Here is a 113,327-nt window from a genome sequence, read left to right on the forward strand (position 1 = left end):
TGCACATGACGCGCTTCGGCCGCACGGTCTATGCCGTGGGCGGCAGCGAGCAGTCGGCGCTCCTCATGGGTCTGGCCGTCGCGCGCACCAAGGTCGGCGTCTACGTCATCAGCGGCTTCTGCTCGGCCCTCGCCGGCCTGCTGTTCTCGATCTACACGCTGTCGGGCTACAACCTCGGCGCGGTCGGCATGGAGCTCGACGCGATCGCGGCCGTCGTCATCGGCGGCACCCTGCTGACGGGCGGCTCGGGCCTCGTGCTCGGCTCGGCGGTCGGCGTCCTGGTGCTCGGCCTGATCCAGTCCTTCATCTCGTTCGACGGCACCCTCAGCTCGTGGTGGACCAAGATCACGATCGGCGTGCTGCTGCTGGTGTTCGTGCTGATCCAGCGGCTCTTCACGCGGCGGACCACATGACGGCGAGCCAGCACGCGCCGGTCATGGCGGACGTCGCCAAGGTCGCCGGCGTCTCCCACCAGACGGTCTCCCGGGTCATCAACGGCATGCCCAACATCAAGGACTCGACGCGCAAACGCGTCGAGGCGGCGATCAAGGAGCTCGGCTACCGGCCCAACACCGCCGCCCGGGCCCTCGTGACCCGCAAGTCCTCGACGATCGGCATCATCAGCACCGAGTCGGGCCTCTACGGCCCCAACAGCATCCATCGCACGGTCGAGGACGCCGCCCGCCAGGCCGGCTACTTCGCCGGATCGGTGAGCCTGCCCACGGTCACGGCGCAGTCCCTGACCGACGCGATCGACCACCTGTTGCGGCAGTCGGTCGAGGGCATCGTCATGATCGCGGCGCAGTACGAGGCGCTCGACGCGATCCGCCGCCAGGACCCGGGCGTGCCGCTCGTCGTAGTCGAGGGCGACCTGTCCAAGGCCAAGTCAGCCGTCGGCGTCGACCAGCACCGCGGAGCGTACGAGGCGACGACCCACCTGATCGAGCTCGGTCACACGAGGATCGCCCACGTGCGCGGACCGCTCGAGTGGACCGAGGCCGAGGCCCGCCGCCAGGGCTGGGAGGACGCGCTGCGCGCCGCCGGGCTCGAGCTCGGCCCGCTCTACCTCGGCGACTGGACCCCGCGCAGCGGCTACATCACGGGCCGTCAGCTGGCGGCCGAGGACCGGCCGTCGGCCGTCTTCGTCGCCAACGACCAGATGGCGATCGGCCTGATGCATGCCCTGCACGAGACCGGCATCGCGGTGCCGGACGACATCAGCGTCGTCGGGTTCGACGACACCCCCGAGACCGAGTTCCTCAACCCGCCGCTGACGACCGTGCGGCAGAACTTCCAGGAGGTCGGCCGCCGCGCGATCGACGTCCTGCACGCCGCGATCAGCGGTGAGAACGAAGACCTCCCCCGACTCATCGCCCCCGAGCTGATCATCCGCTCGAGCACGGCGGCACCGACCCCCCGAAAGGCCCAGAAGTGAGCGAACAGTACGTCGTCGGAGTCGACTACGGCACCCTCTCGGGGCGTGCCCTGGTCGTCTCGGTCAAGGACGGCCGCGAGCTCGCGAGCGCTGTGCACCCGTACGCGCATGCCGTGATCAGCGACGCGCTGCCCACGACGCCGGGCTCGCCGCTGCCGCCCGACTGGGCGCTGCAGGTGCCGTCGGACTATGTCGACGTGCTGCGCACCGCGGTCCCCGAGGCCGTACGCGCTTCGGGCATCGACCCGGCCGACGTCATCGGCATCGCGACCGACTTCACCGCGTGCACCATGGTGCCGACGCTCGCCGACGGCACGCCGCTCAACGAGCTGCCGCAGTTCGCCGATCGGCCCCACGCGTACGTCAAGCTCTGGAAGCACCACGCAGCGCAGGGCCAGGCCGACCGCATCAACGCGCTCGCCGAGCAGCGGGGCGAGGCGTGGCTGCCGCGCTACGGCGGGCTGATCTCGTCGGAGTGGGAGTTCGCCAAGGGCCTGCAGGTGCTCGAGGAGGACCCCGAGGTCTACGCCGCGATGGAGCGCTGGGTCGAGGCTGCCGACTGGATCGTCTGGCAGCTCTGCGGCACGTACGTCCGCAACGCCTGCGCCGCCGGCTACAAGGGCATCCTGCAGGACGGCGCCTATCCGGGCGCTGACTTCCTCGCCGGGCTCAACCCCGCCTTCGCCGACTTCGTGAGCGCCAAGCTCGACCAGCCGATCGGCCAGCTCGGCCGCCCGGCGGGCACGTTGACCGCCGAGGCCGCAGGCTGGACCGGGCTGCCCGAGGGCATCGCCGTCGCGGTCGGCAACGTCGACGCGCACGTCACGGCACCGGCTGCCCAGGCCGTCGACGCCGGCCAGATGGTCGCGATCATGGGCACCTCGACGTGCCACGTCATGAGCGGCAGCGTCCTGCGTGAGGTGCCCGGCATGTGCGGCGTCGTCGACGGCGGCATCGTGTCCGGCACGTGGGGCTACGAGGCCGGCCAGAGCGGGGTCGGCGACATCTTCGGCTGGTTCGTCGACCACGGCGTGCCGGCGTACGTGCGCGAGGCCGCGGACGCGGCGGGCGTCGGCGTCCACGAGCACCTCACGGAGCTCGCCGCCAAGCAGCCGGTCGGGGCGCACGGTCTCGTCGCGCTCGACTGGCACAGTGGCAACCGCTCGGTGCTGGTCGACCACGAGCTCACCGGCCTGATCGTCGGGCAGACGCTCGCGACCAAGCCCGAGGACGTCTACCGCGCCCTGATCGAGGCCACGGCGTTCGGCACCCGCACGATCATCGAGACGTTCAACGCCAGCGGGGTCCCGGTCGAGGAGCTCATCATCGCCGGCGGCCTGTCCAAGAACCCGCTCCTCATGCAGATCTACTCCGACGTGACCCGCTTGCCGCTCTCGGTGATCGGGTCCGAGCAGGGCCCCGCTCTGGGCTCTGCCCTCCATGCTGCCGTCGCGGCTGGCGCGTACGCGGACATACGCGCCGCCGCGAAGGCTATGGGCTCCCTCAATCGGGCAGTCGTACTGCCCGATGAGGGACGCTCCAAGGTCTACGACCGGCTGTTCGCCGAGTACACCGCCCTCCACGACCACTTCGGCCGTGGCGGCAACGACGTGATGCACCGGCTCCACGCCCTGCGCCGCGAAGCGCTGGCGGGAGGCGCGGCATGACGCTCACGCAGGACGTCCAGGACACGATCCTGCGGTTGCGGCGCGAGGTGTGCGCCCTGCACGCGGAGCTGACCCGCTACGAGCTCGTCGTCTGGACGGCCGGCAACGTCTCGGCCCGGGTGCCCGGCGCCGACATGATGGTCATCAAGCCCAGCGGGGTCAGCTACGACGACCTGACGCCGGACAACATGGTCGTCACCGACCTCGACGGCACGGTGCTCGAGGGCCAACTCGCGCCGTCGTCGGACACCGCCGCCCAGGCGTACGTCTACCGGCACCTCCCGGAGGTCGGCGGCGTCGTGCACACCCACTCCACGTACGCCACGGCGTGGGCATCGCGCGCCGAGCCCATCCCGTGCGTGCTGACGATGATGGCCGACGAGTTCGGCGGCGAGATCCCGGTCGGGCCGTTCGCCCTGATCGGTGACGACTCGATCGGTCGCGGCATCGTCGACACGTTGCGCGACAGCAGCTCGCCGGCCGTCCTGATGCAGAACCACGGCGTCTTCGCGATCGGCAAGGACGCCCGCTCGGCGGTCAAGGCCGCCGTGATGTGCGAGGACGTCGCGCGCACGACGCACATTGCCCGACAGCTCGGTGAGCCGGTGCCCATCCGGCCGGACCAGATCGCCAGCCTCTTCGACCGCTACCAGAACGCGTACGGCCAGTGAGCCCCGCGACCCATCAGAAGGAGACGTCCATGAGCACCGCCGACCGCGAGATCTGGTTCCTGACCGGAAGCCAGGGCCTCTACGGCGAGGAGACGCTCCAGCAGGTCGCCGACCAGTCGCGCGAGGTCGCCGACACGCTGGCCGCTCACCCGGACCTCACGATCCGCATCGTGTGGAAGCCGGTCCTGACCTCGTCCGACGCGATCCGCCGGACGATCCTCGAGGCGAACGCCGACGACTCGTGCCTCGGCCTGATCGGCTGGATGCACACGTTCTCGCCGGCCAAGATGTGGATCAACGGGCTCGATGCGCTGCGCAAGCCGTTCCTGCACCTGCACACGCAGGCGCACCGCGAGATCCCGTGGTCCACGATCGACATGGACTTCATGAACCTCAACCAGGCCGCCCACGGCGACCGGGAGTTCGGCTACATCCAGACCCGCCTCGGGGTCGCCCGCAAGACCGTCGTCGGCCACGTCAGCAACCCTGACGTCGGTCGGCGCGTCGGCGTCTGGGTACGGGCTGCCGCAGGCGCCGCCGAGATGCGGTCGCTCAAGCTCGCCCGCTTCGGCGACAACATGCGCGACGTCGCGGTGACCGAGGGCGACAAGGTCGAGGCGCAGCTGCGGTTCGGCGTCTCGGTCAACACCTATGGCGTCAACGACCTCGTCGAGGTCGTCGACGCGGTCGACGAGACCGTGGTCGACAAGCTCGTCACGGAGTACCAAGACCTCTACGACGTCGCGGCCGAGCTGCGCGTCGGAGGGACGCGGCACGACTCGCTGCGTTACGGCGCGCGGGTCGAGGCCGGCATGCGCCAGTTCCTCGAGGAGGGCGGCTTCGGTGCGTTCACCACGAACTTCGAGGACCTCGGCGGGCTTCGCCAGCTGCCGGGGCTCGCGGTCCAGCGGCTCATGGCCGACGGCTACGGCTTCGGCGGCGAGGGTGACTGGAAGACGTCGGTCCTCGTGCGTACGACCAAGGCCATGGCGGCCGGCCGCCCCGGCGGGACGTCGTTCATGGAGGACTACACGTACCACCTGGAGCCGGGCAACGAGAAGTCCCTCGGCGCCCACATGCTCGAGGTGTGCCCCACGATCTCGACCAACAAGCCGACGATCGAGGTGCACCCGCTCGGCATCGGTGGCCGCGAGGATCCCGTACGCATGCGATTCATCGCCGACCAGGGCGAAGGCATCGTCGTGGGGCTCTCGGACCTGGGTGACAGGTTCCGCCTGACGGCCAACGACATCACCCTGGTCGAGCCCGACGAGCCGTTGCCCCAGCTGCCCGTCGCCTGCGCGGTCTGGCAGGCGCATCCGTCGCTCGCGACGGCGGCCGAGACCTGGATCATGGCCGGCGGCCCGCACCACACGGTGCTGTCCACCGCGGTCGGGATCGAGGAGTTCGACGACCTCGCCGAGATCCTCAGCACCGAGCTGCTGCACATCAACGCAGAGACGACGCCCAAGAGCTTCCTCCGGGAGCTCCGATGGAACCAGGCGTACCACCGGCTCGCCGCCGGTCTCTGACCCTCACACCCACCAACTTTCGGGGAGACATCATGAGCAGCCCTACCCATTTTCGGCCTGTGACCCGGGTCACATCAGCCTGTGTCGCGGTGCTCGCGCTCCTCGCAGGGTTGGTCGTGGGCGTGCCCATGGCGGCTCACGCGGCCGACGTGACGGACGGGCTCGTGCTCAAGTACGACCTGACGCAGAGCTCCGGCACGGCCGTCATCGACTCGTCGGGCAACGGGAGGAACGGCACGCTGACGGGCGGCGGCACCTGGGGCGGGGTCGACGGCCTCACGCTCGACGGCACCGATGACTACGTCAAGCTGCCCGACAACGTGATGACCGGCCTCTCGTCGATCACGGTGTCGCTCAACGTCAAGGTCGCCGCGACCCAGTCGACGCCCTACATGATCTGGGCGATGGGCAACACGACGAGCGGCGGCGTCGGCAACGGCTACCTGTTCGCGACGAGCGACTCCTACCGCGCCTCGATCGCGACGGGCAACTGGACGACGGAGCAGACTGTCGACAAGACCGCCAACCTGGCGCGCGGCGTCTGGAAGACCCTCACCTACACCCTGGGCTCCGACAACGTGGCGCGACTCTACGAGGACGGGCTCGAGGTCGCGACCAAGAGCGGCGTGACGATCGACCCGTCGGCGATCGGCGGCGGCACCACGACCGCCAACTACCTCGGCAAGTCGGTCTACAACGGCGACAAGTTCCTCAAGGGCACCGTCCGCGACTTCCGTGTCTACAACCGCGCTCTGACCGCCTCGGAGGTTGCCTCCCTGGCTCCGTCGGATGCCGACCTGGTCGCCGCGGACAAGGCCGCGCTGTCGCTCGGCGACCTCTCGGCCGTCACCGACAACCTGACGCTGCCCACCAAGGGCGATCGCGGCTCGGCCGTGACCTGGTCCTCCAGCAATCCCGCGGTCATCGCCAACAACGGCACCGTGACGCGGCCGGGACCGGCGGACGACCCTGCCACGGTCATGCTGACCGCGACGTTGACCCGCGGCACGGCGAGCGACACCAAGACGTTCCAGGCCACGGTGCTGCCCGCTGAGGGCGACCAGCAGAAAGCCGACGCCGACGCGGCGGCCATCAGCATCCCCGACGTCGACGACGTACGCGGCAACATCACGCTGCCCACCAGCGGCAGCCACGGCTCGGCGATCGCCTGGGCGTCCGACGACGCGTCGACCATCGACACCGACGGCATCGTGCACCGCCCCGCCCACGGCGCCGACCCGGCAACGGTCCACCTGAGTGCGACCGTCACGGTCGGCTCGGCCACCGCGACGCGACAGATCACGGCGACCGTGACGCCGAAGCCGGACCTCGGCCCCTACGCCGGCTACGCGTTCAGCTACTTCACCGGCGCCGAGGAGAGCATCTTCTTCGCCGCCAGCCGCGGCAACAACGCCCTGCAGTGGGACGAGCTCAACGGCGGCAAGGCGACGTTGACGTCCACCAAGGGCACGACCGGCCTGCGCGACCCGTTCCTGATCCGCTCCCCCGAGGGCGACAAGTTCTACCTGATCGCGACCGACCTCGACATCGACGCCACCAACTGGGACGCGTCGCAGCGCACGGGCAGCAAGTACCTCGAGGTCTGGGAGTCGACCGACCTCGTGACCTGGTCCGAGCAGCGCCACGTCAAGGTCTCGCCCGACACCGCGGGCAACACCTGGGCGCCGGAGGCGTACTGGTCCGACGAGCTCGGCTCCTACGTCGTGTTCTGGGCGTCGAAGCTCTACGCCGAGAGCGACACCAACCACACCGGCTCGACGTACCAGAAGATGCTGTACGCGACGACGCGTGACTTCCGGACGTTCAGCAAGCCCAAGGTGTGGCAGGACTTCGGTGCCTCGCGCATCGACTCGACGGTGCTCAAGGACGGCAGCACGTACCACCGCTTCACCAAGGACGAGGGCGGCGTGACGGGCTGCTCCGACATCATCCAGGAGAAGAGCGACGACCTGCTTGCCGTCGATGACGCCAGCCAGCCCGGCTGGGACATCAACAATCCCGCGTGGAAGATCGAGGACTCATGCATCGGCAAGAAGGCCGGCACGTCCGCGGTCGAGGGGCCGACGGCGTTCAAGGCCAACGCGGGCGACACGTCGGGCTCGAAGTTCTACCTGTTCACCGACGAGTACGGCGGACGCGGCTACATCCCGCTCGGCACCGACGACATCAACGCCCCGGACTGGAAGGTCCCGGCCGGCTACAAGCTTCCCGGCAGCCCGCGCCACGGCACGGTCATCCCGGTCACGGCCGACGAGCTCAAGCGCCTGCGCAACGATCCCGACCCGGTCAAGGCGAACGCCGACGGCGAGGTCGTGCACTACACGTTCGACGGCACCTCCGGCACGACCGTGAAGGACGCGTCCGGCAACGGCTATGACGGCACGCTCAGCGGGGATGCCAGCTGGGCTGGCGGCGCGCTGACCCTCGGCGGCACCAACGGCCACGTCAAGCTCCCGGACAACATCCTGACCGGGATCAACAAGGTCACGGTCTCGACGAAGGTCTGGATCGACCCGGACCAGGCCACGCCGTACTTCATCTGGGGCCTCGGCAACACCGACTCCACCGGCACCGGCAGCGGCTATCTCTTCACCGGCGGCAACGACAAGTACCGGACCTCGATCGCCAGCGGCAACTGGACGACCGAGCAGACCGCCACGGACGATGCCGCCGCACCACGCGGGGCCTGGAAGACGCTGACCTACACGCTCGAGGACGGCACCGCCACGATCTATCTCGACGGCATCAAGGTCGGCGAGAAGACCGGCGTCACGCTCGTGCCCGGCGACATCGGCGGCGGTCGTACGACGGCCAACTACATCGGCCGGTCGGTCTACGCCGCCGACAAGTACCTCAAGGGCAAGGTCGCGGACTTCCGCATCTACAACCGCGCGCTGTCCGCCTCCGAGGTCAAGGAACTCGGCTCCGATCCGACCGCGATCACGGGCGTCGAGCTCGACAGCCTCAAGGTCGCCCCGATCATCGACGCCGCGACGAGCACCGTCACGCTCCCGGTCAAGGCGGGCACCGACCTGACGGCGCTGCAGCCGGCGTTCGACATCGCGCCGACGTCGACCATCACGCCCGAGGTCACCGGGCCGATCGACCTGAGCAGCGCGAAGACGTTCACCGTCACCGGCGCCAACGGCGACACCCGGGACTGGAAGGTCCGCGCGGTCGAGATGAAGTCGCCGATCCTGCCGGGCTACAACGCCGATCCCAACATCGTGCGGTTCGGCGACATCTACTACATCTATGCGACCACCGACGGCATCGCCGGCTGGGGCAGCTCGAAGTTCAAGGTGTGGTCGTCCAAGAACCTCGTCGACTGGACCGAGCACGGCACGATCCTCGACCTGGGCCCGGACATCTCCTGGGCTGACAGCAACGCCTGGGCGCCGACCGCGACCGAGAAGGACGGCAAGTTCTACTTCTACTTCTCGGCGCAGCAGAACATCGGCGTCGCGGTCTCCGACTCGCCGCTGGGACCGTTCACGGACCCCATCGGCAAGCCGCTGGTCAGCAAGGCCGACTACAACAACGCCCAACAGATCGACCCGGCGGTGTTCACCGACGACGACGGCACGTCCTACCTCTACTGGGGCAACGGCAAGTCGTACGTCGTGCCGCTCAACCCGGACATGACGTCGTACGACGTCTCCAAGCGGGTCGAGCTCACGGGGCTCACGGGCTTCCGCGAGGGCATGTTCATGACCAAGCGCGCCGGCAAGTACTACGCGTCGTGGTCGATCGACGACACCGGCAGCGAGAACTACCGGGTCGGCTACGCCATCGGTGACAGCCCCACCGGTCCGTTCACCAACAAGGGCGAGATCCTCACCAAGGACCCGAGCCTCGGCATCCTCGGCACGGGGCACCACTCGATCGTCCAGGTGCCCGGGACCGACGACTGGTACATCGCCTACCACCGGTTCGCGATCCCGGGTGGCGACGGCACGCACCGGGAGACCACGATCGACCGGCTCTACTTCAACGCCGACGGCACGATCAAGAAGGTCGTCCCGACCCTCGAGAGCGTCGATCCGCTGACGTACGAAGGACCCGCGCCGCAGGCCGAGGTCTCGCATGCCGGCACGGGTGGCTGGTACGGCCAGGGTGCCGCGCTGACCCTCACGGGCGGCAGCGGCGTCAAGACGCTGCAGTACCGCATCGCCGACGGGGCGTGGACGACGTACGACGCACCGGTCACTCTCGTCGCCGGGACCTACGGCATCGACTACCGCGCCCAGGGCGACAACCTGATGTGGAGCGACGCCTCGTCGCTCGCCGTCAAGGTCGACCTCACGGAGCCGGCGACCTCGGCGAAGCTCGACGACCGCACGGTGACGCTGACCGCGACGGACGACGAGTCGGGCGTCGCATCGGTGCAATACCAGCTCGAGGGCGGCGACTGGTTGGCCTACACGGCACCGGTCGTGGTCGACGGAGCGGCGCACACGCTGACCTACCGGGCCACCGACCACGCCGGCAACCAGGGTGCGACGGGATCGCTCGAGATCGCCAAGGCCGTCGACCCCGGTCCCGGCCCGGCTCCGGTCGCGACGACCGCCCCGGTCGTGCTCGGCGTCCCGCGGGTCGGGGCACTCCTGACGGCGTTCGACGGCGAGTGGGACCAGACCGGGCTGACGTTCACGCGGCGCTGGTCGCGCGACGGCGCGCCGATCAGCGGCGCGACGGGACGGACCTATCGGCTGACCGGCAAGGACGCCGGGCACCGGATCTCCGTGCAGGTCACCGTCACGAAGACCGGCGTCACGCCCGGCACCGCGGTCTCGCAGCCGACTGCCAAGGTCGCGAAGGCGTCCAGTCGTACGCGCGCCTCGCTCAACGACACCTCGGTGCGCAGCGGCACGACCGTCACGCTGCGCGCGACGATCAGCGCCAGCGGCGTCACGCCGGACGGCAAGGTCGACATCTCCTACCGCGGCCGGCACATCAAGACGTTGACGGTGCGCGGCGGCAAGGTCTCGTCGAGCTATCGCGTCGTCAAACGAGGCCTGCACACCTTCACGTTCTCCTACCGGGGATCTGCGGGTGTGCTCTCCAGCTCGGACACGGTCAGGATCCGCGTCCGCTAAGACCCGGGCGGCACCACCTCCTCTCCTCCAGTGAGGTGGTGCCGGCCGGTTTCCACCCTCTTCCGTAGTCGGCACCACCCTCCGAGAGCAGGCACATCGTGAGAATCTCCACCTCCACCACCAGGCGGCGCTCGCTGCGACGCGGCACGCTTCTCTGCATCGCCGGATTGTTAACGCTCACAATGCTGTCGCCGCAGGTCGCCGGCGCTGCGGATCCCACGACCACAGGGTGGCGGGACGACTTCAGCGGGAGCAGTCTCTCGGCCGACTGGAACATCACGAACGAGGACGCCGACAACTACGACGTGGCCGACGGCAAGCTCGCCGTCACGGGCCAGGCCGGCGACACGTACCAGGGCACCAACACCGCCAAGAACGTCTTCATGGTCGACGTCCCGGCAGGTGACTTCACGGCGGTCACCAAGCTTTCCGCGCCGGTCGGCAAGGTCTACCAGGGTGCTGGCCTGATCGCCTGGAAGGACATCGACAACTACGTACGCTCGGGGCTGACGTTCGTCGGCACCCTCTCGCCGTCAGGCATCGCGGTCGAGAACGACGTCGAGACCGGCGCCTCGTTCCGGGCCGCCTCGTTCGCGGACCTCCCTGGTGCGAGCTCGGTGACCCTGCGGCTGCAGCGCGTCGGCGCCACGATCACGACGAGCTACTGGAACGACGAGACGAACGCGTGGGTCGCCGCGGGCTCGGTCGACGTCGCGTTCGACACGACGCAGGTCGGGCTGTACGCGCTCGGCGCCCAGGACGGCACGCCGCTGCCGACCACGTTCGACTACTTCTCGGTCGATGCCGCACAGGGCGACGACATCGTGCCCAGCACGACGTTCGCGCTCAGGAGCGTCAGCGACACCCCCTATCTCGTCAGCGACGGCACGGACCTGAAGCTGACCGCCACTCCGCCCACCGCGAGCCTGCGGCTGACGGCCGAGGCGGCCGGCGACGGCACTGTCGACGTGCGGACCAAGGACGACGGCAAGCCGGTCGCGGTCGTGGGTGGCCGACTGACCCTGGGCGCCGACCCCACCGCGCTGCGGCTCACCGACGCCGGCGGCGGCAAGCTGTTCATCCGCAGCGCCGACGGCGACTCGTACGCCACCGAGGGCGACCATGGCGCGATCGTCATGGGCGGGCGGCAGGACGCCGCACGCTTCACACTGACCGAGGTCGACGACGACGTCGCGTCGCTCCACATCGACGGTGACGGCAAGGGCGCGTCGATCAGCGACACGATGTTCGGCATCTTCTTCGAGGACATCAACTACGCGGCTGACGGTGGGCTCTATGCCGAGCTCGTCCGCAACCGCTCGTTCGAGTTCAACTCCTCCGACAACGGCTCGTTCAACGGCCTCACCGGGTGGCAGACGCTCGACCGCAGCGGCAGTGGCACGACCGCATCGGTGGTCAACGACGGCGAGCGGCTCAACGCCATGAACCGCAACTACCTCAAGCTCGACGCAGCGGCGGCCGGCGACGGCGTCCGCAACACGAGCTTCAACAACGGTGTCGCGGTCAAGGCCGGCGCGACCTACACCGCCTCGATCTGGGCTCGCAGCACCACCGCGCAGGACCTGACGCTGCGCGTCGAGAACAACGCCAACACCGAGGTCGCCGCCACCGCGAAGGTCGCGGTCGACGGCAGCGACACGTGGAAGAAGTACGACGTCGAGGTCACCGCGACCGGCACGACGGACTCCGGACGCTACGCCGTGCTCGCGGGCGCCGCGTCGACGATCCGCGTCGACATGGTCTCGTTCATGCCGGAGGACCGCTGGGTCGGCCCGGTCAACGGCAAGTCGGTGCTCCGCAAGGACCTGGCCGAGAAGGTCGCGGACATGAAGCCCTCGTTCGTACGCTTCCCGGGCGGCTGCGTCACCAACGTCGGCACGTTCAAGTCGTACGAGGAGAGCAACTACACCGATCGCAAGCGGACGTACCAGTGGAAGGAGACCATCGGGCCGGTCGAGCAGCGCCCGACGAACTGGAACTTCTGGGGCTACAACCAGTCGTACGGCATCGGCTACCTGGAGTACTTCGAGCTGGCCGAGGACCTCGGCGCTCAGCCGCTCCCGGTCCTGTCCGTCGGCGCCAACGGCTGCGGCAGCACCATCCCGGAGATGAAGGACGACGCGTCGATCGCCCGCTGGGTCGACGACACGGTCGACCTGATCGAGTTCGCCAACGGCGGCACCGACACCGAGTGGGGCGCCAAGCGGGCCGCGCTGGGTCACCCCAAGCCGTTCGGGCTGAAGATGATCGGGCTGGGCAACGAGGAGAACACCACGACGTTCGAGGCGAACTTCCCGAAGTTCCGCGACGCCATCAAGGCGAAGTACCCCGACATCAAGATCATCTCCAACTCCGGTCCTGACTCGTCGGGCGCGCGCTTCGACACCCTGTGGAACTTCAACCGGGCACAGAAGGTCGACCTGGTCGACGAGCACTACTACCGCGACCCGAGCTGGTTCCTGGCCAACAACCACCGCTACGACACGTACGACCGCAGCGGACCCAAGGTCTTCCTCGGTGAGTACGCGTCGCGCGGCAACACGTTCGGCAACGCCCTGTCCGAGGCGTCCTACATGACGGCCCTGCAGCGCAATGCCGACGTCGTGCGGCTCGCGTCGTATGCACCGCTGCTCGCCAACGAGTCCAACGTGCAGTGGACGCCGGACGCGATCTGGTTCGACAACGACGAGTCGTGGTCGTCGCCGAACTGGGAGGTCCAGAAGATGTTCGGCAACAACGTGGGCGACGAGGTCGTGCCGAGCACGTTCGACGGCGCGGTCAACCAGCCGGAGGACATCTCGGGCGGCGTCTTCCTGTCGACCTGGAGCACCGCCGCGGCGTACGACAACCTCACGGTGAAGTCGAACGACACCGGCGACACGCTGTTCTCCGACCAGTTCGACGACGCGTCGAAGTGGTCACCGCAGTCCGGCACCTGGGCGGCGACCGGCGGCAAGTACGTCCAGTCGTCGACGTCGGTCAACGACGCCCGCAGCATCGTCACCGGGGCGTACGCGAAGGACTGGAGCAACTACACGCTCGAGCTCGACGCCACCAAGCAGTCGGGGGCGGAGGGCTTCCTGGTCGGCTTCGGCGCCAAGGACACCAACGACTTCTACTGGTGGAACATCGGCGGCTGGGGCAACACCCGGTCGGTGCTGCAGAAGGCGTCCGGAGGCACGGCGAGCGAGGTCAAGGCGCTGGAGAACACGAGCCTCGTGACCGGCCAGACCTACCACATCAAGGTCGTGGTCGAGGGCCACACGATCAAGCTCTACCTCGACGGTGAGCTGCAGATGTCGTACGACGAGGCGGCCTCGACGGAGAAGCTGTTCCAGGTCGTGACGCGCGACAAGAAGTCGGGTGACCTGGTCGCCAAGGTCGTCAACACCGCGACCAAGCCGGTCCGCACCGCGGTCGACGTCTCCGACGTGGGCATCAAGGGCACCGGCAAGGTCACGCAGCTGACCGCGTCGTCGCTGTCCGACACCAACTCCAAGGCGAGCAAGACCAAGGTCGTGCCGGTCACGAGCTCGGTCGACGGGCTCTCGGACTCGTTCAGCTACGAGTTCCCGGCGTCGTCGGTCACGTTCCTGCGGATGGAGACGGTCGACGCCGAGGCGCCGGTCGTGTCGAGCCTCGAGCTCGAGGGCGACAGCTCGCGCGGCGTCTACGCCGACCCGGTGACGGTCAAGGTCGAGGCCACGGACGACCGCAAGGTCGACCACCTCGAGGTCTCGGTCGACGGTGGCGCCTTCACGACCAAGGCCGGTGCGAACGCGTCGTTCGAGGTCGCCGGCAACGGGGCGCACACCGTCGCGGTCCGGGCAGTCGACTCGTCAGGCAACGTCGGTGAGACGCGCCCGGTGACGTTCACGATCGACGCGACGCCGCCGGTCTCCAAGGCCGTCGTCGACGCCGCGGCGCGCACCGTCACGCTCTCGGCGGCGGACTCCGGCGCCGGTCTCGACCGGATCGAGTACCGCGTCGGCGCGGGGGACTGGGCGACGTACACCCAGCCCGTGACGGTCGGTGACGACGAGACGACCGTCGAGTTCCGCGCGATCGACAAGCTCGGCAATGTCGAGGGGACCAACACGAGTGTCGTGCCGGCGAACGGGCAGCCGCTCACCGCGACGGCGACGGCTCTCACGCTGTCGAGCTCGACCGTCAAGATCGGCGGCAAGGTCACCGCGACCGTACGGGTCAAGGCCACGGCCGGAACCCCGGCAGGTGAGGTGGCCATCCGCTCGGGCGGCACGCTGATCGCGTCCGGCGTGCTGGCCAACGGCCAGGTGGTGCTGAGCCTCAAGGCGTCGAGCCTCGGCGTCGGCACCAAGACGTTGGTCGCCCGGTATGCCGGCAGCGCCGGGTTCGCCGCCTCCGAGGACTCGGCCGGCCTCGTCGTGTCCAAGGCGTCATCGCGGACGAAGGCGACGCTCTCGTCGGCCACCGTCACGAGGTCGCAGCACGCCAAGGTGTCGGCTCTGGTCACGACCAGTCCGGCGACGGCGGCAGGCGGCACGGTGACCGTCAGGGTCTACCGCGACGGGAAGCTCATCACCGAGCGCACCGGTCAGGTCGGCGCGACGGGCCGGGCCAGCATCACGTTGCCACGGCTGTCGAAGCGCGACACGTACGTGCTGCGCGTGAAGTACTCCGGGTCGCCGACCGTTCTCGGCTCGTCCGCCGCCTCGGCCTATCTGCGAGTGAAGTAGGCCGGCCGTGTCCACCACCATCAGCAAGGGGCGTTCCATGAAGATCACCACGAAGGTCTCGCGGGGGCTCATCGCCGCCGCCATCAGCGTGGCCGTGACGGCGACCGGACTGGCGGCGCTGCCGGCCTCGGCCAGCGACGTGTCCACGGGCCTCGTCGCCTGGTACAAGCTCGACGAGACCAGCGGCACCACGGCCGTGGACTCGTCGGGCCACGGGCGCAACGGCACCGTGGCCGGCGCCGCGACGTGGAACGCCGGTGACGGCTTCACGTTCGGCGGCGGGTCCAACAGCAGCGGCAACGCGATCACGTTGCCCGACAACCTGCTGGCGGGCCTCGACGACGTCAGCGTCGACTTCGACGTCAAGGTCGACCCGGCGCTGAGTGGCAACTGGTTCATGTTCAACCTCGGCAACCTCGCGACGTACCCCAACGGCACGGGCTACCTGTTCGTGACCGGCAAGGACGGCGGCGGGTTCTACCGCGGCACGATGGCCGCCGGCGGCTTCGCGACCGAGCAGAGTGCCTCACGAGCGGGCGGCCTGGCCACCGGCGTGTGGAAGCACGTGACCCTGACCGTCGACGGCGGCACGCCGGGGGCCCCCGGCACCAGCAAGCTGTACGAGGACGGCGTGCTCGTCGCGACCAACTCCAACGTCACCGCCAAGCCGTCTGACCTCGGCGAGCCGGACGGCACGACGACCCGCAACGTCATCGGTCGGTCGGCGTACGCCGGCGACCTGTCGTTCAAGGGCACGATCCGCGACTTCCGCATCTACGACCGGGCGCTCGACGCCGGAGACGCGGCGACGCTGTCGGCCAAGACGTCGACCGCCGTGACCACGGCCGACAAGGCAGCCCTCACGCTGGGCGACACCTCGGCGGTCACCGCCGACCTGGCGCTGCCGGCCAAGGGCTCGGCGGGATCGACGATCACGTGGGCCTCGCCGGCCCCGTCGACCGTCAGCACGACCGGTGCGGTGCACCGGCCAGCGCACGGTGCAGGCGACGCGGCGGTCACCCTCACGGCGGCCCTCGCCCACGGAGCCGTGACCACGACGAAGGACTTCCAGGTCACGGTGCTCGAGGACGAGCTCGACGACGCGGGCAAGGTGCAGGCCGCGCTCGCCGCGATCGAGCTGGTGCACCCCGACGACGTACGCGGCAACCTCACGCTGCCGACCAAGGGCTCGTCGGGCACGACCGTCAGCTGGACGTCGTCCAAGCCCGGCGTCGTGACCCCGACCGGTGAGGTCACCCGGCCGGCACACGGCGCCGACCCGGTCGACGTCACGCTGACCGCCACGGGCACGCTCAACTCGACGACCGACACCCGCGACATCGTCGTGACGGTCAAGCCGGCCCCCGCCGCGCTCGACTTCGAGGCGTACGCGTTCGCCTACTTCGCCGGCGAGAGCACGGACGACGGCGAGAAGATCTACATGGGCGCCAGCAAGGGTGACGACCCGCTCGACTACGACGAGCTCAACAACGGCAAGCCCGTCCTCGCGTCCCAGTTCGGCACCAAGGGCCTGCGGGACCCGTTCATCATCCGTTCGCACGAGGGCGACCGGTTCTACCTGCTCGCGACCGACCTCAAGGCGTACCCGGCGGTCGACTTCGGCGAGGCGCAGGAGACCGGCAGCAAGTACCTCGAGGTGTGGGAGTCGACGGACCTCGTGCACTGGGGCAACCAGCGGCACGTCAAGGTGTCGTCGGACTTCGCCGGCAACACGTGGGCGCCGGAGTCGTACTACGACGAGGACACCGGCGAGTACGTCGTCTACTGGGCGTCGGCGCTCTACCCGACGACCCAGACCGCCGGCCGCGACATCAACACGTCGTACCAGCGGATGATGTACGCCACGACGCGCGACTTCGTGACGTTCAGCGACGCCAAGCCCTGGATCGACGTCAAGCGCGGCACGGGCAAGGGCATGATCGACGCGACCGTCGTCAAGGACGGCGACACGTTCTATCGCGTCGTCAAGGACGAGGCCTACATGATCCCGCGCCAGGAGAAGTCGACCGACCTGCTGGCCACGGTCACGGGCTCGCTGCCGACCACGACGTCGACGCCGGGCTGGCAGCTCGTCAAGGAGAAGCTCGGCCTCGGCCAGCCCAACCCGTGGGGCGGCACGTTCACCGGCGGTGAGGGCCCGACGGTGTTCCGTGACAACGACGACCCGGACCACTGGATCATGTTCATCGACCAGCCGAGCTATCACGGCGGTCAGGGCTACATGGCGTTCGAGACGCACGACATCGCGTCGGCGGACTGGACGGCGGTGCCCGACGCGGACCTGCCGAGCAGCCCGCGGCACGGCACGGTCCTGCCGGTCACGCAGGAGGAGCTCGACCGGATGCGCCTCAACCTGCAGCCGGACCTGCTCGTCGAGTCGGTCGAGCCGGTGACGGTGACGACCAAGGCCGGCACGGCGCCGGTGCTGCCCGCGAAGGCGACGGTGCACTTCGCCGACGGCTCGACGGCCGACAAGACGGTCGACTGGGACGCGATCGATCCTGCGAAGTACGCCGACGTCGGCACGTTCGAGGTCCAGGGCGACGTCGCCCCCGGGTCGACCGTGCGCGCCACGGCGACCGTCACGGTCACCGACGCGCTCGACCCCAGCGTCACGCTGACCACCGACCCCGTCGCCCCAGACGGGGAGGCCGGCTGGTGGACGACCGCACCCGTCAAGGTCACGGCAGCCGGCTTCGACGACCGCGAGGTCGCCGGGGTCGAGACGTCGGTCGACGAGGGCCCCTGGGTCGCCGTCGACACCGACGAGGTCACGGTGCCGGTGACCGGCGAGGGTGCGCACTCCGTGCGCGCCAGGGCCACCGACGCGAGCGGCAACGTCTCGCCGGTGCAGACGCTCGACGTCAAGGTCGACACCGCGGCGCCGATCAGCAAGGCGTCGGTCACCGCCGGGCGTACTGTCAGCCTGGTCGCTGCGGACGAGACCTCCGGCGTGGCCCGGGTGGAGTCGCGGCTCGGCACCTCGGGCGCTTGGAGCACTGGCAGCTCCGTGCCCGTCGGCTCCGGTGAGACCGTCGTGCAGTTCCGGGCGGTCGACAAGGCGGGCAACGCCGAGGAGCCCAACTCGGTGACGGTGCCTGCCGTCGGCCAGGGCCTCCACGACTCGGTCACCGTGGCGACGCTGTCGGCGACCAAGGTCCGCTTCGGCACCAACGTCACCCTGACGGCCCGGGTCAACGGCGCTGGACCGACGCCGACCGGTGTGGTGCGCGTGCTCGACGGCGACACCCTCGTCAGCACCGGCACGCTCGTCAGCGGCCGTACCACCGTGACAGTCAGGTCGAAGGACCTCGGCGCGGACGGGACCAACCAGCTGACGGTGCGCTACGACGGGGACGCCGAGTATCGCGCGTCCGACGACGTCGTCACGCTCACGGTGCTCAAGGCGTCGTCGAAGGTGTCGCTCAGCATCCCGTCGAAGATCCGGGCGGGCACGAAGGCGACGATCACCCTGACCGTGCTGGCCAGCCCGACGACGCCGGTCGCCGGACGCGCCACGGTCCGGGTCCGGGCCGGCGGCAGGAACTACGTGCTGCGCACCGTGACGCTCGACTCCAAGGGCCGGGCGACGGTGACACTGCCGAAGCTCGGCGCCCGCTCGTACGACCTGCGGGTCTCCTACGGCGGCAGCCCGACGGTCGACGCCGTGGTCCGCACCGTCACGCTGCGGGTCCTCCGATAGGCATGGCCGTGCTGCACGAGCTCGATCGCACCGACTCCGTCGTCCGGGGTCGCCACCACAGCACGTGGGTGGCGACCCTGGACCGGCTGCGGGCGCGAGGCATGGACGACGCCGGCCTGGAGCTGCTGCTGGAGTGCATGGGGGCGGCCGAGCGCGAGGCCTGGGCCACCGACGGAGTGCCGACGGCGGAGTACGCGCACCGGGCGGCCGTGATCCATCGTCGCCGCAGGGACTACGCCGCCGAGGTCGAGGTGCTCGAGCGCTGGATCGCCGCGTGCCCCGAGCCGCGCGACCCGTACAGCCGGTTGGCGGTGCGGCTCGTGAAGGCGCGGCGCCTGCTGGCTACTCCACCTCGAGACGCTGCTCGGTCAGGCGCCGTCGGGTCTGCGTGTCGAGGCTCTCGCGCTTGACCTTCAGCTGGTCGTAGATTCCACCGACCGCCCAGCCGATGACCGGTGGCATGACCGGTCCGACGAAGCAGATGAACAGGATCAAGGCACCGGTCGGCGTCATGGGGTTCCTTCGGGTGGGAGTGGAGGGTCAGGCGTGCCGGAGCGCGTATCGCGCGGCGTTGTAGCCGCACATGCCGTGGGCGCCGGCCCCGGGTGGGGTGGCGGCGGAGCAGAGATGGACGCCGGGGGCGCCGGTCGCGTACGGATGCAGGGTCGTGCGCGGCCGGAACACCAGCTGCCGGGCCGTGTTGGCGCCGGCGATGATGTCGCCCCCGACGAGATTGGGGTTGCCGGACTCGAAGTCGGCCGTCGTCCGGACGTGGGTCGCGCGGACCCGGTCGCGGAATCCCGGCGCGAAACGCTCGATCTGGCTCGTGATCGCCTCCGTGGCGTCGCCGGAGTAGCCCGCCGGCACGTGCGCATACGCGTACAACGGGTGCACGCCGTCGCGCGACCGCGTGGGATCGGCGACGTACTGCTGCCCGACGAGCACGAACGGCCGCTCCGGCATCCGCCCCTTCGAGACGGTCAGCTCGGCCGCGGCGATCTCCTCATACGTCCCGCCGACGTGGACCGTGCCGGCCGAGCGGGACGGCTCGTGCGTCCAGGGGACGCCGCCCTCGACGGCGTAGTCGACCTTGAAGGCGCCCGCCGCGTGGCGATAGCTCCGGTACGCCCGCGCGACCCGGGCCGGCATGCGATCGCCGACGATGTCGGCCGCGGCACGCGGTGAGGTGTCGAGCATGACGATGTCGGGAGCACCGAGCTGGTCGAGCGAGTCCACCCTGACGCCGGTCTCGAACCTCACGCCGCGCGCGGTCGCGAGCTCGATGATCGCCCTGCTGATCTCGCCGGTGCCACCCTCGGCGACGGGCCAGCCCAGAGCGTGGGCCGACGCGCCGAGCGCCAGCGGGATCGACGACGACAGGAGCCCCGAGAAGGGGCGGAAGGTGTGGGCCGCCGCGCCTGCGAACAGGCCTCTGGCCTCGGGCGTCTCCCACCGCCGCCCGAGGACCGGCACGGGCAGCGCCGCGTACGCACCGAACCTCGCCAGCTGGACCGGGTGGTCCGGCACGTGCAGCACCGGCTGCAGGATGTCGGCCGACAGCCCGGCGAACCGCTCGGCCAGCGGCCCGAAGAGCCGTCTCCACGAGCGCCCGTCCGTGCCGAGGCTGTCGGCGGTCGTCTCGACCGACCGCCACACGGCCCCGCCCCGGCCGCCGTCGATCGGGTGGCTGAACTGCACCTCGGGCCACCGCCACGTCAGGCCGGCCGCCGTGAGGTCGAACGCCTTCGCGAACGCCGAGCCGATCGCCAGCGGATGGATCGCCGAGCAGTCGTCGTGCACGAGCCCGGGCAGCGTGAGCTCGCTCGAGCTCGCACCGCCGCCCAACCGATCCTGCGCCTCCAGCACCGTGACCTCGACCCCGGCGTCCGCGAGCGTCAACGCTGCAGCAAGGCCATTGGGACCGCTGCCGACGACGATGGCAGTCGTCATCGCGCACCCGTCGTACGCCGGTCCGTCACGTGCACCGGATAGTCGGGCCCGTCCTCGGGCCACGGCTGCCGTTCGAGCATGTCGGCGACCCGGACCTGGCCCTGCTCGAGGAGCCCGACGGCGGCGTCGTAGACGCGGTACGCCTGGCGCTGCACGTGGAACGGCTGGGACTCGAGCACGATGACGCGGAGCTCACCCTCGGCGAAGCCGCAGCGCGACTGGATCGCGTCGAGCAGTTGCTCGTCGTGCAGGTGACCCTCGCCGAAGTTCCACCCGAGCGCGACGCCGGCGACGAACTCGCCGTCCCGGATCGTGTGACCCGACTCGGCGCCGACGACCCGGTCGATCAGGCCGTTGAGCGCCCGGCCGTGGGTGTGCATCGACCGCCAGGCCATGCCCTTCTGCATCATCAGGTCGGCGACCTCGGAGCCGTACAGCCCGGTGAGCTGGTTGACCGGCAGCCGGCCGGACGTCGTGAGCCCCGACTCGAGCCTGGCCTCGGTGGCATCGTCCTGGAAGATCCACACGCTGGTCGCCCAGTTGCCGGCGTAGTAGCGCATCGACAGCAGGAACGACACGAGGTGCGGCTTGAGGTTGCCGAGCAGCGGCAGCCCGACGAGCGCCGGCACCAGGATGAACAGGATGCCGGGCGAGGCCAGGTCGTGGATGCCGATCTCGGAGTGGGCGCCGAACAGGTAGAACAGCGAGAAGATGAAGAAGAGGTTCCACTCGAGCGGCACCCCCATCGGCACGGTCGACAGGATGTGGAGGTGGAAGAGGGCCATGAAGATGATGGCCGCCCACGTCAGCGGACCGCCGCCGCCGACGAACACGAGGTAGGCCGGGACGCCGAACTCGACCGCGGTGCCGCCGTGCGCGAGCAGCCGCGGGATCCACGAGGGACGCAGGTCATCCGTGGCATCGCGGTACATCAGTCGCTTGATCGTCCTGGACCGGATCAGCGGGCTGTTGCTCATCATGACCGCGACGACGTACGGGAAGTGGTGGTTGAGCTTCGAGGTCGCCGCGCCCCACCACAGGGCCAGCATCACGAGCTTGAACCCGACGACCATGTCGACGTACGGGAAGAAGAACAGGAGCAGCGTCAGCCAGTACTGCTCGCCGCGGGCGGCCAGGAAGATCGTCTTGTCGCGCAGTCCCAGCACCGCGAGCAGCACGATCAACGGGACGGCCGCCTTCTCGTCGAGCAGCCCGAGGTCACCCGTGCCCGGACGGGACAACAGCCACACCGCAGAGCCGAGGACGCCGGCGTACAGCACGACATCGGCGACGGCGCGCGTGTCGCCACGCGTCAGCGGGACCCTGCCCGGCCACGGTGGCAGCCGGATCGTGCCGGGCCGCAGCCACCAGAGGAAGCCGCCGATCGGCGGGACGAAGCGCAGCGTCAACGGGCCGAAGCCGCAGCCGAGGCCGAGGACCTCGTAGAGCAGCGTCCAGACGACGAGCTTCTGGTAGACGATCGGCTCGTCCCACCACGAGCTGACGTCGCCGAGCCCGCCGAGGCCCGGCGTCAGCGAGATGACGTACGCGGCGCCGACGCAGTAGAACGCGCACTTGAGCACGTAGAGGAGATAGACCGCGTACGGGGTCCCGAAGCCGTGCTCGACCCAGTGCCGGGAGAGCACCTGGAGGCGCTCAGCCCGCGGCAGGCCGGCCCACGTGTCGTGGTCGACGTCCGGGAGCTCCGGCGACATGAAACCCATGGCTGGGACGCTACGGACCTGGGCCCGTCTGCGCCACATGCCGGCACGACGAAGCTCGCGCCCGGCTTTGTGCGCTGCGCACGAACGGTCGCTCAGGGTTTTGCCAGCACCGCGCTGCCGAGCCAGTGCGCCGCCTCGAGGGCCGCCTGGAGCTGGAACACCACGCCGGGCTCGTCGAGGTGCCGGCCGCACGAGGCCAGTGCCTGTTGGACGCGGTACTGGATCGAGTTGCGGTGCAGCGACATGGCTTCCGCGGCGCCGGCGTAGCTGCGGTGGTGGTCGAGGAAGACGCGCAACGTCTCGCGCAGCGTCGCGGACCGCTCGTCGTCGACTGCGAGGCCGCCCAGGGTCGCCGTGACGTACGACGTGAGCTGTGGCAGGTCGGCGGCCATGAGCGCGACGGGTGCGACCTCGCGATAGGTGACGACCTGGGGTGCCCGGCCGACGCCGGCGAGCTTGATCTCCTTGACCCGCTCGGCCTGGTGGAGGCTGCGGCGGAACCCGGCGACGCCGTCCTCGGGGCTGCCGACGGCGAGGTGCACCTGCAGGTGGGCGGCCCCGAGCGCGCTGCCGAGATCGGCCGACGAGACGGCCGTTGCCGGCGGGACGCGGAACCACATGCGTACCTCGCGCTCGTCGTTGGGCACGATCAGTGGCGAGCCGAGGGCGTTGAGCGTCCGGGCGACGACCTTGCTGGCGTCGTCGAACAGCTTGACGACGTCGAAGCCGGAGACCTCGATGTGCGGCCACGCCTCCAGAGCGACGTGCGTGCCGCCCAAGGCGTACGACAGCGTCTGCTCGGCCTGCCGGATGTCGTTGCTCGTGCCGGTCAGGATCTCGTTGACCGACTGCTGGCGGAGCCCGCTTCGACTGCTGACCCAGCGATCGCGCTCGGCCTCGTACGAGCGACCGACCTGCTCACACACCTTGTCGATGTAGGCCGCGGCCCGGCTGACGAAGTGCAGGACGACGTCCATCTGGTCCGCGGTCGGATTGATGAGCCCGAGGGCGACGTCGAGGAACCGGGCGTGACCGATCCGATAGGCACGGATGAGTGCCGACAGCGGCACGTCGCGCTGGGCCAGCGTGCGGGCGTACGTGAGGGCTGCGGTCGGGGCGTCGAGGTCCTCGACCGCGGTGCCGTGCTCGAGGAAGTTGACCGCGGCCACGATGTTCTCGCTGATGCTGGCCTCGAGCAGCGCCCGCAGCCGGGTGTCGTGGTCGAGGTCGCTGACCTCCTGGAGGGTGACCTCGAACAACGCTGCGGCGAACGCGTCGCGCTGCGTCAGCATCTGCCTGGCGACGCTCGAGACCTGCTCCTCGACCGAAGCGGTGACGTCCATCGGGTCAGTATGCCGCCGAATTGTCAGTCCGCGACCCGCCAGACGCTGGGCGCCGTGCCGTGGTCGCGCTTGAACGCCCGGCTGAACGCCTCCTCCGACTCGTAGCCGACTCGCCGCGCGACCGCCGTGACCGGCAGCGTCGTGGAGCGCAGCAGGTCCTCGGCGACATGCATCCGCCAGCCGGTGAGGTAGCGGATCGGGGCGATGCCCAGCACCGAGCGGAACCGTTCGTCGAGCACCGTCGAGGAGACGGTCGCCTCGCGAGCGAGATCGGTGAGGGTCCACTTGCGGGCCGGTTCGCCGTGGATCGCCGCGAGTGCCGGCGCGACCACCGGGTCGTGCAGGGCACCCAGCCAGCCGGTGTCGGTCGCGGGGGCGCCGGCCAGGTGCAGCTTGAGGACCTCGCGCAGGAGGAGCTGCGGCACGTCGGTCGGCGCGGCGAGCTGGTCGCCGACCTGGCTCGTCTGCTGCAGCACGAGGTCGCTGCTCGCCCTGACCCACGACCGGGCCGGGCCCTCGGGCGGGCTCACGACGAAGACCGGCGGGAAGACGCGCATACGCGGATCGAACAGCCGGTCGTCGCACACGAGGTAGCCGCAGACCAGCTCGCTGCGAGCGCCACCCAGGCCGTGGACGATGTGCGGCAACGAGTCCCACGGCGGCGGCGCGACGAGCTGCGTGATCGGCACCAGCTCGGCGGCCTCGTGGCCACCCATGCGGTGCTGGTCGTTGTAGGGCATCACGATGACGTCGCCCTCGTGCGCCCAGACCTTGTGCGACCCGGCCTCGACCCAGCAGCTGCCTGACACGACGACGTGGAAGATCACGATGCGCGTGGCGCCGGGCGCCAGGACCGCCGTGGCGTCCTGCGTCGGCAGCGACTCGTACGCCCACGGCTCGGTGTACTCGCCGTGCAGGAACATCGCGCCGGAGAGCTGCACCTGGGCGATGGCCTCGGCAAGGGCGGCGGATCGGTCAGGCGTTGCGGCGTCCCGGTCATGGTCGGCGCCGACGCTCGTCATGAGACTGAGTGTGACACCACTTTTTCAAGGGAGACAGCACATGTCGCACGACTCCATCGCTGCACGGTTCAATGCCACGGGCTTCTCCCGCTGGGTCAACGGCACCCACGGTCGCGCGTTCCGGCTGTTCGCCGGCGTCGCCTGGCTCACGTTCGGTCTGGTCTTCCGGGATCACTGGTGGGGCGTCGCCGCCATGACGTGGAGCTTCTTCCCGCTGAGCGCCGGGCTGTTCGACCTGTGCTGGATCAGTGCCGCACTCGGCGGTCCGCTCTCGAGCCGGAAGATCCGCGCCGGCCAGGTCACGGAAGCACCGGTCCTGCACTGATTCACCGGCTGTTCATGGCCGCGGCTCGCGAGGGCGTACCGGCGACGGGCAGGATGGGGAGGTGAACGCGCCTCCCACTGCTCCGCAGCCGCTCGGCCGTCGGCTGCTCGCCGAGCTGCTGGGCACTGGCCTGCTGGTCACCGTGGTGGTGGGCTCGGGCATCGCGGCGGCCGACCTCTCGCCGCGCGACACGGGTCTGCAGCTCCTCGAGAACAGCACCGCGACGGTCCTCGGCCTCGCGGTCCTCATCCTGATGCTCGGTCCGGTCTCGGGTGCGCACTTCAATCCCGTGGTCACCGTCGCCGACTGGTTCCTGTCCCGGCGTGACCCGCAGGGTTTCTCGGCTCGTCACGTCGCGCCGTACATCGCTGCGCAGTGCGTCGGCGCTGTCGCGGGCGCCCTGCTGGCCAACGCGATGTTCGACGCCGGCACGGCGTTCTCCGAGCACGAGCGTGCCAGCGGCAGCCACCTGCTCGGCGAGGTGGTCGCGACGGCGGGGCTGGTGCTGTTGATCTTCACACTCGTGCGTACGGACCGCGTCGCCCTGGCGGCTCCGGCAGTCGGCGCCTACATCGGCGCGGCCTACTGGTTCACGAGCTCGACGTCGTTCGCGAACCCTGCGGTGTCACTGGGCCGGATGTTCTCCGACACGTTCGCCGGCATCGCTCCGAGCTCGGTCCCGTCGTTCGTCGTGGCCCAGGTCGTCGGTGGTGCGATCGGCATGGCGTTGGTGCTGGCGCTCTATCCCTCGCAGGCGGTCACGCCGCACACCCATCAAGGAGAGCCCCATGCCTGATCGTCCCAGCGTCCTGTTCGTCTGCGTCCACAACGCCGGTCGCTCGCAGATGGCTGCGGGCTTCCTGCAGTCGCTGGCCGGCGGACGGATCGACGTACGCTCTGCCGGATCCATGCCGGGCAACCGGATCAACCCCGTCGCAGTGGAGGCCATGGCAGAGGTCGGGATCGACATCGCCGGCGAGCAGCCCAAGAAGCTCAGCGACGACGCGGTCGTGGCATCCGACGTCGTGATCACGATGGGCTGCGGCGACGAGTGCCCGTACTTCCCCGGCAAGCGCTACGAGGACTGGGTCCTCGACGACCCCGCTGGCCAGGGCATCGAGGCGGTGCGCCCGATCCGCGACGAGATCAAGGCGCGAGTCGAGCAGCTCATCGCCTCGCTCGACTGATTCGACCTGCACGGCTAGCATCGTCATATGACGATGACAGCCGAATCGCACGATGCTGTGGCGACGGACCTGGCAGCGGCCGCTTGCTTGTTCCACGGATTCAGCGATGGCTCGCGCCTCCGGATCCTGCAGCACCTCCTGCTGGGCGAGCACCGCGTCGTGGAGCTCACCGAGCACCTCGGGCTCGCACAGTCGACTGTGTCGAAGCACCTTGCCTGCCTCAAGGACTGCGGGCTGGTGTCATCACGACCGGTGGGCCGGGCTTCGCTGTTCAGCGTGACGCATCCCGAGTCGACGACTCAGCTGCTCGTTGCGGCCGAGCAGCTCCTCGAAGCCACCGGCTACGCCGTCACGTTGTGCAGCAACCACGGCCTGGACGCTCATGGTTGAGATGGCAGCGGTGACGGACCGCGCTGCCCTCGGGCGTCGAGCCAAGAGGCTCGCCATGGCGTCGGTCGGCTACAACGTGATCGAGGGCATCATTGCGATCTCGGCCGGCGTGGCAGCGGGTTCGGTCGCCCTGGTGGGGTTCGGGCTCGACTCTGCCGTCGAGGTCTCGAGTGGCCTCATCATCCTGTGGCAGTTCTCGCACCGCATGCCCGAGTCGCGTGAACGTCAGGCACTACGACTGCTGGCGATCTCGTTCTTCGCTCTCGCGGGCTATGTCGGCTTCGAGTCGGTGCGGGCGCTGGTCACCGGTGCCGAAGCGGATCACTCGCGCGTCGGCATCGGTCTCGCGATCGCCTCTCTGGTCGTCATGCCGTTCCTGTCGTACGCCCAGCGCCGCACTGGTCGCGCTCTCGGATCGAACGCGGTCTACGCCGACGGTACGCAGACGCTGCTGTGCACCTATCTCTCGGCGGTGCTGCTGATCGGCCTCGTCCTCAACGCGACGCTCGCCTGGTCGTGGGCTGATCCGATCGCCGGGCTGGTCATCGCGGGCGTGGCTGTCCGTGAGGGACTCGAAGCCTGGCGCGGCGAGGGCAGCTGTGCCCCGGCGACACCGCAGGGCTGCACGGACGGCTGCTGCGACTAGCGCCGGGCGTGCCGGTGGGCCGCCGGGCTCTTGTGGTCAGGCGGCTTGGGGGTGGGTGGTTTGTCGTCGTCGGCGTAGTGATCGGCCGGTGTGGTTGGTGAACTGGAAGCCGGTGATGGCGTTGCCGGTGATGTGGAGTCTGCCGCGGTGGTGGAGGTGGTGGCATCTGACGCACAGGCCGATGAGGAGGTCGAGGTCGGTGGGTCCGCCGTGGGACCACCAGATGGTGTGATGGATCTCGAGGTGGGTGTGGTTGCAGCCGGGTGTGGCGCAGACGCCTTGTTGTCGGGCGAGGACAGCGCGGCGTTGCAGGAGGCTGGGTTGGTACTTGATGGTGCCGGCGTTCAGGATCTGCGCCTGTTGGCTATCACGATGCTGTCTGAGGAAGGCGGTGATGTCGCCGATGCACGACAAATACATCAACAAGTGCGGGCCGATCGGCCCGTGCCCGGCGAGGGTGGCGGGTTCGGTCTCGGGCATCGGGTCAGGGGCCGTGAACGGGTCGTCAGAAGTCGGCTTGACGTGGTGGGCTGCTGCGGCGACGGTGTCGGCGTCCACGAACACCGACAGGTGTGGTCGCACGCCTTTGTCTGAGGGGAGCCCGTTCGCCAGGATGCTGTCCAACAGGTCGTCGAGGCCTTGGACGCGGCGCTGTGGTCCGGTGCGGTCGTCGTCCTTGTCCCGCGGCGCGGAGACTGAGTCGAGGACGGTCTTGAGCTTGGCTCCGGTGATCGTGTTGAGGAAGCCGGTCACGTGCCAGCCGTCGGGGACGGCGTCGACGGTGAAGTCCTCTTTGTCCATGCCGCGTTCCCAGGCGTCATCGAGGTCGTCGGGGTGGACGACAGCTTTGAGGTGCTTGACGGCTTCGAACAGGTCCGCTGGTGCGTGCTCCAACGCCACACCGAGCAGGAGCTGCTCGTGGTGGCGCATCGGTTCGAGGCCGACGTGGCGCAGACCGTAGGCGAACGCCCGCACGTGCTGAGCACTGATCCGCCCGTCGAAAGCCGCCTCACCAACCAACGGGAGGTCGCGGGCCACGACCGCACCACGCACCAGGGTGTTGGCTTGCCCGGAGTTCATCCGCAGCTGGTTGCGGACCCACGTGTTGAGGGTCGAGGCGCCGTCGAGCTCGTAGTCCTTGGAAGACTCCAGCTCCACCAACAACGCGGCTTGGGCCGCGTCCACGGCATGCTGGACTTCCTGCAGGGCCCGCAGCTGTTCGCGCACGTCACCGACGCGGAGGGTCTGCGCGGCGGTGCGCATCGCGTCGATGGTGGGCTGCGGATTCATACCCCGATCCTAGTCGAACAGGTGTTCGATGACAAGAGGCAATTCGCTGGAATCGCGGGAACAATCGAGTGTCAGACCCGCGTGAAAGAATGAACGCGGACCACGACTCGTACTCAGACCTGCAGCGTCTCCGCGAGCATCGGAAGCGCGCCAGGAACGAGCGCGTAGTAGGACCAGGTGCCGCGCTTCGTACGCGTCAGCAGCCCCGCATCGACCAGGATCTTGAGGTGGTGCGACACCGTCGGCTGCGACAGGTCGAGCGGCTCGTTGAGGTCGCAGACGCACGCTTCGCCACCTTCGTGCGCCGCCACGAGCGACAGCAGCCGCAGTCGCGTCGGATCGCCGATCGCCTTGAAGCGCGCAGCGAGCTCACTCGCCTCCTCTGCGCTCAAGGCCCCGCCGGTGATGGGAGAGCAGCACGCTGTGGCGGCGGACTCGAGCACGGTCAACGAGGTGATCATGTGCCAACCATACCGCTTCATTGACATCTGTCGATGAAGGCGTAGAGTCGCATTCATCGAAACTTTTGGATGAACCAGGAGCATTCCATGTCGGACCTGCAGAACCCCCAGCTTCCCGTCGTCGTGATCGGCGCCGGGCCCGCAGGCCTCGCGGCCGCCGCCCAGCTGCGGAGTCGGGGGTTGCCGTTCGTGGTGCTCGAGGCGGGTGAAGTCGCCGGCTCAGCCGTACGGGAGTGGTCGCACGTACGACTGTTCTCCCCGTGGTCCGAGCTCGTCGACCCGGCGGCCGCCCAGCTGCTCGAGGAGGATGGCTGGACCAGCCCCGACCCGGCCGCATACCCGACCGGCGGCGCCTGGGCCGACGACTACCTGCAGCCGCTGGCGGACGCGCTCGGCGGGACCGTCAGGTACGGCGCGAAGGTCGTCGGCGTCGCCAAGCGCGGGCGCGACCGGCTGGTCGACTCCGGGCGTGAGGGCGAGGCGTTCACGGTGCACGTCGAGTCGGCCGGAAGCGCCGAACGGATCTCGGCGCGCGCCGTGATCGATGCGTCCGGCACGTGGACCGGACCCAACCCGCTCGGCGGTGACGGGCTGCCGGCTCTCGGAGAACGCGCTGCCGCCGACCGCATCACCTACCGGATGCCGGACCTCGCAGATCCCGTCACCCGCAGCAGGTACGCCGGCAAGCACGTCGTCGTCGCCGGCACCGGCGCGTCGGCCAAGGGCGCGCTCATCGGACTCGTGGCCCTCGCCGAGCAGGACCCGTCGACGCGCGTCTCGTGGCTCGTCCGCCGAGCCAGCGTCGGAGCCGCCTTCGAAGGCAGCGACGACGACGAGCTCGCCGAGCGGGGCGCCCTGGGTCGCCGCGCGGCGGAAGCCGTGTCGTCCGGACCGGTCCGTACGCTCAACAGCTTCCGCACGGACTCGGTCGTCCGCGCGGACGACGGGACGCTGGCACTGACCTCGATCGACGGACAGGTGCTCGAAGGTGTCGACGAGGTCATCGCGCTGACCGGGTTCCGCCCTGACCTGTCGATGCTTTCGGAGATCCGGCTCGACCTCGACCCCGTGCTGCAGGCGCCACGCCGGCTCGCGCCCCTCATCGACCCCAACGTGCACTCGTGTGGCACGGTCGACCCGCACGGCGCGAAGGAGCTCGCCCAACCCGAGGTCGGCTTCTACCTCGTCGGCATGAAGTCCTACGGGCGAGCCACCTCGTTCCTCACCCTCACAGGATTCGAGCAGACCCGGTCGGTCGTGGCCGAGATCGCCGGCGACCACGAGTCCGCGGCTCGCGTCGAGCTGACGCTGCCCGAGACCGGTGTCTGCGGCGGCCCCGGCGGGTTCGACGCTGAGCCCTCCGGCGGCGGCTGCTGCGGCACCACCGCCGGTCCCGAGCTCATCACCCTCGGGACCACCCGGTGACCCAGCTGAACTGGGTCCCGTCGACCTGCACGCTGCCAACCGTCGATCGCCCGCTGCGGGAAGCGGAGTTCGACGACTTCTTCGCCAGCGACGTCCTCGGGGTTGACGAGCTGCCCGAGGGTGTCCGTGTCGCACTCCGCACGAACCCAGAGGTCGTGGCGCGTGCCGCCACGCTCGCCGCTCGCGAGGCGAACTGTTGTTCGTTCTTCAGCTTCGACCTGTCGATCGCCGACGGGCGTACGACAATGCAGGTGTCCGCAACTCCGGAGCATGCCGAGGTGCTGGCCGCCGTCGCCGTTCGCGCGAGGTCCCGCGTACGACCGTCAACCTGAGTGGGCCCCGTGGGACTCGAACCCACAACCCGCGGATTAAAAGTCCGCTGCTCTGCCAATTGAGCTAGAGGCCCGCGCCGTGACGACGCGCGTACACAGTCTGCCAGTGGCCCGTCCGGTTCGTTGAACCGGAAAGGTCACGTGCCTGACCGCCGAGCCTGCTTGATCGCCTCGGCCAGTGCCCAGCCGTCGCCGACGGGCCCGACGTGCCCGAGCTTGTCGGGGTTCACGACCGAGCGGATCGTCTGGATCCGGCCGTCGAGCACCTCCAGCGTCATGGTGCCGACGACCCGGTCGTCCCGATCGCGCAGGACGAGACCCGGGTCGCCATTGAGCCGGCGGGGCTGGAGGTGGACGTCGATCGCGGCGAGCAACGGGAAGTTGCCGGCCAGCACCCGCGCGACGTTGGCCGCGCCGTGCACGATCCTGGCGAACGCCGGAGCCTTGCCGCCACCGTCGCCGACCATCTGCACGTCCGCGGCGAGCAGCTCCTGCAGCCCGTCGACATCACCGCCGAGCAGGGCGTCGAAGAACCGGGCAGCGAGCTCGTCCCGCTCCTTGCGGTCGGCCTCGAACCGGGCCTGGCCGCCGGCCATGTGCTTCCGGGCCCTGGCCGCGAGCTGCCGGCACGCCGCCTCGGAACGGCCGACGGCAGCGGCGACCACCGGGAACCCGAACCCGAACACCTCCCTCAGCACGAACACCGCGCGCTCGAGCGGACTGAGCCGCTCGAGCAGGAGCAGGGCTGCCATCGACACCGAGTCGGCGAGCTCCGCAGCCCTCTCGGGATCCTCGTACGGGTCGTCGAGCAGCGGCTCTGGCAGCCACTGCCCGACATACGCCTCCCGGCGCACGCGGGCCGAGCGCAGCACGTCGATCGAGATCCGGGTCACGACGGCCGACAGGAACGCCTTCGTCGAGGTCGGCTCGGTCGGCGTGGTCTCGTAGCGCAGCCAGGTCTCCTGCACGGCGTCCTCGGCCTCGGCGACGCTCCCGAGGATCCGGTACGCGATGGAGAACAGCAGACCGCGCAGGTCCTCGAACTCCTCCGTGCGGGTCATGCCAGCTCCTTCGCGAACCCTTGCCGCCAGCTGGGGTAGCGCAGCTCCCAGCCGAGCTCGCGCTTGGCCTTGGCGTTGGAGAAGCCGCGCCCCTCGGTCATCATGCCCACCATCATCTCGCCGACCAGCAGCCGGGCGAGCCACGCGGGCACGCGGCGCGGAGGCTTGGCACCGGCGCACTGCGCGTAGTACGGCAGCCACTCGTTGAACGGCGCCGGCTCGTCGTCGACGATGTTGAACACACCTCGTACGCGCTGCTCCACCGCCAGGACGGTCGCGCTCGCGGCGTCGTCGATGTGGACGAACGACGAGTAGCCCGCACCTCCGCCCAGGATCGGGACGAGCCGCTTGCGGACGAACTTCAGCTGCTCCTCGTCGGCGCCGTTCCCGTAGAACCCGCCATAGCGCAGCACGGTGCCGCCCGCCGCGAGGACGACGTCCTCCAGGTAGTTGACCGCCTTGGTGCCCTCGACCACCTCCAACGGGTCCTCCTCGGACTTGACCCAGCCACCCTCGCGGAGTCCGTTGAAACTGGCGTGGCTCTGGGAGACCACGTGGGAGACGCCAGTGGCCTCCGCGGCCGCCAGCAGGTGGTCGATGCCCTCGCTGCGAAGACGGTTGGTGGCCTCGAAGTAGCGATCGGCCTTTCGCGGGTTGAGCTTGCCGCCGTGGGTCGGCGACAGGCCCGTCATCTGGTTGACGATGGTGTCGGGCTCCGCCGCAGCCACCGCCTCCCCGACGGACGCCGCGTCGAGCCCGTCCATCACGACTGCCTCGGCGCCCAGCTGGCGCAGCACGTCCAGCTTGCCCGCGTTGGTCGTCGTCGCCGTCACGTGATGGCCCTGGGCCACCAGCTGGGGAATCAGGCTCCGGCCGATCACTCCGGTCCCACCTGCCACGAACACTCGCATGACTGTCACCTTCCAGGTTCGACTTCGCTGTCGTACCTGGGACGAGACAGCCCGAGCCCTTGTGACATACGGGTCGTAAACCCGAAATTGGGTGCGCATCAAGGAGCGACCCGATAGCCTCGTCAGTAGGGGAGGACGACCCTGACACGGCTTGCCGCGATCAGGCTGACCGTGTGTTGTGCAGATCGAAGCAAGATGGAGCGCCCCCTGATGCCCGAGCCCTTGGACAGTCGCCTCCGCGACGACCAGGCCCTCGACGAGATCGAGCTGACGAGTCGGCTGATCATCGCGGCCTCATCCAAGGACGGCCACCTCTCCCAGCGCGAGGTCGACGAGATACTCGGGATCGCGAAAGCGGGCTGACCGCCTGAGTGGCACCGCGATTGACACTCTGGAGCGCCCTGCCTCTAGCATGGGCGTGGCCTACCCAGCATTGACAGGAGCTAGTCGTGCGTTTTCGCATTCGACCGGTTGAGACGACGTTCTACGAACTCTTCACCGAAATGGCGGACCACCTCGTACTCGGCGCCGATCTGCTGGCGCAGATGCTGGACACCGGCACCGACAAGAAGTCGATCGGTGAGCAGATGCGCGAGGCCGAGCACCAGGCCGACGAGACGACGCACAAGATCGTCAAGCGCGCCAACTCGACGTTCATCACGCCGTTCGACCGCGAGGACATCTATCGGCTCGCGAGCAGCCTCGACGACGTCATGGACTTCATGGAGGAGACCGTCGACCTGGTCGGGCTCTACGAGCTCGGCGACCTGCCGGCCGACTTCGCGCCCCAGGTCGAGGTGCTGCAGCGGGCCACCCAGCTGACCGCCGAGGCGATGCCTCGGCTCCGCACCATGAAGGACCTCGACGAGTACTGGATCGAGATCAACCGCCTGGAGAACCAGGGCGACCGTTCCTACCGCCGCATCGTGGCCAACCTGTTCAGCGGCAACTACAAGTCGCTCGAGGTGCTCAAGCTCAAGGACGTCGTCGACTCCCTGGAACACGCCATCGATGCGCTCGAGTCCGTCGCGAACACGGTGGAGCAGATCGCCGTCAAGGAGTCCTGAGTCGTGGACCTCACCCTGGCGCTGGTGATCGCCACCGTCGCCATCGCCCTGTTCTTCGACTACACCAACGGCTTCCACGACGCCGCGAACGCGATCGCCACCTCGGTGTCGACGCGTGCGCTGACGCCCCGTCTCGCCCTGACCATGGCCGCGATCCTCAACTTCGTCGGCGCGCTCCTCGGTGTCGGCGTCGCCAAGACGATCAAGGACATCCTCACGGGGTTTGACGACATGACGGCAAACCACGCCCTGACCGTGGTGCTCAGTGCCCTGGTCGGTGCGATCGTGTGGAACCTCATCACGTGGTACTTCGGCATCCCGTCCTCCTCCTCGCACGCGTTGATCGGCGGCCTGATCGGCGTCGGCCTCGCAGCCGGTGTCTCCGTCGACTGGGACAAGGTCGTCGAGAAGGTCGCCATCCCGATGGTCGTCAGCCCGGCGATCGGTTTCGGCGGCGCGTTCCTCGTGATGCTGACGATCATGTGGCTCTTCCGCCGGGCCAACCCGCACACGCTCAACCGCGGGTTCCGCCTCGCGCAGACCGTCTCGGCCGCGGCGCTGTCCCTGGGCCACGGGCTGCAGGACGCGCAGAAGACCATGGGCGTGATCGTCCTCGCACTGATCGCCGGCGGTGAGCACAGCGGCGACGACATCCCGCTGTGGGTCATCATCGCGGCGGCCAGCGCGATCTCGCTCGGCACGATGTCCGGCGGCATGCGCATCATGCGCACGATGGGCCGCCGCATCATCGCGCTCGACCCGCCGCGCGGGTTCGCCGCCGAGTCGACCGCCGCACTCGTCCTCTACGGCATGGCGATCGGTGCGCACGCCCCGGTCTCCACGACGCACACCATGACGTCGGCCGTGATGGGTGCCGGAGCGACCAAGCGGTTCAGCGCCGTACGGTGGGGCGTGGCTCGCGGGATCATCACCGCGTGGATCATCACGATCCCCGCTGCCGCGGCGGTCGGCGCCGTCACGTACGTGATCCTGCACCTGATCATCCCCGGCAACTGACCGAGGCCTCCCTCTGGGTGGCGGTTTACCAAGAGGTCACGGCAAACAGCCACCCCGCAGGGCGCGTGCGCCTTGAGGAGTGGCTGTTTCCCTTGAGGTCGGGCGCAGCTTGCCCTGACCTCTTGGTAAACCGCGCAGCAGCGGTTATCCGAAGCGCCCCTGGATGTAGGCCTCCGTGGCCGGGTCGGTGGGGTTGGAGAAGATCGCCTCGGTACGCCCGTGCTCGATCAGCCGGCCGGGCTTGCCGACGCCTGAGAGGTTGAAGAACGCCGTCTCGTCGGACACCCGCGCCGCCTGCTGCATGTTGTGGGTGACGATCACGATCGTGTACTGCGACTTGAGCTCGTGGATCAGGTCCTCGATGACACTCGTCGAGATCGGGTCGAGGGCCGAGCACGGCTCGTCCATCAGCAGGATCTCCGGCTCGACCGAGATCGCACGGGCGATGCAGAGGCGCTGCTGCTGGCCACCCGACAGGCCCGACCCAGGACGGTCGAGGCGCTCCTTGACCTCGGCCCACAGGCCGGCGCTGCGCAGCGACCGCTCGACGATGTCGTCGGCCTCGGTCTTCTTCATGCGCTTGCTGTTGAGCTTCTGCCCGGCCAGCACGTTGTCGTAGATCGACATCGTGGGGAACGGGTTGGGCCGCTGGAAGACCATGCCGATCATGCGGCGTACGTTCACCGGGTCCATGTCGGCGCCGTAGAGGTCCTGGCCGTCGATCAGCACCTTGCCCTCGACGCGGGCGCCGCGGATGACCTCGTGCATACGGTTGAGCGACCGGAGGAAGGTCGACTTGCCGCAGCCCGAAGGGCCGATGAACGCCGTGACGGACTTCGCGGCGATCGGGATGGTGACGTCCTCCACGGCGAGGAAGTCGCCGTAGAAGATGTTCAGGTCAGAGACATCGATGCTCTTGGCCATGACAGAGTCCTTTCTGAACTCAGCGCTCGCCCTTGGGCGAGAAGAAGTAGGAGACGAGGCGGGCGATGAGGTTGAGCAGCATCACGATGACGAGCAGCACGAGGGCCGCGCCCCAGGCGCGGTCGATGCTGAACTCCGGCGGGATCCCGGGGTTGCGCTGCGACGCGAAGGCGAACACCGGCAGCGATGCCATGCGGCCGTCGAACAGGTTGAAGTTCACCGAGTCGGTCGTGCCGACGATGATCAGCAGGGGAGCGGTCTCGCCGATCACCCTGGCGATCGACAACGTGATGCCGGTGACGATGCCGGCGAGCGATGTCGGCAGGACGACCTTCGCGACGGTGCGCCACTTCGGCACGCCCAGTGCGTACGACGCCTCCCGCAGCTCGTTCGGCACGAGCTTGAGCATCTCCTCGGTCGAACGGACGAGGATCGGGATCATCAGCACCGACAGCGCGACGGAGCCGCCGACGCCCATGCGTACGCCCTCGCCGAAGAACAGCACGAACAGCGCGTAGGCGAACAGGCCCGCGACGATCGACGGGATGCCGGTCATGACATCGACCAGGAACCGGATCCAGCGCGAGAGCCGGTTGCCCTCGGCGTACTCGACGAGGTAGATCGCGGCGAAGATGCCGATCGGGATCGAGATGACCGCGGCGGCGCCGGTGATCAGCAGCGTCCCGACGAGCGCGTGGTAGATGCCACCACCCTCGCCGACGATGTTGCGCATCGAGTACGTGAAGAAGTCGGTCGACAGGACCTTGCTGCCCTTGCTGATGACGGTCCACAGGATGCTGAACAGGGGGAACATCGCGAGCACGAACGCGGACGAGACCAGGGTCGTGACGAGTCGGTCGGTCGCCTTGCGGCGGCCCTCGACGGCGACGGACCACAGCGGCAGGCCCATGCAGATGACCCAGGCGATCAGCGCGGCCTGCAGGAGGTTGGCTCCCGCGGCGTACGAGACCGCGGCGCCGGCGACGCCCGCGGCGAGCACCGCCTGGGGTCCCCAGCTCGGCAGCCGGGCGCCGTAGAGCTCGCGCGAGACGTCGACTGGCGGAGGAGTGAGGGTGGTCGTCATCAGTTGGCTCCGGAGAATTCCTTGCGGCGGTCCACGATGGACCGGGCGGCGAAGTTGACGAGGAACGTGATCACGAACAGCACCAGGCCGCTGGCGATCAGGGCGTTGACGCTCTTGCCCGTCGCCTCGGCAAAGCCCAGGGCGATGTTCGCGGCGATCGTGCTGGGGTTGTCGCTGCCGATGAGGTTGGCCGTCACGGTGCCGACTCCGACCGACAGCACCATCGCGACGGCGAGGGTCTCGCCGAGCGCCCGGCCCAGCCCCAGCATCGCGGCTGACACGATGCCCGAGCGGGCGTACGGGAAGATCGCGAGCCGCGCCATCTCCCAGCGCGTGGCGCCCAGGGCCAGGGCGGCTTCTTCGTGGAGGCGCGGGGTCTGCAGGAAGATCTCGCGGCAGATCGCGGTCATGATCGGCAGGATCATGACCGCCAGCACGATGCTCGCGGTCAAGATGGTGCGGCCGGTCGCCGACGCCGGGCCGAAGAACGGCAGGAAGCCGAGGTGCTCATCGAGCCAGGCGTAGAACGGGACCATGTGCGGCGCCAGGAACCCGATGCCCCACAGGCCGTAGACGACGCTCGGCACCGCGGCCAGCAGGTCGATCAGGTAGCCGAGGCTCTGGCCGAGCTTGCGCGGTGCGTAGTGCGAGATGAACAGGGCCACCCCGATGGCCACCGGCACCGCGATCACCATCGCGATGGTCGCGGCGATCAGCGTGCCGTAGACCAGCGGCCAGACGTACGGCAGGAAGCTCTTGCCGCTCTTGACCTCATCCGGGTGGGCGGTGATGCCCGGGATGCCCTGCACGGTCAGGAAGATCGCGACACCCGCGAGTATCACGAGGATGAGCACTCCCGCGCTCAGCGAGAGCCCGGAGAAGATGCGGTCGCCGGGGCGGCGGACCGAAGCCCTGCCGGGTGCGGGAGCCTGCGTGCTGGTCACAGGTGGTGCCTTTCAGGAATGAGGGGGACCGGAACCCGGCCCATGAGCCTGACGGAAGGACGTGCGCCCTTCCGACAAGCTCAAGGGTCGGGGTCAGCTGGCCTTGATCGTCTCGATCGCGGCCTGGACCTTCTTGCCGAACTCCGCGGTGAGCGGGGCCGAACCGGCGCCGGCGGCGGCGGCAGCCTGGCCGTCGCTGCTGGCCACGTACGTCAGCCACGCCTTGATGAGCGCAGCGTCCTTCGCAGGCGCCTGGCAGGCGATCTGGTACGAGGCGAGGACGATCGGGTAGACACCGGCCTCGGTGGAGGTGCGGTCGATGTCGATCGCGATGTCCGTAGCCGCGCGTCCTGCCACAGCCTTGGAGGTGTCGAGGACCTTGGCGGCCGCCTCGGGCGTGGCGGCGTTGAACGTGTCGCCCACCTTGACCTTGGCCTGGCCGAGGTCGCCGGCCTGGCTCTCGTCGGCGTAGCCGATCGTGCCCTTGCCGCTCGTGACCGCGGCCACGACGCCCGAGGTGCCCTCGGCAGCCTCGCCGCCCTTGACGGGCCAGGTCTGGCCGGGCTCGGCCGTCCAGGCGCCTTCAGAAGCCTTCGACAGGTAGTCGGTGAAGTTCTGCGTCGTGCCCGAGTCGTCGGAGCGGTGCACCGGCGTGATCTTGTCGCTGGGCAGCTTGGCGTCCGGGTTGTCGGCCTTGATGGCCGCGTCGTCCCACGTCGTGATCTTGCCGGCGAAGATGCCGGCGATCGTCTTCGGCGAGAGGTTAAGGTCCTTGACGCCGTCGAGGTTGAAGATGACCGCGATGGGGCTGACGTAGACCGGCACCTCGACGACATCGCCCTTGCAGAGGTCCTTCGCCTTGGCCAGCTCGTCGTCGTCCAGGTAGGCGTCGGAGCCGGCGATCGCCAGGCCACCGGCGAGGAACTGCTCGCGGCCTGCGCCCGAGCCGGCCGGGTCGTAGTTGACCGTGGCGTCGGGGTTGGCGGTCTGGAACTCCTTCTTCCAGGCGTTCACAGCGGCTTCCTGAGCGCTGGATCCACCGGCGTTGAGCGTGCCGGACACCTTGGTGCCGGAGTCGTCCTTCGAACCCGAACCATCGGATTCGTTGCCTGCACCGCAGGCGCTGAGGCCGAGGGCGAGTGCGAGCACGGCCGCGGGGGCGGCGATGCGCAGTGAGTTGCGGTTCACGGGGGGTCCCTCTCTGGGATTCTCTAGATGCTTACGTCCCGTGACGCTATGAGTGGCAGGTGTATCGATGTCCGACCGTGGGTGAACGAGAGGTGAACGCTGATGTAACGGTCGAGTCGTGGTGCGGCGGTTCTGCCTGTCAGGGCAGCTTCTCGGTCGCGATGACCGTGCCCTTGCGGTGGTGCACCACGATCGCCTCGCCGGTGGCCAGCTGGTGCACGTCGGTGCCGATCGCGTCGAACACCCAGGGCAGGGTGGGGCGGTGCGAGCACAGCACGACGGGCTTCTTGCGGTCCAGCAGCGCCGCGACGGAGCGCTCGACCTGGGCCGCCCGCGTGTCCTCCGCGAGCCGGTCGTCGATCTCGAGGAACGTGCTGATCGAGTGCGCGTAGGGCTCGACCGTCTGGGCGCAACGCACCGCGGGGCTGCTCACGACCCGCCGTACGCCATAGGCGGCGAGCAGCGGGACCAGCGCCTGGGACTGCTCGACGCCGACGGTCGTGAGCGGGCGCTCGAGGTCGTCCTCGTAGTCGTCGCGGGACGCTGCCTTGCCGTGCCGGGCGACGATCAGCGTGCGGGCGCGGTGGCCCTGGCGCTCGCGGAGGCTGCGGAAGTCCTCCAGCACGTCGATGTCGTGCGCGTACGTCAGCAGCTCTCGTGCCTCGCGCACGCCGACCCAGCGAAGCTCGTCGACCTCCTTGTTGGGCTCGAACGGCTCGTTCGCGCCCTCGCCGATCGCGCGCGCGGACCAGTAGTCGACGACCTTGGTGCCCGCCGCGATCGGATAGCGGACCTGCACGAGCGGCGGTCCGAGGCGTACGCGGATTCCGGTCTCCTCGAAGATCTCGCGGACCGCCGTGGCCTGCAGCGCCTCGCCCGGATCGACCTTGCCCTTGGGGAACGACCAGTCGTCGTACGACGGCCGATGCACCACGAGCACGTCGACGCGCGGTTCGGCGCGGCTCGCGGTGGTGCGCTTCCGCCAGACGACCCCACCCGCTGCGTTGATGATCCGTTCACTCGGCATACGCGTATTCTCCCCTGAGGACGTGGCCGGCGGATGAAGGAGACATGGACGGGATGCGACTGCGGCTCGTGCTGATGTCCGTCGTGGTCCCCCTGCTCGTGATCGCCGCAGCGATCGTGGGTGGCCGTTGGGCCGGCACCGCGGTCTCCGCCGACCCCCGGTCAGCCCTGACGTCGGCGCTCGACACGTTGCCGGCGGACACCCAGGTCGCCGGCTTCACGGACTGGTCGCGGATCCGGACCGTGCTCGGGGTGGGCTCGACCACCGCCGCGGATCGCGCTGCCCTGACCGACGACGCGTCGCTGCGTGACCTCTCGACCCGCTCGGTCCTGGGGCAGTACACCGAGCAGCTGCACGACGCCTACGGCTGGTCACCGGCCGACCTCGACTGGGAGGTGTACGGGCAGGCCGGAGACGGGTCGGTGATGGTCGCCAGACTCGACGGCTCGGTGTCCTTCGGCTCGGTCCGCGCTCACCTGAAGGCGCTGGGCTACTCGCGCGACCGCGACGTCTGGACGATCGACAAGGACAGCTCCAGCGCACGGTCCGAGTTCGCCGCGACGCTTGCGGCCGTCACGCTCGTGCCAGGCCAGCGGCTGATCGTTGCGGCGGACCGGCCGGCGTACGCCACGACGGTGCTCGAGACGATCCACCGCGACGCGCCCTCGCTGTTGAGCGTACGCAGTGCTGCCGATGTCGCCGGCGTCCTCGACGGGGCCGACACGGCTCTGCTCCAGACCGGTGGATTCGCCTGCCGGTCGACGTCGCTCCGCGACGCAGGGACCGACGTCCAGGCGCAGGCGCGGGCCGCGATCGACAGGTCCGGCGCTCTGGTCCGGCCGACGTTCGCCGGCCGCGCCCTCGACGCAGGGTCGAGGCGCAGCGAGGCCATGCGTTTCGCACTCGCGTTCAGGTCGCCGACCGTCGCCGCCGGCCAGATCGGCGTGCGTACGGCCCTGGCCACCGGCCCGTTCATCGGGCGATCCGGCCGGGTCGAGGAGTCGCTCGTGCTGCGATCGTCTGCCGTGCGCGGCAGCACTGCGGTGCTGCGATTCCGGCACGACCCTGACAGCACGGCCTACATGACCGGCGACGGCCCGCTGCTCTTCGCCGCCTGCCCGCTCTGACGCGGGGTCAGCGGCTCCGGCGGGCCTTCGCGCGATCGATCAGGACCGACTGCAGGTCCGACGACCCGACGTGGCGGTCCCACTGGCCGTCAGGGCCCAGGTGCCACGACGTCGTCTCGGGGTCGACCGAGCGCGCGAGCAGGTCACCGAGCTGCTCGGTGTGCGCCGCCGACGGCACGCGAACCAGCACCTCGACGCGGCGATCGAGGTTGCGGTGCATGAGGTCGGCCGAGCCCATCCAGGCCTCGGGCTCGCCGCCACCGGCGAACCAGTAGACCCGACTGTGCTCGAGGAACCGGCCGAGGATGCTGTGCACCCGGATGTTCTCGCTGAGCCCGGGCACGCCCGGCCGCAGCGTGCAGATGCCGCGGATGATGAGGTCGACCTCGACCCCGGCGCGCGACGCCTCGTAGAGCTTGTCGATCACGGCCTCGTCGACGAGGGAGTTGACCTTGAGGCGTATGCCCGAGGGTCGGCCGGCCGCGTGGTGCGCGATCTCGGTGTCGATGCGCTCGAGGATGCCGTCGCGCAGGCCGGCCGGTGCGACCATGAGCCGGCGGTAGGAGAAGTCCTGCGCGAAGCCCGAGAGGTTGTTGAACAGGTCCGTGAGGTCGTGGCTGATGTCGGGGTCGGCCGTGAGCAGGCCGAAGTCCTCGTAGAGCCGGGCCGTCTTGGGGTTGTAGTTGCCCGTGCCGATGTGCGCGTAGCGGCGCAGTCCGTCGGGCTCGTCGCGCACGACGAGCGCGAGCTTGCAGTGGGTCTTGAGGCCGACCAGGCCGTAGACGACGTGGCAGCCCGCGCGCTCGAGCTTGCGGGCCCAGCGGATGTTGGCCTGCTCGTCGAAGCGCGCCTTGATCTCGACGAGCACCAGGACCTGCTTGCCGGCGCGCGCGGCGTCGACGAGCGAGTCGATGATGGGGGAGTCGCCCGAGGTCCGGTAGAGCGTCTGCTTGATCGCGAGCACGTGCGGGTCGGCGGCGGACTGCTCGATGAAGCGCTGCACGCTCGTCGCGAACGAGTCGTAGGGGTGGTGCACCAGCACGTCCCGCTTGCGCAGCGCGCTGAACAGGTCGGCGGGCTTGGCGGTCTCGACCTCGGCGAGGTGCTCGTGCGTGCCCGGGACGAAGCGCTCGTAGCTGAGCTCCGGCCGGTCGAGGTCGGCGATCTCGTTGAGGCTGCGCAGGTCGAGCGGGCCCCTCAGGCGTACGACCTCGTCGACCTTGATGCCCAGCTCGGAGACCAGCAGGTCGAGCACGCCGGGATCGATCGACTCCTCGACCTCGAGGCGTACGGGCGGGCCGAACTTGCGGCGGAGCAGCTCCTTCTCGAGCGCCTTGAGCAGGTTCTCGGCGTCGTCCTCCTCGACCTCGAGGTCCTCGTTGCGCGTGACCCGGAACGCGTGGTGGGCGATGAGCTCCATGCCGGGGAACAGCAGGTCGAGGTGAGCGGCGATGACTTCCTCGAGCGGCACGAACCGGCCGGGATCGGCCTGCATCCAGCGGCTGATGATCGGCGGCACCTTGACGCGGGCGAAGTGGTCCTTGCCGGTGTCGGGGTTGCGCATGACCAGGGCGAGGTTGAGGGAGAGCCCCGAGATGTAGGGGAACGGGTGCGCCGGGTCGACCGCGAGGGGCGTCAGGATCGGAAAGACCCGGTCGCGATAGAGGGCGCTGATCTGCTCCTGCTCCGTCGGGCGCAGCGAGTCCCAGTGCAGCAGCTCGATGCCTTCGGCGGCCAGCGCCGGCACGAGCTCTCCGTGGTACGTCTCGGCGTGCGCGACCATGAGGTCCTGGCTCGCCGCGAGGCTGCGCGAGAGCACGTCGCGAGGGTTGAGGCCGCTGGCGGACGGCACCGCGACACCGGCCGCGATGCGGCGCTTGAGCCCGGCGATGCGCACCATGAAGAACTCGTCGAGGTTGCTCGCGAAGATGGCTGCGAAGCGTACGCGCTCGAGCAGCGGGAGCGTGTCGTCCTGGGCCAGCTCGAGCACCCGGGCGTTGAACGCGATCCAGGACAGCTCGCGGTCGAGGAACCGGTCGTGGGGCAGGGCAACGCTTTCGGCCGGGTCGAACGGGGGGTCGACGTCGAACTCGTCGGGGGACGCCGGCGCCTCGAGGTCGGCAACGGCCATGTCATGGGTCTCCACATGACCACTTTGACAGGCCAAGATGAACGCTGATTGAACGAGATCCCGATGCGCTACCTTGACCACCATGTCGCTCGTGGCCCAGCTCGCCGGTACCGCTCGCGGGGTCACCGCCCGCTCGATCCTCATGCTGCCCAAGCCGGTGATCCGGCGGCTGGCCGGCGCGCCCGTCGTCATCGACGGCCGGACACTCGACCCTGAGATGCAGCTGTTGCTCCGCCTCCAGAAGCTCGAGGGACCGGCCACCGAGACGCTGCCGATCCGCAAGGGCCGGGCGCATCTCGTGGCCGGCACGCGGGTCGTGGGTGGCGACCAGCCGATCGGCGCCGTGACGGATCGGACGATCGACGGACCGGGGGGACCGCTGACGCTGCGCTTCTTCACGCCGCGCGGGTTGACCGGGGACTCGCCGGCCCTGGTGTACGTCCATGGTGGCGCATGGATCTACGGCGACCTCGACAGCCACGACGCGGTGTGCCGGTTCCTGGCCGAGGAGGCTCAGGTCCGTGTGATCGCGGTCGACTACCGGCTCGCACCCGAGGCGCCCTTCCCAGCTGCGTTCGACGACGTGTCGGCGGCGTGGCAGTGGATCACCGAGCACGCCAAGGGCATCGGCATCGATCCCACCCGCATCGCTGTCGGGGGCGACAGCGCCGGCGGATGCATGGCCGCGCTGATCGCGCAGCACGCCGTCAAGGGCGCGGCGATCAAGCCCGCGTTCCAGCTGCTGATCTATCCGGTGACCGACTTCCTCGACACCAGTGCGAGCCGCAAGACGTACGCCGAGGGGTTCTACCTGACGAAGGGCTACATGGACCTCGGCGAGGAGAGCTATCTTCTCGGCGACGAGGACCGGGCCGATCCACGGCTGTCCCCCCTGCGCCAGGACGTCACGGGAGTCGCGCCGGCCTACGTCGTGACGGCGGGCTTCGACATGCTGCTCGACGAGGGCAAGGCGTACGCCGACAAGCTGAAGGCGGCCGGCGTGCCGGTCGAGTACGTCTGCGAGGAGGGCTTGATCCACTCGTTCGCCAACATGGTCGGCATCGGGACCTCCGGGCCTCGGGCCATGCGCCGCGCCGCCAACGCCCTGCAGCGCGGCCTGAGCTAGCCCGCGGCCACGGCGGAGTAGAGCACGTCCTTCTTCCAGTCCTGGAAGCCGAGGTTGCGATAGACCTTCAGCGCCGGGGCGTTGTCGCCCTCGACGTAGAGGTCGACGATCGGCAGGCCCTGCTCGTACAGGTGCCGGAGACCCCGGGCGGTCAGCGCCGTGCCGAGGCCGCCGCCCTGCGCCTCGGGGTCGATCCCGACGACGTACACCTCGCCGCTAGGCCCATCTCCTGGCAGGTCCTCGGCCTTGGTCCAGTGGAACCCGACGATGCGCCCATCACGTTCGGCGACGAACAGCCCCGCAGGGTCGAACCACTCCGACGACGTACGCCGGGCGAAGTCGGCGGCGTCCATCGCACCCTGCTCCGGGTGGTGTGCGAACGCCCGCGCGTTGACCGCGATCAGCTGCTCGGCATCCTGCGGGACGTACGACCGCAGCGTGATGCCGTCGGGTACGCGCTCGGGCGCCGGCGGACCGTCGAACGTCAGACGGAGCACCAACAGGATGCGCTCGGGTGACAGGCCGGCAGACGTGGCCAGCGCCCGGGCCGCCGGCAGGTCGCCGTGTGCCCAGTAGCGGTCCTCGCCGTCCGCCAAGAGCTCGTCGAGGATGCGGCGACCTTTGCCCGCCCCGCGATGCGCCGGGTCGACGACGATCTCGACGGGTGCGTCGCCGACCGCGAACGCCGCCGCGGTGATCGCGCCGTCGATCTCGGTCTGCTGCACCAGGACCCGCGCCGGCGAGCCGTCCCGGAGGGCGAACAGGCTGGCCTCGTTGAACGGCTCCACCCCGTCGACGGCCGCGGCGCGCTCCGCCAGCTCGAGGATGCTCATCGTGCCCTCAGCGCCACGAGCTGCGATCCGACCTCGGCGGCGATCGCGCGGGCGAGCAGCTCCGGGGTGTCGCCCTCGGGCTCGGCGACCAGGTGATGCACCGTGCCGTTCTCGTAGAGGTCGATCGCGCTGACCCGCTGCGCCTCGGCCATCTCTGCCGCATGGTCCAGGTCGCCGTGCACGATCGCGCTGGCGCCCTCGGGTGGCAGCGGCGACAGCCAGGCGTTCTCAGCGGCGATCACGACGTCGGCCGGCAGCAGGGCCAACGCGCCGCCCCCGCACCCCTGGCCGAGGATGACCGACACCGTCGGCACCCGCATCGTCGACATCCACGAGATGCATCGCGCGATCTCGCCGGCGATCGCGCCCTGCTCGGCCTCCGGCGACAGCTCGGCACCGGGGGTGTCGATGAACGACACCAGCGGCAGCCGCAGCTCGTTGGCCAGCCGCATCCCGCGCCGCGCCTCGCGCAGCGCCGCGGGGCCCATCGGCTTGAAACGGGTCTGGGTCGTCCGGTCCTGGCCGATCACGATGCACGGCTGGCCGTCGATGCGGGCCATCGCGACGATCATGGCGCTGTCGCGCTCGCCCTTCTCGGTGCCCTGCAGGCGCAGGGTCTCGTCACTGCCGTAGCGCAGCACCTCGCGCACGCCGGCGCGATGGCGTGCACGCGTGATCTGGATCGACTCCCATGCCGACCGTCTGCGGGTGACCTCACCCGTGCGCAGCTCGCGCGTCTGTGGCTTGGGCGGATCGATCAGCAGGCTCAAGGCGCGGTCGACCAGCAGCGGCAGCTCGTCGGGCAGCACCACGGCGTCGATGATGCCGCGGTCGGCGAGGTTCTCCGCGGTCTGCACGTTGGGCGGGAACGGCCGGCCCTCCATGAGCTCGTAGACCTTGGGCCCGAGGAAGCCGATGAGCGCCCCGGGCTCGGCGACCGTGACGTGGGCCAACGAGCCCCACGAGGCGAACACCCCGCCGGTCGTGGGGTGTCGCAGGTAGATGAGGTACGGCAGCCCGGCCGCGCGATGGTCCATGATCGCCCGCGAGATGTCGACCATGTGCACGAACGCCGGCGTGCCCTCCTGCATCCGGGTCCCGCCCGAGGCCGTCGTCGCCAGGAGCGGAATGCCCTCGGCGGTGGCCCGGCGCACCGCCGACACGATCCGCTTCGCGGCGGCCTCGCCGATCGACCCGGCCAGGAACCGGAACTCGTTGACCAGCACCGCCACCGGCCGGCCGTGCATCAGACCGCGCCCGGTCAGCACCGACTCGTCGGTGCCCGCGCGCTCGGCGGCGGCGGCGAGCTCCTGCCGGTAGGTCGGGTCGAGGCCGGAATGGTCGACCGGCTCGTCCCACGACTCGAACGAGCCCTCGTCGAGGACCAGGTCGAGCAGCTCCTGCGCAGTCAGATGAGCCATGTGCTCATCCTGTCAGCCGAAGTGGTTACGCGTCTGCCGTGTCGCGGGCCGGCTCGGTCTTGGTCGCGACGAAGCGGTAGCCGACGTTGCGCACGGTGCCGATCAGCGTCTCGTTGTCGGTGCCGAGCTTGGCGCGCAGCCGGCGTACGTGGACGTCGACCGTGCGGGTGCCGCCGAAGTAGTCGTAGCCCCAGACCTCCTGCAGCAGCTGCTGGCGGGTGAAGACCCGGCCGGGGTGCTGGGCGAGGAACTTGAGGAGCTCGAACTCCTTGAACGTGAGGTCGAGCGTGCGGTTCTCGAGCTTCGCGGTGTAGGTCGCGTCGTCGACCACCAGGCCGCTCGATGAGATCACGTGGCTCTCGTTGTCGCCGTCGAGGGTTGCGGCGATGCGACCGATGCCGAGCCGCAGGCGCGCCTCCAGCTCGGCGGGACCGGCGGTGGTGAGGATGACGTCGTCCATGCCCCAGTCGGAGGCCGCAACGGCCAGCCCGCCCTCGGTCAGGATCAGGATCAGGGGGCACTCGATGCCCGTCGTGCGGATGACCCGCGTCAGGCTGCGGACCTGCGCGAGGTCGTGCCGACCGTCCACGAGGACGGCGTCACACGGCGGCGCGTCCAGCAGGGCGCTCGCCTCGGCGGGCAGGATCTTGACGTGGTGCGGCAACAGGGCGAGCGCGGGCAGCACCTCGACCGACGACTGCGTGCTCTTGGTGAGGAGAAGCAGGTGGGACATGGTGAGCCTTCCGGTGCCGCGTGAGTTAGCCGGGTCGTTCAGGTCCAGATATGCGAAAAGGCCATGGTGGAACACCGTGGCCTCGTTGCATGGTCAACAATACTTCATGTGTCGGAACAATTGCCACGCGGTGACGTGAATGAGAACGACGTCACAGTGCACTACTGGGCTGCCGCGCGGGCGGCCGCAGGCGTGGCCGAGGAGCACGTGCCGACCGGCACCTTGGCCGATCTGCTGGTGGTGATCAGCAGCCGGCACCGCGACCGCGACCGCTTCGACGACGTCATCGCGACGTGCTCGATCCTGGTCGGGGACACCCCGGTCGGCGCCCGTGAACCGGCCACGATCGCGCTGCACGCCGGCGACACGGTGGAGTTCCTGCCACCCTTCGCCGGCGGTTAGCACTCGCCGATCCGACGCCTACTGGCATCATGCGGGGGTGCCACGCCTCGGTTCGACCATGCTCTCGCTCGCGCTGGCCGGTGCGATCACGCTCGCGGCCTACGCCGACCCGGTGTTCGTCGGCGCTGCGGTGGTCCTCGTCCAGGTCCTCATCGCGCTGGCGCCCAGCGCCGTCGACGCGACGGGTCACTCCATCCGGTCGCCGCACTTCGTGGCGGCGTTGAGCGGCGGCCTCGTCGCGACAGCGATCACGCTGGCGCCGGACCTGCTCAGCGGCGCCACCGGCACGTCACCCGATGTCGTCGGCGCCACCGACAGCGGGATGCTGGCCGGCATCCTCCCGGCGATCGCGGTCTCGGTCTTCGTGGCGCTGATCGCGCAGATGCTCCGCACCGACGGCCGCCCCGACCTGGTCCTGTCCACCGCGTACGCCGTCACGCTCGGGGCGTTCGCTGCACTGTCGGCTGGCTGGATCGGCGCCGCCCAGTCCCTCGGCGACGCGGAGGCGGTGGCGGTGGGCGCTGCCGGTCTCGCCGCCGGACTGCTGGTCTGGCTGATCCCGGTCGACCGGTTCGTCTGCGCGATCTTCGCGGTCGTCGCCGGAGCGGGTGCCGGCGCCGCCGTCACGCTGGCCCTGGACTCGACCCTGACGTGGGCCTTCGGCATCACGGTGGGCTCGGCCACGGCGTTGTTCGGCGTGCTGGGCCAGGTGCTCGGCCGGGCCTGGTCCCGCGGGCACACGCACGCGGCGGCCGGCTGGGGCTTCCCCGGGGCGATGTCGATCGCCCTCGCGGCGCCCCTCGTCTACGTCGGTGGCCAGCTCGTGGGTGCGCCCGGCCTCTGATCAGCCGGCCGAGGACTGGTCGGCAGTCTCCCGCCGCGCGCGCCGTACGAGCCGCAGCACCCGCGGTGCGCGAGCGACCAACGAGAACGGCCAGGTCAGCCGTACGACCGTCAGCCCGAGCCACCCGCGTCGTGCCAAGGGACGGTGGGCGCGGAGGTGGTCGGCCGAGGGGAAGACGATGTTGAGCACGATGCGCACGCGTTCACGCCAGCGCTTGGCGTCCTCGAAGCGCTCGAGCAGCAGTGCGGCGGCCGCCGCGGGCGCGGGGTCGTTGCCGGGCCCGGCCAGATCGCGAGCCACGACACTGGCCGACAGCTGGGCGGGCAGGTCCAGCCGGGCCGCGAGCTCGCGACCTGCCGGATGGTGGGACAGCCCGAGAGCGAACGACTCCTCGGCTCCGCACGCCTCGGCCCGCCGAGCGGCCTCCGCCCAGGTCGCGTCGTCGAACCGCGCGAACGCCCGCGCGAGGTCTTCGGTCGCCTTGGCGGTGCGCGCCACGGCCGTGTCGTGCAGCGTCACGATGAGGGCGCACCCGGCGGCATCCGGGACGCGTACGACGTGGCGCTGCACCGTCAGCTCGTCGGTGTGCTGGGTCATCACGGACCAGAACGCCCCGAAGTCACGGATGCCGTGGAACCCGCGATGCAGGTCCACCTGGGCCGGTGCCGGGCCCTCGCGCTCCCACGGGGTGACGGGCATCCACTCGCGCTCGACGGGACGCAGCCGGCCGAGACCTGGTCGGAAGCCGCACGCCTCCAGCACATCCTCGGCGGACCGGAACGCCTCGGGCGCCACCAACAGGTCGATGTCGACGTACGTCCGCTGGTCGGGGTCCTCGGCATAGAGCCAGCGCACCGTCGCCGGCCCCTTCAACAGCACCGAGTCGATGCCTTCACGAGCCAGTGCCGCAGTCACCTCTGCGGTTGCCAGGTCCAGGCTGAGCGCCTGGACGGCGGCCCTCACGTGGGAGGGCACACGTTGGCTCATTCGGGGCAGATCTCCACCGGATCAATGCTACATTCGCTCGCGTTCGGGGCCGCCTTCGGCGATCGATTCGGTCGTCACAAGGGAGTATGCGCATGGCTCCGTCCCGAGTGTCCGCCACCACCACGTTGCGCGCCTCGGAGCACGTCCTGCTGCGACAGGCGGGCGACGAGACGGTCCTGCTCGACCTGACGAGCGAGGAGTTCTTCGGCCTCGACGGGGCTGGTGCACGGATGTACGAGCTGCTCGCCGAGCCCCGCACGATCGACGCCGTCGCCGATGTCATGGTCGATGAGTACGACGTCGGGCGGGACCAGCTGGTCACCGATCTCCTGGACCTGGCAGCTGAGCTGGTGGCGCGGGGCCTGGTCGTCGCCGATGAGTGAGCAGGTTCGTCGCGGGTGAGCGGATTCGCGGTCCTGCTGTCAGGCGTCGAGCCGTTCCCCGATGACATCGTGCGGAAGGTGGCCGCAGCCATCGCGCCCCGCGGCCGGGACCACGAGTCGAGTCGCACGGTCGGTCGGTGCACGCTCCTCCACGCAGCCTTGTGGACGACGCCCGAGGCGGCCCACGAGGACCAGCCGCAGCGACATCCCGGCCGGGACGTGTGGCTGACGGCGGACGCACGGGTCGACAACCGGACCGAGCTCCTGGAGCGGCTGGACGACCAGGTCGAGCAGCCCCTGGACACCGACGCCGACCTGATCCTCGCGGCGTACGGGCAATGGGGTGTCGGCTGCCTCGACCACCTGGTCGGCGACTTCGCGCTCGCGCTGTGGGACGTGGAACGCGACGAGCTCATCCTGGCCCGGGACGCGTTCGGGATGCGCCCGCTCTATTGGGCCGACACCGGTTCTGGATTCATCGCGGCGTCCTCGTTGTCGGCCGTGCTGGAGGTCGCGACGGCCGCCGGGGTCGACGAGGACTATCTCGTCGGCTTTCTCGTAGACGAGCCGCCGGTCGACGGGACGATCTGGTCGGGGGTCCACCGGTTGCCGCCCGGGCACCGGCTGCGTCTCGGGGCTGCCGGGCCGGTGGTCGAGCGCTGGTGGAACCCCTCGATCGAGCCGCTCGAGCTGTCGGTCGACGAGTCGGTGAGCCGCCTCCGTGACTGCTTCGACGAGGCCGTGCGCTCTCGGCTCCGCAGCTGCGACGGTGTCGCCGTGGAGCTCAGCGGTGGCCTCGACTCGTCGACCGTCGCCGCCACCGCGGTCGGTCTCGGCGCGACGGTCACGGCCCTCACCTGTGCCTTCGACGACGCCGAGGCCGACGAGCTGGACCACGCTGCGGCGGTCGCCGCGCACCTCGGGCTCGACGTCGAGGTCCTCGCGGTTGGGGACATCGCGCCACTCGACCTCGCGGCGGACGTGGCAGCACAGCGACAGCCGCTCTATTCCATCGACGCGGCCGACACCGCCGCACGCCATGCCGCCGCCGGTGCGCTCGGGTGCTCGGTCCTGCTGAGTGGTGTCGGTGGCGACGAGGCGTTGTACGGCTCGAGTCTCGCGCCGGTCGACCTCGCCCTGTCCGGACACCCGGGCCGTGGCTATCGGTGGCTGCGCCGGGACGGTCGCCCACGAGTTGCCGCTCTAGGCCGCCTCGCCCGTGCGGTCGCGCGAGAAGTGACGCGCGCTCGCGCCCGCCGTCGCCCCGAAGGAATGGTCGCCCGCCTCATGACGGCACGTCAGGAGCGGAAGCGGGCCGGCGACCATCCCTGGCTCCGGTCGGCGCACCCGCCGAGCGTCGCGGACCCGCTCGACACCGGCTCGCCCGCGAAGCGGGAGCAGCGCGACTACTACGTCGCGACGCCCTACAACCCCATCGCGTACGAGCAGACCGATCGTCTCGCCGCCGAGCAGCACGTCGAGGTCCGCTGTCCGTTCCTCGACCGCCGGTTGGTCGAGCTCGTCCTGCGACTTCCCGAGGAGCGGATCCGGCTCGACGGCGACTACCGCGGCCTGCACCGCCGCGCCTTCGGCGATCGCCTGCCGCCGTCCGTCGTGACGAGGACCGACAAGGCGGAGCTGACCCGGCCGTTCATCCGCAAGATGTTCGCCGCCTTCGACCGGCCCGCCGCCGAGCGCGCCCTGTCCGCGCTAGACGAACGCATCGACGTGGCCGCCTTCCTGCGGACGTACGACGCGGGGGAGCGGGCGTTCGACCGGCCCCGGGGCGAGCCTCAGGGATTCCAGCTCTGGCTGGCGCTCAGCGCGGGAGCCACGGTGCTGCAGGCGCGAGTCGGGCATTCGCGTAACGCGTAAACGGATTTGCCGTTAGTCTGGGAGGTACTCCCCATCATTCTGGTGTTACTCCCACTCGCAGAATTGAAGACTCCCATGAACCACAGCAAGAACACGCCTGTCTACGTGCGCCCCCAGCTGCGTTCCTACGGGGCCATCACCCAGGTCGTCCAGGGCAAGTCCGGCATCGGCCTCGACGGCAGCTCCGGCAAGATCGGCAAGAAGTAGCCTGGTCGAAGAGGTCTGGAGCGCCCCCACGCGGGCGGTCTGGTCATGTACGAGGCCTACGGCCTGTCCGTCGATTCCGCGATCCCGCTTCCGCTTGAGCCCTCGACCGGTCTGACTGCCGATGTCGAGATCCGCCGTGGGACGGTCGACTGCTCGGACATACGTTTTGCCGCTCTCGACGCCGGTGACGACGCCTGGCTCGAGAAGGGCTGGGGCGCGTCGCGCGTCGTCCTGAGGTTCGTGGAGATGACGGTCGAGCTGTCGACGCGCCAGCCGCTCATCACGGTGGACGTCACCAGCACCCACGACGCCGACCACGTCGCGCACCTCGTCCTCGACCACGTCGTCCCGCAGTGGCTCGCGATGCGGGGCGACCTCGTCCTGCACGCCGGCGCCGTCCAGACGCCTGGTGGCAGCGCCGTCGCGTTCGTCGGCGAGAGCGGGCGCGGCAAGTCGACAACCACGACCGGGCTCGCCCAGCTCGGGTGGCGGTTCGTGGCAGATGACGCCTGTCGCGTCGTGTCGGCCGGGTCGTCCCACGAGATCGTGCCGAGCTATCCGGGCGTACGCCTTCTCGCGCCGAGCCGTGCGGCCCTCGTGCCGGAGCTGCCGTCGACGCCGATGGCGGACGGTGCCACCAAGCACCGCGTCACGCCCGACATCCGGTCGGTCACCGGACCGGCGCCGCTGTCGCTTGTCGTCGAGCTCGGGAGCAACGCTGAGCTCGCCGCCCACCGCATGACGCTGTCGGAGTCGACCGCATGCCTGGCCCGTCACTCGTTCTATCTCGCCGCGTCGCAGGACGCTGTCGCCACGCAGACCTTCCTGCTCGCCAGCGCGCTGGCCATGGACGTGCCATGCGTCCGGGTCGACTTCCCGCGCCGCTGGGACGTGTTTCCCGAGCTGGCGGCGCTCATCGAGACGACGATGCCGTGATCGGCGCCGGGAGGCCGGGCGCGTCGCTGGTGACCAACACCGTCGAGGCGGTCCGCCTCATCCGCCGCACAGCTCCGCGCGAGTACGTGCTTCTGCTCGTCTGCACGATCGTGTCCGGCCTCGGGCTGGTGCTGCTGCTGGTCGCCGGCCGCGAGCTCATCCACGACCTGACCGTGTCGGACCGGCCCGACGACATCGGTCCTCTCGTGCCGAGCCTGGTCGGCATCGCGGTCGGCACGGGCCTCACGACCTTGGCGTCCGCGGTGCAGGCAGAGGTCAGGTGGCTCATGGCGCACCTCGTGGAGCGCCAGTCCGTGACCGCCGTCGTGGACGCCGCGTCGGCCGTGTCGCTCGCCGAGCTCGAGTCGCCGGACTTCCAGGACCACCTCCAGCGGACGCTGCGCCAAGCCGCGCAGCGGCCGTGGGACCTCGTGCAGGCCGTCTCGCAGCTGGCCGGGGCCGCAGTCGGGGGCGTGGTGGGCGCGGTCGTGCTCGCGACGGTCGAACCGTGGCTCGTCCCGGCCGCCCTGCTGGTCGGGCTGCCGGTGTTGCTGGTGGCGGGGCGCAACAGCCGGGCGATGTTCGCGGCAGTCTCGGCGATCACGCCGGTCAACCGGGAGCGCGAGTACCTGCAGGAGCTGCTCACGGGTCGTGACGAGGCCAAGGAGATCCGGGCGTTCGAGTCCGTGGATCACCTGCGTCACCGCTACGAGCAGCGCTACGACGACGAGATCGAGGGTTTCCGGGTCGTCTCCCGCCTGCGATCGCGTCGCCTGTTCCTCGCCGGGATCGGGTCGACGCTCATCACCGTCGCGACCCTTGCGGTGCTGGTCGGGCTCAGCGTCGACGGTCGTCTGCCGCTCGCCGACGCGGCGATCGGCGCGGTCGCCGTCCAGCAGCTGACGATGCGGGTACGCGGCATCGGCGGCTCGATCAGCTCGATCCAGGAGTCCTCGCTGTTCCTCGACGACCACGCCGCGTTCGTGCAGCGTGCTGCCCGGGCCCGGGTGGACGACGTACCGCGCGACCCCGCACGGCAGCCGGCGCCACGCGGCGCTGCGGTCGCGCTCGACGACGTGTCGTTCACCTATCCGGGCGCCACCGTCCCGGCACTCCGCGGGGTGAGCTTGGAGCTCCGTCCCGGCCGGGTCACGGCACTCGTCGGCGCCAACGGTTCGGGCAAGACGACGATCGCCAAGCTGATCTGCCGCCTGTACGAGCCGGATGGCGGCGCCGTCACCTGGGACGCTGCGCTGGCCGGCTCCGGGGAGCTGCCGCGAGTCGGGGTCATCTTCCAGGACTTCCTGCGCTATCAGCTCTCTGCGCATGACAACATCGCCCTGGGCGACAGCCGGCGCCACGCAGACCGTGCGGGAGTCGAGGCCGGCGCGCGGGCTGCCGGCGCCGACACGTTCCTGACGCGGCTCACGCGAGGGTTCGACACCTGGCTCAGTCCGTCCTTCGAAGGCGGCACTGACCTGTCGGTCGGCCAGTGGCAACGCGTCGCGATGGCTCGCGCCCTGTTCCGCGACGCCCCCGTGGTCGTGCTCGACGAGCCCACGGCCGCGCTCGACCCGCTCGCCGAGCGGGAGATGATCGACGGCACGACCGCCCTGTTCGGCGACCGTGCCGTCCTCGTCATCTCGCACCGCTTCGCCAACGTCGTCCACGCCGACGACATCGTGGTGCTGTCCGAAGGTGAGATCGTCGAGCGCGGCACTCACGAGACGCTCATGGCACGGGGCGGCACGTACGCCGAGATGTACACGACTCAGGCGGCTGCGTTCGGGACGGAGCGCCATGCCTGACCGGGCCCGCCGGATGCGCACCCGCCCGGCGTTCTGGTTCGCGCTCGTCGAGACGGTCGTCGTCATGCCCTGGGTCGCGCTGTCCCTGCGGACCCGCGGGTTCGCTCGGACGATGCAGTCCGCGGCCGGCAGCCCGGACGGAGCGTCCGCCGCAGCCCGGCGCGGCGCGCCGGTCCCGGTCGCGGTCCTGGTCGTGACGGCGGCCGTCACGACCGTGGCCGGCCGGCGACCCACGGGCTGGACCTGCCTGCCCCGCGCCGTCACGATCGTCCGGCTCGCGCGGCGGCGCGGCCACGAGGTCGAGCTGTGCGTCGGCGTGGCATCCCCGACCGAGGGAGTCCTGCCGGCCCACGCGTGGGTCGAGTACGGCGGTGTGCCGCTCAACGACACGGCAGACGTGCGCGAGCGCTACCTCGTCATCCCCGTGCCGGCGCCCACGGATCGGAACCCGGACGTGCGTTGAGATCCGGCACGTACGCTGGACGCATGGCTGGAATCGTGGCGCTCCTCGCCGCCCTCGTCCTGACGGGGATCGCGGCCTGGGCGGTCAAGGCCAAGAACGGCCGGTTCACGCATCGGCCGCCCAGCCCCGACGCGGAGGTGCTCACCGCCACCGACATCGGAGCCGAGCTCGGCGAGCGCGCGACGCTGGTCCAGTTCTCCAGCGCGTTCTGCAGTCCGTGCCGGGCAACCCGCATCCTGCTCACCGACATCGCGGCCAAGGTGGACGGTGTCACGACGGTCGACATCGACGCCGAGCAGCACCTCGACATGGTCCGCAGGCTCGGCATCATGCGGACGCCGACCGTGCTGGTGCTCGACGGCGCAGGCGTCGTCTCGACCCGGGCCTCGGGTCTTCCGAGGCGCGAACAGGTGCTCGCCGCCCTCGGACAGGCCGTCGGAGAGCGACGATAACGGCCTGCAATGCCAAGTGCTGCGCCACGATGTGGGACAACCGTCCATATCGTGAGACTCGGGAGTGAACAACCCGGGAAGTGTCCCTACTCTTGAACACATGCTTGAGACGACACACCTGACGAGGCGGCGCGCAGTCGACAACTGCCGCACCCGCTCCTCGCTGTGTCGCATGCGCTGACACCTCTCGTCCGTCAGTTCCCGCACGCCCAGGCCATGCCGGGCCGTGCCCCAGCGCAGGAGCACCATGTCCCAACCCGCACACGTGGACCCGCGAGGTCTGCGCGTCAACGCCGGCATCACTGCCGTCGTGCTGGCCCTCGTGCTGGTCACCCCGGAGCCGGTCGACGTCGTCCTGCTGGCGGTCCAGGTCGCGGTCTTCGCGGTCTCGGCGCTGGTCAGCCTGCAGGCCTCTCCCTATGCCGTCTTCTTCACCAAGGTCGTACGTCCGCGCCTCGGACGCCCGGCTGAGCTGGAGGACGCCCGCCCGCCACGGTTCGCACAGCTCGTCGGGCTCGGCTTCACCACCGTCGCCCTGGTCGCGTTCCTCGTGGGTGCGACGACGGTCGGCTACGTCGCCACGGTGTTCGCACTCGTGGCTGCCCTGCTCAACGCTTCCGTGGGCCTGTGCCTCGGATGCGAGCTCTACCTGGCGCTGCGCCGGCTCTCGCCGGCTCGTGCCTGACAACTTCATCCGTCCACCGAACACGCACTGTCTCATCAACCAACGCCCATCCCGGGCACACAACGGAGGTACAGCATGAGCCGCGAATCCGCGCTCGTCACCGCAGACTGGGTCGAGGAACACCTCAATGACCCGTCGATCGTCCTCGTCGAGGTCGACGAGGACGTCGAGGCCTACGACAAGGGGCACATCCCCGGTGCCGTCAAGCTCGACTGGAAGGGCGACCTCCAGGACGGCGTCCGCCACGACTTCGTCAGCAAGGACAAGCTCGAGGCACTGCTGTCAGCCAAGGGCATCGGCAACGACGACACGATCGTGTTCTACGGCGGCAACAACAACTGGTTCGCCGCGTACGCCTACTGGTACCTCAAGTACTACGGGCACGACAACCTGCGTCTGCTCGACGGCGGCCGCAAGAAGTGGGAGCTCGACTCGCGTGAGCTGACCACCGAGGTCCAGGACCGCCCCGCGACGACCTACGTCGCCAAGGACGCCGACGAGTCGATCCGCGCGTTCCGCGACGAGGTCATCGCGTCGATCGGCAGCAAGAACCTGATCGACGTCCGCAGCCCCGACGAGTACGCCGGTCGCCTCCTCGCCCCGGCGCACCTGCCGCAGGAGCAGGCTCAGATCGGCGGCCACATCCCGACCGCCGGCAACGTGCCGTGGAGCAAGGCGGCCAACGACGACGGCACCTTCCGCAGCGACGAGGAGCTCAAGGAGCTCTACGCCGAGGCCGGCCTCGACGACGCCAAGGACACCATCGCCTACTGCCGCATCGGTGAGCGCAGCTCGCACACGTGGTTCGTGCTCAAGGAGATCCTGGGTCACGAGAACGTCAAGAACTACGACGGATCGTGGACCGAGTACGGCGCCCTGCGCGCCGTGCCGGTCGCCCTGGGCGACGAGCCGGGTGTCGCCTGATGTGCGGCGCGATCAAGGGCGGCCCTTCGCTCGAGGGCGTCGACGTCGCCAACGAGGCCGTGATCCAGGGCATCGTGACGCGTGACGGCCAGCCGGTCGGCAACGCGTACGTCCGCCTGCTCGACCGCACGGGCGAGTTCACCGCCGAGGTCCCCACCTCTGCGACCGGGCAGTTCCGTTTCTTCGCCGGTCCGGGCGAGTGGACGTTGCGCACGCTCGCCCCGAAGTCGATCTCGGTCGACAACGCGGTGACCGCCGCCAAGGGCGTCGTGGCCGAGGTTGCCGTCGCGGTCTGACGCGCACACGCCACCCGAGGGGGGGTGCATCCGGCTCGGCCGGGTGCACCCCTTCGCCATGAGGTGACTGCCCTGCCGCACTGTTGCGCGTATCACCTACTGACGAACTGGTCACAGATGAGCCCTCGCTACGCTACGCTGGGACCGTAACGGACTGTCCTCGACACTCGTTAAGTGACACGTCGTCGATTTTTCTCTCGTAACATCAGCAACACAGCAGTTCTGCACCATTGAGACTCGGAGCCCACTGGGAGTGCGTCATGATCAAACTTCGGCTTGTAGCCGCGGCAGCCATAGCGGCAGCTGCGACCCTGCTGTCCTCGGGAGCTGCTCAGGCATACCCTGACATCCCCAACGTGACGCTGACCATCTCCGACGCCACCCTCGTCGGCGGCAACACCTTCGACTACAAGGCCAGCGCCGACGTCGAGTGTGACTGGACCGTCACCTACTCCGAGGCCGTCAACGGCAGCGCCAACCAGACCGGCAGCGGCACGTCGCTCACGGGCACCTACGACACCAAGGTCGTGTCCAAGGTCTTCAAGTCGCCGATCAAGGCCCTGTGCAAGTACGACGACAACGTGCCTCCCGTGAGCGCCAAGGTCGTGACCTCCAACCAGGTCAGCCCGGCGTTCTACTCCGCGAACACGGCCACGACGCTGCGCGCCGCGACCCAGGAGGCCAGCGCCTCCGCCACGGTCACGTTGCTGCCCAAGGGCGGCGTCGACGACAACGGCGACGGCTCGCTGCCCAACACGGGTGGTTCGAACGCCTGGATCCTGGTCCTCGGCGCAGCGCTCGTCGCGGCAGGTGGCAGCATCACCTACGTCGCACGTCGCCGCCACTCGGCTCGCTGAGACCCTGAGCACCGCACGGTCATGCACGTCCCACTTCTCGGGGCGTGCATGACCTTTTTGCATCGGCGCGCCTCATGAGCTCGACTCAACGGAGGCGGGGCCACAAGCCGTGGTACCGCCAGATCACCCGCGATCGCGTCTTCATGGCGCTCCTGGGCCTCGTGGTCCTGCTGCTCCTGCTGTTCGCCTTCCAGGCGCTCCGGGCCAACTCCTCGCTCCGCCTCGCGGCCAGCCAGTCAGAGCTCCTGCAGAACCAGATCGTCGCGGGCGACGACACCGCGGCCAAGGCCACCCTGTCGAGCCTCCAGGAGTCGACCTCGCGTGCCCGGAGCACCACTGACGGTCCTCTGTGGGATCTCGGCGCGCACGTGCCGTTCTTCGGCCGCAACATCGACGCGGTGCAGACCGTCTCGCGCGTCATGGACGACGTCTCCACCCAGGCCCTGCCGCCGGTCGTCGCCCTGTCCAAGGAGATCAACCTCAACACCTACAGCCCCCACGACGGCAAGGTCGACCTCGCCGCGATCAACAAGATCGCGCCCTCGGTCAACACCGTCACGGACGCCCTGACCGCGGCCCAGAAGGAGCTCAGCGACATCGACGCGCAGTCGCTTCTCGTGCCGCTCCGCGGTCCGGTCAGCACGATCCAGTTCAAGGTCGACAGCGCCAAAGCCGCCGCGGACTCGAGCAACCTCGCGGCGAAGCTGCTGCCCGAGATGCTGGGACAGCAGGAGACCCGCCGCTACCTGCTGCTGATCCAGAACAACGCGGAGATCCGCTCGACCGGCGGCATCTCCGGCTCGTACGCGATCCTGAAGGCCAAGAAGGGCAAGCTGTCGATGGGGTTCCAGGGCTCCATCCAGGACCTCAAGCAGTTCTCCGAGCCCGTGCTGCCGATGACCAAGAACGAGGCGACGGTGTTCTCGCCGACGTTGGTGACCAACCTGCTCGACGCCAACATGACACCCGACTTCCCACGGACGGCGGAGATCGCCAAGGCCATGGTCGCCAAGGGGCTCGACACCAAGGTCGACGGCGTCATCTCGGTCGATCCCGTGGCCATGAGCTACATCCTCGCCGGCACCGGCCCGATCCGGATCCCCAACGGTCCCGCGTTCGACCAGAACAACGCCGTCGACCTGCTGCTCAACAAGACGTACGTGCTGCTGAAGGACCGCGACCAGCAGGACGCGGTCTTCAAGGTGGCGGCGCGGGCGATCTTCGACGCCGTCAAGGCCGGCCGCAGCGACTCGCGGCTCGTGATCGACGGCCTGGTCAAGGCCGCCAGCGAGAACCGGCTGATGGTGTGGTCCTCGCACAAGAGCGAGCAGACGCTGATCGAGCCTTCAGGGGTGTCCGGCGAGCTCAGCGGCAATGGCGGCAAGGTCCCGCACGTCGGCCTCTACTTCGGCGACGCGGCGTCGACCAAGATGGAGTACTACCTCGACTACAACACCTCCATGTCGGTCGGCCGCTGCCTGCGCGACGACGTGCAGGAGATCAACACCACGACGGAGCTGACCTCCAACGCGCCGGCCAACGCAGCCGACCTGCCCAAGGCCGTCACCGGCAACGGGCTCTACACGCCTCGTGGCACGATGCGCCTCCTGCTGCGCTTCTACTCGCCCTACGCCGGCGGGTTCACCGACGTGCGCGTCAACGGCGTCAAGCAGACGGTGTACGCCGACACGCATCGCGGCCGCAACGTCACCAAGGTGCTCCTGACGGTCAAGCCCCAGCAGAGCTACACGATTCGTACGTCGATGATCTCCGGCCCGCACCAGCCCGGCGACCCGGTGTTCTCCACGACCCCGGGCGTGCACAGCATGCAGAACGACGTGTCGATCAAGTCCGCCTGCTCGTGACCCCGGGCCGGCCGGCCAGGGTCAGTCGACGTCCTTCTTGAGCACGTCGTCGGGATACTTCTTGAGGTAGGCCCGCAGGTTGTCCTTGCGGAACGCGGTGAACAGCTCGTCGGACTTGGCCTCGTTGAGCCGGACGATGCTGCCGTAGACCGGGATCGTCTCGGTGCCGGCGACCGGGGCGGACAGGAAGTAGACGTCCTTGGTGTGCATGCCGCGCAACGAGAGGGCGAGGCCACGCATGTCGCTGCCCGACCACTCGGCGTCGACCGTGAGGTTCTTGGTCAGCGCCTTGACGGTGTTGATGAGCTTGACCGGGTTGCGGGTGACGCCCTTGCTGAGGATCTTGCCCATGAGGGCGCGCAGGAAGTTCTGCTGACGGGCGATGCGGTCGAAGTCGCCACGGAGCAGGCCGTGGCGCTGGCGAACGTACTGGAGGGCCTTCTTGCCCTTGAGGTTGTAGTCGCCGGCCTTCCACTGCACGTGCTGCATCTCGTCGTAGGTGTCGTCGGGAATGTGCACCGGAACCCCGCCGACGGCGGTGGAGAGGTCCTTGAACCCCTCCCAGTCGATGATCGCGACGTGCTTCATGCGCAGGTCGGTCAGGTGCTCGACCGTCGAGACCGCGCCGACGGGCCCGTACTCGGAGAACGCGGCGTTGATCTTCTGCTGCCCGTGCGGGTTGCCCTCGGCGTCGTAGATCGTCGTGAAGGTGTCGCGGGGGATCGAGGCGAGGAACGCGTACTTCCGGTTGGCCGTGATGTGCACGATCATCAACGTGTCGCTGCGGTACTTGCCGATGGGCCACTTCGCGGCCTTGGCGTCCGCGGACAGTGAGGTGTCCTGGGACTCACCCGGGATCTTCTTGCCCTTGTCGGAGCCCAGCAGCAAGATGTTGAGCGCATTGCCCTTGTCGGGGTCGGGGCGCTCCTTCTCCTTGAGCTTGTCGCTGACCTTGACCTTGTCGACGTTGCCGAGCTGCTTGTTGAGCATGTAGGCGTACGCACCGGTGATGGTGATGCCGAGGCTGACGACGACCCCGAGCGTCACGAGGGCCAGGAACGTCTTGCGGTGGCGTCGGCGGAACTTGTCACCGTCCGCACGCCGCTTGCCGGCATCGCGGTAGTTGCCGAGCCTGCCTGCCATCGTGCTCCGTCCTCAGGGAATCCCGTCCATTCTGCCGGGTCGCGCCAACGCATCCAACTCGCGACCGGCTCAGACCTCGAGCACGAGGGTGGTCGGTCCGTCGTTGGTGAGGGCGATCGCCATGTCGGCGCCGAAGACCCCCTCGGCGACCGTCGCTCCGAGGGAGCGCAGCGACGCGCAGAAGTGGTCGTACAACGGCTCCGCGACGGGCCCAGGCGCCGCGGCGGTCCAGGTCGGCCGGCGGCCCTTGCGGGCATCGCCGTAGAGCGTGAACTGGCTGACGACGAGGATGCCGGCGCCGAGGTCCGCGGCGGACTTCTCGTCGCGCAGGATGCGCAGCGTCCAGATCTTGGCGGCGAGCCGGTCGGCCCTCTCGATCGTGTCGTCGTGCGTCACGCCCAGCAGGACGACCAGGCCCACGCCGATCTGTCCGACCGTCTCGCCGGCCACGTCGACCCGTGCCTCGGTGACCCTCTGCACGACGGCTCTCATGCGAGCCAGCGTAGAGGGCCACCGTAGACTGGAATCATGCCGTTCGAGATCCCGTCTGACCTGCACCCCGACCTGATGCCGGTCGTGTGGCTGCTGGGCACGTGGCACGGCGACGGGCACGGCGACTACCCGACGATCGATCCGTTCACGTTCGAGCAGGACGTCGTCTTCGCCCACGACACCCGGCCGTTCCTGCACTACTTCAGCCGGACCTGGATCACCGACGACAAGGGCGAGCGCGTACGCCCCGGTGCCCTCGAGACCGGCTTCCTGCGGCCCGTCGGAGACGGCGAGCTCGAGCTCGTCCTCGCACACCCCACCGGCTACGCCGAGGTCTGGTACGGCAAGGTCGACGGCCCCCGGGTCACCCTGGCGACCGACCTCGTCGCGCGTACGTCGACCGCCAAGGAGTACACCGCCGGGCAGCGCATGTACGGCCTGGTCGAGGGCGACCTCATGTACGCCTACGACATGGCCGCAGAGGGCCAGGAGATGCAGTCGCACCTGTGGGGGAGGCTCGCCCGTGTCTAGCCCGCTGCTGGCCCTGCCGGGGGCCGTGGGCGGTGACGCGCCCGACCAGGCTGTCGCGGCGCACTACGGTGCCATCTCGGCCGAGCAGCGCCGGCTCGCTGACGGTCACACGTTCGTCGACCTGTCGCACCGCGACGTCGTGACGATCACGGGGCCCGATCGCCTGACCTGGCTGCACTCGCTCACGACGCAGTTCCTCGAGAACCTGGCGCCCGGGGTGCCGACCGAGGTCCTGCTGCTCTCGCCGCAGGGCCGCATCGAGCACGGATTCTCCGGCGTCGACGACGGCGAGACCTTCTGGGCTCACACCGAGCCGGGTGCGGGTGCGGCGCTCGTCGAGTTCCTCGACCGCATGCGCTTCATGCTCCGGGTGGAGGTCGCGCTCGCGACCGAGGAGTGGGCCGTCATCGGCCTGCCCGGTCTGCGCTGGGAGATCCGCCCCCGCGCGTCCCTCACGACCCTGCCGGCCGAGCTCGGCGATCCCGTGGGGATGTGGGCGTGGGAGGCCGAGCGCATCGAGGCGGGTCTCGTGCGCGTCGGGCTGGACACCGACGACAAGACGATCCCCAACGAGGTGGGCCTGCTCGGCGTGGCGGTGCACCTCGACAAGGGCTGCTACCGGGGCCAGGAGACGGTTGCCCGCGTGCACACCCTCGGCCGGCCCCCGCGCCGACTCGTACGCCTGCTCCTCGACGGTTCGGTCGACCACCTGCCGGCGCACGGGTCCGACGTCACCCTGGACGGCGTACGCGTGGGGTTCGTCGGGTCGTCCGCGCGTCACCACGAGCTGGGCCCCATCGCGCTCGCGGTGGTCAAGCGCAACGTCGATCCTGCGGCGACGCTGCTGGCAGACGGGGTCGCGGCCAACCAAGAGGTGCTCGTGGACCCGGAAGCCGGGCTCCACGTACGTCCGGTCCTCGGCTGATGTCCTCGCAACGCTTCGCGATCCTGGCCGTGTGCACGGCCAACATCTGCCGCTCGCCCATCATGGAGGCGTTGCTGCGGGCCGAGCTGGACGACGAGCAGTTCGAGGTCGCGAGCGCCGGCACCCAGGGCTGGGACCGCCAGCCGATGGACGGCATGGCCGCGATGGAGCTCATGCGGCTCGGCTACTCCAACACGATGTTTCGTTCGCACGCGATCGACACCTACCTGGTGGACTCCGCCGACCTGATCCTCACGGCGACCCGTTCGCACCGGTCCGCGGTCCTCGAGATCACGCCTGCCGCGCTCCGGCGTACGTTCACGCTGCTCGAGTTCGCCGCGCTCTGCGAGATCGTCGACGGCGACGCCCCGCGGGCCCTGGTCGCCGACGCGTCGCGGCAGCGCAGCAAGGCGCCGGCCGACATCGACATCGGCGATCCCTATCGGCGCAGCCCTGAGGTGCACCGGCGCACAGCGGACCAGATCGACGCGGCGGTCCGGACGATCAGCGAACGCCTCAACGCACTCGTCGCCGTGAGCTGAGACGCCGAGCAGCTAGTGGCTGCGGCGCTTGCGGCCCCTGGTGGTCTGCTCGAAGTACTCGGGGCCGTAGCCGTACCCATAGCCGTAGCCGTAGCGCGACAGCTCCTTGACCGGAGACATGCTGAGCACGGTGCCGAGCAGGCGGGCGCCGACCGAGTGGAGGCGCTCGGTCGCGGTGCGCACCTCGTCGAGCCCCGTCTCGCCGTGCTTGACGACGAGGATCGCGCCGTCCGAGATCGACGCCAGCAGCGAGGCGTCGGTGACCGGCAGCAACGGAGGAGCATCGATCAGCACGACGTCGTAGCGGTGCCGCAGCTCCGAGACGAGCGCCCGCATCGCGTTGGTCTGCAGGATCTCCGACGGGTTGGGCGGGAGTGCGCCGCTCGCCAGCACGTCGAGTCCCGGCGTCGCCGCCTGCTGGAGCGCCGCGTCAAGCGCCACGCGGCCGACCAGCACGGTCGTGAGTCCGACGGACTTCTCGATGCCGAGGTACTCGCTGACCCGCGGACGCCGCAGGTCACCCTCGACGAGTGCCACCTGGGACCCGGCCTGTGCCAGGGCGATCGCCAGGTTGCAGGCCGTGGTCGACTTGCCCTCGCCGGCCAACGAGCTGGTGATCGTGATGACCTTGTTGTCGCGGTCGATGTCGAGGAACTGCAGGTTGGTGCGCAGGATGCGTACGGCCTCGAAGCGCGGGTGGTGCGTGCCGAGCGACGTGATGAGCGGAGTCTGGACCGCGGCTCGGTCGTACGCGATGGCGCCGAGCACCGGCGCGCCCGAGGCCTCCTCGAGCTCCGCGGGGCTGTGGATGCTGCGGTCCGCGGCATTGCGCGCTGCGGCGATCATGAGGCCGGCCAGCAGGCCCAGGAGGCCGCCGAGAACCAGCCACGGCACGCGTGGCGGGCTCGACGGGTTGGCGGCCGGCGTGGCGTCCTCGACGACCGACGCGGTGAGCTGGGTGTCCTGATCGCCGAGCCAGGCGACGAACGCCTCGGCCGCGGACTGACTCAGGTCTGCGGCGCGCTGCCGGCTCTCGTCGTCGGCGGTCACCCGGAGCACCGAGGTGTCGTGCAGCACCCTGGCACGGAGGTGCCGGTCGACCGAACCGGTGCTGTCCGAGACCCCGAGGTCCTCGACGACCCGCGCGGCGATGCTGCGTCCACCGAGCACGTGGGCGTACGACTCGACGGTCCGCTCCGAGACCGTGTCCGTGCTGCGGGCCAACGGCGGGGAGACCAGCACGTCGGCGTGGGCGCTGTAGCGCGGCGTCGCGAGGCTGAGGTAGAGGACGGCCAGGCCGACGCCCACCAGCGTCATCAGGATGAGGGTCGGCCACCGCCGGACCAGCGGCTTGACGAGAGGGCGTTGACTCACCGATTGCTCCTTGTGGACCCGAGGCGTTGACCGGAAGATTACGACACCCGGTCGCCTTTTGCTGGTTCATCGATATTTGAGAAACGGTCACATACGTAACCCGAGTGGCGCAGAATCGTTTTGAGAGAGACAGGCGCCGTACGCCAGGCGCCATTTTCATGAAACCCGAGGGCCATGGACTACACGCCGATCAGCATGCGTCGAGTGTTGCTGGCGTTCGCGTTCACCGCGTTCGTCGCACTCGTTCCAGTGCTGTTCGTCGTCCTCAGGTCCGGCGCGGGCCCCCTGGCCTCTGCCCGTGACGCCGAAGGCGGCTACCGTGATGTCGTGCTCGGTGCCGGGAGCGTCATGTTGACGGCCCTCCTGATCGGAGCACTCATGTTGACGGTCGCACTGGGCCGACGCATGGTTCGGCGTCCGACCCGAGCGTGAGCCTCCGGATCGATCCTGTCGCCGAGCAGACACTCGGCGGAACGGGAGCGGAAGTGGAGTCGTCGGTCGACCATCGGGGGGCCGATTGGGAGCGCCGCTACGGCCGCATCCTGCTCGGATCCGACCTCGTGGTCCTGGCGTGGGCGTTCGGCACGGCGCACGTCGTGTGGGCCGAGAACCTCGACCACCCCAACGGCGACCCCTACAGCGCCTATCCCATCTGCTTCACGATCGCGATGCTGGCGCTCTGGTACGTCGTCCTGACGGTCGCCGGCACCCGGGACCTCCGGGTCTTCGGGGCCGGCCCTGAGGAGTACAAGCGGGTCTTCAACTCCACCCTCGTGGTCTTCGCGTTCATCGCGTTCATCGGCTACATCCTGCAGTTCCAGATCCCCGGCACCTACGTCGTCGTGGTCCTGCCGTTCGGCCTGTTGCTCCTGACGCTGAGCCGTTGGTCTTGGCGTCAGTGGCTGCTGGTCAAGCGGCAGCAGGGCCGGATGATCCACGACGCGATCGTCGTGGGATCGGTCGATGCCGTCGAGCACCTCGCCGCGGTCATCCACCGCAACGCGGCGTTCGGCTACCGGCTGTCGAGCGCCTGCATCACCAGCCAGGACCCGCCCAGCCACATCGCCGGTGTGCCCGTCCTCGGCGGGGTCGACGACCTGACGGCCAAGGTCATCGCCGCGGGCACCAATGCCGTCATCATCACCTCGTCCGACGCGATGCACCCCGAGATGGTGCGCCGGCTGGGCTGGGACCTCGAGGGCTACGACATCGAGATCATCGTCGCCCCGTCGCTGGCCAACATCGCCGGGCCGCGCGTCCACATCCGCCCCGTCGCCGGGCTGCCGCTCCTGCACGTCGAGCAGCCGGCCTACCGCGGCGCCCAGCGTTGGGCCAAGGACCTGCTGGACCGGTTCGGTGGACTCGGCCTGCTGCTGCTGTTCTCGCCCGTCATGGTGGCGCTGGCGATTGCGATCAAGCTGTCGGGCCCGGGCGGCGTCTTCTTCGTCCAGGAACGCGTCGGGCGCGACGGCAAGACGTTCGGCATGATCAAGTTCCGCAGCATGGTCGAGGGTGCCGACGAGATGCTGTCCGACCTGCAGCCCGACACCGGCAACGTCGTGATGTTCAAGATGCGCGACGACCCGCGGGTCACCCGGGTGGGCCGCTTCATCCGCCGCTACTCGCTCGACGAGCTGCCGCAGCTGCTCAACGTCCTCAAGGGCGACATGAGTCTCGTCGGCCCCCGTCCACCGCTTGTCTCGGAGGTCTCCGGCTACGCCGCCGAGGCGCGCCGGCGCCTGCTCGTACGCCCCGGGATGACCGGGCCGTGGCAGATCTCCGGCCGGTCGGACCTCGACTGGGAGGAGACCATGCGGCTTGACCTCTACTACGTCGAGAACTGGTCCCTGGTCGGCGACATGTTGATCCTGTGGAAGACGTTCCGGGCTGTCGTGTCGTCGGCCGGGGCCTACTGAGTCGCATCACACGCCTCGTGAGTTTCACCGAACGCATCGCCGACCGATACCGTGGAGCCTGGGCGCGTACGTTCTCACACGACCCCGGCACGCATGTGGCTGCCGGTGGGTTGCACGGGACTTGACCGATCCGGTCCCGCGCCACCTATCCAGGAGCACCCATGACCACCACCGAAACACCGCCCGTGTCGCCGACGTTCGCCGACCTCGGCCTCGTCGACACCCTCGTCGACCGGCTCGCCGCGCTCGGCTACGAGACGCCGACCCCGATCCAGGCCCGCGCGATCCCGACGCTGCTCGAGGGCAAGGACGTCGTCGGCCTGGCCCAGACCGGCACCGGCAAGACCGCGGCCTTCGCGCTGCCGATCCTGCAGAAGATCGACCCGTCCAACGCCAAGACCCAGGCGATCGTCCTGGCGCCGACCCGTGAGCTGGCGCTGCAGGTCTGCGAGGCCATCACGGCGTACGCGACGAACATCCCCGGCATCCGGGTGCTGCCGGTCTACGGCGGCCAGGGCTACGGCTTCCAGCTGTCGGGCCTGCAGAAGGGTGCGCACATCGTCGTCGGCACGCCCGGCCGGGTCATCGACCACCTCGAGCGCGGCAGCCTCGACCTGACGTCGCTGGAGTACCTCGTGCTCGACGAGGCCGACGAGATGCTCAACATGGGCTTCGCCGAGGACGTCGAGCGCATCCTCGCGGACACCCCCGAGTACAAGCAGGTCGCGCTGTTCTCGGCGACGATGCCCAAGCAGATCCGCTCGCTCGCCAAGAAGTACCTCCACGACCCGGTCGACATCGCGACGCCCAAAGCCACGACCTCGACCGCAACGGTCCGCCAGCGCTGGATCCAGGTCTCGCACCACCACAAGCTCGACGCCCTGACTCGCCTCCTCGAGGTCGAGACCGGCGACGGCATGCTGGTCTTCGTCCGCACGAAGTCCGCGACCGAGGAGCTCGCCGACAAGCTGCGCGGACGCGGCTACGCGGCCGCTGCGCTCAATGGCGACCTCGTCCAGGCGCAGCGCGAGCGCACCGTCGCCCAGCTCAAGTCCGGCGCGATCGACCTGATCGTCGCGACCGACGTCGCCGCCAGAGGCCTCGACGTCGACCGCATCACCCACGTCGTCAACTACGACATCCCGCACGACACCGAGGCCTACGTCCACCGCATCGGTCGCACGGGCCGGGCCGGCCGCACCGGCGAGGCGATCTTGTTCGTCACCCCGCGTGAGCGCCGGATGCTGTCGGCGATCGAGAAGGTCTCCGGCCGCCCGGTCGAGGAGATGTCGGTCCCGACGGCCGAAGAGGTCAACGAGCGACGAGCCGGCCGGTTCGCGCAGGCCATCACGTCGAGCATGGGCTCGCCGTCGTTCCACGCGTTCCGGTCGCTGGTCGAGGAGTACGCCAGCGAGAACGACGTCTCGATGACGGATGTCGCTGCGGCACTGGCGGTCATGAGCCAGTCGGACAAGGAGTTCTTCCTGCGTCCCGACCCGCCCAAGGCGCCGCCGCGGGCCCGTGACTTCGAGCCCCGCGAGAAGCCTGCAGGCTTCGGCCGGTCCGACCGGCTGCCCGCCGAGGGCGCCGCCGTCTACCGCGTCGCGGTGGGCAAACGGCACAAGATCGGTCCGTCGGCGATCGTCGGTGCCCTGGCCAACGAGGGCAGCCTCAAGCGCTCCGACTTCGGCAAGATCACGATCGGCCAGGACCACTCGCTCGTCGAGCTCCCGGCCGACCTGCCGCCCGCGGTGTTCGAGGCGCTCGCCAACACCCGCATCTCGGGCAAGCTGATCGACCTGCAGCCCGACTCCGGCCCGCCGATCCGGCGCACCCGCGAGGACCGCAAGCCGTACAAGAAGAGCCACGAGAACCGGGCCTATCCGTCGAAGGCGCCCGACAGCAAGAAGCCCTACAAAAAGGCCTCGAGCCAGCCTTCGGGCAAGACGGACGGTGGCCCGACGCGCAAGCCGCGGCACAAGTGATGCACCGGCTCGACAACGCGTCCAGGGCGTACGACTGGGGCTCCCGCACCGACATCCCGCAGTTCATCGGTGGCGAGCCGGGCGACGTGCCGCTCGCCGAGATCTGGATGGGCACGCACCCGCTGGGATCGTCGACCGTCGAAGGCCCCGATCGCACGATGTCGCTGGCTGAAGTCGCCGGCGAGCTGCCGTTCATGTTCAAGATCCTCGCCGCCGACCGCCCGCTGTCGCTCCAGGTGCATCCCAACGAGGCCATGGCCCGGGCCGGGTTCGACGCCGAGGAGACCGCCGGAGTCCCGCTCGACGCGCCGCACCGCACCTACAAGGATCCGCACCACAAGCCCGAGATGGCCTACGCGCTGACGACGTTCGACACGCTCGTCGGGTTCCGGCCCACGGCGGAGATCCTGCGCGTCCTCAACGGCATCGACACCCCGCTGGCGAAGAGCCTCGCGGAGGACCTGCACGCGGCTCCTGGCTTCCGCGGCATCGTCCGGCTCATCGAGCGCCTGCTGACCGAGGAGATCTCCGCGGCCGAGATCGAGCAGGTCGTGGTGTGCTGCCGCGAGCTCGTCGACCAGGGCATCGACGTCAAGCGGGCCTACATCACGGCCGTGGAGATCGCGGACCACTACCCCGACGACGTCGGCGTGGTCATCTCGCTCACGCTCAACCGGCTGACCTTGCAGCCCGGCGAGGCGGCCTTCCTCGGCACCGGCATCATCCACGCACACCTGCGCGGCATGTGCCTCGAGGTCATGGCGGCCTCCGACAACGTGCTGCGCGCCGGACTCACGAGCAAGGCGCTCGACCCCGAGGGGCTCGTCAAGTGCCTCGACCGGGGCATGTCGCGGCTGGCGCGCGTGACGCCGGAGCCGTTCGGCTTCTCCACCGACGTGTTCAGCCCGGACGTACGCGAGTTCGCGCTGGCGGTGAGCCAGTGCTCACGCGCCGAGCCCGGGGGCACGCTGCTGCCGTCCGCGGGCCAACGCATCGTGGTGTGCACCGGCGGCGAGGTCGAGCTGGTCAACAGCGCAGGCGAGCGGCTCAAGCTCAGCCGTGGCGACTCGGTGTATGCCGGGCCGGACGACGGCGAGATCCACGTCGTCGGCACGGGCGAGGTCGCCCAGGCCTACATGCCGACTCACGAGACGGTCGCCGGCGAGCTCATCGACCTGGTCCCGCCGTTCACCGAGCGCGAGCTCAGACGACGTCAGCGCGGCCGCGGTCCTTCAGCTGGCTGACGACGTCCTTGACCTGCTGCGCGTGCGCGCGGGTCGTGACGAGCAGCGCGTCGGACGTACGCACCACGACGACGTCGCGCAGCCCGACCACGGCGATCGTGGTGCCGTCGTCGGCGATCGCCAGGCCGTCGGCGTCGACCCACACGGTGTCGGACGACGAGACCCCGCCCACGTCCTGGAGCGCTGCGTAGTCGCCCACGTCGTTCCAGTCGAACGCCCCGGGCACGACCGCCATGCCGCCCTCGAGTGACACCGGCTCGGCGATCGCGTGATCGATCGCGATCTTGGTCAGCGTCGGCCAGACCTCGTCGAGCACCTGCTGACGATCGTCGGTGGCCCATGCGGTCGCGATCGTCGCGAGTCCGTCGTGGAGCCGGGGCTGCAGGCGAGCGAGGTGCCCGAGGAGGACGTCCGTGCGGGTCACGAACATGCCGCCGTTCCAGCTGTGCACGCCTCTCGCGACGTACGCGGCCGCGGTCGTCGCGTCGGGCTTCTCGACGAATCGCGTCACGGCGCGCGCCGATCCGGCGTCGTCGATCGTGAGGTGCTCGCCGGACTCGATGTAGCCGAACGCCGTCGAGGGACCCACCGGCGTGATGCCGATCGTCGTGATGAGCCCGCTCGCTGCCACGGCCACGGCCTGGCCGATCGCCTCGGCGAACGACACCTGGTCGTCGATCACGTGATCGGCGGCGAACGAGCCGATGATCGCGTCGGGGTCGGTCGTGCCGATGATCGCCGCGGCGAGGCCGATGGCCGGCATCGAGTCGCGGGGTGACGGCTCGACCAGGAGGTTCGTCAGGTCGGGCAGCTGCGCCCGGATCGCGTCGGCGTGCGCGGCACCGGTGACGACATGGATGCGCTCGGGCGGGATCAGGTCGACGAGACGGTCCCAGGTCTGCTGGATCAGCGAACGTCCCGAGCCGTCGAGGTCGAGGAGGAACTTGGGCCGGGACGCGCGCGACAACGGCCAGAGGCGGGTGCCTGCGCCGCCCGCGGGGATCACGGCATGGAGATGGGCGAGGCTCACCGGCTCATCCTATGGTCCGGGGGTGTTGAGGCCGCCGACGGTCGTCGTCGCCGTCGGCTCGCCGAGAGGGTGGGCCTCGGCATCCAGGGCGACGACCGCCGTGAGCGCGTTGTGGTCGGAGACCGCCGGGCGGGCGTAGCTGCCGCCGGACAGGCGTACGAGCTGCTTCCAGCCCAGCACCGTGAACTGCTTGGAGACGAAGATGTGGTCGACGTGGGCGCCCGAACGCGGTGTCCCGCCGTCGGGATAGCTGGTGTTGAACTCCGCGTTGATCGGGTTCTTCACGAGGTCGACGCTGTCCGTCATGCCGGCCGCGCGCATCTTGACGCCGGGGGAGTCGGCGCCGCGGTGCTTGCCGGAGTTGAAGTCGCCGGCGTAGATCATCGGCAGGCCCTTGTCGTTGATGCTGGCCATGCGGGCCAGGAGGACGTTCATCTCCCGGGACCGGTGCGAGTCGTTGCCCTTGCCGTTGTCGAGGTGGATGTCGACGTAGTAGAAGATGCGGCCGGTCGCCTTGACCCGGAACTTGGCCCACGTCGTGTGGCGGCCGTCGCCGATCGCGAAGTAGCTGCCGCTGAGCTGTGTGAACAGCTTGGGCCGGTAGAAGATGTAGCGGGCCTCGGCGCCACCGGTCGCGCGCACGAACTTCTGCGTGCCGCCGCTCCAGATCGCCTTGGTGGTCGCGCCGACCCGCTGGCCGCCGGACTCCTGCAGGCCGAAGATGTCGATCTTGTTGGCGTTGAAGAACGCCGCGCCGATGCGGGCTCGTCCGGCGTAGCCGGAGCACTTCTCCGAGCACACGTTCCACGTGCCGACCTTGAACGACGTCTGCCGCGGCATCGTGCGGAACGAGACCGGCTTGGCGAGCGCACCGACCTGGTCGCCGTTGACCGGACGTACGCGGAACCAGTAGGTCGTGCCGGCGGCGAGTCCCCGGCTCACGAACGAGTTGGCGCCGCGCAGCGTGCGGACCGCGACGACCTTCTTGGTGAACGCCTTGTCGCGGGCGATCGTGACGTCGAACTGCCGGGCGTTGGCGACCTTCTTCCACGTCGCGCGCACGCCGTCGGCGGTGGTCTGCTTGATCCGGAGGCCGGCGATCGCCGCCGGCTTGAGGGTGAACCGGGCGGTGCGGGACGACCTGACCTTGCCGTCGCGGATCGCGTCGATGCGGTAGAACTGGTCGACGCCGGGCGTCGCGGCGCCGAGATCGGCCAGCGTCACGCTCGTGCCCTTGGCCGGGACCTTGGTCGTACGGGCCTTCGTCAGCGCCCGGTCGCCGCCGACCTTGACGACGTAGGAGTCGACGTCGTCAGAGCCCTGCCACGCGAGCTTGACGCTGGTGGGCGACAAGGGCGTCGCGGTCAGCTTGGTCGGCGCGTCCAGCGGGTCGGGCTTCGCGACGGTGATCACGAGACCGGCCGCGAGGCCGCCCACCACGAGCACGGCGAGCAGGCCGATCACCAGGCGGCGAGGATCGCGTCGCCTGCGGCGGCCGGCGACGCGCCCGGTGCGGAGGGATCGCCCGGGCGGTGGGTCGGCACGCCGACGCGGGGCGATCTTTCTTCGGGTGACGACGGGAGGCTCCAGGACGTACGAGGGTGTGCAGGTGGCTGAATTCTACGGGGTGGGCGGCGGGCGTGCCTCGGGCTCCTTGGATCAGTTGAGCCTGACGTCCACCACAACCGGGCTGTGGTCGGAGGGGATCGGGGTCACCATGCGGCCGTCGACGATCGAGGCGCCGTTCTGCCACGAGAGCACCTTGCCGTCACCGGGCCGGACCCACACGTGGTCGACGTGGTCGCCCCACTTGTAGCTGATGACGGGACGGACCGAGAAGTCGTTGTAGCTGTTGTGGTGCTGCCGGCGCAACGACATCGCGAGGTCGAACGCGTCGTAGTAGCCCCTGCTGTGGAAGACACCGGCCAGGTAGTCGTTGCTGCGGTTCTTGTGCGAGTTGAAGTCGCCGGCGTAGACGACGGGACGCTGCTCGGGGTTGAGCTTCGCGAGCGCCCGCACGAGCACCAGGGTCTCGTCGCGGCGCAGCAGCGCAGCCTCGTCGCTCTTGCCCGGCGTCGTGTGGACGCTGACGAAGACCGTGCTCTTCTCGGTGTCGAGATCGACCAGCTCGGCCCACACCGCGTACCGGGTGCCGCCGAGGGCGATCCACCCGGAGCGCAGTGCCGGCATGCAGGAGGCGTCGCCGGCAGGGCAGGTCGTCATCGCGACCTTGAAGCGGTTGCCGTTGAACCACAACATCTTGGCGCTCTTGTAGGCCGCCTGTCCGTACCCGGTCGGCGGGCTCAACGCCAGCCTGCCTGCCTCCTGGAGCGCGACGACGTCGGGCTTGAACGCCGCGATGCGGGCCAGCGCCGGCGCCTTGCGGGTCGTCGCCCAGCCCGAGCACTTCTCCGAGCAGAGGTTGTAGGTCATGACACGGTACGTCGATCCGCCACCCGCCCCCTGTGAGCGGATCGTCGTGTGGCCCACGCGGCTGGACTTCGAGCCGACCGCGCCACCGTTGACGGCTCGCACCTGGAAGAAGTAGCTGACCCCACGCACGAGGCCGGTGACGGTACGGGTGCTGCTCGTCGACGACAGCACCTTGGGGCTCGACATGGAGTACGAGCGGGACATGAAGATCTGGTAGGACCGGGCACGCGCCGTGTCGCCCCAGTCGAGCGTCAGGGTCGCGGAGTCACCGCTGAGCGACGCGCGGGTGAACGACACCAGACCCACCTGAGCCGGCGTCGTCGATGCCGTCGCCGGCTGAGCGGCGACGAGGAGCAGGAGAGCGGCCGCGAGACCCCCGAGAGCAGAACGCATGTCGCATCGTAGATCGCCGCAGGACCATCCGTCTCGCGATCAGCGTCCGGGGATCGTCAGCTTCGCGCGGACGGGGTTGTGATCCGTGGCGAACGGCGTGGCGTACCAACGCCGGTCGTCGAGGGAGACGATGACGCGCCAGTCGTCGACGATGACCGGTGCGTCGGCGAAGATGTGGTCGACGTGGTCGCCGTACCGGAGCGGGGGGTTGGTCGCCTGGTTGGCGCTGTTCCACGACGCACCGACCGGTGCGGTGGCCTCGACGAACGTGTCGGGGACGCCGGCGGCGGTGAAGACCTTGAGGGGTGCGTCGTAGCCGCCCGGGAAACGGTCCTGGTCGGCATTGCTCTTGTTGGAGTTGAAGTCGCCCGCGTAGACGACGAGCAGCTTGTCGGGGTTGATCGCCGCCACCTTGCTCAGCAGCACCTTGGTCTGCGCCGAGCGGAGATCGTCGTTGGCCTTGCCCTTGTAGGGCTGGAGGTGCGCGTCGACGACGATGAAGTCGTTGCCGGTCGCCTCGTCGCGCAGCTGGGCCCAGACCGCGTACTTCTTGTAGGTGCTGCTGAGGGTGATCGTGCCCGAGCGCACCTTGTCGTACTTGGAGGTCTTGTAGAACAGCGACTTGGCGCTCTTGTAGGCCGCCAGGGAGAATCCCGGCAGCTCGGTGCCGAACCGGGTGTCCTCGTCGTGCGACTCCTGGGTCGCGATGATGTCGGCGTGGGTGCCTCGCGCGATGCGTCCCGCGTACGCCTTGCGGGTCGTCCAGCGCTTCATGCCGTTGGCCTTCGTCACGCACTTGTCCTGGCCGCACAGGTTGTAGGTCAGGACGGAGATGTGGGCGGGCAGCGACGGCACCCGGATGCTCTTGACCGAGGTGAACCGGCCGTTGACGCCGTTGTTGGTGCCGCGCACGCGGTAGTAGTAGCGGGTGCCGAGCGTGAGCCCGCCGGGTGCCGCATTGGTCCGGTCGACGATGCGGTGCGGGAGCTGGTGCTGCATCGCGAAGTCGGTCGCGAGCTGCAGCTCGTACGCCTTGGCGTCGGTCGCCGCGCTCCAGCGCACCTTGATCGAGGTGTCCCCGTTGCGTACGGCCGAGATCGACCCGATCGGGCCGACGACGAGCGGCGGGAGGTCGAAGCCCTGAGGAGTCGTCGCCGACCGCGCGGTCCCGTGGTAGCTGTAGATCACGTAGTAGTAGTCGGTGTCGGCCACGGGCGTGAGGTTGCGGAATGTCAGCGTCCTCGCCGTCGTGCGCTGACTCGTCCGGACGCAGGGGTCCGCCGCGACCCGCTTGAGGCACACGGCGTACTCGGTCGCGCCGGGCGCCGCGCCCCAGGTGATCGTCGCGGTCGACCACGTGGGGGTGACCTTCGCGCCGGTGGGCAGGCCCGGAGCAGTGGCTGCGGAGCTGGGTGACAGGAGAGCCGTCGACAGGAGTGCAGCCACGACCGGCAGCATCAACGTACGGCGGAGCAGGACGAGCATGAAGACAACCTCGCTGGTGGGGAAGGGGCTCGGCTGAGCCGACCAGTCCTACGAGAATAGGTGAAAACGTGCCGGGATTCGGGACCACGGCCGCTCGGCGCTCCGCGTGGTCTCCTAGAGTGGCCGACGTGGAAGTCCTTGCCGAGGTCGTGCGTTCAGGGCTCGTGGAGAGCCGTCATCGGGGTGTCGCGGTCGGAGTCGACCCGTCCGGCGAGGTGATCTGGTCGATCGGGGACCCGGGCACGGTCGTGTTCCCCCGGTCGTCGAACAAGCCGATCCAGGCGCTCGGCATGCTGCGCGCCGGGCTGCCGCTCGACGGCCGGTTGCTGGCGCTCGCGTCGGCGAGCCACTCGGGTGAGCCGTTCCACCTCGACGGCGTGCGCGAGATCCTGGCACTGGCCGGGCTCGGCGAGTCGGCTCTGCAGACCCCGCCGTCGTACCCCTTGGACCCGCACGTGCACGCGGACTACCTCCGCAACGGTGGCACGCGGGACGCGATCTGCATGGACTGCTCGGGCAAGCACGCCGCGATGCTGCTGACCTGCGTGACGAACGAGTGGACGATCGACGACTACCTCGACCCCGAGCACCCGTTGCAGGTGCAGATCACGCAGACGTTCACCGAGCTCACGGACGGTCCGCCGGCGGTCGTCGGCGTCGACGGCTGCGGGGCGCCGTTGCTCGCGACGCCGCTCCAGCAGCTGGCCCGCGCTGTCGGCCGCATCGTGCAGAGCCCGACCGGCAGCCTCGGGGCGCGACTCGTCGAGGCCATGACCGCACACCCGGAGTACGTCAGCGGCACGACCCGGCCCGAGCGCGACCTGATGCTGGCGTTCCCCGGGCTGGTCGCCAAGTCCGGCGCCGAGAGCGTCTACGTCGTGGGCCTGCCGGACGGCTCGGCGTACGCGCTCAAGATCGAGGACGGGGGTGAGCGGCCGCTGTACGCCGTGATGGGCCGGGCGCTCGAGCTCGCCGGCCTCGACGCGCCGGTGCTCCGCGAGCGGCCCACGATCCTGGGTGGCGGCAGGCCCGTGGGTGAGGTTCGAACCACGTTCTGACCTGCGGCGGCGTGTGTGACTCACCTCGCAAGCAGTTCTGCTTGCATTTGCTAACTTTTGCAAGCACTATGGAGACATGGCCAAGTTGAGCATGCAGCGCACCGTCGAAGGACTCGGCGACTACCTGCGTGAGCAGCGGGGTCAGGCACAGATGTCTCTCCGGCAGCTGGCCGAGCTCACGGATGTCTCCAATCCGTACCTCAGCCAGATCGAGAGAGGTCTGCGCCGACCTTCGGCAGAAGTCCTGCAGCAGATCGCCAAGGCGCTCAGGATCTCCGCCGAGTCGCTCTACGTTCGAGCCGGCATCCTCGATGCCGACGAGAGCGGAGCGCGGATGGTCGAGGACGCCATCGCCCTCGACCCCCGCCTCACAGAGCGTCAGAAGACTGCGCTGCTCGATATCTATCGCTCCTTCGTCGGCACTGACGAAGCGTCGGACACCGAGCTGGCCGCAACAGTGACCGAAGCCAACCAGGAGGAAACCACATGAGCACCATCACCGAGACCATCAACGCCCAGGTGAAGTCCATCGTCGACGACGTCAAGGCTCTGCCCGAGACGCTCAAGAAGGTCGACATCGCCGACCTGCAGAAGCAGGCTCAGGGCTACGCGCAGACCGCCGTCGTCACCGCCTCGAGCGCGTACGCCGACCTCGCCAAGAAGGGTGAGGAGCTCGTCGCCAAGGCCAAGGGCCTCAAGGTCGACGACATCAAGAAGACCGTCGACAGCAGCGTCGAGGACGTCACCAAGACGGCCAAGGGCTTCGCGGACGACGCGCAGAAGCGTGCCGAGCAGCTCGTGACGGACGCCAAGACGCAGGTCACCAAGGTGACGTCGAAGGCGCCGACCACGGCTCGCAAGGCTGCCGAGAAGGTCGACGCGACCGTCAAGAAGACGCCTGAGCCGGCCAAGAAGGCTCCGGCCAAGAAGGCTCCGGCCAAGAAGGCTCCGGCCGCCAAGAAGGCTCCGGCCAAGAAGGCGCCCGCGAAGAAGGCTCCGGCCAAGAAGGCCTGATCTCGCACCACCGGCAAGCGGCGGGTCCCCCACATGGGGACCCGCCGCTTNGATCCAGAACGGCCTGACGTTCGTCATCTCCATCCTGCTGTTCGCCGCGAAGGGGTTCGCCCTCGTCGACTGTGTGGCTCGACCGTCAGCCAAGTTCACCTACATCGAGACGCTGCCCAAGCAGACCTGGCTCATCATCCTGGGCCTGGCCGTGCTGCTGCACGTGCTGATCTGGGACCCGCTCAAGCTCTTGAACCTCGTGGGCACCGTGGCGGCCCTGGTCTACCTCGCCCAGGTGCGCGGTTCGGACTCTCGCTGACGCTCAGCGCGGTCGCGCGGGGTGCAGCCAGCGCGTGACGACGACCCGGAGCACGCCGAGATCGGCGTCCGCCGGCACGTCCGGATGCGTGTCGCGTACGGCTCGGTGGGCCACGACGAGCCCTGTCAGCCACCGGGCGGTGTCGTCGACATGCAGCTCGCGATCGACCGAGCCGTCCTCGATCGCCTGGGTGCAGAGTGCGGCGAACGTACGCTCGACGTCGGGGCTCAGGGGCAGCTCGGGATTGGCGGCGAAGTGGTCGAGCAGGTCCAGCAGCCGGTCCCACGCGGTGTCGGTCATGACGTCCTCGACTCGTGCCACCGGTCGACCAGCTTGGGCATCTCGACGGCCATGTAGGTGAAGAAGTCGTGCGTCGCGGCGAGGCGTTCGTGCGCGGCACTGCCCGCATCGACCCGCGTCATGCCCTGCTCGAGCAGCGCGGCCAGGCTCGTGATGGTCCTGGTCTCGGCGGTCATCACCTCGGCCCACGTCGTGCCGAGCACGTTGTAGCGGTCGACGCGCTCGCCCGCCACCCTCTGGCGTACCGCCAGCCCCATGCGGGTGAGGTAGGCGGTGGCTCCGCTGACGGCGGCCGCGCTGACCCCCAGGACGTCGCCGATCTCCTTGGCGGTGTAGCCGTTCGCAGGCGCGACGAGCAGTGCGGCGAACACGCGAGCGGCCATGCGTTGCATCCCGGACTGGTTGAGCTCGAGCGCGAAGCCCTCGACGAACTCGCTGGCGGGACCGGTGGTCATGTGACGAAGCATACCGGAATTCACAACTTTCAAGGATTTCACAAATCTATGAAAAGGAGTACGGTCGGCCTCATGGACACCGTCATCGACATCGCCGGGCTCGTGAAGCGGTTCGGCCACACCACCGCCCTCGACGGCCTCGACCTCCAGGTCGAGCGTGGCGAGGTGCACGGCTTCCTCGGACCCAACGGTGCGGGGAAGTCGACCACGATCCGTGTGCTGCTGGGTCTGCTGCGCGCCGACGGGGGCATCGTCACGATGTTCGGCCAGGACCCGTGGCATGACGCCGCCGAGCTGCATCGGCGCCTCGCCTACGTGCCCGGCGACGTGAACCTCTGGCCCAACCTGTCCGGCGGCGAGGTCATCGACCTGCTCGGCCGGCTGCGCGGGGGCCTCGACGAGAAGCGCCGCGCCCGCCTCGTCGAGCGCTTCGAGCTCGATCCGACCAAGAAGGCGCGCACCTACTCCAAGGGCAACCGGCAGAAGGTCGCGCTCGTCGCCGCACTGGCGAGCGACGTCGAGCTGCTGATCCTCGACGAGCCGACGTCCGGCCTGGACCCTCTCATGGAGGCGGTGTTCACCGACTGCGTCGACGAGTTCAAGGACGGCGGCCGCTCAGTGTTGCTGTCGAGCCACATCCTCGCCGAGGTCGAGCGCTTGTGCGACCGGGTCAGCATCATCCGCGCCGGCCGCACCGTCGAGACGGGCACGCTCGCGGACCTGCGGCACCTCACGCGTACCTCGGTGTCGGCCGAGCTGTCGCAGGCCCCGTCGGGGCTCGACGGCCTGGCCGGCGTGCACGACCTCGCCGTCGAGGGGGTGCGGGCGACGTTCGAGGTGGACACGGTCCACCTCGGCGAGGCGCTGCAGGCGCTGGGCCGCTTCGGCGTACGTACGCTCACCAGCCAGCCGCCCACGCTCGAGGAGCTGTTCCTGCGCCACTACGGCGAGGAGGTCGCCTCGTGACCGGTGCCCTGACGGTGCTGCGGTTCCACCTGCGCCGCGACCGGTTGATGCTGCTCTGGTGGATCGCCGGCAACGTCCTTCTCTACTGGTCGCAGGCGGTCAGCACCGACGGCCTCTATCCGACACAGGCCGACCTCGACAAGGCCGCGGCGGGCATGGCGGACAACGCGGCGTTCATCGCGATGGCTGGACCGGCTCGTGCGCTCGACACGTTGGGAGGCCAGGTCGCGTGGCAGGCCTCCGCCTTCGGCGCGATCGTCGCAGCGCTGATGAGCATGTTCCTCGTCGGCCGGCACACCCGCGCCGAGGAGGAGACGGGGCGCGACGAGCTCGTGCGTGCTGCGGCGATCGGCCGGCACGCGCCCCTGGCCGCGACCGCCCTGCTCGTCGTGATCGCCGATGTCCTCATGGGAACGCTGATCGCGCTCAGCCTGATCTCGTACGGTCTGCCGGCCGGCGGCTCCTTGGCGCTCGGGCTCGCTGCCGGCCTGACCGGCCTGGTGTTCGGCGGGGTCGCCCTGGTCGCTGCGCAGCTCGTCGAGAGCACCCGTGCGGCGTACGGGATCACCGGCGCGGTGCTCGGTGTGGCGTATGCGCTGCGAGCCGTCGGCGATGTCGGCAACGGTGCGCTGTCATGGCTGTCGCCGATCGGCTGGGGACAGTACCTGCGTCCGTACGCCGAGGAGCAGTGGTGGCCCTTGGTGTTGCCGGTCGTCGCCGCTGTGCTGCTCGGCTCCGGTGCGGTCGCGTTGTTCGATCGCCGGGACATCGGCTCGGGGGTGTGGCCCGCGCGCCCGGGACCTGCGCGTGGGTCGCTCGGATCTGCGTCGGCCCTGGCGTGGCGGCTGCAGCGCGGCAGTGTCGTCGGCTGGTCCGTCGGTCTGCTGCTGGGCGGCATCGCGTACGGCTCGATCGGCGACGACGTGGCGGACCTGATCGGGGACTCGCAGTTCTCGAAGGACGTCTTCACCGCGGCCGGGGGCTCGATCGTCGACTCGTTCTATGCGACCGCGGCGGTGATGCTCGCGCTGATCGGCGGCGGGTTCGCGATCGCCTCGGTGCAGCGGCTGCGTGGCGAGGAGGCCGCCGGGTTCGCCGAGCCCCTGCTCGCGACGGCGTTGCCGCGGTGGCGCTGGGCGGCCGCGCACCTCGTCGTGACAGTCGTCGGCACGTTGGTGGTCGTCCTCGCGGCGGGGCTCGGCATGGGGTTGGGGTTCGCCATGGTCACCGGCGATGGGTCAGCGGTGCTGCGGCTGACCGGGGCGACCCTGCCGTACGCCGTGCCGGTGCTGGTCCTGGCCGCGGTCGCCTGGCTGGCGTACGGGATCCGTTCTCGGTGGGCGGCCATCGGCTGGCTGGGTCTCGGGTTCTGCTTCGTCGTGATGATGTTCGGCGAGGTGCTGCAGCTGCCGGGCTGGTTGATGGACGTGTCGCCGCTCCGGCACCTCGCGCAGACGCCGGCGGAGGACTTCCGGCCGTGGCCATTGGCCGTGCTGGTCGTCGTCGCGGTGGCTGCCGCTGCGGCTGGCATGGTGGCGCTGCGGCGGCGCGACGTCGTATCGGCCTAGAACATGTGTTCGATCCGGCGTACGATGTGGGGATGGAGGAGTTCTTCCAAGGGTCGCTGCTCGACATGGGGCAGCCTACGGGTCTCGGACCGCTCGCGCCGCGGCGCACGGTGCTGACGCAGGGCGCGTGGGTCGACGTGCAGCCGGGCTGGGTCACGGGGTCCGACGACCTGTTCCTCCGCCTCCAGGCCGAGGTGCCGTGGCGTGCGGAGAACCGCGAGATGTACGACCGCATGGTCGACGTGCCGCGGCTGCTGTGCCACTACGGCGTCGACGCGGCGCTGCCCGACCCGCTGCTGGTGGAGGCGCGGGAGGCGCTGGGCGACCACTACCAGTCCGAGCTCGGCGAGCGGTTCGTGACGGCGGGGCTCTGCTACTACCGCGACGGCCGCGACAGCGTGGCGTGGCACGGCGACCGCATCGGCCGCGGCCGCACCGACAACACGATGGTCGCGATCGTCTCGCTCGGTGCCGCCCGCCGGCTGTCGCTGCGTCCCCGTGGCGGGGGTCAGCAGATCGGCCTCTCGCTGGGCCACGGCGACCTCGTCGTGATGGGCGGATCGTGCCAACGCACGTGGGAGCACGCGATCCTCAAGACCGCCAAGCCCGTCGGCCCCCGCATCAGCGTCCAGTTCCGCCCCCGCAACGTCCTCTGACCCCACCCTCCGAGCGGTGACCTGGTCGCCCGACCGTGGCTGGAGCGGTGATCTAGTCGCCTTTCGTCGGCGACGTCGGTGACGTAGTCGCCTCAAACGATCGCGGATACGCGAGTAGGTCACCGCTCCACAGGGACGCAGGACCGATTGAGTGTCCACAACGTGACCGTCCGCGAGTAGTGCCCAGCGAGCGGTGGCGCTCTGCTGAAGGAATGCCGCCCCGCCCGTTCGTGCCAGACGATCTCCGCCATCGACCATTTCTCCAATCCGAAGGCCTAGCGCTCGGTCTCAGCCCCCACAAGCTCAACGGCAAGACTTGGAAAAGGATCTTCCCGCGCGTCTGGGTGCACCGCGATCACGAGATGAGCCGCCGTGACTGGATCACCGCTGCGGCGCTTGCCATGCCGACGCGTGCGCAACTCAGCCATGTCTCGCGCATTCAGGCTCTGGGTCTCGACATCGGGGACGTCAAGCCGGTGCACTTCACGGTCAGCGGTGACCTCCACCTCGCGGTGGATGACGTATTTCTCCATCGCACGGAGGTCCTGCCGCCACTCGACGACGTGGGAGTCAGCCCGGCCGCCGCGTTCATCCAGTACTGCGCAAGGGCCCGGCTGATCGACGCCATCAAGGTGGGTGATTGGCTGCTGCACCGCCGTCACATGACGGTACTTGAGGTGGCGGAGCTCGCACTGAGGGATGCGTGGCGTCCTGGCGCCAGGCAGATGCGCCGAGTTCTACCGCACCTGGATGCTGCCGCCCGGTCCGTCAAGGAGTCCGAGACGCGCGCGCTCGTCGTCTTCTCAGGGCTTCCGCGGCCCGAGGTCAACGTGCCATTGATCGTCGCCGGCGAACGTATCGGAATAGTCGACCTGTTGATCCGTTGCGTCATGCTTGTGCTGGAGTACGAGGGGCGGCAGCACGCCGAAAGCATCCTCCAGTTCAACCGAGACATCACGCGCTATGCCGCGTTCCGGCGCAACGACGTCGAATACCTCCAGGTCACCAACGAGATGCTGGACCGCCCTAAGACGTTGGTCCAGCGCATTCACGCGCGCATGGTCGAGCTCGGGTACGACGGCCCGCCGCCCGTCTTCGCCGATCGATGGGACGCCTTGTTCGCCGTGATCCCCTTGAGCGGTGACGCAGTCGCCCAACCGGAGCCCGGATGGGCGACCAAGTCACCGCAACGTCTGAGGATGGGCGACTAACTCACCGCCCCAGCGGGTCGGGGCTACTTCTTGCCGCGGTTGGCGCGGTTGCGCTCGGTGGCGTCGAGGATGATCTTGCGGATGCGCACGGCGGTCGGGGTGACCTCGACGCACTCGTCCTCGCGGCAGAACTCCAGCGACTGCTCGAGCGACAGCTTGCGCGGCGGCACGAGCTTCTCGAACTCGTCGGCGTTCGAGCGTACGTTGGTCTGCTTCTTCTCACGAACGATGTTGATGTCCATGTCGTCCGAGCGCGAGTTCTCGCCGACGATCATGCCCTCGTAGACCTCGGTCGCCGGCTCGATGAACAGCGTGCCGCGCTCCTGGATGTTGGTCATGGCGTACGACGTCGCAGCCCCGGCGCGGTCCGACACGAGCGAGCCCGAGGGGCGGGTCGAGATCTCGCCGGCCCACGGCTCGTACTTCTCGAACGTCTGGTGCGCGATGCCGGTGCCGCGGGTGTCGGTGAGGAACTCGGTGCGGAAGCCGATCAGGCCACGCGCCGGGACGATGAACTCCATGCGGACCCACCCGGTGCCGTGGTTGATCATCTGCTCCATGCGGCCCTTGCGGACCGCCAGCAGCTGGGTGATCGCGCCGAGGTACTCCTCGGGGGCGTCGATCGTCAGGCGCTCCATCGGCTCGTGGATCTTGCCGTCGACCTCGCGGGTCACGACCTGCGGCTTGCCGACCGTGAGCTCGTAGCCCTCACGACGCATCTGCTCGACCAGGATCGCCAGGGCGAGCTCGCCACGGCCCTGGACCTCCCAGGCGTCGGGCCGCTCGGTGTCGAGCACCTTGAGCGACACGTTGCCGATGAGCTCGCGGTCGAGGCGGTCCTTGACGAGGCGGGCGGTGACCTTGGTGCCCTTCTCGCGACCGGCGAGCGGTGAGGTGTTGGTGCCGATCGTCATCGAGATGGCCGGCTGGTCGACCGTGATGAGCGGCAGCGCGACGGGGTTCTCCGGATCGGCCAGCGTCTCGCCGATCGTGATGTCGGGGATGCCCGCGATGGCGACGATGTCGCCGGGGCCGGCGCTCTCACCGGGTACGCGCTCGAGCTCCTTGGTGACGAGCAGCTCGGTGATCTTGACCCGCTCGGTGGTGCCGTCGTGCTTCATCCATGCGACCTGGGCGCCCTTCTTGAGGGTCCCCTCGAAGACGCGGACGAGCGCGAGGCGGCCGAGGAACGGCGAGGCGTCGAGGTTGGTGACGTGCGCCTGGAGCGGCGCGCCCTCGGTGTACTCGGGCGCCGGCACGGCGTCCATGATCGTCTGGAACAGCGGGATGAGGTTGTCGCTGTCGGGCATGCCGCCGTCAGCCGGTTGCTCGAGCGAGGCCCGGCCGGCGCGCGCGGAGGCGTAGACGACGGGGAAGTCGAGGGCGTCCTCGCTGGCCCCGTCCTCGAGCAGGTCGAGGAACAGCTCGTACGTCTCGTCGACGACCTCGGCGATGCGCGAGTCGGGACGGTCGACCTTGTTGACGACCAGGACGACCGGCATGTGCGCGGCGAGCGCCTTGCGGAGCACGAAACGAGTCTGGGGGAGCGGGCCCTCGGAGGCGTCGACCAGCAGGATGACGGCGTCGACCATGGACAGGCCGCGCTCGACCTCGCCACCGAAGTCGGCGTGGCCGGGGGTGTCGATGATGTTGATCGTGACGCCGCCGTCGGGCGCACCGGGACCGTTGTAGCGGACCGCGGTGTTCTTGGCGAGGATCGTGATGCCCTTCTCGCGCTCGAGGTCACCGGAGTCCATGGCGCGCTCGGCCAGCTGGTGGTGCTCGTCGTAGTGGCCCTGCTGCTGCAGCATGGCGTCGACCAGCGTGGTCTTTCCGTGGTCGACGTGGGCGACGATTGCGACGTTGCGCAGGTCGGAGCGTGTGGGCATGCGAAAAAAGTCCTATGCGTGGGGAATGCTCGAGCACCTCGGAGCCTTGCCATTCTACGGGGGATGCCCTCCCGGAGACGAATCGTCGCCACGGCCCGGTCGTTGATCGTTCACAAACACTTCATTTGAGCAAAGGTTGCGTTTGCGTTATGGTTTTTCGGTGGCAATCTCACCGGACGATCTCTATGTCGCGCTCGAGGACTTCGTCATGCGGTTGATGACGCTGGCCGAGTCCGACGGCATGGACGCGATGGTCGAGCTCGACCTGTCGTTCTCGCAGGCACGGATGTTGTTCCTGCTCGCGCACCAGGGCGAGCCCATGCCGATCCACGCGATCGCCACCAAGCTGGGCCTCTCGGACGCGGCCACCGGCCGCAACGTCGAGCAGCTGCTCAAGCTCGAGGTCGTCGAACGACGCGAGAGCCCTGCCGATCGGCGGGTCAAGCTCGTCTCGCTCACCCCGGTCGGCGAGAAGCTCAGCACGCAACACATCGACTGCAAGCGAGAGTCGATCAAGGCCTTCACGGCGGACCTGCCCGAAGACCAGCGCGACAACCTGCATCGCGCGATCAGTGACATCCTCGCCGGCGACACCCTGCGTCGGCAGACCGACTAGGAGATATTCGTATGACTTCCCCAACGGGACAGATCGACGACAGCGACAAGATCACCCCCGCGCTGCTCAAGATCGCGGGAGTGGTGGTGCTCGGCGCCATCATGTCGATCCTCGACGTCACGGTCGTCAACGTCGCGCTGCCGACGTTCCAGACCGAGCTGTCGGGCAGCGACGAGCCCCTGGCCTACTCGACCGTGGCCTGGACCGCGACGGCCTACATGCTCGCCCTCGCGGCGGTCATCCCGCTGACGGGCTGGGCTGCTGACCGGTTCGGCACCAAGCGCCTCTACATGACCGCCATCGCGTTGTTCACGATGGGCTCGCTGCTGTGCGCGACGGCGTGGAACATCGAGGCACTCATCGGCTTCCGTGTCCTCCAGGGCCTCGGCGGCGGCATGCTGATGCCGCTCGGCATGACGATCATGACCAAGGCTGCGGGCCCGCACCGCATGGGTCGACTCATGGCGATCCTCGGCATCCCGATGCTGCTCGGCCCGATCATGGGCCCGATCCTCGGTGGCGTGCTGATCGACGCGGCCTCGTGGCACTGGGTCTTCCTGATCAACCTGCCGATCGGCCTCGTCGGCCTGGTCTACGCGTGGCGTGTCCTGCCCAAGGACGCTCCTGAGCCGAGCGAGGCGCTCGACGTCGTCGGCATGATCCTGCTGTCCCCGGGCCTGGCGTCGCTCCTCTACGGCGTGTCGTCGATCCCCGAGCAGGGCACCGTCGCGGCGACCAAGGTGCTGGTGCCCGCGGTCATCGGCGTGCTCCTGATCGCGTCGTTCGTGTTCTGGTCGTTCAAGCCCAAGCACCCGCTGCTCGACCTGCGGCTGTTCAAGGACCGCAACCTCACGGTGTCGATCATCACGATGTTCCTGTTCGCCGGCGCGTTCTTCGGCGCGCTGCTGCTGGTGCCGACCTACTTCCAGCAGGTCGACGGCTACTCGGTCAAGAAGGCCGGTCTGCTCGTGGCCGCACAGGGCATCGGCGCCATGATCACGATGCCCGTCGCGGGTGCGCTCACCGACAAGATGCCGGTCGGCCGCATCGTGCCGTTCGGTTTCCTGGGCATCCTGATCGGCATGTTCGGGCTCACGCAGAGCACCGATGTGGGTACGTCCGACTGGACCATCATGGGATGGCTGTTCATCACGGGACTCGGCATGGGCGCCACGATGATGCCGCTGTTCACCTCGGCGCTCAAGACCCTCAAGGCCGCAGACGTGGCCCGTGGGTCGACGCTGCTCAACGTGACGCAGCAGGTCGCGAGCGCGACCGGCATCGCGACGATCTCGGTCGTGCTGACCAACGCCATGAAGAGCGGCGACATCCTCGCCGGCTCCGAGAAGCTCCCGGGCGTCGACGGCGGACTGACCGCTGCTCAGCTGGCGTCGAGCTCGCACACCGAGCGAGGGGCGAAGCTGAAGGACCTGCTGGACGTCTCGGACGCCACGCTGCAGAAGGGGTTCCACGACCTGGCCGACGCGTTCCAGTCGTCCTACTGGGTGGCCTTCGCCGTGCTCCTCGCGACGCTGGTCCCGGTCTACTTCCTCCCGCGCAAGCGTGAGGTCGTGCACCTGCTCGACGAGGAGGAAGGCGCAGCGCCGGTCATCATGCACTGATCGACGCGCGTCCCGACGAACGGCCTCACCGGCACCCGGTGGGGCCGTTCGTCATTCCCGGTGCACCTTGTGGGCCGCCGCCTGGGCGATCGGCTTGAGCACCATGAGGTCGACGTTGACGTGCTGCGGCCGGGTGGCGACCCACACGATCGCGTCGGCGATGTCCTCGGCGACGAGCGGCTCGCGCACGCCGGCGTAGATCGCGTCGGCCCTGGCCTGGTCGCCGCCGAACCGGTTGAGCGAGAACTCGTCGGTGCGCACCATGCCCGGCGCGATCTCGGTGACGCGTACGGGCTGGCCGTTGAGCTCGAGCCGCAGCGTCTCCGTCATGGCCGTCACGCCGTGCTTCGCCGCGGTGTAGCCGCCACCGCCCTCGTACGTGATGTGGCCCGCGGTCGAGCCGAGGTTGATCAGCGTGCCGGCGCCGCTGGCGACGAGTGCGGGGAGCAGCGCGCGGGTCACGAGCAACGTGCCGATGACGTTGACCTCGTACATGTGCCGCCAGTCCTCGGGGTTGCTGACGGACACGTGGTCGGTGCCGACGGCCCCGCCAGCGTTGTTGAGCAGCAGGTCGAGTGACGGACCGACGGCGTCGGCGAGGGCAAGGACCTGCGCCTCGTCAGTGACGTCGCACGTGACCGCCGTGCCGCCGATCTCGGCGGCGAGCGCTTCGATGCGCTCGGTGCGGCGGGCGACGCAGAAGACGTGGAATCCGGCCTGGGCGAGGGCTCGAGCGGTGGCAGCGCCGATGCCGCTGCTGGCCCCGGTGACGACGGCGTTGGGCATGGCGTCATCGTGCCAGACGGCCACGGGACCGCGGGCTGGGCACCGGGTGAGACGATGGAGCCGAAAGGCGGCTGATCGATGCTCAAGCGGATCGCGATGCTCTCGGCGCACACGTCGCCGCTCGAGCAGCCCGGCGACGGCGACGCCGGTGGCATGAACGTGTACGTGCTCGAGCTCTCGCGCCAGCTCGCGTCGCGGGGCATCGAGGTCGAGATCTTCACCCGAGCCACCTCCCGCCACCAGCCGCAGCTCGTGCACGCCGAGCCCGGCATCCTCGTGCACCACGTCCCCGCCGGGCCGTTCGAGGGACTGCAGAAGAACGACCTGCCGTCGCAGCTGTGCTCGTTCGTGCGCGACGTCCTGCGGGCCGAGGTCGAGCGCGAGCCCGGGCACTTCGACCTCGTGCACTCGCACTACTGGCTGTCGGGGCAGGTCGGGACGGTCGCCCGCGAGAGGTGGAACGTCCCCCTGGTGCACACGATGCACACGATGGCCAAGGTCAAGAACGCGATGCTTGCTGACGGCGACGACGCCGAGCCGATCGGCCGCATCTACGGCGAGGAGGAGATCGTCCGCCTCGCCGACCGGCTCATCGCCAACACGATGGAGGAGCGACGTGAGCTGATCGAGCTCTACGACGCGGAGCCGGAGCACGTGGCCGTGGTGCACCCCGGAGTCGACCTCGAGGTCTTCCGCGCGGGACGCCAGGCCGAGGCGCGATCGCACCTCGGCATCCCCGCCGACGCTGCGTTGCTGCTGTTCGCCGGCCGCATCCAGCCGCTGAAGGCACCCGACGTCGTCATCGAGGCCGCGGCACGCTTGCTGCACGACGACCCGGCGCTGCGCGAGCGGCTCGTCGTCGCGATCGTCGGCGGCGCGTCCGGCTCGGGCCTCGACCGGCCCACGGCGCTGACCGACCTCGCCGCCCGGCTGGGCGTCCAGGACGTCGTGCGGTTCATCCCGACGGTGGCTCAGTCCGAGCTCGCCGACTGGTACGCCGCAGCCTCCGTGGTCTGCGTGCCGTCGCACAACGAGTCGTTCGGGCTCGTCGCGATCGAGGCGCAGGCGTGCGGCACGCCTGTCGTGGCAGCGCGTGTGGGTGGGTTGTCGACCGCCGTGTCGGACGGCGTCTCCGGCGTGCTGGTCGACGGGCACGACCCCCGTGACTACGCGGCGGCGCTGCACCCACTGCTGACCGATCCCGAGCTGCGCGACGCGATGAGCGACAAGGCCGTGCGCCACGCGGAGAGCTTCGGGTGGGACGTGACCGCCGACCGTACGCTCAAGGTGTACGACGAGGCCATCGAGTGGCACCGCACGCACGTGGAGAAGAACGCATGACTGAGACACGCGAGACCATCGTGGAGGCGCTCGCGGCGGCCGAGCTGGAGTTCACCGAGCACCGGCCCGGCGTCTTCGAGATCACCCTGCCGGGGGAACGCAAGCTGCAGACGACGTGCCGCCTCGAGATCGGCAAGCACGCCCTCGGCGTCCACGCGTTCGTCTGCCGCAACCCCGACGAGAACCACGAGACCGTCTACCGCTGGCTGCTGGAGCGCAACCTCAAGATGTTCGGCGTCGCGTTCGCGGTCGACTCGGCCGGCGACATCTACCTCGACGGCCGGCTGCCGCTGCATGCCGTCACCGCCGACGAGGTCGACCGCCTGCTCGGTGCCGTCCTGACGTACGCCGACGAGTCGTTCAACACGATCCTGGAGCTGGGCTTCGCGTCGTCGATCCGCAAGGAGTGGGAGTGGCGCGAGTCGCGGGGCGAGTCGACCCGCAACCTCGACGCGTTCAAGCACCTCAGGCCGTCGAGCTGATCACCGCGTCGATCCAGGCGCCCAACGCCGCGGCGCACAGCTCCGGCCGTTCGTGGTGCGGGTTGTGGCCGGCACCGTCCGCGACGAGATAGGTCGCACGCGGGTAGGACGGAGCGATCGCGAGAGCATCGGTGAACCCGACGACCGGGTCCTGACGGCCGAGGATGAACGTCACCGGTCGCTCGTACGTCGTGAACCGCGACTCGGGCAGGACCGAGAACTCGTACGCGGCCGTGATGCGTGCGATGGCCTCGGCATCGCCGAGTCGGGTGTCGGGCGCGACCTCCTCGAGGTAGAGCTCCCAGTGCTGCTGTGTCTGGCGGAACGTGAACTCGGCGAAGTCGCGCCGGTCGTCCTCGGTGCCGCCGTCGAGCCGCTCGACGTCGATCGGGACAAGAGCCGGGACGTCGCGCCGGGCGTGGTCGGCGATGATCAGCGGCGCGATGAGGGCCAGGCCGACCACCCGCGACGGGTCGCGCCCGGTCAGCGCGCGGGCGATGCCGCCGCCGAACGAGTTGCCGACCACGGCGTACGGCTTGCCGTCGAGCACGTCGTCGAGGAACGACGCGACCCGGTCGACGACGTCGTCGGAGGACGAGATTCCCTCACCGCTGCTCAGCCCGTGGCCCGGCAGGTCGAGGTGGAGTCGTCGGAGGCCGGGTCGCTCGGCGAGGACCGACTCCGTGAACCTGCTGATCAGGCGGCGATCGCCCATGAGTCCGTGCAGCATGACGACCGGCAGGCCGTCGCCGCGCTCGGTCCAGTCGATCCCGGTGGTTTCGTGACGAGGCATGTGTCGAACCTAGACGGGCTGATCCACGCTTTCGGGATCGCGTAGCGTGGCGGTCGTGAAGGTCTTGGTCTTCGCCGACATCACGGACCCGTGGTCCTACATCGGTGCCACACGATTCGAGCGCGCTGCGGCGATGTTCTCGATCCTGACCGGCGAGCCCGTCGAGCTGACCTATCGGGCGTTCCAGCTCGATCCGGACGCACCCAACGACGGCCGGCTCCTGATGGACGTCAACGCCGACGAGCTCGGCGGCGCCGACAAGGCTGAGTTCATCAACGTCCAGGTCACCGCCGCCGCCAAGATCACCGGCATCGACCTCAACTTCGACGAGGCCGTCCGCGCCAACTCGTTCGATGCCTGGCGGTTGCTGACCTGGGCCGACGAGGCCGGCCCCGGGTTCCAGCGCGACCTGTTGCACCAGCTGTGGCGGGCGCACTTCCTCGAGGGTGCCGACATCGGCGACCCGTTCGCGCTCGCCACCCGGGCTGCGCTGGTCGGCCTGGAGCTCGAGACCGCCGAGGCGCTGCTGGCCAGCACCGAGTACGCCGACGAGGTCCGCACGCAGGTCGAGACCGGTGAGGCGATCGGCGTGACCCAGCTGCCGTACATCGTGATCGAGCAGCAGTGGACGCTGTCGGGCATCCACTCGCAGAACGACTACGTGCAGGCGCTCCACCAGATCTACGGCGAGTGGAAGGCTGCTGAAGGTCCCGACGCGTGACCCAATAAGCTCGTGGCCATGAGCACCCTGATCCTCCTGCGCCACGGTCACAGCGAGTGGAACGCCAAGAACCTGTTCACCGGCTGGGTCGACGTCGACCTCAACGAGCAGGGCCTCGCGGAGGCCTCGCGCGGCGCCGAGCTGCTGGCCGACGCCGGCATCGCGCCCGACGTCCTGCACACGTCGCTGCTGCGTCGCGCGATCCGCACCGCCGAGATCGTGCTGAACGGCATTGACCGTCACTGGATCCCCGTACGCCGGTCGTGGCGCCTCAACGAGCGTCACTACGGCGCCCTGCAGGGCAAGGACAAGAAGGAGACGCTCGAGGAGTTCGGCGAGGAGCAGTTCATGCTGTGGCGCCGCTCGTACGACGTCCCGCCGCCGGCGATCGAGGACGACTCGGAGTTCAGCCAGACCTCTGACGCGCGCTACGCCGGGTTGCCCGACGAGCTGCTGCCGCGCACCGAGGCGCTCGCCAACGTCATCGACCGGCTGCTGCCCTACTGGTACGACTCGATCGTCCCCGACCTGCTGGCCGACCGCGTCGTCCTCGTGACGGCGCACGGCAACTCGCTGCGGGCGCTCGTCAAGCACCTCGACGGGCTCAGCGAGGAAGCCGTCGTCGGCCTCAACATCCCGACCGGCATCCCGCTCGTCTACGAGCTCGACGAGGACCTCAAGCCGACGGTCAAGGGCGGCGTCTACCTCGATCCCGACGCTGCAGCCGACGCGATTGCAGCAGTCGCCAACCAGGGTCGCTGAACCGAGGCCGCTCGCGGCGCGACCAGCTGGGACTCAGGTCTCGTACTTGTAGCCCAGGCCGCGGACGGTCGTCAGGGTGATGGGGTTGGCCGGGTCCTTCTCGATCTTGGCGCGCAGCCGCTTCACGTGGACGTCGAGGGTCTTGGTGTCGCCCACGTAGTCGGCGCCCCACACCCGGTCGATCAGCTGCCCGCGGGTCAGCACGCGGCCGGGGTTGCGGAGGAAGTACTCCAGCAGCTCGAACTCCTTGAGCGGGAACTTCGTCTCCAGGCCGTCGATCGTCACGAGGTGCCGGTCGACGTCCATGCGTACGCGGCCCTGCTCGAGCGACGCGTTGTCGTCGACCTCGTCGGTGAACCCACGGCGCAGCACGGCGCGGATGCGGGCGACGAGCTCTCGGGGGGAGTAGGGCTTGGTGACGTAGTCGTCGGCGCCGAGCTCGAGCCCCACGACCTTGTCGACCTCGGTGTCCTTGGCGCTCACCATGATGATCGGGACCGACGAGATCTGCCGCAGCGCCCGGCACACCTCGGTGCCGGACAGCCCGGGCAGCATCAGGTCGAGCAGCACGATGTCCGCCCCGCCGCGATCGAACTCGGTCAGCGCGTCGGGCCCGGTCTCGGCGATCGCGACCTCGAACCCTTCCTTGCGCAGGACGTAGGACAGCGCCTCGCTGTAGCTCGTCTCGTCCTCGACGACCAGTACCTTGGTCACGCGTTCTCCTCATCGATGTCATGGCTGTGTGCCGGCAGCACCAGCGTGAAGGACGACCCGAGTCCGGGCTCGCTCCACACCTCGACCGAGCCGCCGTTGCTCGCGGCGACGTGCTTGACGATCGACAGGCCGAGGCCCGTGCCGCCGGTGGTGCGGGCGCGCGCCGGGTCGACGCGATAGAACCGCTCGAAGATCCGGTCGAGCTCCTCGCCGGGGATGCCGATGCCGTTGTCGGCAACCGTCAGGCGTACGTCCTCGCCGTCGAGCTGCGCGGTCACGGTGACTCGCGAGCCGTCGGGGCTGTAGGTCACGGCGTTCTCGACCAGGTTGCTGACCGCGGCGTGCAGCTGGGCGCGGTCGCCGTGGACGTAGAGGTCGGGCTCGACCGCGGTGGCGATCTCGATGCCCTTGTGCTCGGCGTCGGTCGCGGAGTGCTCGGTCGCCTCGGAGACGAGCTCGCCGATCTTGATCGTGGTGGCGTCGTCGCTCAGCATGTCGTTCTGCAGGCGGGACAGGTCGATGATCTGCTGCACCAGGCGGGTCAGGCGCTCGCTCTCGAGGTGCATGCGGCTGGAGAAACGGACGACGGCCTCGGGATCGTCCTTGGCCTCACCCACCGCCTCGGCCAGCAGGTTGAGCGCGCCGACCGGCGTCTTGAGCTCGTGGCTGACGTTGGCGACGAAGTCGCGGCGGATCGACTCGACCCGCTGCTCGCGTGTGCGGTCGTCAGCCAGCACCAGGATCAGCCTCGAGGTCAGCGGCGCGACCCGGGCATGCACGTACGACGTGGTGCCGCGGCGCGGCTGCAACGAGAAGTCGGCCTCGCGGACCTGGCCGTCGCGGCGGACCTGCCGGACGAGCGTCATGAGCTCCTCGGGCTCGAGCCGGTCGTCGTGCACGATGCCCATCGCGAACGCCGGTGCCGACGCCTTGACGACGGTGTCGGAGGAGTCGATCAGCACAGCGGAGGAGGAGATCACCGAGAGCACCTGGTCGGCGCCCGGCGGCACGAGCGGAGTCGGCTCGGGCACAGCGGCCTCGCGGCGCTCGCTGAAGCGCCACAAGTAGGTGATCATCGCGCCGACGGCGGCGCCGATCGCCCCCGCGATCAACAATCCTGCACTGGTGTCCACAGGATTGATCGTAGAGGGCATTTCCGCCCCGACCGGCACTCTGACCCCTGCAGCGACAGGCCTTTCGGTTGCTGTTCACATCGCGTTCACCGGAGGTCGCCGTCCGTTCATCCGGCCTGCCTACGGTCAGTCACATGCGCGATCAGTATTACGAACAGCTCGATGCCATCGTCGACGACCTGGTGAACCTGACCGGGACCGTACGCCGTGCCGTGGCCGACGCGACCAAGGCCCTGCTCGAGGCAGACGCCCAGATCGCGGAGTCCGTCATCGCCGGCGACAAGGACATCGACGAGGCGACCGAGATCATCGAGGAGCGCGCACTGCTGCTGCTCGCGACGCAGCAGCCGGTCGCCACCGACCTTCGGCAGCTCGTCGCGACGTTGCGGATGCTGACGGACCTCCAGCGGATGGGCGACCTGTCGGTGCACGTGGCCAAGGTGGCCCGGCGCCGGATGCCCGACTCCGCGGTGCCCGAGCACCTGCACCCCACGATCACCGCGATGGCGGCGGTCGCCGACTCGATGATCGACTCGGCCTCGCGCATCGTCGCGGACCGCAACGTCGACGCGGCCGGCCAGCTCGAGAACGAGGACGACGAGATGGACCGGCTCCGCAAGGACCTGCTCCGCTCGCTGCTCGGCGACTCCTGGACGTACGGCGTCGAGCCGGCCGTCGACCTGGCGCTGCTGGGCCGCTACTACGAGCGCATCGGCGACCACGCCGTCTCGATGGCGCGCCGCGTCGTCTACCTCGTCACCGGCCAGCTGAGCTGAGCCCCGATCGTAGAAGGCCCCCGCCATGTCGGCGGGGGCCTTCTACGTGTGCGCGAACTACTCGGTGTCGGAGGACTCGGTGTCGGTGGGGGTCGGCGTGGGCTTCGGGGCAGGAGCCGTGGCGACCGAGTCGTACTCGGCGGTGCGGGCCACGACCGGCGCCTCGATCGTGACGGGCGCCGCGTTGTCGAACGTGAGGGTCAGTCGCACGTAGCGACCGGGCTCGGCACCCTTGGTGATCCAGAAGCCGCTCGGTGAGGCCACGGCGCCGACGATCGTGCCGACGTCGGGCAGGAGCTTCACGGTCTCCTCGGCGCCGGTGACCGGGAGCTCGTCGCCGCCGAGCGTCGTCGCGGAGACGGAGTCGAGGCTCTGCTCGGTCTTGGTGTTGTTGACGATCGACGCCGAGAGCGTGGCGGACCCGTCGTCGTTGGCGACGAGCTGGGTGTTCATGACGTCGAGCTCGCCGCGATGGTCCGCACCGACGGCCGCTTGGTAGACCTTGCTGGTCTGGGCGTTGAAGCTGGTGCCGCACGCGCCGAGGGTCAGAAGGGCCGTCGTGGCGAGGGCGGTGGCCGCGAGGCGGCGACGTCGTACGGTGCTCACGCGATCACTGCTTTCAGTCCGTCGTTGGTGCGTCGAAGAGTCGCCACGATCGTATCGGAGGCCGCTTCGAACTCTCCCTTTGACCTGCTGCGATGTCATCTGGTATGGGCGGGATGGCCTGAAACGACAGGGATCGAGATCCGTGACGCATGTTAGACTGGTCACCTAGGAAAGGTGTTTTCTCTATGACGTTTGTTGTCGGCGAAACCGTTGTCTATCCCAATCACGGCGCTGCAGTCATCGAGGACATCGAGACCCGGACGATCAAGGGCGAGGAGCGTGAATACCTCGTGCTGCGCATCGTCTCGCAGAACGACCTGGTCGTTCGCGTCCCCGCGTGCAACCTTGATCTCGTCGGAGTCCGCGACGTCGTCGACGAAGCAGGGCTCGAGCGGGTTTTCGGAGTCCTCCGTGCCGAGCACGTGGAGGAGCCGACCAACTGGTCGCGGCGCTACAAGGCCAACCTCGAGAAGCTGCACTCGGGTGACGTGCTGAAGGTCGCCGAGGTCGTCCGCGACCTGTGGCGCCGGGATCACGAGCGCGGCCTGTCGGCCGGCGAGAAGCGGATGCTGGCCAAGGCGCGCCAGATCCTGGTCTCCGAGCTCGCGCTCGCCGAGAAGACCAACGAGGACAAGGCCGAGACGCGTCTCGACGAGGTCCTCGCGTCCTGATCTGACCCACGCACGAAGCCCCCGACTCCTCGAGTCGGGGGCTTCGTCGTGTCCGGGCTGTGTGGGCGGTGAGTTAGGTCGAACGTGGCTGGTCCGGGTTCGACCAGGGTCACCGCTCCCGGGCTTCGGCGGTGAGTTGGGTCGAACGTGGCTGGTCCTGGTTCGACCAGGGTCACCGCTTCGGAAGGCTCCCGGGTCAGAGGGGGACGACGAGGGCGGTGGCGATCGCGGCGATGCCTTCGCCGCGTCCGGTGAGCCCGAGGCCGTCGGTCGTCGTCGCGGAGACGCTGACGGGGCCGCCGATGGCATCGCCCAGCACGCGCTGCGCCTGGACGCGGCGGGGCCCGATCGTCGGCCGGTTGCCGATGACCTGCACCGACACGTTGCCGACCCGCCAGCCGTGATCGCGCAGGCGCTGCTCGACATCGGTGAGGAAGTCGACCCCTGACGCGGCGGCCCACTCGGGCTCGCCGGTGCCGAAGATGCTGCCGATGTCGCCGAGCCCGGCTGCACCCAGCGTGGCATCGACGATCGCGTGGGAGACACAGTCGCCGTCGGAGTGCCCCTCGAGGCCATGGTCCTCGTCGGGCCACAGCAAGCCGGCAAGCCACATCGGGCGACCGGGCACGAGTCGATGGACGTCGGTGCCGATGCCGATGCGCGCAGATGTCACAGGTCGATCATGCCGTACGTCCGGCGGCATGGGGATCCGCGCGGGACCATGGAGAGGTGACCTCCCGACGATCGATCCTCAGTGGACTCCTTGCGGCAGCGGCGGCGATCGCGGCGAGCGAGGGCCTGGCGGCGTTGCTCAACCTGCGGGAGTCGCCGATCCTCGCGGTCGGCCAGTCCGTCATCAAGCTGACGCCCGGGCCGCTTGCCGAGGCGATCATCGGGGTGGTCGGCCACGCCGACAAACCGCTCGCCGTCACGAGCGTCGTGGTCGCGATCCTGCTGCTCGGCGCGCTGGCCGGAGTCTGGTGGACCTGGCGCCGCTCGCGGTCGTACGCCCTGGTGGCCGTCCTCGTCGTGCTCGCCTCGGCGGCCGTGCTGGGCCGGCCGCACGGCGGTGGCCGCGGGGTGCTCGCCAGTGTCGCTGCGGGCGTCGTCGTGGTCGGCGTGCTCCACCTGCTGCACCGGGACGAGGCACACCTGACGGTCGACGAGTCACGTCGCACGTTCCTGCGTACGTCCGCCGTCATCGCCGTCGCCGCGATCATCGTCGGGTCGGCCGGAGAGGTGCTCGCTTCGCGCCACCGTCGCCGGCAGGCTCTGGAACGCGTACGCGCGGCGCTCACGCTCCCGTCCCGTCGCGTCGCGGTGCCGGCCGGCGCCGATCTCGCCGTCGACGGGCAGGGGGCGTGGCTGACGAGCAACCGCGACTTCTATCGCATCGACACGGCACTCTCGCCGCCGCTCGTCGACCCCCAGGACTGGACGCTGCGCATCCACGGCATGGTCGACAAGGAGCTGACCCTGACCTACCAGGACCTGATCGACCGCGGTCTCGAGCACGAGTGGATCACGATCTGTTGTGTCTCCAACCCCGTGGGCGGCAACCTGATCGGCAACACGGTCTGGGGTGGGGTGCCGATGAAGGGCATCCTCGATGAGGTCGGCATCAAGCCCGGCGCCGACGCCCTGCTGTCGAAGTCCGACGACGGCTGGACCTGCGGCACCCCGCTCGCTGCGTTGACCGACGGGCGCAACGCGCTCCTCGCGCTGACGATGAACGGCGAGCCGCTCCCGATCGCCCACGGGTTCCCCGTGCGCCAGGTCGTCCCCGGGCTGTACGGCTATGTGTCGGCGACCAAGTGGGTCGTGGACTGGGAGGTCACCCGGTTCGCGGACTTCGAGGCCTACTGGACGCAGCGCGGCTGGGGCGAGCAGGGACCGGTCAAGACCGAGGCGCGGATCGACGTGCCGGGCAGTGGCGACACGATCGATGCCGGCAGGACCGCGGTCGCCGGCGTTGCGTGGGCGCAGCATGTCGGCATCGACGGCGTCGAGGTACGGATCGACGACGGCGAGTGGCAGAAGGCGACGCTCGGCACCGTGCCCAACGTCGACACGTGGGTGCAGTGGCGGCTGGACTGGACGGCGACGCCGGGCGACCACTCGATCGAGGCGCGCGCGACGAACGCCAAGGGCGAGACGCAGACCGACGAGCAGGCCGGTGTCCTGCCGGACGGCGCGACGGGCTACCCCGGGATCACCGTGAAGGTGACGTGAGCCGACTCACCAGCGGGCAGTGTCGGCGGGGAGTGGACGGGTCGTGGGGCGGATGACGTAGACGACGCCGCCGCTGCCCTCGAGCCAGGCGCGCTCGAACTGGGCGCGCGAGTAGATGCGCCGCACGGTCGAGTTGCTCGCCGCCGCCGGATCGTTGGCGATGACCCGGCCGCCGGCGGTGAACCCGCGGATCACCAGCAGATGCCCCGGGGTCGACGAGATGGGCGCCCCGTCGAGCTCGCCCGCGCCGAAAGCAATCGAGGCGACGAGCGGGATGCCGGCCTTGATGAACGCCTCGGCGTCGCGCAGGTTGTGCAGCCGCGTGACGAACGAGTCGAGGGCGTAGCGGGAGGCGTACGCGGTGTTGAACGGCCAGTTGCCGGTGCCGTCGTACGCGTGGTCGAACGTGTCGCGGGCGGCGTGGTCGACGAACCCGTCGGCGTACGGGGACCATGCGTACGCGGCAGGGGTCGGGCCCTTGCCGAAGTAGCGCATCACCATCGAGGTCGAGGTCGGCGAGCACCAGGCCTCACCGCCGCCGCCCCATTGCGGGTACTCGCCGATGTGGATCATCTGCGACGACCGGGGCACCGCGAGGTCCTTGGTCGCGGTCATCGTCGTCGTGCTGACCCCGGCGGTCCGCGCCGTGTAGCTCGCGGCGATCCCGCCGACGGCCTTGAGCGTCGGGCTCTCGTGGGCCGCGACGTGGCGCATCAGCTGGACGCGCACCTGCCACCCGGTGAAGGACTTGCCGCTGTTCGCGATGACGGTGTCGGTGGCGACCTTGGCGAGGTCGTCGGACTGGCTGGAGTAGGACGAGCGCCTGATGTACGTCGTCCCGGACGCGTAGCGTCCGATGCCGTCCCAGCTGCCGATCGTCGAGCCGCTGCGCACCCGGACCTCGACCTTGGCCCAGGTGCCGGTGGGGGTGTCGACGCTCCACGACGGGATCAGGCTCTTGGCGGCGAATCCGGTCGTCTGCCACGGCGACGTCCAGGCACCGCGGTCGTAGTGCAACACGCCGCCACTGACGGCCGGGTCGTCGTACGCGATGACCGAGGTGCCCTTGCCGAGCGTCACGGCGCCGGTCAGGGCGGCGAGCCCGACAGACGTGCCCTGGGTGAAGTCGGTCGTGGTGTTCCACCGGGCGAAGGCGGCGCTGTCGGTGGCGGCGGAGGCGGGCACCGGCAGGGCGGCGAGGGCGAGCACGGCGACGGCGACCAGACGGGGAAGAGGGCGCATCGACCCATGATAGGTGACTGATGGGGCTCGTGGGACTGATGTGACAGCGTTCCCGCAGCGGCAGGCGTCCGGGAGGTGCTGGCCGAGCCGATAAGGTTGGCCCGTGGCATTCCAGCTCTATGACACTGCGTCCCGGCAGATCCAGCCCCTCGTCCCGGTCCATCCGGGACGAGTCTCGATCTACCACTGTGGGCTCACGGTGCAGGGCCCGCCGCACATCGGGCACATCCGCAAGGAGGTCGTGTTCGACGTCCTGCGTCGCTGGCTCGAGCGCTCCGACTTCGAGGTCACGATCGTCGCCAATGTCACCGACATCGACGACAAGATCCTGGTCAAGGGTGTCGAGCAGGGCCGGCCGTGGTTCGCCGTGGCGTACGAGAACGAGCGCGCGCTGCACGCCGCCTACGAGGTGCTCGGCTGCATCCCGCCGACGTACGAGCCGCGGGCGACTGGCGTCGTGCCCGAGATGATCGAGATGATGCAGACGCTGATCGAGCGCGGTCACGCGTACGCCGCGGAGGACGGCTCGGGCGACGTCTACTTCGACGTACGTTCGTGGCCGTCGTACGGCGAGCTGTCCAACCAGAAGATCGACGACATGCAGGCCGCCGAGGACGCCCCGCCGGAGGGCAAGCGCGACGCCCGCGACTTCGCTCTCTGGAAGGGCCACAAGGCCGGCGACCCCGAGTCCGCCTCGTGGCCGACGCCGTGGGGCCGGGGGCGTCCGGGCTGGCACCTGGAGTGCTCGGCGATGGCGTCGAAGTTCCTCGGCGACGAGTTCGACATCCATGGCGGCGGCCTCGACCTGCGCTTCCCGCACCACGAGAACGAGCTCGCGCAGTCGCGCGCCGCGGGGCAGCAGTTCGCCCGGCTCTGGATGCACAACGCGATGCTCAACCTCGCGGGCTCCAAGATGTCGAAGTCGGTCGGCAACACGCTGCTGGTCAGCGAGGTCGTCAAGCGCGTACGCCCGATCGACCTGCGCTACTACCTCGCCGCGTCGCACTACCGGTCGATCGTCGAGTTCTCCGAGGAGTCGCTCGCCGAGGCGGCCACCGCGTTCCAGCGCATCGAGGGCTTCGTACGCCGTGCCGCCGAGCTGAGCGGGCCGGGCGAGCTCGGCGAGGTCCCGGCGGCGTTCGCCGAGGCCATGGACGACGACCTGTCGGTGCCGGCCGCTCTGGCGACCTTGCAGGCGACGATCGGCGAGGGCAACAAGCTGCTCGGAGACGGTGACAGCGAGGCGTTGCGAGGCGTGCTGGCGAGCGTACGTTCGATGCTCGACGTGCTCGGTTTGGACCCACTGTCCCCGACGTGGGACCGTGGAGGTGACGATGCGGCGTACGCGCAGGTGATCGACTCCCTCGTGGGCGGCCTGCTGGAGCAGCGCCAGGAGGCGCGAGCCACCAAGGACTTCGCCACGGCGGACCGAGTGCGCGACCAGCTCACGGCCGCCGGCATCGAGATCGAGGACACTCCGCAGGGCGCGAGATGGTCCGTGAAGGGCGACAACTAGACATGCCAGGCAACAGCAAGCGCAGAGGCGCGATCAAGAAGACCGGCAAGGGCAACCCCACCGCCGGTTCGGGTGGCCGGCGACGCCAGGGGCTCGAGGGCAAGGGCCCGACCCCGCGCGCGGAGGACCGCCCCAACCACAAGCTCTACAAGATGAAGAACGCCGCGCAGAAGCGTGAGCAGGCCCGTCCCAAGCGCAAGCAGGGTGACGCCGCCGAGTGGGTCGCCGGGCGCAACTCGGTGCTCGAGCTGCTCAAGGCCACCGTGCCGGTGCACGCGCTCTACGTCGCCGAGGGCACCGACCGCGACGAGAAGGTCCGCGAGATCTTCAAGCTCGCCGCCGAGCAGCACGTCAGCCTGCTCGAGATCGGCCGCCTCGAGCTCGACAAGCTCACCGGCGGTGCCGTGCACCAGGGCATCGCGGCCAAGCTCAACGCGTACGACTACGCCAACCCCCAGGACCTGCTGGAGCTGGCTGCGGAGCGCGACGAGCCGGCGTTGATCGTGATGCTCGACGGCGTCACGGATCCCCGCAACCTCGGAGCGATCATCCGGTCCGCGTCCGGGTTCGGCGCACACGGCGTCGTCATCCCCGAGCGCCGGGCCGCCCAGATCACCGCCGCAGCATGGAAGACCTCGGCCGGCGCTGCCGCGCGCGTGCCGGTCGCCCGGGTCACCAACCTGACCCGCACGCTCAAGGACTTCCAGGACGCCGGCTGCATGGTCGTCGGGCTCGCCGCCGACGGCACGGTCGGCATCGCCCAGTCGCAGATGGTCGACGGCCCGGTCGTCGTCGTGATCGGCAGCGAGGGCAAGGGCCTGTCCCGCCTCGTCGGCGAGACGTGCGACGAGATCGTGTCGATCCCCATGAGCACGGGACTCGAAAGTCTGAATGCAGGAGTCGCCGCCGGCATCGCGCTCTACGCAATCGCCCAGGTCCGCGCCTAGACGCGCCGCGATGTGGCGGGTGGACCACCACGCAAGTGCCACCCTGTGGTGGTTGACCCGCCACATCGCGGCGGTTCAGAACGCCTTATGGGTGCCGAACGTGCGCTGGTGGTACGACAGTGGGGCTCCGGCTGACGGCACGGCGTCGATGACGCGGCCGAGCACGATCACGTGATCGCCGCCCGGGACTAGGGCCTCCACGTCCGCGGCGACCCAGCCGTGGGCGTCGACGATCCGTGGCGCACCGTGGTCCTCGAACCACGGCACGTCGGCGAAGCGATCAGGCGTCGAGCCGGAGAACCGCAACGCGACCTGGTCCTGGTCGGCGGCCAGGATGTTGATGCCGAACCGGGTGCCCTCGGCGAGCCTCGCGAGCAGCCGCGAACGTACGCCGAGCGAGACGAGCACCATCGGCGGGTTCATCGACAGCGACATCACTCCGCTGACGGTCGTGCCGTGCGGCGAACCGCCAGCCGAGGTGGTGACCACGTTGAGGCCGGCAACGAGGTTCCCCATCGTGGCCCGCAGGCCTTGTTCCAGCCGCACGTCACTCGTGACGGTCATTCGTCGGTCCTCTCCCGAGAGCATGTGGTCCCGAGTCTGGGCGCTCAGCAGGCCGCCCTCGTCTCGGCTCAGATCCTGAGACCCGACGCTGGATGCGGGCGAGCTGTGCTTCGCGCGCAACGCGCGGGATAGCACAGATCCGACCGGTCGGACGGGACGGTCCAGTCCGCGAAATGGTCCGTGACCTGCGCTTTCGCGGCCCTAGCGTCATCGGCATGAACTCGATGCCACGGCTCGTCGCCCGCCTCGCGGTCGACCTGATGCGGACCCACAGCGCGACCTGTCGCTGACCCAGCGCTCCGCCAGTCCCGCACGTCCGTACGTCCATCGAAGGAACCCGCATGACCATCTCCGTCCGCAAGCTCACCAGCCGCATCGGTGCCGAGATCACCGGCGTCGACCTGTCCGCCCCGCTCGACCGGGAGACCGTCGCGGCGATCCGCCAGGCGCTCAACACGCACAAGGCGATCGTGTTCGACGGCGCCGACCTCGACCAGCAGGGCCAGGAGCGCATCGCCGGCTACTTCGGTGACCTGACCGCAGCGCACCCGACGGTGCCACCGGCCGAGGGCAGCGCCGCGGTGCTCGCCGTCGACAGCACCGAGAGCAAGGCCAACCAGTGGCACACCGACGTCACGTTCGTGATCAACCCGCCGGCGATCTCGACGCTGCGGAGCATCACGGTGCCTTCGTACGGCGGGGAGACGCTGATCGCCGACGCGGCCGGGGCCTACCGCGACCTGCCGCCGGCGCTGCGCGAGCTCGCCGATGGACTCTGGGCGGTGCACTCCAACGACTACGACTACGCGGTCCCGCCCGAGACGCTGACGGATCACCAGAAGGCGTACAACGACACGTTCACCTCGACGGTCTACGAGACGGCCCATCCCGTCGTCCGCGTGCACCCGGAGACGGGGGAGCGCGGCCTGTTCATCGGCGGGTTCGTCCGGCGCCTGGTCGGGCTGTCCCACACCGAGTCGCGTGACCTGCTGCGCCTCCTGCAGGCGTACGTCACGCGGCCCGAGAACATCTTGCGCTGGTCGTGGTCGCCGGGCCAGCTGCTGATCTTCGACAACCGGATCACGCAGCACTACGCGATCGACAATTACGACGACCAGCCGCGCCGCCTCGAGCGCATCACGATCGCCGGCGACGTGCCGGTCTCGGTCGGCGGCACGCAGTCGTACGTCATCACGGGTGACTCGAGCCACTACTCGAGCATCGCCGAGAGCAGGTCGGCCGCATGAGCACCGGATTCGCACCGGCCCGCGTACGTTCGCCACGTGCTGCGACGGCGCCGCGCGAGCGGGCGACCGAGACGTTCACGGCTCCGGCCGGAAGCGCGGGTGGCCTGACTCGCCTGCGCCGTCGTGTGCGCTGGCCGCTCGGGATCTACACGACGCCCGTCGCGATCCTCGTGCTCTGGCAGGTCACCAGCGAGCTCGGCTGGCTGCCGGAGAAGATCGCCCCGGCGCCGACCGCGATCATCCAGGCCGGCATCGACCTGTGGAAGATCGGCGAGCTCGGCACCGATCTCACCACCTCGCTTCGACGAGTCGGGATCGGGCTGGCGATCGGCCTCACGATCGGCATCACGACGGGCATCATCGCCGGCCTCCTGCGATCGGGGGAGTACCTGTTCAACGGCGTCGTGCAGATCGTGCACACGATCCCGCTCCTGGCGGTGCTGCCGCTGATGATCGTCTGGTTCGGCATCGACGAGCTGACCAAGGTGCTGCTGATCTCGTTCGGTGCCGGCGTGCCGATGTACCTCAACCTGTTCGCCGCGATCCGCGGTGTCGACCAACGCCTGATCGAGATGGCCAGGGCAGCCGGGGTCGGTCGAGCACGACTGATCAGCCGGGTGCTGCTGCCCGGTGCGTTGCCCGGGTTCCTGGTCGGGCTGCGGTTCTCGCTTGCCTACAGCGTGCTGGGGCTCGTGGCGGCGGAGACCGTCAACGCCAACGCCGGGATCGGCTACCTCATCAACCGTGCGCAGACCTACCTGCGCACCGACCAGGTCTTCCTCGGGCTCGTGATCTATGCCGTGATCGGGCTCCTGGCCGACCAGTTCGTCCGCATTCTCGAGCGGGTGCTGCTGCAGTGGCGCCCGAGCTATGAGGCGCAATGAGCACCGCGACCACCACCTCCGTCGACGTCCGCGACGTCCGCCGCCAGTTCGGCGACCGGGTCGTCCTGGACGACCTGAGCCTGACGATCGGCGAGTCCGAGTTCGTCGTCCTGCTGGGCCCGTCCGGCTGCGGCAAGAGCACGTTGCTGCGCCTGCTGGGCGGCCTCGACCGGCCTGATGCCGGGACGGTCACCGTGCCCAAGGAGCGGGCGATCGTCTTCCAGAACGACCGGCTGCTGCCGTGGCAGCGGGTGCTGCGCAACGTCACGATCGGCCTGTACGAGGCCGGCGCCGACGAGCGCGCCCTGGCCGTGCTGGACGAGGTCGGGCTCAAGGATCACGCCCGCGCCTGGCCCAAGACGCTGTCGGGTGGCGAGGCGCAACGCGTGTCGCTGGCCCGTGCTCTCGTCACCGAGCCCGACCTGGTGCTGCTCGACGAGCCGTTCGCCGCGCTCGACGCCATCACCCGGCTGCGGATGCACGACCTCGTCCGCGAGCTGCGTCGCAAGCACAACGCCGCGATGCTGCTCGTCACCCACGACGTCGACGAGGCCATTGCGCTCGCCGACCGGATCCTCGTGATGAGCGACGGCCGGATCGGCAGCGCGTACGACGTCCGGCTCGACCAGGACGAGCGCGCGATCAGCGCGGCGCGTGAGGACCTCCGGGCAGCGCTGCTCGGCGACCTCGGACTCGCCGCCGTCCACTGAACCTTCACCCCATCCCCTTCCGTACCAACCCCTCAAGGAGCTCCACCATGAACCGCACCCTGCCCAAGATCGCCGCCGCCCTCGGTGCGCTCGCGCTCGCGAGCACACTGACCGCGTGCGGTGGGGCCGCCGACTCGTCGACCGTCAAGAAGGTCGATCCCCAGTGGAAGAAGTACACCTTCACGATCGGTGAGCAGAGCGACGGCATCGTCGAGCTGGCCAAGGAGTCCGGCGCGTTCGACTCCGCGTCGTACAAGATCAAGTACGCCAAGTTCGAGTACGGTCCGCCGCTCGTCCAGGCTGCGGCCTCCGGCGACATCGACCTCGGCAGCGTCGGTGCCGTGCCGCCGATCACGGGTGCGGCCAAGACGCTCGGCTTCCGGATCGTCGCGATCCAGACCCCGACGGATCCCGACCGCGCGCTGGAGAACATCCTCGTGCCGAAGGGATCGCCCATCAAGACACTCGCGGACCTCAAGGGCAAGCGCATCGCGATCCCGCAGGGCAGCTCGGCCCACGGCCTGGCGCTCAACGCGATCCAGAGCGTCGGGCTGACGCCCAAGGACGTGAAGTTCGTGTTCCTGCCGCCGGCCGACGGCCAGAGCGCGTTCGCTGCGGGCAAGGTCGACGCGTGGGCGATCTGGGACCCGCAGTCGTCGCTCGCGGTGTCGCAGGGTGCGCGGGTCATCGCCAAGGGCGTGCCGCCGCTCGACTACGGCAGCCAGTTCTACGTCGCGTCCAAGAAGACGCTCGATGACCCGGTCAAGCGCAAGGCCCTCGCCGACGTGCTCAAGCGGCTCGCCACGGCGTACGGCTACGCCCACAAGAACCCCGACAAGCACGTCGAGGCGCTCGTGAAGGAGACGGGCCTGGACCCCAAGGTCATCGAGAAGAACATCGCGGCGTGGAGCTTCAAGATCGGCGCGGTCACCCCGGCGCAGGCCAAGGGTGAGCAGAAGCTGGCCGACAATTTCCTCGACGCCGGCGAGATCACCACCAAGGTCGACGTCGACCAGGTCATCGACAACGTCCTGCCCGCCGGGTTCGGTGCCTCGTGAGCGCGCGTCAGCTCCACCTCAACGCGTTCCTGATGGAGGCCGGTCACCACGAGGCGGCCTGGCGGCTGCCGGAGAGCAACGTCGACGCGGACTTCGACCTGCAGCACTGGGTACGCCTGGCGAAGCTCGCCGAGGACGCGAAGTTCGACTCGCTGTTCCTCGCCGACGGACCGGCGCTGCAGGGCTCGGGGGAGTTCCGCCCGCCGGGACAGCTCGAGCCGCTGACGCTGCTGACCGCGCTGGCGGCGGCGACGAGCCGGATCGGGCTCATCGCGACGGTCTCCACGACGTACAACTCGCCCTACAACCTCGCTCGCCGGCTGGCCTCGGTCGACCACGTCAGCGGCGGGCGTGCGGGGTGGAACATCGTGACCTCCGCGACCCAGCGCGAGGCCGACAACTTCGGCCTCGACTTCACCCTGGGTCACGGGGCACGCTACGAACGGGCGGCGGAGTTCCTCGACGTCGCGCTCAAGCTCTGGGACAGCTGGGAGGACGAGGCGCGGGTCGGTGACAAGGCGGCCGGCCGGTTCGCCGATCCCGAGCGGATCCACCCGATCCGGCACCGCGGCCAGTACTTCCGCGTCGAGGGTGCCCTGAACGTACGGCGTCCTCCTCAGGGCTATCCGCTGCTGGTGCAGGCCGGGTCGTCCGATGACGGCAAGCAGTTCGCTGCGGCGTACGCGGAGGCGATCTTCACGGCGCACCAGACGATCGAGCGGGCGCAGGACTTCTACGCCGACATCAAGGACCGGGCCCGCAGGATCGGCCGTGATCCCGACGGGATCAAGGTGCTTCCGGGAATCGTGCCGGTCATCGGCTCGAGCGAGGCGGAGGCCCAGCGGCTCGCGCAGCAGCTGGACGACCTGCGGGTCCCCGAGTACGGGCTGTTGCAGCTGTCGACGATCCTCGAGGTGCCGGCCGACTCGCTGGCACTCGACGAGCGGCTGCCGCGGTCTGTGGTCGACCGGCCGACGGTCGAGGGCTTCCAGAGCCGCGCCGACCTGATCGTCGAGCTCGCGACACGGGAGGACCTCACGGTCCGCCAGGTGCTGTCGAAGCTCGGCGGCGGCCGGGGTCACCACACTGTCGCCGGGACGCCCGAGCAGATCGCCGACACGATCGAGGCGTGGTTCACCGATGGTGCAGCGGACGGCTTCAACGTCATGGGCCCGGCGCTGCCGTCAGGGCTCGAGGCGTTCATCGAGCACGTGCTGCCGATCCTGCGTTCGCGCGGGCTCTTCCGCGAGGACTACACCGGCACGACGCTGCGGGAGCACTACGGTCTCGCGAAGCCCGCCAACCAGTTCCACGCAAGGGAGCTGGCCGGCGTCTAGGGCTGCGCCGCGATGTGGCGGCTAAACCACCATCGGCCCAGGTGCCTGTGGTGGTTCACCCGCCACATCGCGGTTGCTTGGGTCAGCCCAGGACTTGGTCGAGGTACGTGTTGCTGAACGTACGGGCGGGGTCGAGCTCGTTGCGTACGTTCACGAAGTCGCCGAACCGGGCGTAGCGGTCGGCGAAGTACGACGCATCGAGGGTGTGGATCTTCCCCCAGTGGGGACGCCCCTCGTGCGCCGTGAAGATGTCCTGGGCCGCGGCGAAGTAGGCCTGGTAGTCGCTGCGCCAGTACTGGTGCACCGCGACGTAGCAGTTGGCGCGCTCGTGACCCGTCGACAGCCACACGTCGTCGGCGGCGGTGAAACGTACCTCGATCGGGAACGAGATGTTCTCGTGGCCGGCGCCGAACCACGCCTTGAGCTCGGCGAGCACCGACGGCAGGGCCTCGCGGGGCATCGCGAACTCCGACTCCCGGAAGCGTACGGTCCGCGACGACACGAACACGTTGAACGAGTCGTCGACGTACTCCCGCGCACTCAGCACCGAGGCGGCGACGGAGTTGAGGCGGGGGATCCACGAGCGCTGGCGGGCGACGACACGGTTGAGTCCCTCGAACACCGTGTTGCTGAGGAACTCGTCGTCGAGCCAGTGCTTGAACCGGCCGACGGGCCGGCGCTCCGTGCCCTCGGCGACGCGGTTGTTGCGCTTGGTCAGCGCCTTCTCGGTGTGCGGGAACCAGTAGAACTCGAAGTGGTCGTTGTCGGCGACGAGTGCGTCGACCTGGTCGAGCACGTCCGGCAGGGCCATCGGCTCCTCGCGGGCGTGCAGCAGGAATGCGGGCACGCACTGCAGCGTCACCTCGGTCACGATGCCCAGCGCCCCGAGGGTGACCCGGGCGGCGCCGAACCACGCGTGCGTCTCGTCGATCTCCAGCACCTCGCCGTCGGCCGTCACGAGCTGCACGGCGACGACCGCAGCGGAGATGCCGAAGAGCTTGCCGCCGGTGCCGTGCGTGCCGGTCGACACCGCGCCGGCGACGGATTGCGGGTCGACGTCGCCCAGGTTGGGCAGCGCCAGGCCCAACGCCTTGAGCCTCGGGTTGAGGTCGTGGAGCGACATCCCGGCCTGCACGCGTACGCGGCGTGTCGCCGCGTCGTGCGCCAGGATCGCGTTCATCCGGTCGAGCCGCAGCAGGACGCCGTCAGTCGCGGCGATCGCGGTGAACGAGTGGCTGGCGCCGACGGCCTTGACCTTCAGGTCCCCGGCCTCGCGCACGATCCGCTGGACGTCGGCGGTGGAGACCGGGTGCTCGACGCGTACGGGATGGGTCTCGACGCTGCGGCTCCAGTTGGTCCACGTGGTCCCTCGCTGGCGCTCGGTCATCCGAAGTTCTTGCCCTCTCCGCGATATGTCGGGACGCGCGTGACGACGCCGTCGGCGGCGACCAGCGCGACCTCGTCGAAGCGCTCGCACATCTCGCCGGCCTTGGCATAGCGCATGACGACCCGGTCACCGATCGACAGCTCGCGCGCGGCTGAGCCCTTGACCGGGCTCTGCACCTCGCCGGCGCCCTCGGTGCCGATCGCCTTGAGCCCTTCGGGCCACGTCGGCGTCGGCTGCCGGTTCTTGTTGGTCGGCCCCGACGCGATGTAGCCGCCGGCGAACAGTGTCGCGATGTCCGGAGCCGGCTTGCGTACGACCGAGAGCACGAAGTACGCCGCAGGGCGCGCCTCGAACGCGTCGTAGCCGTCGAACAGCGTCGGCGCGAACAGCCCCGAGCCGGCGGTGAGCTCGGTGATCGCCGGGTCCTGGCCGGTGACCTCGAGGCTCCCGGTGCCACCGGCGTTGACGATCTCGAGCTTGGCGCGCCGGGACACCGCGGCGACGACCTCGGACCGGCGCTCCAGCAGGTCGGCGGCGGAGCGCTTCTTGACGAGGCGTACGGCCGGCGACGAGTCGGGAAGGCCGGCGATCTGTGCGTCGTAGAACATCACCCCGACAAGGTCGAAGCCCGGCCGGGCGGCGATGGCTGTCGCCAGCGTGCCGGCCTGCTCGGCGGTGTGCACGGGGGAGCGGCGCACGCCGAGGTGCACCGGCCCCAGCTTGAGCGAGGAGTCGACGTCGATGCAGACTCGGATCGACGGGTGGCCGGCCCCGAGCAGGCTGTCGATGTGGTCGAGCGACTCGGTGCTGTCGACCATCACGGTGATCTGCGCGCGGCGCCGCTCGTCGGCGACGAGATAGTCGAGCGAGCCGCGGCTCGTCGTGGGATAGGCCAGCAGGATGTCGTCGATCCCGTTGTCGACGAGCCAGTTGGACTCGGCGAGCGAGTACGACATGACGCCGGCGAAGCCGTCGCGGGCCAGCGTGCCCTCGAGGATCGACCGCACGCGCACGGACTTGCTGGCGACGCGGATCGGTACGCCGCCGGCCCGGCGTACGAGGTCATCGGCGTTGGCCCACAGCGCCGGCTCGTCGATCACCGCGAACGGGGTGTCCAGGTCTTGTGTCGCGGCGAGCAGTCGGGCGTACGGGCTGGACGTTTGTGGCACGCCGTCAGTATGTCGCACCGCCGGTGCAGGAACCGGTCGCGGATACTGGACCGATGCGCAGGCTCACCCCACTTCTCCTGGCGGTGGCGATCGTGGTGTCGGGCTGCACGTCGGGCTCGTCGGACCCCGAGCCGACGCCGACCGCGACGACGGCCCGCGCCATCACCTTCGAGTCGCTCAAGCTCGACTGGCCGACGGCGCAGGGACGTCTCGTCGTGCCCGAGGTGCCGGCGGCACCGGCCGGCTTCGACGCCGAGACGCTCGACCGGATGGCCGCGGTGCTCAAGAAGTGGGCGCGGCTGAGCACCGTCGACGACGGCATGTGGCACAGCGGCGACCCGCTCAGCGACGTCCGCGCGGTGCTGCCCAAGGACACCGCCAGCACGTACGAGGAGCAGCTCAGGGGTGTGGTCTCGCCACACCTCGCCGTGGCGAACGTGTTCGGCGACGACGTCACGGTCGTCGGCACGCCCATGGTCACCGCAGCGTGGCACGTCTCGACGGAGAAGGACCAGGCCAACGAGTCGTTCGTACGCCTCGAGCTGCAGACCCGCGCCGCGTACGAGGTGCGGATCGGCAACGGGCCGAGCCGGGTCATCGGCGTGCTGCGGGTGCACAGCCTCAGCGCGTACAAGGACACGACCGACGACTTCGGCATCGGCGGTGGGTGGCAGGAGTTCGGTGCCAGTGACTGTGCCCTGGCGCTCGACGACGCGCTGGTGCCTGACAGCGACCGCGCGGACTCCCTCGATGACCTCCAGACGTTCATCCGCATCGGCAGGGGATCGACGGTGCAGATGCCCGAGCTGCTCGCGCACGACCGGCTCGATCCCGACTACGTCGAGCGCTGCCGCAACGGCCAGGCCTGAGGGCTCTTCTCGCTGGTTGAGGTCTGGAGCGACGTGGAGCCTCGAAACCACCGCGCGCCTCACCCACTACGATGGACCCGGGCTTCGGCCCGTACGCCTCTGTAGCTCAGTTGGTAGAGCGCCTCACTTGTAATGAGGATGTCGCGGGTTCGAATCCTGTCGGAGGCTCAAGGGAAAATCGGGTTCGATGATTCGGGCCGCGCACCCCCGGCGCTCCCCCGCCGGTTGAGGACCTCCAGACCGGCCTGATCGGCGCTGTCGCCGAGGTAGTGCACGTAGATCTGCGTGGTCTGCAGCGACGAGTGCCCGAGCCATGCCTGGACCGTCGAGATCGACACCCCCGAGGCCAGCCAGAGGCACGCCGCGGTGTGCCGCAGGTCGTGCAGCCGCCGGCCCCGCCCGGTGGTGGTCCAGCGGATGGACCGCTTGAACCCGGCGGCGTGCAGCCGCCCGCCGCTGGACGAGGTGAGGAGCAGGTCGTCGGCGCCCTTGTCCTTCGCCATGCTGCGCACCAGCGGCAGCAGCTCCTCGGACAACGGGATGTGACGGGTCCGGCCGCTCTTGGTCGACTTGGGCTCCACCGACTCGGGCGCGGATCGACGGACGACCAGCCGGGGCATCGGCACCTCGATGAAGTCGGCGACTCGCAGCTCGCGCGCCTCGGACCAGTGCAGACCGGTCCAGGCGAGCAGCCAGACGACATCGGCGAGGTGGTCGTCGTACGCCGCGATGTCGCTGCGGACGTCGACCAGCTCGGGCTCGGTGAACGGCTGCATGCCCTGAGCCGGCAGCACCTGGTGCGCCACGCTCGTGCGAGCAACAGGGTTGTCGACGCGCAGTCGCTCGCGCACGGTCCACGAGAAGAAGCCCGACAGCACCGCGCGGAATCTTTTGACTGACGACTCCGCGTACCGGCGCGACCAGGCATCTAGGACGCGCTGAACCTCGCGATCGGTCACCCGCCCTAGGTGCAGGTTGCCGAGATTGGGCGGCATCAGCTTCACCATCTCCATGTCGGCCTTGTAGGTCTTCACCGCGACGGTGTGCCGTCGTGACTCCATATAGGTGGCGAACGCCTTGCGCACCTGAACCTCGCCAGCACGCGGATCGGTCCCGCCAGCGAGGGCGGCCTTCTCCCGGCTCAGCCATCCATCGGCTTCGCGCTTGGTGTCGAACGTCTTGCTGGTCACGTACTCGCGGCCGTTCTTGAGCGTCGCTCGCCAGCGCCCCGAGCGGTCCTTGCGGACGGGCATCAGGACGCTCGTTCCTCGATGTACGCGAGCAGCTCGTCCTCGCGGTAGCGCGGTGTGTGGTCGGTGACCCACACGAACCGCGGCCCCTTGCCGGTCTGGCGCAACCGGCACAGCGTCGAAGGCGTGACGCCGAGGATCTTCCCAACCTGCGCCGGCGTCAGCAGCTGAATCTCTGTCATGGCACTCGTCCGTCCTCCCACCCCGATAGTGGATAGCCATCTCGACCCTCCAGTCTGAGCCGGTGAGGTGGGGTACGCTCCGGCTCGAGTGACATCTGTGGAGAACCAGTTGCATGGCCTGCGCCCTGTGGATACGGGCACAACCCCTAAGGCCCGATGCCATGTGTCCTAGGGCCAGGGAGCGTCGAACTTTCGGGGGAACGTTCTCTGCGGTGCACCAATCGCGGTT

At 69.4% G+C, this 113,327-nt stretch carries 107 protein-coding genes and 2 tRNA genes (1 of these 109 only partly in view); 68 read left to right on the forward strand and 41 right to left on the reverse strand.

Translation table 11 applies throughout. The features are described 5' to 3' along the window. The 9 genes from yjfF to ASC61_RS19720 form a co-directional block, all read left to right on the forward strand. Positions 1-413: the 3' end of a galactofuranose ABC transporter, permease protein YjfF gene (gene yjfF, locus ASC61_RS09790; RefSeq protein WP_082530571.1), read on the forward strand. It extends 604 nt beyond the left edge of the window; 413 of the gene's 1,017 nt are visible here — the last part of the coding sequence; its start codon lies beyond the left edge, outside the window; the stop codon is at positions 411-413. Then, a complete protein-coding gene (locus ASC61_RS09795) occupies positions 410-1,435 on the forward strand; it encodes a LacI family DNA-binding transcriptional regulator (protein WP_056211383.1) in 1,026 nt (341 codons plus the stop codon). Before yjfF ends, ASC61_RS09795 begins: the two co-directional genes overlap by 4 nt. Further along, on the forward strand, positions 1,432-3,102 hold the full coding sequence (gene araB / locus ASC61_RS09800) for a ribulokinase (protein ID WP_056211386.1): 1,671 nt from the start codon (positions 1,432-1,434) through the stop codon (positions 3,100-3,102). The genes ASC61_RS09795 and araB overlap by 4 nt, the downstream gene beginning before the upstream one ends. Further along, positions 3,099-3,773: an L-ribulose-5-phosphate 4-epimerase gene (locus ASC61_RS09805; protein ID WP_056211388.1), complete on the forward strand. Its 675-nt coding sequence runs from the start codon at positions 3,099-3,101 to the stop codon at positions 3,771-3,773. Before araB ends, ASC61_RS09805 begins: the two co-directional genes overlap by 4 nt. Before the next feature lie 29 nt (positions 3,774-3,802). Next, complete coding sequence (gene araA, locus ASC61_RS09810) at positions 3,803-5,305, forward strand: L-arabinose isomerase (RefSeq protein ID WP_056211390.1); 1,503 nt, start codon at positions 3,803-3,805, stop codon at positions 5,303-5,305. 59 nt (positions 5,306-5,364) lie between these two features. Next, positions 5,365-10,425: a family 43 glycosylhydrolase gene (locus ASC61_RS09815; protein WP_200935428.1), complete on the forward strand. Its 5,061-nt coding sequence runs from the start codon at positions 5,365-5,367 to the stop codon at positions 10,423-10,425. A 98-nt stretch (positions 10,426-10,523) separates the two neighbouring features. Next, positions 10,524-15,164, forward strand: a complete 4,641-nt coding sequence (locus ASC61_RS19715; protein WP_157439439.1) for an alpha-L-arabinofuranosidase C-terminal domain-containing protein — start codon at positions 10,524-10,526, stop codon at positions 15,162-15,164. A gap of 37 nt (positions 15,165-15,201) precedes the next feature. After that, positions 15,202-18,888: an immunoglobulin-like domain-containing protein gene (locus ASC61_RS09825; protein WP_157439440.1), complete on the forward strand. Its 3,687-nt coding sequence runs from the start codon at positions 15,202-15,204 to the stop codon at positions 18,886-18,888. A gap of 2 nt (positions 18,889-18,890) precedes the next feature. After that, entirely contained in the window at positions 18,891-19,298 is a 408-nt protein-coding gene (locus tag ASC61_RS19720) for a hypothetical protein (RefSeq protein ID WP_157439441.1), read from the forward strand. Positions 19,299-19,428: 130 nt separating this feature from the next. Here ASC61_RS19720 and ASC61_RS09830 read toward each other — a convergent pair whose 3' ends face one another. The 4 genes from ASC61_RS09830 to ASC61_RS09845 form a co-directional block, all read right to left on the reverse strand. Further along, positions 19,429-20,838, reverse strand: a complete 1,410-nt coding sequence (locus ASC61_RS09830; RefSeq protein WP_056211395.1) for a phytoene desaturase family protein — start codon at positions 20,836-20,838, stop codon at positions 19,429-19,431. Beyond that, positions 20,835-22,562: a DUF3556 domain-containing protein gene (locus tag ASC61_RS09835; RefSeq protein WP_056211397.1), complete on the reverse strand. Its 1,728-nt coding sequence runs from the start codon at positions 22,560-22,562 to the stop codon at positions 20,835-20,837. The genes ASC61_RS09830 and ASC61_RS09835 overlap by 4 nt, the downstream gene beginning before the upstream one ends. Before the next feature lie 92 nt (positions 22,563-22,654). Then, on the reverse strand, positions 22,655-23,905 hold the full coding sequence (locus tag ASC61_RS09840; RefSeq protein WP_056211399.1) for a PucR family transcriptional regulator: 1,251 nt from the start codon (positions 23,903-23,905) through the stop codon (positions 22,655-22,657). Positions 23,906-23,928: 23 nt separating this feature from the next. Next, positions 23,929-24,927, reverse strand: coding sequence for an AraC family transcriptional regulator (locus ASC61_RS09845; RefSeq protein WP_056211402.1), 999 nt, complete (start codon positions 24,925-24,927; stop codon positions 23,929-23,931). 40 nt (positions 24,928-24,967) lie between these two features. Between ASC61_RS09845 and ASC61_RS09850 the strand changes: the two genes are divergently transcribed. The 5 genes from ASC61_RS09850 (at position 24,968) to ASC61_RS09870 (ending at position 27,475) form a co-directional block, all read left to right on the forward strand. Continuing rightward, positions 24,968-25,252 (forward strand): DUF2892 domain-containing protein, encoded by a 285-nt coding sequence (locus ASC61_RS09850; protein WP_056211404.1) that lies wholly within the window; start codon positions 24,968-24,970, stop codon positions 25,250-25,252. A gap of 61 nt (positions 25,253-25,313) precedes the next feature. After that, positions 25,314-26,048, forward strand: coding sequence for an MIP/aquaporin family protein (locus ASC61_RS09855; protein ID WP_056211407.1), 735 nt, complete (start codon positions 25,314-25,316; stop codon positions 26,046-26,048). After that, entirely contained in the window at positions 26,041-26,439 is a 399-nt protein-coding gene (locus ASC61_RS09860) for an arsenate reductase ArsC (RefSeq protein WP_056211409.1), read from the forward strand. The genes ASC61_RS09855 and ASC61_RS09860 overlap by 8 nt, the downstream gene beginning before the upstream one ends. 27 nt (positions 26,440-26,466) lie before the next feature. Continuing rightward, entirely contained in the window at positions 26,467-26,829 is a 363-nt protein-coding gene (locus tag ASC61_RS09865; RefSeq protein WP_056211412.1) for an ArsR/SmtB family transcription factor, read from the forward strand. Between the two features lies 1 nt (position 26,830). Then, a complete protein-coding gene (locus ASC61_RS09870; RefSeq protein WP_235503531.1) occupies positions 26,831-27,475 on the forward strand; it encodes a cation diffusion facilitator family transporter in 645 nt (214 codons plus the stop codon). A gap of 36 nt (positions 27,476-27,511) precedes the next feature. On the opposite strand, the gene ASC61_RS09875 is transcribed toward ASC61_RS09870, so the two are convergent. Both ASC61_RS09875 and ASC61_RS09880 read right to left on the reverse strand, forming a co-directional pair. After that, positions 27,512-28,765 carry an HNH endonuclease gene (locus tag ASC61_RS09875; RefSeq protein ID WP_056211416.1) on the reverse strand — a complete coding sequence of 418 codons (1,254 nt, stop codon included), beginning with the start codon at positions 28,763-28,765 and terminating at the stop codon, positions 27,512-27,514. Positions 28,766-28,878: 113 nt separating this feature from the next. Further along, a complete protein-coding gene (locus ASC61_RS09880) occupies positions 28,879-29,226 on the reverse strand; it encodes an ArsR/SmtB family transcription factor (protein WP_056211419.1) in 348 nt (115 codons plus the stop codon). 87 nt (positions 29,227-29,313) lie between these two features. Between ASC61_RS09880 and ASC61_RS09885 the strand changes: the two genes are divergently transcribed. Together ASC61_RS09885 and ASC61_RS09890 are read left to right on the forward strand one after the other, a co-directional pair. Next, the gene (locus ASC61_RS09885; protein WP_056211421.1) at positions 29,314-30,651 is read left to right on the forward strand and encodes an NAD(P)-binding domain-containing protein; all 1,338 of its coding nucleotides are present in this window, start codon (positions 29,314-29,316) and stop codon (positions 30,649-30,651) included. Continuing rightward, the gene (locus tag ASC61_RS09890; protein WP_056211424.1) at positions 30,648-30,983 is read left to right on the forward strand and encodes a hypothetical protein; all 336 of its coding nucleotides are present in this window, start codon (positions 30,648-30,650) and stop codon (positions 30,981-30,983) included. Before ASC61_RS09885 ends, ASC61_RS09890 begins: the two co-directional genes overlap by 4 nt. A 1-nt stretch (position 30,984) precedes the next feature. On the opposite strand, the gene ASC61_RS09895 is transcribed toward ASC61_RS09890, so the two are convergent. From ASC61_RS09895 to ASC61_RS09905, 3 genes are all read right to left on the reverse strand, one after another. Then, positions 30,985-31,057, reverse strand: a tRNA-Lys gene (locus ASC61_RS09895). Positions 31,058-31,120: 63 nt separating this feature from the next. Beyond that, positions 31,121-32,044, reverse strand: coding sequence for an RNA polymerase sigma-70 factor (locus ASC61_RS09900; protein WP_056211426.1), 924 nt, complete (start codon positions 32,042-32,044; stop codon positions 31,121-31,123). Beyond that, positions 32,041-32,955: an NAD-dependent epimerase/dehydratase family protein gene (locus ASC61_RS09905; RefSeq protein ID WP_056211428.1), complete on the reverse strand. Its 915-nt coding sequence runs from the start codon at positions 32,953-32,955 to the stop codon at positions 32,041-32,043. The genes ASC61_RS09900 and ASC61_RS09905 overlap by 4 nt, the downstream gene beginning before the upstream one ends. A 210-nt stretch (positions 32,956-33,165) precedes the next feature. Between ASC61_RS09905 and ASC61_RS20095 the strand changes: the two genes are divergently transcribed. The 3 genes from ASC61_RS20095 to ASC61_RS09915 all read left to right on the forward strand — a co-directional run bounded on the left by ASC61_RS20095 (position 33,166) and on the right by ASC61_RS09915 (position 35,039). Continuing rightward, positions 33,166-33,318 (forward strand): hypothetical protein, encoded by a 153-nt coding sequence (locus ASC61_RS20095; protein WP_188110630.1) that lies wholly within the window; start codon positions 33,166-33,168, stop codon positions 33,316-33,318. Positions 33,319-33,404: 86 nt separating this feature from the next. Beyond that, on the forward strand, positions 33,405-34,022 hold the full coding sequence (locus ASC61_RS09910) for a DUF47 domain-containing protein (RefSeq protein ID WP_056211429.1): 618 nt from the start codon (positions 33,405-33,407) through the stop codon (positions 34,020-34,022). A 3-nt stretch (positions 34,023-34,025) separates the two neighbouring features. Beyond that, on the forward strand, positions 34,026-35,039 hold the full coding sequence (locus ASC61_RS09915; RefSeq protein ID WP_056211432.1) for an inorganic phosphate transporter: 1,014 nt from the start codon (positions 34,026-34,028) through the stop codon (positions 35,037-35,039). Between the two features lie 144 nt (positions 35,040-35,183). On the opposite strand, the gene pstB is transcribed toward ASC61_RS09915, so the two are convergent. The 5 genes from pstB to ASC61_RS09940 all read right to left on the reverse strand — a co-directional run bounded on the left by pstB (position 35,184) and on the right by ASC61_RS09940 (position 40,206). After that, positions 35,184-35,963, reverse strand: coding sequence for a phosphate ABC transporter ATP-binding protein PstB (gene pstB / locus ASC61_RS09920; RefSeq protein WP_056211434.1), 780 nt, complete (start codon positions 35,961-35,963; stop codon positions 35,184-35,186). A gap of 19 nt (positions 35,964-35,982) precedes the next feature. Then, on the reverse strand, positions 35,983-37,047 hold the full coding sequence (gene pstA / locus ASC61_RS09925; protein WP_056211435.1) for a phosphate ABC transporter permease PstA: 1,065 nt from the start codon (positions 37,045-37,047) through the stop codon (positions 35,983-35,985). Beyond that, a complete protein-coding gene (gene pstC, locus ASC61_RS09930; protein WP_056211438.1) occupies positions 37,047-37,991 on the reverse strand; it encodes a phosphate ABC transporter permease subunit PstC in 945 nt (314 codons plus the stop codon). The genes pstA and pstC overlap by 1 nt, the downstream gene beginning before the upstream one ends. Positions 37,992-38,084: 93 nt before the next feature. After that, the gene (pstS, locus tag ASC61_RS09935; RefSeq protein ID WP_056211440.1) at positions 38,085-39,179 is read right to left on the reverse strand and encodes a phosphate ABC transporter substrate-binding protein PstS; all 1,095 of its coding nucleotides are present in this window, start codon (positions 39,177-39,179) and stop codon (positions 38,085-38,087) included. A gap of 139 nt (positions 39,180-39,318) precedes the next feature. After that, the gene (locus tag ASC61_RS09940; protein WP_056211441.1) at positions 39,319-40,206 is read right to left on the reverse strand and encodes an NUDIX hydrolase; all 888 of its coding nucleotides are present in this window, start codon (positions 40,204-40,206) and stop codon (positions 39,319-39,321) included. A 44-nt stretch (positions 40,207-40,250) separates the two neighbouring features. On the opposite strand from ASC61_RS09940, the gene ASC61_RS09945 reads away from it, so the two are divergent. Continuing rightward, positions 40,251-41,333 carry a hypothetical protein gene (locus ASC61_RS09945; protein ID WP_056211443.1) on the forward strand — a complete coding sequence of 361 codons (1,083 nt, stop codon included), beginning with the start codon at positions 40,251-40,253 and terminating at the stop codon, positions 41,331-41,333. 7 nt (positions 41,334-41,340) lie between these two features. Here the strand turns inward: ASC61_RS09945 and ASC61_RS09950 are convergent, their stop codons facing one another. Beyond that, positions 41,341-43,464, reverse strand: a complete 2,124-nt coding sequence (locus ASC61_RS09950; protein WP_056211445.1) for an RNA degradosome polyphosphate kinase — start codon at positions 43,462-43,464, stop codon at positions 41,341-41,343. An 82-nt stretch (positions 43,465-43,546) separates the two neighbouring features. On the opposite strand from ASC61_RS09950, the gene ASC61_RS09955 reads away from it, so the two are divergent. After that, entirely contained in the window at positions 43,547-44,590 is a 1,044-nt protein-coding gene (locus ASC61_RS09955) for an alpha/beta hydrolase (RefSeq protein WP_056211448.1), read from the forward strand. Here the strand turns inward: ASC61_RS09955 and mshD are convergent. Genes mshD through ASC61_RS09970 form a run of 3 tightly spaced genes read right to left on the reverse strand, consistent with a single transcriptional unit; the run spans position 44,587 to position 47,577 of the window. Next, positions 44,587-45,423, reverse strand: a complete 837-nt coding sequence (mshD, locus tag ASC61_RS09960; protein ID WP_056211450.1) for a mycothiol synthase — start codon at positions 45,421-45,423, stop codon at positions 44,587-44,589. The two genes, ASC61_RS09955 and mshD, sit on opposite strands and share 4 nt — an antisense overlap. Next, positions 45,420-46,844 carry a carboxyl transferase domain-containing protein gene (locus ASC61_RS09965; protein ID WP_056211452.1) on the reverse strand — a complete coding sequence of 475 codons (1,425 nt, stop codon included), beginning with the start codon at positions 46,842-46,844 and terminating at the stop codon, positions 45,420-45,422. The genes mshD and ASC61_RS09965 overlap by 4 nt, the downstream gene beginning before the upstream one ends. A 25-nt stretch (positions 46,845-46,869) precedes the next feature. After that, on the reverse strand, positions 46,870-47,577 hold the full coding sequence (locus tag ASC61_RS09970) for a winged helix-turn-helix transcriptional regulator (protein ID WP_056211454.1): 708 nt from the start codon (positions 47,575-47,577) through the stop codon (positions 46,870-46,872). A 135-nt stretch (positions 47,578-47,712) separates the two neighbouring features. Here ASC61_RS09970 and ASC61_RS09975 point away from each other — a divergent pair, with 135 nt between their 5' ends. Continuing rightward, positions 47,713-47,979 carry a MoaD/ThiS family protein gene (locus tag ASC61_RS09975; protein WP_056211456.1) on the forward strand — a complete coding sequence of 89 codons (267 nt, stop codon included), beginning with the start codon at positions 47,713-47,715 and terminating at the stop codon, positions 47,977-47,979. Between the two features lie 37 nt (positions 47,980-48,016). Beyond that, a complete protein-coding gene (locus ASC61_RS09980; protein WP_157439442.1) occupies positions 48,017-48,823 on the forward strand; it encodes a hypothetical protein in 807 nt (268 codons plus the stop codon). Here the strand turns inward: ASC61_RS09980 and ASC61_RS09985 are convergent, their stop codons facing one another. Then, positions 48,824-49,798, reverse strand: coding sequence for a nucleotidyltransferase family protein (locus ASC61_RS09985; protein ID WP_162243663.1), 975 nt, complete (start codon positions 49,796-49,798; stop codon positions 48,824-48,826). A 104-nt stretch (positions 49,799-49,902) separates the two neighbouring features. Between ASC61_RS09985 and ASC61_RS09990 the strand changes: the two genes are divergently transcribed. The 12 genes from ASC61_RS09990 (at position 49,903) to ASC61_RS10040 (ending at position 60,561) form a co-directional block, all read left to right on the forward strand. Further along, positions 49,903-50,193 carry a PqqD family protein gene (locus ASC61_RS09990; protein ID WP_056211463.1) on the forward strand — a complete coding sequence of 97 codons (291 nt, stop codon included), beginning with the start codon at positions 49,903-49,905 and terminating at the stop codon, positions 50,191-50,193. A gap of 15 nt (positions 50,194-50,208) precedes the next feature. Further along, a complete protein-coding gene (locus ASC61_RS09995; protein WP_056211465.1) occupies positions 50,209-52,068 on the forward strand; it encodes an asparagine synthetase B family protein in 1,860 nt (619 codons plus the stop codon). Between the two features lie 75 nt (positions 52,069-52,143). Further along, positions 52,144-52,275, forward strand: coding sequence for a hypothetical protein (locus ASC61_RS20380; RefSeq protein ID WP_268750611.1), 132 nt, complete (start codon positions 52,144-52,146; stop codon positions 52,273-52,275). 45 nt (positions 52,276-52,320) lie between these two features. Then, on the forward strand, positions 52,321-53,211 hold the full coding sequence (locus tag ASC61_RS19945) for a hypothetical protein (protein WP_056211466.1): 891 nt from the start codon (positions 52,321-52,323) through the stop codon (positions 53,209-53,211). Further along, positions 53,208-55,019 carry an ABC transporter ATP-binding protein gene (locus tag ASC61_RS10005; RefSeq protein ID WP_056211468.1) on the forward strand — a complete coding sequence of 604 codons (1,812 nt, stop codon included), beginning with the start codon at positions 53,208-53,210 and terminating at the stop codon, positions 55,017-55,019. The genes ASC61_RS19945 and ASC61_RS10005 overlap by 4 nt, the downstream gene beginning before the upstream one ends. Further along, positions 55,012-55,482 (forward strand): lasso peptide biosynthesis B2 protein, encoded by a 471-nt coding sequence (locus ASC61_RS10010; protein ID WP_082530577.1) that lies wholly within the window; start codon positions 55,012-55,014, stop codon positions 55,480-55,482. The genes ASC61_RS10005 and ASC61_RS10010 overlap by 8 nt, the downstream gene beginning before the upstream one ends. 23 nt (positions 55,483-55,505) lie before the next feature. Then, on the forward strand, positions 55,506-55,934 hold the full coding sequence (locus ASC61_RS10015; protein ID WP_056211473.1) for a thioredoxin family protein: 429 nt from the start codon (positions 55,506-55,508) through the stop codon (positions 55,932-55,934). Between the two features lie 247 nt (positions 55,935-56,181). Next, complete coding sequence (locus tag ASC61_RS10020) at positions 56,182-56,619, forward strand: DUF4395 domain-containing protein (RefSeq protein WP_056211475.1); 438 nt, start codon at positions 56,182-56,184, stop codon at positions 56,617-56,619. A 75-nt stretch (positions 56,620-56,694) separates the two neighbouring features. After that, positions 56,695-57,543, forward strand: coding sequence for a sulfurtransferase (locus ASC61_RS10025; RefSeq protein ID WP_056211477.1), 849 nt, complete (start codon positions 56,695-56,697; stop codon positions 57,541-57,543). Further along, a complete protein-coding gene (locus ASC61_RS10030) occupies positions 57,543-57,839 on the forward strand; it encodes a DUF1416 domain-containing protein (protein ID WP_056211478.1) in 297 nt (98 codons plus the stop codon). Before ASC61_RS10025 ends, ASC61_RS10030 begins: the two co-directional genes overlap by 1 nt. Before the next feature lie 260 nt (positions 57,840-58,099). After that, positions 58,100-58,696: an LPXTG cell wall anchor domain-containing protein gene (locus ASC61_RS10035; RefSeq protein WP_082530578.1), complete on the forward strand. Its 597-nt coding sequence runs from the start codon at positions 58,100-58,102 to the stop codon at positions 58,694-58,696. A gap of 74 nt (positions 58,697-58,770) precedes the next feature. Further along, on the forward strand, positions 58,771-60,561 hold the full coding sequence (locus tag ASC61_RS10040; RefSeq protein WP_056211481.1) for a DUF4012 domain-containing protein: 1,791 nt from the start codon (positions 58,771-58,773) through the stop codon (positions 60,559-60,561). Positions 60,562-60,582: 21 nt separating this feature from the next. Here ASC61_RS10040 and ASC61_RS10045 read toward each other — a convergent pair whose 3' ends face one another. Both ASC61_RS10045 and dtd read right to left on the reverse strand, forming a co-directional pair. Continuing rightward, a complete protein-coding gene (locus ASC61_RS10045) occupies positions 60,583-61,704 on the reverse strand; it encodes an LCP family protein (RefSeq protein WP_056211484.1) in 1,122 nt (373 codons plus the stop codon). 69 nt (positions 61,705-61,773) lie between these two features. Continuing rightward, positions 61,774-62,196 carry a D-aminoacyl-tRNA deacylase gene (gene dtd / locus ASC61_RS10050; RefSeq protein ID WP_056211487.1) on the reverse strand — a complete coding sequence of 141 codons (423 nt, stop codon included), beginning with the start codon at positions 62,194-62,196 and terminating at the stop codon, positions 61,774-61,776. A gap of 36 nt (positions 62,197-62,232) precedes the next feature. On the opposite strand from dtd, the gene ASC61_RS10055 reads away from it, so the two are divergent. Genes ASC61_RS10055 through ASC61_RS10065 form a run of 3 tightly spaced genes read left to right on the forward strand, consistent with a single transcriptional unit; the run spans position 62,233 to position 64,194 of the window. Further along, positions 62,233-62,727, forward strand: a complete 495-nt coding sequence (locus ASC61_RS10055) for an FABP family protein (protein ID WP_056211489.1) — start codon at positions 62,233-62,235, stop codon at positions 62,725-62,727. Then, positions 62,720-63,652: a CAF17-like 4Fe-4S cluster assembly/insertion protein YgfZ gene (gene ygfZ / locus ASC61_RS10060; protein ID WP_056211491.1), complete on the forward strand. Its 933-nt coding sequence runs from the start codon at positions 62,720-62,722 to the stop codon at positions 63,650-63,652. The genes ASC61_RS10055 and ygfZ overlap by 8 nt, the downstream gene beginning before the upstream one ends. Further along, a complete protein-coding gene (locus ASC61_RS10065) occupies positions 63,652-64,194 on the forward strand; it encodes an arsenate reductase/protein-tyrosine-phosphatase family protein (protein ID WP_056211493.1) in 543 nt (180 codons plus the stop codon). Before ygfZ ends, ASC61_RS10065 begins: the two co-directional genes overlap by 1 nt. A 12-nt stretch (positions 64,195-64,206) precedes the next feature. On the opposite strand, the gene ASC61_RS10070 is transcribed toward ASC61_RS10065, so the two are convergent. Continuing rightward, positions 64,207-65,568 (reverse strand): polysaccharide biosynthesis tyrosine autokinase, encoded by a 1,362-nt coding sequence (locus ASC61_RS10070; protein ID WP_056211495.1) that lies wholly within the window; start codon positions 65,566-65,568, stop codon positions 64,207-64,209. Positions 65,569-65,742: 174 nt separating this feature from the next. Here ASC61_RS10070 and ASC61_RS10075 point away from each other — a divergent pair, with 174 nt between their 5' ends. The 4 genes from ASC61_RS10075 (at position 65,743) to manA (ending at position 70,713) form a co-directional block, all read left to right on the forward strand. Further along, on the forward strand, positions 65,743-66,000 hold the full coding sequence (locus ASC61_RS10075; RefSeq protein WP_056211497.1) for a hypothetical protein: 258 nt from the start codon (positions 65,743-65,745) through the stop codon (positions 65,998-66,000). After that, positions 65,997-67,484 (forward strand): sugar transferase, encoded by a 1,488-nt coding sequence (locus tag ASC61_RS10080; RefSeq protein ID WP_056211499.1) that lies wholly within the window; start codon positions 65,997-65,999, stop codon positions 67,482-67,484. Before ASC61_RS10075 ends, ASC61_RS10080 begins: the two co-directional genes overlap by 4 nt. 161 nt (positions 67,485-67,645) lie before the next feature. Continuing rightward, positions 67,646-69,469, forward strand: coding sequence for a DEAD/DEAH box helicase (locus ASC61_RS10085; protein WP_082530579.1), 1,824 nt, complete (start codon positions 67,646-67,648; stop codon positions 69,467-69,469). After that, positions 69,469-70,713 carry a mannose-6-phosphate isomerase, class I gene (manA, locus tag ASC61_RS10090; RefSeq protein ID WP_056211500.1) on the forward strand — a complete coding sequence of 415 codons (1,245 nt, stop codon included), beginning with the start codon at positions 69,469-69,471 and terminating at the stop codon, positions 70,711-70,713. Before ASC61_RS10085 ends, manA begins: the two co-directional genes overlap by 1 nt. Here manA and ASC61_RS10095 read toward each other — a convergent pair. The 4 genes from ASC61_RS10095 to ASC61_RS10110 form a co-directional block, all read right to left on the reverse strand. Beyond that, positions 70,673-71,743, reverse strand: a complete 1,071-nt coding sequence (locus ASC61_RS10095; protein ID WP_056211502.1) for a mannose-1-phosphate guanylyltransferase — start codon at positions 71,741-71,743, stop codon at positions 70,673-70,675. The two genes, manA and ASC61_RS10095, sit on opposite strands and share 41 nt — an antisense overlap. Before the next feature lie 9 nt (positions 71,744-71,752). Then, positions 71,753-73,207 (reverse strand): endonuclease/exonuclease/phosphatase family protein, encoded by a 1,455-nt coding sequence (locus tag ASC61_RS10100; protein ID WP_056211504.1) that lies wholly within the window; start codon positions 73,205-73,207, stop codon positions 71,753-71,755. 195 nt (positions 73,208-73,402) lie between these two features. Next, positions 73,403-74,569 (reverse strand): endonuclease/exonuclease/phosphatase family protein, encoded by a 1,167-nt coding sequence (locus ASC61_RS10105; protein ID WP_056211506.1) that lies wholly within the window; start codon positions 74,567-74,569, stop codon positions 73,403-73,405. A gap of 39 nt (positions 74,570-74,608) precedes the next feature. Further along, positions 74,609-76,054, reverse strand: a complete 1,446-nt coding sequence (locus ASC61_RS10110) for an endonuclease/exonuclease/phosphatase family protein (RefSeq protein WP_056211507.1) — start codon at positions 76,052-76,054, stop codon at positions 74,609-74,611. A gap of 128 nt (positions 76,055-76,182) precedes the next feature. On the opposite strand from ASC61_RS10110, the gene ASC61_RS10115 reads away from it, so the two are divergent. From ASC61_RS10115 to ASC61_RS20465, 4 genes are all read left to right on the forward strand, one after another. Then, positions 76,183-77,112 (forward strand): asparaginase, encoded by a 930-nt coding sequence (locus ASC61_RS10115; protein WP_235503532.1) that lies wholly within the window; start codon positions 76,183-76,185, stop codon positions 77,110-77,112. A 76-nt stretch (positions 77,113-77,188) separates the two neighbouring features. Further along, on the forward strand, positions 77,189-77,602 hold the full coding sequence (locus ASC61_RS10120; RefSeq protein WP_056211511.1) for a helix-turn-helix domain-containing protein: 414 nt from the start codon (positions 77,189-77,191) through the stop codon (positions 77,600-77,602). Continuing rightward, on the forward strand, positions 77,599-78,126 hold the full coding sequence (locus ASC61_RS20260; RefSeq protein ID WP_056211513.1) for a hypothetical protein: 528 nt from the start codon (positions 77,599-77,601) through the stop codon (positions 78,124-78,126). Before ASC61_RS10120 ends, ASC61_RS20260 begins: the two co-directional genes overlap by 4 nt. A gap of 64 nt (positions 78,127-78,190) precedes the next feature. Next, a complete protein-coding gene (locus ASC61_RS20465) occupies positions 78,191-78,436 on the forward strand; it encodes a DUF2516 family protein (protein WP_442854218.1) in 246 nt (81 codons plus the stop codon). Positions 78,437-78,439: 3 nt separating this feature from the next. Here ASC61_RS20465 and ASC61_RS10135 read toward each other — a convergent pair whose 3' ends face one another. Both ASC61_RS10135 and ASC61_RS10140 read right to left on the reverse strand, forming a co-directional pair. Continuing rightward, a complete protein-coding gene (locus ASC61_RS10135) occupies positions 78,440-78,736 on the reverse strand; it encodes a hypothetical protein (RefSeq protein WP_056211517.1) in 297 nt (98 codons plus the stop codon). Further along, positions 78,733-79,191 carry a GbsR/MarR family transcriptional regulator gene (locus ASC61_RS10140; RefSeq protein ID WP_082530582.1) on the reverse strand — a complete coding sequence of 153 codons (459 nt, stop codon included), beginning with the start codon at positions 79,189-79,191 and terminating at the stop codon, positions 78,733-78,735. Before ASC61_RS10140 ends, ASC61_RS10135 begins: the two co-directional genes overlap by 4 nt. Before the next feature lie 72 nt (positions 79,192-79,263). Here ASC61_RS10140 and ASC61_RS10145 point away from each other — a divergent pair, with 72 nt between their 5' ends. The 4 genes from ASC61_RS10145 to ASC61_RS10160 all read left to right on the forward strand — a co-directional run bounded on the left by ASC61_RS10145 (position 79,264) and on the right by ASC61_RS10160 (position 83,592). Further along, entirely contained in the window at positions 79,264-80,157 is an 894-nt protein-coding gene (locus tag ASC61_RS10145) for an ABC transporter ATP-binding protein (protein WP_056211520.1), read from the forward strand. After that, positions 80,154-81,725: an ABC transporter permease gene (locus tag ASC61_RS10150; protein ID WP_056211522.1), complete on the forward strand. Its 1,572-nt coding sequence runs from the start codon at positions 80,154-80,156 to the stop codon at positions 81,723-81,725. The genes ASC61_RS10145 and ASC61_RS10150 overlap by 4 nt, the downstream gene beginning before the upstream one ends. A 32-nt stretch (positions 81,726-81,757) precedes the next feature. Then, a complete protein-coding gene (locus tag ASC61_RS10155; protein WP_056211524.1) occupies positions 81,758-82,381 on the forward strand; it encodes an alpha-ketoglutarate-dependent dioxygenase AlkB in 624 nt (207 codons plus the stop codon). Between the two features lie 362 nt (positions 82,382-82,743). Next, positions 82,744-83,592, forward strand: coding sequence for a hypothetical protein (locus ASC61_RS10160; protein ID WP_056211526.1), 849 nt, complete (start codon positions 82,744-82,746; stop codon positions 83,590-83,592). A 23-nt stretch (positions 83,593-83,615) separates the two neighbouring features. On the opposite strand, the gene typA is transcribed toward ASC61_RS10160, so the two are convergent. Beyond that, complete coding sequence (gene typA, locus ASC61_RS10165) at positions 83,616-85,481, reverse strand: translational GTPase TypA (RefSeq protein ID WP_056211528.1); 1,866 nt, start codon at positions 85,479-85,481, stop codon at positions 83,616-83,618. A gap of 160 nt (positions 85,482-85,641) precedes the next feature. Between typA and ASC61_RS10170 the strand changes: the two genes are divergently transcribed. Then, a complete protein-coding gene (locus tag ASC61_RS10170) occupies positions 85,642-86,097 on the forward strand; it encodes a MarR family winged helix-turn-helix transcriptional regulator (RefSeq protein WP_200935429.1) in 456 nt (151 codons plus the stop codon). Positions 86,098-86,108: 11 nt separating this feature from the next. Beyond that, on the forward strand, positions 86,109-87,719 hold the full coding sequence (locus ASC61_RS10175; protein WP_056211531.1) for a DHA2 family efflux MFS transporter permease subunit: 1,611 nt from the start codon (positions 86,109-86,111) through the stop codon (positions 87,717-87,719). Between the two features lie 51 nt (positions 87,720-87,770). On the opposite strand, the gene ASC61_RS10180 is transcribed toward ASC61_RS10175, so the two are convergent. Then, positions 87,771-88,505, reverse strand: coding sequence for an SDR family NAD(P)-dependent oxidoreductase (locus tag ASC61_RS10180; RefSeq protein WP_056215540.1), 735 nt, complete (start codon positions 88,503-88,505; stop codon positions 87,771-87,773). 78 nt (positions 88,506-88,583) lie between these two features. On the opposite strand from ASC61_RS10180, the gene mshA reads away from it, so the two are divergent. Both mshA and ASC61_RS10190 read left to right on the forward strand, forming a co-directional pair. Continuing rightward, positions 88,584-89,846, forward strand: coding sequence for a D-inositol-3-phosphate glycosyltransferase (mshA, locus tag ASC61_RS10185; protein WP_056211533.1), 1,263 nt, complete (start codon positions 88,584-88,586; stop codon positions 89,844-89,846). Then, positions 89,843-90,328, forward strand: coding sequence for a YbjN domain-containing protein (locus ASC61_RS10190; protein ID WP_056211535.1), 486 nt, complete (start codon positions 89,843-89,845; stop codon positions 90,326-90,328). Before mshA ends, ASC61_RS10190 begins: the two co-directional genes overlap by 4 nt. Here the strand turns inward: ASC61_RS10190 and ASC61_RS10195 are convergent. Continuing rightward, complete coding sequence (locus ASC61_RS10195) at positions 90,312-91,121, reverse strand: alpha/beta fold hydrolase (protein WP_056211537.1); 810 nt, start codon at positions 91,119-91,121, stop codon at positions 90,312-90,314. The two genes, ASC61_RS10190 and ASC61_RS10195, sit on opposite strands and share 17 nt — an antisense overlap. A gap of 55 nt (positions 91,122-91,176) precedes the next feature. Here ASC61_RS10195 and ASC61_RS10200 point away from each other — a divergent pair, with 55 nt between their 5' ends. Continuing rightward, the gene (locus ASC61_RS10200) at positions 91,177-91,842 is read left to right on the forward strand and encodes a DsbA family oxidoreductase (RefSeq protein WP_162243664.1); all 666 of its coding nucleotides are present in this window, start codon (positions 91,177-91,179) and stop codon (positions 91,840-91,842) included. An 18-nt stretch (positions 91,843-91,860) separates the two neighbouring features. Then, positions 91,861-92,604 carry a phosphoglyceromutase gene (locus tag ASC61_RS10205; protein ID WP_056211541.1) on the forward strand — a complete coding sequence of 248 codons (744 nt, stop codon included), beginning with the start codon at positions 91,861-91,863 and terminating at the stop codon, positions 92,602-92,604. A gap of 33 nt (positions 92,605-92,637) precedes the next feature. Here the strand turns inward: ASC61_RS10205 and ASC61_RS10210 are convergent, their stop codons facing one another. Continuing rightward, positions 92,638-93,318, reverse strand: a complete 681-nt coding sequence (locus ASC61_RS10210) for a response regulator transcription factor (RefSeq protein WP_056211544.1) — start codon at positions 93,316-93,318, stop codon at positions 92,638-92,640. Further along, complete coding sequence (locus tag ASC61_RS10215; RefSeq protein ID WP_056211546.1) at positions 93,315-94,451, reverse strand: sensor histidine kinase; 1,137 nt, start codon at positions 94,449-94,451, stop codon at positions 93,315-93,317. The genes ASC61_RS10210 and ASC61_RS10215 overlap by 4 nt, the downstream gene beginning before the upstream one ends. A 134-nt stretch (positions 94,452-94,585) precedes the next feature. On the opposite strand from ASC61_RS10215, the gene phoU reads away from it, so the two are divergent. Then, positions 94,586-95,227: a phosphate signaling complex protein PhoU gene (gene phoU, locus ASC61_RS10220; protein WP_056211548.1), complete on the forward strand. Its 642-nt coding sequence runs from the start codon at positions 94,586-94,588 to the stop codon at positions 95,225-95,227. Between the two features lie 57 nt (positions 95,228-95,284). Here phoU and ASC61_RS10225 read toward each other — a convergent pair whose 3' ends face one another. After that, a complete protein-coding gene (locus tag ASC61_RS10225; protein WP_056211549.1) occupies positions 95,285-95,833 on the reverse strand; it encodes a hypothetical protein in 549 nt (182 codons plus the stop codon). A gap of 185 nt (positions 95,834-96,018) precedes the next feature. Here ASC61_RS10225 and ASC61_RS10230 point away from each other — a divergent pair, with 185 nt between their 5' ends. Further along, a complete protein-coding gene (locus tag ASC61_RS10230) occupies positions 96,019-96,504 on the forward strand; it encodes a CarD family transcriptional regulator (RefSeq protein ID WP_056211551.1) in 486 nt (161 codons plus the stop codon). A 196-nt stretch (positions 96,505-96,700) separates the two neighbouring features. Here ASC61_RS10230 and ispF read toward each other — a convergent pair whose 3' ends face one another. After that, complete coding sequence (gene ispF / locus ASC61_RS10235; protein ID WP_056211553.1) at positions 96,701-97,207, reverse strand: 2-C-methyl-D-erythritol 2,4-cyclodiphosphate synthase; 507 nt, start codon at positions 97,205-97,207, stop codon at positions 96,701-96,703. Positions 97,208-97,233: 26 nt separating this feature from the next. Between ispF and ASC61_RS10240 the strand changes: the two genes are divergently transcribed. Next, on the forward strand, positions 97,234-98,736 hold the full coding sequence (locus tag ASC61_RS10240) for a molybdopterin-dependent oxidoreductase (RefSeq protein WP_056211555.1): 1,503 nt from the start codon (positions 97,234-97,236) through the stop codon (positions 98,734-98,736). A gap of 6 nt (positions 98,737-98,742) precedes the next feature. On the opposite strand, the gene ASC61_RS10245 is transcribed toward ASC61_RS10240, so the two are convergent. Then, positions 98,743-99,978: a peptidase C39 family protein gene (locus ASC61_RS10245; RefSeq protein ID WP_056211556.1), complete on the reverse strand. Its 1,236-nt coding sequence runs from the start codon at positions 99,976-99,978 to the stop codon at positions 98,743-98,745. A 103-nt stretch (positions 99,979-100,081) separates the two neighbouring features. Between ASC61_RS10245 and cysS the strand changes: the two genes are divergently transcribed. Both cysS and rlmB read left to right on the forward strand, forming a co-directional pair. After that, on the forward strand, positions 100,082-101,494 hold the full coding sequence (cysS, locus tag ASC61_RS10250) for a cysteine--tRNA ligase (RefSeq protein ID WP_056211558.1): 1,413 nt from the start codon (positions 100,082-100,084) through the stop codon (positions 101,492-101,494). A gap of 2 nt (positions 101,495-101,496) precedes the next feature. Further along, positions 101,497-102,441: a 23S rRNA (guanosine(2251)-2'-O)-methyltransferase RlmB gene (gene rlmB, locus ASC61_RS10255; protein ID WP_056211560.1), complete on the forward strand. Its 945-nt coding sequence runs from the start codon at positions 101,497-101,499 to the stop codon at positions 102,439-102,441. Positions 102,442-102,516: 75 nt separating this feature from the next. On the opposite strand, the gene ASC61_RS10260 is transcribed toward rlmB, so the two are convergent. Next, positions 102,517-103,005: a flavin reductase family protein gene (locus ASC61_RS10260; protein ID WP_056211562.1), complete on the reverse strand. Its 489-nt coding sequence runs from the start codon at positions 103,003-103,005 to the stop codon at positions 102,517-102,519. Positions 103,006-103,346: 341 nt separating this feature from the next. Between ASC61_RS10260 and ASC61_RS10265 the strand changes: the two genes are divergently transcribed. The 5 genes from ASC61_RS10265 to ASC61_RS10285 are packed head-to-tail and all read left to right on the forward strand — an operon-like array spanning position 103,347 to position 108,241. After that, the gene (locus ASC61_RS10265) at positions 103,347-104,252 is read left to right on the forward strand and encodes a TauD/TfdA dioxygenase family protein (protein WP_056211565.1); all 906 of its coding nucleotides are present in this window, start codon (positions 103,347-103,349) and stop codon (positions 104,250-104,252) included. Beyond that, complete coding sequence (locus ASC61_RS10270; protein ID WP_082530584.1) at positions 104,249-105,136, forward strand: ABC transporter permease; 888 nt, start codon at positions 104,249-104,251, stop codon at positions 105,134-105,136. Before ASC61_RS10265 ends, ASC61_RS10270 begins: the two co-directional genes overlap by 4 nt. Next, the gene (locus ASC61_RS10275; RefSeq protein WP_056211566.1) at positions 105,133-105,846 is read left to right on the forward strand and encodes an ABC transporter ATP-binding protein; all 714 of its coding nucleotides are present in this window, start codon (positions 105,133-105,135) and stop codon (positions 105,844-105,846) included. Before ASC61_RS10270 ends, ASC61_RS10275 begins: the two co-directional genes overlap by 4 nt. Positions 105,847-105,893: 47 nt before the next feature. Next, complete coding sequence (locus ASC61_RS10280) at positions 105,894-106,904, forward strand: aliphatic sulfonate ABC transporter substrate-binding protein (RefSeq protein WP_056211568.1); 1,011 nt, start codon at positions 105,894-105,896, stop codon at positions 106,902-106,904. Then, positions 106,901-108,241, forward strand: a complete 1,341-nt coding sequence (locus ASC61_RS10285; RefSeq protein WP_056211571.1) for an LLM class flavin-dependent oxidoreductase — start codon at positions 106,901-106,903, stop codon at positions 108,239-108,241. Before ASC61_RS10280 ends, ASC61_RS10285 begins: the two co-directional genes overlap by 4 nt. Positions 108,242-108,323: 82 nt before the next feature. On the opposite strand, the gene ASC61_RS10290 is transcribed toward ASC61_RS10285, so the two are convergent. Both ASC61_RS10290 and ASC61_RS10295 read right to left on the reverse strand, forming a co-directional pair. Then, positions 108,324-109,628 carry a D-arabinono-1,4-lactone oxidase gene (locus tag ASC61_RS10290; RefSeq protein WP_056211572.1) on the reverse strand — a complete coding sequence of 435 codons (1,305 nt, stop codon included), beginning with the start codon at positions 109,626-109,628 and terminating at the stop codon, positions 108,324-108,326. Beyond that, positions 109,625-110,797, reverse strand: coding sequence for an amino acid deaminase/aldolase (locus ASC61_RS10295; RefSeq protein ID WP_056211574.1), 1,173 nt, complete (start codon positions 110,795-110,797; stop codon positions 109,625-109,627). Before ASC61_RS10295 ends, ASC61_RS10290 begins: the two co-directional genes overlap by 4 nt. Positions 110,798-110,850: 53 nt before the next feature. Between ASC61_RS10295 and ASC61_RS10300 the strand changes: the two genes are divergently transcribed. Together ASC61_RS10300 and ASC61_RS10305 are read left to right on the forward strand one after the other, a co-directional pair. After that, positions 110,851-111,666: a hypothetical protein gene (locus tag ASC61_RS10300; protein WP_157439444.1), complete on the forward strand. Its 816-nt coding sequence runs from the start codon at positions 110,851-110,853 to the stop codon at positions 111,664-111,666. Between the two features lie 95 nt (positions 111,667-111,761). Beyond that, positions 111,762-111,834 (forward strand) — tRNA-Thr (locus tag ASC61_RS10305). On the opposite strand, the gene ASC61_RS10310 is transcribed toward ASC61_RS10305, so the two are convergent. Both ASC61_RS10310 and ASC61_RS10315 read right to left on the reverse strand, forming a co-directional pair. Beyond that, the gene (locus ASC61_RS10310; RefSeq protein ID WP_056211578.1) at positions 111,834-112,919 is read right to left on the reverse strand and encodes a tyrosine-type recombinase/integrase; all 1,086 of its coding nucleotides are present in this window, start codon (positions 112,917-112,919) and stop codon (positions 111,834-111,836) included. The two genes, ASC61_RS10305 and ASC61_RS10310, sit on opposite strands and share 1 nt — an antisense overlap. Continuing rightward, a complete protein-coding gene (locus ASC61_RS10315; RefSeq protein WP_056211580.1) occupies positions 112,919-113,098 on the reverse strand; it encodes a helix-turn-helix transcriptional regulator in 180 nt (59 codons plus the stop codon). Before ASC61_RS10315 ends, ASC61_RS10310 begins: the two co-directional genes overlap by 1 nt. Positions 113,099-113,327 lie beyond the last annotated feature (229 nt).

Source organism: Aeromicrobium sp. Root344 (assembly GCF_001425755.1).
GTDB lineage: Bacteria > Actinomycetota > Actinomycetes > Propionibacteriales > Nocardioidaceae > Aeromicrobium.

Bases quoted from the DNA above. Each gene is read 5' to 3' on its own strand.
- ASC61_RS09795 (WP_056211383.1), top strand. From the start codon at position 410: ATGACGGCGAGCCAGCACGCGCCGGTCATGGCGGACGTCGCCAAGGTC.
- ASC61_RS09805 (WP_056211388.1), top strand. From the start codon at position 3,099: ATGACGCTCACGCAGGACGTCCAGGACACGATCCTGCGGTTGCGGCGC.
- araA (WP_056211390.1), top strand. From the start codon at position 3,803: ATGAGCACCGCCGACCGCGAGATCTGGTTCCTGACCGGAAGCCAGGGC.
- ASC61_RS09825 (WP_157439440.1), top strand. From the start codon at position 15,202: ATGAAGATCACCACGAAGGTCTCGCGGGGGCTCATCGCCGCCGCCATC.
- ASC61_RS19720 (WP_157439441.1), top strand. From the start codon at position 18,891: ATGGCCGTGCTGCACGAGCTCGATCGCACCGACTCCGTCGTCCGGGGT.
- ASC61_RS09830 (WP_056211395.1), bottom strand. From the start codon at position 20,838: ATGACGACTGCCATCGTCGTCGGCAGCGGTCCCAATGGCCTTGCTGCA.
- ASC61_RS09835 (WP_056211397.1), bottom strand. From the start codon at position 22,562: ATGGGTTTCATGTCGCCGGAGCTCCCGGACGTCGACCACGACACGTGG.
- ASC61_RS09840 (WP_056211399.1), bottom strand. From the start codon at position 23,905: ATGGACGTCACCGCTTCGGTCGAGGAGCAGGTCTCGAGCGTCGCCAGG.
- ASC61_RS09845 (WP_056211402.1), bottom strand. From the start codon at position 24,927: ATGACGAGCGTCGGCGCCGACCATGACCGGGACGCCGCAACGCCTGAC.
- ASC61_RS09850 (WP_056211404.1), top strand. From the start codon at position 24,968: ATGTCGCACGACTCCATCGCTGCACGGTTCAATGCCACGGGCTTCTCC.
- ASC61_RS09860 (WP_056211409.1), top strand. From the start codon at position 26,041: ATGCCTGATCGTCCCAGCGTCCTGTTCGTCTGCGTCCACAACGCCGGT.
- ASC61_RS09865 (WP_056211412.1), top strand. From the start codon at position 26,467: ATGACGATGACAGCCGAATCGCACGATGCTGTGGCGACGGACCTGGCA.
- ASC61_RS09870 (WP_235503531.1), top strand. From the start codon at position 26,831: ATGGCAGCGGTGACGGACCGCGCTGCCCTCGGGCGTCGAGCCAAGAGG.
- ASC61_RS09875 (WP_056211416.1), bottom strand. From the start codon at position 28,765: ATGAATCCGCAGCCCACCATCGACGCGATGCGCACCGCCGCGCAGACC.
- ASC61_RS09880 (WP_056211419.1), bottom strand. From the start codon at position 29,226: ATGATCACCTCGTTGACCGTGCTCGAGTCCGCCGCCACAGCGTGCTGC.
- ASC61_RS09885 (WP_056211421.1), top strand. From the start codon at position 29,314: ATGTCGGACCTGCAGAACCCCCAGCTTCCCGTCGTCGTGATCGGCGCC.
- ASC61_RS09900 (WP_056211426.1), bottom strand. From the start codon at position 32,044: ATGACCCGCACGGAGGAGTTCGAGGACCTGCGCGGTCTGCTGTTCTCC.
- ASC61_RS09905 (WP_056211428.1), bottom strand. From the start codon at position 32,955: ATGCGAGTGTTCGTGGCAGGTGGGACCGGAGTGATCGGCCGGAGCCTG.
- ASC61_RS20095 (WP_188110630.1), top strand. From the start codon at position 33,166: ATGCCCGAGCCCTTGGACAGTCGCCTCCGCGACGACCAGGCCCTCGAC.
- pstB (WP_056211434.1), bottom strand. From the start codon at position 35,963: ATGGCCAAGAGCATCGATGTCTCTGACCTGAACATCTTCTACGGCGAC.
- pstA (WP_056211435.1), bottom strand. From the start codon at position 37,047: ATGACGACCACCCTCACTCCTCCGCCAGTCGACGTCTCGCGCGAGCTC.
- ASC61_RS09940 (WP_056211441.1), bottom strand. From the start codon at position 40,206: ATGCCGAGTGAACGGATCATCAACGCAGCGGGTGGGGTCGTCTGGCGG.
- ASC61_RS09945 (WP_056211443.1), top strand. From the start codon at position 40,251: ATGGACGGGATGCGACTGCGGCTCGTGCTGATGTCCGTCGTGGTCCCC.
- ASC61_RS09950 (WP_056211445.1), bottom strand. From the start codon at position 43,464: ATGGCCGTTGCCGACCTCGAGGCGCCGGCGTCCCCCGACGAGTTCGAC.
- ASC61_RS09955 (WP_056211448.1), top strand. From the start codon at position 43,547: ATGTCGCTCGTGGCCCAGCTCGCCGGTACCGCTCGCGGGGTCACCGCC.
- mshD (WP_056211450.1), bottom strand. From the start codon at position 45,423: ATGAGCATCCTCGAGCTGGCGGAGCGCGCCGCGGCCGTCGACGGGGTG.
- ASC61_RS09965 (WP_056211452.1), bottom strand. From the start codon at position 46,844: ATGGCTCATCTGACTGCGCAGGAGCTGCTCGACCTGGTCCTCGACGAG.
- ASC61_RS09970 (WP_056211454.1), bottom strand. From the start codon at position 47,577: ATGTCCCACCTGCTTCTCCTCACCAAGAGCACGCAGTCGTCGGTCGAG.
- ASC61_RS09990 (WP_056211463.1), top strand. From the start codon at position 49,903: ATGGCTCCGTCCCGAGTGTCCGCCACCACCACGTTGCGCGCCTCGGAG.
- ASC61_RS20380 (WP_268750611.1), top strand. From the start codon at position 52,144: ATGAACCACAGCAAGAACACGCCTGTCTACGTGCGCCCCCAGCTGCGT.
- ASC61_RS19945 (WP_056211466.1), top strand. From the start codon at position 52,321: ATGTACGAGGCCTACGGCCTGTCCGTCGATTCCGCGATCCCGCTTCCG.
- ASC61_RS10010 (WP_082530577.1), top strand. From the start codon at position 55,012: ATGCCTGACCGGGCCCGCCGGATGCGCACCCGCCCGGCGTTCTGGTTC.
- ASC61_RS10015 (WP_056211473.1), top strand. From the start codon at position 55,506: ATGGCTGGAATCGTGGCGCTCCTCGCCGCCCTCGTCCTGACGGGGATC.
- ASC61_RS10020 (WP_056211475.1), top strand. From the start codon at position 56,182: ATGTCCCAACCCGCACACGTGGACCCGCGAGGTCTGCGCGTCAACGCC.
- ASC61_RS10025 (WP_056211477.1), top strand. From the start codon at position 56,695: ATGAGCCGCGAATCCGCGCTCGTCACCGCAGACTGGGTCGAGGAACAC.
- ASC61_RS10030 (WP_056211478.1), top strand. From the start codon at position 57,543: ATGTGCGGCGCGATCAAGGGCGGCCCTTCGCTCGAGGGCGTCGACGTC.
- ASC61_RS10035 (WP_082530578.1), top strand. From the start codon at position 58,100: ATGATCAAACTTCGGCTTGTAGCCGCGGCAGCCATAGCGGCAGCTGCG.
- ASC61_RS10040 (WP_056211481.1), top strand. From the start codon at position 58,771: ATGAGCTCGACTCAACGGAGGCGGGGCCACAAGCCGTGGTACCGCCAG.
- ASC61_RS10045 (WP_056211484.1), bottom strand. From the start codon at position 61,704: ATGGCAGGCAGGCTCGGCAACTACCGCGATGCCGGCAAGCGGCGTGCG.
- dtd (WP_056211487.1), bottom strand. From the start codon at position 62,196: ATGAGAGCCGTCGTGCAGAGGGTCACCGAGGCACGGGTCGACGTGGCC.
- ASC61_RS10055 (WP_056211489.1), top strand. From the start codon at position 62,233: ATGCCGTTCGAGATCCCGTCTGACCTGCACCCCGACCTGATGCCGGTC.
- ASC61_RS10065 (WP_056211493.1), top strand. From the start codon at position 63,652: ATGTCCTCGCAACGCTTCGCGATCCTGGCCGTGTGCACGGCCAACATC.
- ASC61_RS10075 (WP_056211497.1), top strand. From the start codon at position 65,743: ATGGACTACACGCCGATCAGCATGCGTCGAGTGTTGCTGGCGTTCGCG.
- ASC61_RS10085 (WP_082530579.1), top strand. From the start codon at position 67,646: ATGACCACCACCGAAACACCGCCCGTGTCGCCGACGTTCGCCGACCTC.
- manA (WP_056211500.1), top strand. From the start codon at position 69,469: ATGCACCGGCTCGACAACGCGTCCAGGGCGTACGACTGGGGCTCCCGC.
- ASC61_RS10105 (WP_056211506.1), bottom strand. From the start codon at position 74,569: ATGCGTTCTGCTCTCGGGGGTCTCGCGGCCGCTCTCCTGCTCCTCGTC.
- ASC61_RS10110 (WP_056211507.1), bottom strand. From the start codon at position 76,054: ATGCTCGTCCTGCTCCGCCGTACGTTGATGCTGCCGGTCGTGGCTGCA.
- ASC61_RS10120 (WP_056211511.1), top strand. From the start codon at position 77,189: ATGGCCAAGTTGAGCATGCAGCGCACCGTCGAAGGACTCGGCGACTAC.
- ASC61_RS20260 (WP_056211513.1), top strand. From the start codon at position 77,599: ATGAGCACCATCACCGAGACCATCAACGCCCAGGTGAAGTCCATCGTC.
- ASC61_RS10135 (WP_056211517.1), bottom strand. From the start codon at position 78,736: ATGACCGACACCGCGTGGGACCGGCTGCTGGACCTGCTCGACCACTTC.
- ASC61_RS10140 (WP_082530582.1), bottom strand. From the start codon at position 79,191: ATGACCACCGGTCCCGCCAGCGAGTTCGTCGAGGGCTTCGCGCTCGAG.
- ASC61_RS10145 (WP_056211520.1), top strand. From the start codon at position 79,264: ATGGACACCGTCATCGACATCGCCGGGCTCGTGAAGCGGTTCGGCCAC.
- ASC61_RS10155 (WP_056211524.1), top strand. From the start codon at position 81,758: ATGGAGGAGTTCTTCCAAGGGTCGCTGCTCGACATGGGGCAGCCTACG.
- ASC61_RS10160 (WP_056211526.1), top strand. From the start codon at position 82,744: ATGAGCCGCCGTGACTGGATCACCGCTGCGGCGCTTGCCATGCCGACG.
- typA (WP_056211528.1), bottom strand. From the start codon at position 85,481: ATGCCCACACGCTCCGACCTGCGCAACGTCGCAATCGTCGCCCACGTC.
- ASC61_RS10175 (WP_056211531.1), top strand. From the start codon at position 86,109: ATGACTTCCCCAACGGGACAGATCGACGACAGCGACAAGATCACCCCC.
- ASC61_RS10180 (WP_056215540.1), bottom strand. From the start codon at position 88,505: ATGCCCAACGCCGTCGTCACCGGGGCCAGCAGCGGCATCGGCGCTGCC.
- mshA (WP_056211533.1), top strand. From the start codon at position 88,584: ATGCTCAAGCGGATCGCGATGCTCTCGGCGCACACGTCGCCGCTCGAG.
- ASC61_RS10190 (WP_056211535.1), top strand. From the start codon at position 89,843: ATGACTGAGACACGCGAGACCATCGTGGAGGCGCTCGCGGCGGCCGAG.
- ASC61_RS10195 (WP_056211537.1), bottom strand. From the start codon at position 91,121: ATGCCTCGTCACGAAACCACCGGGATCGACTGGACCGAGCGCGGCGAC.
- ASC61_RS10205 (WP_056211541.1), top strand. From the start codon at position 91,861: ATGAGCACCCTGATCCTCCTGCGCCACGGTCACAGCGAGTGGAACGCC.
- phoU (WP_056211548.1), top strand. From the start codon at position 94,586: ATGCGCGATCAGTATTACGAACAGCTCGATGCCATCGTCGACGACCTG.
- ASC61_RS10230 (WP_056211551.1), top strand. From the start codon at position 96,019: ATGACGTTTGTTGTCGGCGAAACCGTTGTCTATCCCAATCACGGCGCT.
- ispF (WP_056211553.1), bottom strand. From the start codon at position 97,207: ATGCCGCCGGACGTACGGCATGATCGACCTGTGACATCTGCGCGCATC.
- ASC61_RS10245 (WP_056211556.1), bottom strand. From the start codon at position 99,978: ATGCGCCCTCTTCCCCGTCTGGTCGCCGTCGCCGTGCTCGCCCTCGCC.
- rlmB (WP_056211560.1), top strand. From the start codon at position 101,497: ATGCCAGGCAACAGCAAGCGCAGAGGCGCGATCAAGAAGACCGGCAAG.
- ASC61_RS10260 (WP_056211562.1), bottom strand. From the start codon at position 103,005: ATGACCGTCACGAGTGACGTGCGGCTGGAACAAGGCCTGCGGGCCACG.
- ASC61_RS10265 (WP_056211565.1), top strand. From the start codon at position 103,347: ATGACCATCTCCGTCCGCAAGCTCACCAGCCGCATCGGTGCCGAGATC.
- ASC61_RS10270 (WP_082530584.1), top strand. From the start codon at position 104,249: ATGAGCACCGGATTCGCACCGGCCCGCGTACGTTCGCCACGTGCTGCG.
- ASC61_RS10275 (WP_056211566.1), top strand. From the start codon at position 105,133: ATGAGCACCGCGACCACCACCTCCGTCGACGTCCGCGACGTCCGCCGC.
- ASC61_RS10280 (WP_056211568.1), top strand. From the start codon at position 105,894: ATGAACCGCACCCTGCCCAAGATCGCCGCCGCCCTCGGTGCGCTCGCG.
- ASC61_RS10290 (WP_056211572.1), bottom strand. From the start codon at position 109,628: ATGACCGAGCGCCAGCGAGGGACCACGTGGACCAACTGGAGCCGCAGC.
- ASC61_RS10300 (WP_157439444.1), top strand. From the start codon at position 110,851: ATGCGCAGGCTCACCCCACTTCTCCTGGCGGTGGCGATCGTGGTGTCG.
- ASC61_RS10310 (WP_056211578.1), bottom strand. From the start codon at position 112,919: ATGCCCGTCCGCAAGGACCGCTCGGGGCGCTGGCGAGCGACGCTCAAG.
- ASC61_RS10315 (WP_056211580.1), bottom strand. From the start codon at position 113,098: ATGACAGAGATTCAGCTGCTGACGCCGGCGCAGGTTGGGAAGATCCTC.